Raw genomic sequence first — 111,869 nt, forward strand, 5'->3', positions numbered from 1 at the left:
CGGCATCGACGCGAAAGCCGTCCACATCGAATTCGCGCACCCAATATGCGAAGGCCTCGACAACCAGGCGCTGTACCTCCGGATTGGCGTAGTTGAGATTCTTCAGATTTCTCCAATCGAAGTAGTGCTCGGCCTTGCCGTCCCTCCCGCGCGCGAAGAAGCTGAAGTAAGGTGACGAGCGCTCGTGTCGCACAGCATCTGCGAAATAGACGTGCTGATCCGACAAATGGTTGGGCACGAAGTCGATGATCACGCGGATCCCGCGCGCGTGGGCGGCCTGGACCAGTTCGCGCAGCTTCCGTTCATCGCCAAGGCTCTGCCGGATCCGAAAATAGTCCGTCACGGCGTAACCGAAGTCGTCCGGCGGGCTTTCGGTAATCGGCGAAAGCCACAGCGCCGTGACCCCGAGTTCCCTGAGCTGATCGAGGCGCGCGGCGACATCGGCAAGGCCGCGAGGGCCGAACAACGTGGGCACAACGCCATATACGACGGCGCGGTCGATCCAGGTGGCGTGATCATGGCCGGCGTCAACGGTTCGCAAAATCCCGCCCTGCGCACGAAGCATCACGGTCGCCTCGTCGGTGCGGCCGCTGCCGTCCGTGACCTTGACCGTGACGTAATATTCGCCGTCCGGCGGCACGTCGAAGAGCTCGATGCGCGCGCCGCTCGCCGGCAATCCAGCAAGCGGTGCCGGATTGTCATCGCGCGCTCGCCATTCGTACGCGGCGATCGCGCTGCCGCGGACCGGCGCAGGCGCGCTTCGTTGCGCACCCAGCGTGAGGCCCCTGCCGTTCTCGGATATCTCGACCAGTGCCGTCGGCGTGTTGTGGAGCCGGACATTCCAGCTCTGCTGTGCCGACCCGCGCTCGATGCCGTCTTGCCGACATTCGGCCCTGACCTGATTGTCACCAGGCTGAAGCGAAATCCGGGCGTGAGCCTGGCCTCGCCCGGCCGGCAGCGTGACGGCCGAGCCGGGTGAGGTCACCACAATTTGATCGCAGCGCCCTTCAGGGACGGTGATGTCGACCGATTTGAAAAAATCCCACGTGTCGCCGCCAGCGGTGCCGAATGAGACGGGAACCTGATCCGCAGCACCCGTCAACAACAGGGCCGCGCCGAGCAGTCCGGCACGTATCAGATGCAGGTACATGTTAGACGCAATTTTTGGGGGCGCTGCTCTCACCAGCGTTCGCGGCCGAACGTCATTGGCCGAGATTTTCATCCACTATCTCGAGGGACAGGCGCGGAATAGTCCGTAAACTCGGTTCCATCAAGGCGTGCCGATGGATCGACCTTTGGCGATCAGGCCCCACGCCTCTGTCCGACCCTTGCCAGCAGGCGCCAAAGCGTTCCCCTCCAAGTTTTCCTCTCAAGCCAACAGTCATGATTGGCCCCCGTAAGCGGCGGTAATCATGGAAGCGGGCAGGAAAAACGTGGGGGTGCCCGCCGGCGCGGCACCCAGGGGCGATCAGCACCCATCAGGTGACCGGGCCAGCTTGGAACCGTCGACTGGCAGGCCCTTACTACTGGGCAGATGACCGATTGACGAACTTGTGAAACCGGCTCAGCTGACCCGACTCGGTCCGATCCTGATGCAGGAATGCAAGATCTTCCTTGTCGAACTTCTCGAAGAACTCATCCCACCCGATCGGTTCCAGACTTTCGTCGCGCGGTTCGAAGTCGAGGCGAAGCACACCCGGCTCGTCACCCTCCTTCGTTCGTTTTACGGTGGCCGGCGTGCCGCCACGTTCCTCGGCCCAGCGCCTAATACTCTCATGGTTCGTCGTAGTTTTACCATTGGACATAGCTCGTCTCCTCGCTCACGTCCCTTCTCGAATCCCGTCTGGTGCGCGGGCGTCGCTACAATCTAATTCGATGACGGCAGCAAGCGTTCCAGACACCAAATCACCTGGTGGAAGTTACGTCTAACGCCTCTGGTCCACCGTGCTTGTTATCCTGCTGCTGTCAGCATCTTCATCATCGCCCTTTGTCGACCGTCCTCCTCCTCATCATCTTCATCATCATCATCATCTTCTTCATCCCGTCGCCGTCATCAGCATCATCTTCTTCCGATCATCTCCAGGAAGAGATCGATCGACTCGACCAAGCAGGAACAAACAATCGCACAGCCGCATTACGGATTGCAGAAACTGTCTCCAGCGACATGGCCTGCAATGCAACAGACATCCCCCTCTAAAAAGGTTCGCGTCGGCATCGTCGGTGTTGGCAACTGCGCTTCCTCATTCGTGCAAGGCCTCACCCACTATGCCGATGCCCGCACCAACGAGCCGCTTGCGGGCCTGATGAATATCGACCTCGGCGGCTATCACATCCGGGATGTCGAGATAGCGTCAGCGTTCGATGTGAACGCGAAAAAGGTCGGGCGGGATGTCTCGGAAGCAATCTACGCTGCACCCAACAACACGTTCCGGTTCGCCAACGCTAGACTTACCGGCACCACCGTCGAGCGTGGCCCGACGATGGACGGGCTGGGCCGTTATCTTCGTGAAGAGATCGAGGAATCGGACCTGCCGGTGGTTGACGTCGCCGAGCGCCTGGCAACCACACGCACCGATGTGCTCGTCTCCTATCTCCCCGTCGGCTCGCAGCGCGCCAGCGAATGGTACGCAAACTGCGCGCTTGAGGCCGGATGCGCCTTCGTCAATTGCATCCCCGTGTTCATTGCGTCCAATCCGCTCTGGCGCAGCAAGTTCGAAAGCCGCGGACTTCCTCTCATAGGCGACGATATAAAGAGCCAGGTTGGCGCAACCATTCTGCATCGCATGCTGGTCAATCTCTTTCGCGAGCGCGGTGTTCGACTGGATCGCACCTACCAGCTCAATTTCGGCGGAAACTCCGATTTCAGGAATATGCTCGAACGCGAGCGTCTGGAATCGAAGAAGATCTCAAAAACCCAATCCGTACTCAGCCAACTCGACGTGCCGCTGCCCGATGGCGGTATTCATGTCGGTCCGAGCGACCACGTCCCGTGGCTCGCCGATCGCAAGTGGGCCTACATCCGGCTGGAGGGCACCACCTTTGGCGACGTTCCGCTCAATCTCGAGATGAAGCTTGAGGTCTGGGATTCGCCCAACTCCGCGGGTGTGGTCATTGACGCCGTGCGTTGCGCCAAGCTTGCGATCGATCGCGGCATTGGCGGAGCCCTGGTAGGCCCGTCGAGCTATTTCATGAAGTCACCGCCACAACAGTTTTCGGACCATGAGGCTCGCGAGAGAACTCTGGGCTTCATCGCAGGGACGAGTTGAGCCGGATTCCGCCATGACAAAATTTTCGCTGATCAGACACGGGGTTCATGATGTCGTCGATCACATCCTGGTCGGGCGCATGGCGAGCGTGCGACTGAACAGCCGAGGGCGCGATCAGGCCCGGCGGATCGCCGATACCTTCGGCAGCAGCGATATCGGGTCGGTGCACTCAAGCCCCCAGACGCGGGCGCTGGAAACGGCAGAACCGCTGGCGCAGCGGCTCGGACTTGCCGTCCAAATCTTCGCCGGCATCGACGAACTGGACGCCGGGGACTGGACCGGGCGCTCCTTCACCTCGCTCAATGACGACCCCCTATGGGATCTGTGGAACACGAAGCGCGGTCGCGTTCGCCCGCCGAAGGGTGAAAGCATGCTGGAGCTACAGGTGCGCGCCGTTGACCATCTGAACAAGGTCGCAGCGTCGCTGCCGGACGGCCATATCGCCTTGTGCAGCCATGCCGAAGTCATCCGCGCCATCGTTCTGCATGCTCTGAGGCTGCCGCTGGACGACTATCACCGCCTCGATATCGCTCCCGCTACGATCAGCACCATCTCAATCGATCGAGGCGGCACTGAAGTCATTGCATTGAACCAGCCGGTCGTATCATGAAGCTCGTTATCTTCGGTCTCACATTCAGTTCGTCATGGGGCAACGGTCATGCCACGCTCTGGCGCGGGCTATGTTCTGCACTGATCCGGCAAGGACACGAGGTCGTCTTCTTTGAGCGCGACACGCCTTACTATGCGATAAACCGCGACCTCTTCGCCCTGCCAGGCGGCGAACTCGTCATCTACCCCGACTGGAGCTCCGTCCAGTCGAAGGCCCTGCGCGAAGTACGTGAGGCAGACGCTGCGATTGTGACATCGTATGCCGCTGACGCCCTGGCCGCCGCCGACCTCATCATTTCCGCAGGCCGGACACTCAGTGTCTTCTATGATCTCGATACGCCGGTCACGTTATCGCGGCTCCGTCGCGGCGATACGATCCCCTATATCGGCGTACGAGGGCTCGCAGATTTCGATCTCGTCCTGAGCTACACCGGTGGCGCGGCACTTGATGCGCTTCGCGACGAGCTCGGCGCGCGTCAGGTCGTTCCGCTTTACGGTCACGTCGATCCGGACGTGCATCGCCCTCTCGAAGCGGCATCCCTGCGCCAGTTCGCTTTGTCATACCTTGGGACCTATTCCGCAGATCGACAGGATGCTCTCGATGCGCTGTTCACCGCTCCCGCAAGAGCGCGACCTGACCTTCGTTTCGTGATCGGCGGCGCACAATATCCGCAGGACTATCCCTGGTGTCCGAACATCTTCTTCGTTCATCACCTGCCTCCGACCGATCACCCGGCATTCTATGCGTCGTCTCGCCTCACGCTGAACGTGACCCGCCGACCCATGGCCGATCTGGGCTGGTGCCCGTCCGGACGGTTGTTCGAAGCCACTGCCTGCGGCGTGCCGGTTCTTTCCGACGCCTGGGCAGGGCTGGAGACATTCTTCACACCCGGGGATGAAATCCTGGTTGCTCGCGATACTGCCGACGCGCTTGCCGCGATCGAGCTTTCAGACGCGGAACTCGATCGCGTGGCCAGGGCCGCGCGCGAGCATACGCTTGCCGCGCACACGTCGGAGCAGCGGGCTTACGAACTGATCGCCACGGTGTCCAAGACACTGATCTCGCCAACGCGTGAAATGGAGCAGGTTTAGCCATGTGGGGTATCGTGCCCGCAGCAGGACGTGGAAGCCGGATCCAGCCGCTTGCATTCTCGAAGGAGTTGCTGCCGGTCGGCAGTCGCACCGAAGGCGGCATCGAGCGCCCCTGCGCCGTCAGCGAGTATCTCGTCGAGCGCATGGTTTGCGGCGGCGCGGACAGGATCTGCTTCGTCATCTCTCCCGGAAAATCCGACATCATGGAGTATTTCGGGGCGAGCTACGGCTCGACGCCGATCGTGTATGTGGTGCAGGAACAGCCGGTCGGACTTTGCGACGCGGTGTTTGCTGCGCGGCCGATCGTCGACTGCAACGCACCTGTCGTCGTCGGCCTGCCGGACACCGTCTGGTTTCCTGAAGACGGGCTGGCCGAACTGCCCAACGACGTTCTGTCTTTCCTGCTGTTTCCGGTCGAACGGCCCGAATTCTTCGACGCCGTTGTTCTCGATCAAGACCAGGTGCGGGAAATCCAGGTCAAGCAGCCCCACCCCGACTCGAACTGGATCTGGGGTGCCTTCAAGATGCCGGGAGACGTGTTCGAAGAGCTTAGGCAGCTCTGGCTGGTGCGAAACCGAACGGACGAATATTTCGGCACGCTGGTGAATGCCTACCTCGCGCAGGGAGGTAAGGCCGCCGCGGTGAAGGCAGGCCAGGCTTATGTCGACGTCGGGACCCTGCATGGCTATCGAGCCGCCATAAGCCTGCTCGAGGATATCAGGGGCAAGTCGCCATCGGACAGCGGCATTGCCGCGGCACTGCCTCATATGCGGCGTGACAACAACTCGCTTGCACACGAGGTGCGGACGTGATGAGCAACCGGCAATTGACGACGGAAGACATCCGGCTGCGGATCGAGCAGCTCGGGCCATGGTTCCACAACCTCGAACTCGGGGGCGTCAGCACGGCGCCAACGCATTTTCTCGGCGACTACCCATCGGTTAAGTGGCGCCGGTTTGCGCAGGCAATCGTACCGGAGATCGAAGGCCACACCGTTCTCGATATTGGCTGTAATGCCGGCTTCTATTCGCTCGAAATGAAGCGGCGCGGAGCTACACGCGTGCTCGGCATCGATACGGATGAAGACTATCTGCGCCAGGCGCGCTTTGCTGCGGAAGTCAGCAGCCTCGAAATCGAATTTCGCAATGTCTCCGTGTACGATGTCGGGACGCTTGGAGAACGGTTCGATATCGTGCTGTTTCTCGGTGTGCTCTACCATTTGCGTCATCCCCTGCTCGCGCTGGATCTGATCCATGAACATGCGGCAGGCGATCTGCTCGTTTTTCAATCGATGCTGCGCGGCAGCGCCGAGGTGGAGCAGTTGAAGCAGGATTATGGATTCTGGGAAGACGATCACTTCAACCGCCCCGGTTATCCCAAACTGCACTTCGTGGAACATCGATACGCCGACGATCCAACCAACTGGTGGATCCCGAACAACGCCAGCGTCGAGGCGATGCTGCGCAGCAGTGGGTTCGAGATAGAGCTGCACCCCGAGAACGAAGTCTATATCTGCCGGCGGACCGAGGCCCCTCCGGGCGCTGGCGCGGCCTATCCGAAGAGAGGTCGCTCGACATGATTGAAGCGGTGATGATCTGGAACGAGCCGAACAACAAGTCGCATTGGGATCCCGAGATCGACCCCAACTGGGACCTGTTCGCTGAGACGGCGATCGGCGCCGGCAAGGCGATAGAACGGGTCAATCCATCATTGCCACGTGTGCTCGGAGGCATCTCTCCGATCGATCCGGCTTTCATTGCAAACATGATGGGAAAGGGCGTGCTCGACCATGTCGATGCAGTGGCCGTGCACGGTTTTCCGCTCGACTGGAATCTTTGGCAGATCGACGAATGGCCGGCCAAGATTCAGGAAATCAAAGCGGTCACCGATCTGCCGGTCTGGGTGTCGGAAGTTGGCGTATCGAGTTTTGGCGCCGAGGAGGTGCAGGCTTGGGGACTTGATCGCACGGCGCAACTGCTGATCGGGCAAGCGCCGCGCATTCACTGGTACAGCCTTTATGATCTGCCGCGCGCGTGGCCGGCCACGACGCGGCACAAGGAGGCCGAGGGATCCTCCTACTACCGTCATTTTGCGATGGGCCTGTTGCGGGAGGATGGATCGCCCAAGATGGCGGCGGAGCGCTTCCCGCGCCACGCACCTGCACTTGGCATCTGCCAGTGGTTTCACTTTGAGGATCATCGGCTGTGCGAAGCCGTGGCGTGGATGAGACGGCTGGGGGTCCGGAGCCTGCGGACCGGCCTCTCCTGGGCCGACAGCTTTCGCCCGAATGCGCTCGACTGGTTCGATCGGCAAATGGAAGCGCTTTCGGAGTTCGACGTTACGATCACCTATTGTTTTACGCCGGAACATCGCGGCATCGCACCACACCACACGAGCGCGCCTCAGGTGCCGGAGGAGTTCGCCGAATTCTGCGCCGCGATGACCGAGCGCTATGCGCCGCCGCAAATTGCCGGGACTCCAGTCGCCGAACAGACGGAAGCCGCACAATGACCGCCACGGCAGTCACCGAGCGACATGCAGCGCCACAACGTGCGGCGGGCAAGGCACTGCTGCAAATTCTGGTCGATCCCAATCGCGCTCACGCCGCGGCAGATCACGTCGCCGTCATCGTCGCCCACCCCGACGATGAAACCATCGGCTGTGGGGCTCAGCTTCACCGACTTGATAACGTGACCGTCGTGGTCGCGACAAACGGCGCACCGCGTGACGGCGCAGATGCCCGGGCGCACGGCTATGCCAGCCCGACCGCTTATGCGGCCGCCCGCGAGCGCGAGCTTTGCAACGCGCTGGTTCTGGCGAATCTGCCGGCAAGCAGGATCGTCGAGCTCGGCTTTTCCGATCAGACCACCGCGTTTCGTCTCGCCGATCTCACGCGCGCAATCATTGTTCTCGTTGCGGCGCGCGACATCAAGGTCGTTCTCTCGCACGCGTTCGAAGGAGGACACCCGGATCATGACGCCACGGCGTTCGCGGTGCATGCGGTTGCCGCTATAAGACGGCGCCATGGACAGGCGCTCGATGTGATCGAGATGCCATTCTATCACCGGAAAGACCACGGCTGGACGACGCAACGCTTTTCGCGCCATCCGAGACAGCCCGCCATCGCGGTCCGGCTGAATGCGGCGGAACGAGACTGGAAGCGCCGCATGGTTGCGGCGCACACGACCCAGCGCGCAACCCTGTCGGCCTTCGATTCCGACGTCGAACGCTTCCGATTAGCACCAGCCTACGATTTCCACTCGCTGCCCAACCGGGGAAAGCTGCTCTACGAGCAGTACAATTGGGGGCTCACCGGTAAATCCTGGCTCATGCTGTCCCGTTCAGCGATGAACGAACTTGGCCTAGTAGGCGAACGATGGTTCTGACGGTACTCAATGTCGCCTATCCCTTTGCTCCGGTCGGCCCCAATTCGGTTGGCGGTGCGGAGCAAGTGGTTCATCAGCTCGACAAGGCGCTGGTGGATTCCGGTCATCGTTCGATCCTGATCGCGTGCGAGGGATCTCAGGCGGCCGGCATTCACATATCGGTTCCTCGCGTATCGCGCGATTTGCATCAGGTCGAGATCGAGGCTGCGCAGGGTCGACACCGCCACGCCCTCGCGCGCGCGCTTGCGCGCTGGCCGATCGATATCGTCCATCTGCATGGCATCGACTTTCATGCCTACCTGCCACGGGACGGCCCCCCTGTGCTGGTGACCCTCCATCTCCCGATCGATTGGTATCCGGGGGAATCTCTCAGCCCGCGTCGGCCGAATGTGTGGTTCAACTGCGTCTCGCGATCTCAGCATGCGGCCTCGGCGCCCAATCCGCACATGCTGGCTCCTATCGAAAATGGAGTTGCGGACCATTTCTTTGCCGCCGGCGGCGCAAAGCGCAATTTTGCTCTGATGCTCGCGCGCATATGTCCGGAAAAAGGCGTCCATCTTGCCATCGAGGCGGCCAAGCGAGCAGACCTGCCGCTTTTTATCTGCGGCGAAGTCTTTCCCTATGCGGCGCATCAGCGGTACTTCGAAACGACCGTCAAACCGGCGCTGGATCGCCTGCGGCGCTTCATCGGGCCCGTCGGCCTCGCGCGCAAACGCCGCCTGCTCGCGATGGCCAGATGCGTGCTCATACCCTCTCTTGCGCCCGAGACAAGTTCTCTGGTCGCGCGCGAGGCGCTTGCGTGCGGCACACCGGTGATCGCATCTGCCCGCGGCGCGCTTGCAGAAGCCGTCGAACATGGCCGGACCGGCTTTCTCGTTCACGATGAAGTCGAGATGGCCAAGGCTCTCACGGAGGTCTCGGCGCTTGATGGCGAGATCTGCCGCCGTTCGGCACGTCAGCGATTTTCACTCGAGCGGATGAACAAGAGCTATCTGTCGGTCTATGGATGGCTTGGCCGAATTTCGTTGTCAGGTGCGGCATGACGGCGCCGTTCACCTGTCGCGTGATCACGGACGTATCCGAGCTTGCGGCGCTCGCGCCGGATTGGTGGGAGTTGTGGCGGCAATCGCCGACCGCGACGCCGTTCCAGTCGCCAGCGTGGTTACTCTCGTGGTGGAACAATCTTTCGGACGGCGACGCTTGCGTTCTCGCGGTTCACTTCGATCGGCGGCTGGTCGGACTCGCACCATTCTGCTGCGAACGCCGCTCACGCGGACGGTTTGCTCGGCTGATGGGATTTCCCGTGACCGACTATCACGATTTTCTGATCGCCCCCAAGCTTGAGGAGCCCATACTGGCACTGCTGAGTTCACGTCTGGAGGACGTCGACTTCTGGGACGTCATGGAACTCGCGGAGCTGCCGCCCGACGCACACGCGCTCCGGTTGGCGATCCCACGCGGCTGCAACGTGACTAGCGCGCGCGCCAGTGCCTGTCCGGTCTTAGACTTGCCAAGCACGCCTGACGAGCTGCCGGGGATATTGCCGCCAAGAAAGCGTCGCGCACTTCGCACCGCCCACAATCGCGCCGAGCGGCGCGGCTCGCTGCAGGTCAGGGCAGCCGACCGCAGCTCCGCCTTCGATATGTTCGAGTCACTTGTTGCGCTTCACCGGCATCGCTGGAGCTCGCGCGGAGAGCCGGGCGTTCTTGCCGATTCCCATGTGCAGCAATTTCACCGCGACGCATTGCCGGGCCTGGCGGCCGCCAATCTGCTGCGCCTCTATCTCCTGCAAATCGACGACCACCCCGCGGCAGCCTATTACGGTTTTATGCACCGCAATCAGGCTTATGGGTACCTCACGGGGTTCGACCCCGCCTACGCCTTCGAATCTCCCAGCGTGGTCCTCCTCGGATACGTTATCGCGGAGTCGATCTGCGAAGGCGCGCACAAATTCCACTTTCTTCGCGGCCGGGAGCCATACAAATATGGATGGGGCGCACGTGATTGCTTGAACACATACCGCGTGTTTCACCGCATTGGTGTCAATAGCCATGACATCACACGACAAGCCTGACGATCATATCGCCGGACGCCTGCTCGAACCTGCCCTTCGCGGGGCGTACGGCCGCACGCCTGAAAACGTGGCGTTAGCGCAGGTATTGATGGCCGCCTCTTGTGCCGAGGAGGCCGACCGGGCACTCGATGCGGCAATCCGCCATATCCGCTCCGCTCCGCATGAGCGCAGCGAAGCCGCAAGCCGGCTCCAGCGCATGCGCGCGCTCTGGGATCAGACGCCCGATGCATTTGCAAACATAAAGGCCGTCATGCACTCGCTCGACCACCCTGGCGCTCGCGATCCGCACCCGTCACCAGAAACATGGGCCACGATATTTGATGACGCCGTCGGCGTTTCGCGCGAAGCAAGCGTCGCGCTCTATTGCCTTGGCCGCGCGGATCTGTTGCGTGCTGCGACCGATGAAATCGTTGAACGCATCCGCGCGTGGAATTTGCTGCGGGCCGACGCCTTTGTGCTCGATGTCGGTTGCGGCAGCGGACGTATCGTCGAGGCGCTGGCCCGCCACGTCAAAACGGCAATCGGGATCGATGTTTCGATGCACATGCTTCAGGCTGCGCGCGAGTGCTGCGCCGCTTGCGGCAATACCGTCTTCGTTCGCACCTCCGGACAAGACCTGTCGGCCTTCCCGGACGAGTCCATCGACCTGGTTTGTGCCATCGATGTCTTTCCCTATTTCGTGATGTCCGATCTCGCGCAGCGCCACATCTGCGAGATGGCGCGCGTGCTGCGCCGCGACGCCCACCTGCTCATCCTGAACTATGCCTACAGCGACGATCCGACAGCGAGCGGGAACGAACTGCGGCGTTTCGCGCAGGAAGCGGGACTGAGCGTGCGGCACAGCGCGACCCGGGAATTCTCCCTCTGGGACGGCACGTGTTTCCTGCTGCGGAAATCGAGCCAGCAGGAACGTTCGATATGATTCGGAGTTGGCCCGCAATTGCGGTGCGAAAGGAGAAGTGACGATGGCTCGCGCTCTTGTCCTGGTACTTGATTCCGTCGGTATCGGTGCCGCTCCGGACGCAGCCCGTTATGGCGACGAGGGCGCCGACACCATAGGTCACATCGCCGAGGTCTGCGCACATGGCCAAGCCGATCGCGCATCCCTGCGCGCAGGTCCGCTTCGGCTACCGAACCTGGTGGAACTTGGGCTCGGAGAGGCGTCCCGACTTTCGACCGGCTGCGTGCCGCCCGGACTGCAGAGCGATACGCAGCCAATCGGACGGTATGGCTGCGCTGCGGAAATCTCGAAGGGGAAAGACACGCCGTCGGGTCACTGGGAATTGGCGGGCGTGCCGGTCCTGTTTGACTGGGGCTATTTCCCCCGCGAAGTTCCGTGCTTCGCCCCGAAGCTCATTTCGGCATTGTGCCAGCAGGCCAATCTGCCCGGAATTCTCGGCAACTGCCACGCGTCCGGCACCGAAATCATCGCGAAGCTGGGCGAAGAGCACATCACGTCGGGCAAGCCGATTTGTTACACGTCGGCCGACAGCGTCTTTCAGATTGCCGCGCATGAGGACACCTTTGGACTTGAGCGGCTCTACGAGCTCTGTACCGTCGCCCGGCGGCTGGTCGATCCACTTCGGATCGGGCGGGTCATCGCTCGGCCATTCGTGGGCTCGTCGGCCGGGGATTTCGTTCGCACCGGAAACCGGCGCGACTACTCCGTTCCACCGCCTCGCCCGACGATCCTCGACCGAGCGACGCAGGCTGGCCGCTGCGTCTTTAGCGTCGGCAAGATCGGCGACATATTTGCGCACTGCGGCACTGGACGCGTGCTCAAGGCCAACGGCAACGCCGCATTGTTTGACCGCACGCTTGAAGGACTATCCGCCCTGCCGGAAGGCGGACTACTATTTGCAAATTTCATCGATTTCGACAGCCTTCATGGCCATCGCCGTGATCCGGCCGGATACGCCGCCGCGCTGGAGGCTTTCGATGCCCGCATCCCGGAGATCCGCCGGATGATGCGCGAGGACGATCTCCTGGTTATCACCGCTGATCACGGTTGCGATCCCACCTGGCGGGGCACCGATCATACGCGTGAGCAGGTTCCCGTGCTGCTGTTTGGACCATCGCTGTCAGCCGGACCGATCGGCCGCCGCGAGACCTTCGCCGACGTCGCTGCCGCGATAGACGAACATCTGGCGCTGGCCTCGGCGTCGGCGTCGGCGGGAACCGGACGCGACATGCTGCACAGTAGAGCGCCTGCGCTCTGACGAGTCTCGACGCGACTAGCACATGGTCGCGCGACGGTACCCAGTCGCCGTTCGGCGGCTTCGCCCGCCTCTACCATTGGAGAAGGCCTAGACTTCACGAATTCAGGAACAAACAAATTTTCCCCGCGTTCGACCGACGTGCGCGCTTCGCGAACCCAATGTCGGCTTCACGACAGAGCGTACCGATCACAGGATCAGAACATTTTCCGTGATGGCGGCATTCGGGTCCGCCGAGACTAGCAACAGCCGTTTCGGGAGAGACGATGTCAAAGCGCATTTTGATAACCGGGGGTGCCGGTTTTATCGGCTCCCACTTAACCGACCTTCTGCTTTCGTCCGGCTACTCGGTGCGGGTTTTGGATGCGCTTGCCTCGCAGGTTCACCGAGACGGCACGCCTCCGAACTATCTTGACAAGGAAGCAGAACTGATTGTCGGCGATATCAGAAACAGAAGCGATGTCGACCGAGCCCTTGCTGGCATGGATGCCGTCATTCACCTCGCCGCCGCAGTGGGCGTCGGTCAGAGCATGTACGAGATTTCCTCATACACGAGCACCAACGATCTCGGCACGGCCGTGCTTCTCGAAGCGCTCGCCTCGAAGCCGGTCGAGAAGCTCGTTTGCGCCTCTTCGATGAGCATCTACGGCGAGGGTCTCGCCAGGCGCAACGACGGAACGACTGTCGCGCCGCAGCAGCGTCCCGTCGAACAACTCCGTCGCGGCATCTGGGATGTGCTGGACAGCGATGGCACACCACTGACGCCGCTGCCAACTCCCGAAAGCAAGCAGCCCTCGCTGAGCTCGATCTATGCGCTCGGCAAGTACAATCAGGAGCGCCAGTGCCTGATCATCGGCGGGGCCTATGGCATTCCGACCGTGGCGCTGCGCTTCTTCAATGTCTACGGACCGCGGCAGTCGCTTTCGAACCCATACACCGGAGTGCTCTCGATCTTTGCATCGCGGCTGCTCAACAACCGCCCGCCCCTGATATTCGAGGACGGCAACCAGTGCCGGGATTTTGTTCATGTGCAGGACGTCGCAGAGGCGTGCAAGCTGGCGCTGGAATGCCGCGAAGGCGCCGACGACGTTTACAATATCGGCTCGGGCGAATGCCGGACCATCAGCTCCGTCGCCAGCGACCTGGCCCGCGTGACGGGGCGGCCGCGCATCGCGCCGCAGGTGACCGGAAAATACCGCGCGGGCGATATCCGCCATTGCGTTGCCGACATCGACAAGGCCCGCAGTCGGCTCGGCTACGTCCCGAAAGTCGATTTCGAGAACGGGCTTGCCCGGCTCGCGCAATGGCTCGCTGGTCAAGCGGCCGTCGATTCGGTTGAGGCGGCTACGCGCGAGCTGGAGGACCGGGGGCTCGTAGCATGACCTTCGCCAGTCCCAACATCAAGAACACTTCCGAACGCATCCTGGTAACCGGCGGCTGCGGATTTCTTGGCTGCAACATCGCCGCCGGACTGGCCGCACGCGGGCGCAGCGTCGTGGCAATGGACAACCTGTCACGACGCGGATCCGAAGAGAACGCGGAGTGGCTGAGGCAGCGATACGGTAACCGTGTTTCGATCGAGATCGCCGATACGCGAGACACGAACGCCGTCAACGCATTGGCTTCGGCGAGCACCGCCGTCATGCACCTCGCTGCCCAGGTGGCGGTCACCACCAGCCTTGAGGACCCGATTTCGGATTTCGAGATCAACGGGCGCGGCACCCTCAACGTCCTGGAGGCGATACGTCGGCACAATCCACGCGCGCCCGTCATCTTCGCATCGACCAACAAGGTCTACGGCAAGTTGCTCGATCCATCCGAGGTGCGTCGCGTCGACGGCCGTTATGTGCCCGATGAGGCGCGGTTTGCGCATGGCGTGGCCGAGGACACCCTGCTCGATCTGTACAGTCCCTACGGATGTTCGAAGGGCGTTGCGGATCAGTATGTCCGGGACTACGCGCGCGTGTTCGCCTTGCGCTCGGTCGTGCTGCGGATGAGCTGCGTGTACGGCCCGCACCAGTTTGGCAATGAGGACCAGGGCTGGATCGCGCACTTTCTGCTCCAGGCCATTCGGCGGCGGCCGATTACGATCTACGGCGACGGTCACCAGGTCCGCGATGCGCTGTTTGTCGATGACGCCGTCAATGCCTGGATCGCAGCGCTCGACAACATCAACGGCATTTCCGGCCGGATCTTCAATCTGGGCGGCGGTCCATCCAACGCGATCAGCCTGCGGGACGTGCTCGGGCTCATTACCGAATTACGCGATGATCGGCCGGATGTCCGCTATGCTGCTTGGCGTCCCGGTGACCAGCCGTGGTACGTCTCCGACATCCGCGCGGTATCGCAGGCGGTCGAGTGGGAACCACAAGTCTCGGTACCGCAGGGTCTGCACCTTATCGAGCGCTGGCTGGACAGCCAAGTCAGCGCTAGCGGCGCCTCGACCTCTGAACTGCTGGAGGCCCGGATATGACGGCCGCAGTTTTCCGCATGGCACGCAGAACTCTCGCGGAGTTGAGGCCATGACTCCACCGTGTCGAGGATTCCGTGTCTTGATGACGACCGACGCCGTCGGCGGCGTTTGGGTCTACGCCTCGACGCTTGCGCGCGCGCTGTGTCAAATGGGAATGGAAGTATCGTTGGTGACGCTGGGTCCCGCGCCTCGCGACGATCAACTCGAGACCATTGCCGGCATTTCCGGCCTGACACTTGAAATCACCGATCTTGCGCTCGAGTGGCTTGATCCCGAGGGGCGGGATTTTCATCGTGCCGCCGACCGGCTGGCCGCAATCGAGAATCGCGTGGAGCCGGATGTCGTGCATCTCAACAGCTATCGCGAGGCGACGAGCATCTGGCGTGCCCCCGTTCTCGTTATCGCCCATTCCTGTGTACGTTCCTGGTGGCTTGCCTGTCGCGGCGAGGAGCCGACGGAGCCGCGCTGGTTCGACTACATAGCCAACGTTCATGCGGGGCTGTCCGCCGCGGATCGGTGGATTGCACCGACGCGGAGCTTTCGCGACAATATAACCGAGCTTTACCAGCCGGAAAGTGCCGGCCTGGTGATCCATAACGGAGTAGAGGAGCACGCTTCCCGCACAAGGAAGCAGCCATTCATCCTCGCTGCCGGCCGGCAATGGGACGAGGCCAAGAACCTGTCAATACTGGCCGACATCGCGCCACGTCTGGCTTGGCCGATCCGGACCAATGGACCTCTGGGCATTGGCCGCGAAGATCGGCATGGGGAAAGCTCAGCGGAGTTATCCCATGCCGCGTTGCTCGAAACGATGCGGCGCGCCTCGGTGCTGGCGTCGCCTGCCGTGTACGAGCCGTTCGGACTTGCCGTGCTCGAGGCAGCGACGGCGGGTTGCGCGCTCGTTTTGTCGGACATTCCATCGTTTCGCGAGCTTTGGGACGGAGCGGCGCTGTTTGTGGAGCCACGCGATCGGGACGAGTGGCAGGCCGTACTCGCCTGCCTGACCCACAACGACGCCCTTCGGCATGACCTGCAGAAGCGTGCGGCGCTAAGGGCGCGCCGTTATCGGCTAAAAATAGCGGCCGATGCATATGCCGGACTGTATCGCGAACTCGCAGGCAGCGCCCACGCTGCCGCGCCGCGGCCCCACAAACAGCTGGCCGAGGTGCAATCATGAAATTCGTGATGTTCTATCATTCGCTGGTGTCGTGCTGGAATCACGGCAATGCTCATTTCCTGCGCGGCATCGCACGCGAGCTCCTCCATCTCGGACACAACGTCACGATTTACGAGCCGCACGATGGCTGGAGCCGGCTCAACGCGTTACGCGACGGCGGGGAAGAATATTTGCGGGAATCGGCGCAACTTGTGCCGGGTGCAGACCTCCGGACGTACGATCTGGCGACATTGGAGCTCGACCAGGCGCTCGACCAGGCCGATGTCGTTGTCGTGCACGAATGGAACGACCCCTTTCTGATCGAGAGGCTCGGCACTAGACGCCGCAACGGCGGGCGTTTTCTGCTGTTGTTCCATGACACGCATCACCGTGCGGTGACGGCATCAAGCCAGATCGGCAACTTTCAGCTTAGTGACTACGATGCAATTCTCGCCTTCGGCGAGGTACTGCAGCAGCTCTATCAACGCCTGGGTTGGGGCCGCAGGGCCTTCACCTGGCATGAGGCCGCCGACGTCGCGCTGTTTCGTCCGCAGCCGCACGCGGCAAAGGAAATCGACCTGATATGGGTCGGCAACTGGGGCGACGATGAGCGCGATCAGGAATTGCAGGAATTCCTCGTCCAGCCGGCCGTGGAGACGGGAGTTAAAACGCAAGTGTTCGGCGTGCGCTATCCCGACGAGGTGCGGGAACAATTGCGGACCGCTCGCATCGAATTCCGCGGCTGGCTTCCCAACCATCGCGTGCCGGACGCATTTGCCCGCGCGCTCATGACCATACACGTGCCTCGCCGCCCCTACGTCGAGACGCTACCCGGCATTCCCACCATCCGAGTATTTGAGGCTCTCGCCTGCGGAATTCCACTGATCAGCGCACCGTGGAATGACGCGGAAGGGCTGTTTCCTCCGGAAAGCTTCGTCACGGTGAAGAACCGCGAAGCGGCGAGTGCAGCCCTCCGGGCGCTGGCGCAGGACGACGATTTCGCCGCCGAGACTGCACGCAGGGGCTTGGCGGCGATTCGCGCGCGCCACACATGCGCGCATCGTGCGCAGGAACTGCTTTGTATCGTAGAGATCCTCGGCGGGAAACGAAATCCGGCGCGCGCCGATCTCAGCCGCGCAATTGAACAAGTGGTCTCATCATGAAGATCGCCTTTTTCGGATCGAGCCTGGTGTCATCGTACTGGAACGGTGCTGCGACCTACTACCGCGGCTTACTCAAGGCGCTCGCCACGCTTGGCCAGGAGATCACCTTCTATGAGCCTGATGCGTTCGAGCGCCAGCAGCATCGCGACATTCCCGATCCGGATTGGGCGCGCGTGGTGGTCTATCCGGCGACTGACGACGGTTGGCGCCGCGCCCTGGAGGAAGCGGTGCGCGAAGCCGATTTGATTGCCAAGGCGAGTGGCGTCGGCGTTTTCGACGAGGAGCTTGATTTGGCCGTGGCCGAACTCGCTCACACCGGACTGATGACAGTCTACTGGGATGTCGACGCTCCGGCGACGTTGGAGAGCATGACTATTGACACCCTTCATCATCTGCACCGGACGATTCCACGCCATGACCTGGTCCTCACCTATGGTGGGGGCGACCAGGTGGTTGAGCGCTACCGCCGTTTCGGCGCGCGCCAATGCATTCCCGTCTACAATGCGGCAGATCCCCAGACCCATCATCCTGCTCCGCGCCGGAACGACTATACATGCGACCTCAGCTTCCTCGGCAACCGGCTTCCGGACCGTGAGGCCAGAGTCGACGAGTTTTTTCTTGCTCCCGCGCAAGTGCTTCCCGGCCGCAAATTCCTGCTTGGCGGCGCGGGCTGGGACGACAAACCGGTGCCGGCAAACGTCTCCGTCGCAGGTCACGTCGGCAGTGGCGAACACAATGCCTTCTTTTGCTCCGGCTTGGCCACGCTAAACATCAATCGCGACAGCATGGCGAAGATAGGCTTCTCTCCACCGACGCGCATCTTTGAAGCGGCCGCTGCTGGCGCATGCATCATTACCGACGCGTGGGACGGCATCGCCGATTTCCTCGAACCCGGAATGGAGATCCTCGTCGCCCGCGACAGCCGGGATGTCGTCGAACTTCTCGAAGGCTTGCGGCCTGAACAGGCGAAGCGCATCGGTGAGGCCGCACGCCGGCGCATCCTGGATCAGCACACCTACACCCAGAGGGCACAGCAGGTGATGGAGGTCTTGAACCTCGCAATAAGCAGCAGAGAGGCAGCGGAATGAAGCTCGACATCGTGATGTTCGGACTTTCCATTACCTCCTCTTGGGGTAATGGTCATGCCACGACCTATCGCGCACTGATCAAAGCACTCGCCGCACGAGGCCACCGGATCACCTTCCTCGAGCGCGATGTGCCCTGGTATCGCGACCACCGGGATCTGACGAGTTCGCCGCATTGCCGGATCAAGCTTTATGACTCATTGAGGGACGCATCACAGCACTATGGCTCGATGGTGGCCGCCGCTGACGTTGTCGTACTTGGCTCGTTCGTTCCCGACGGCGCCGCTCTGGGCGACTGGATCACCAGCATCGCTCGTGGCGTCACCGCCTTCTACGATATCGATACACCGGTGACGCTGAGCCAGCTGGCGACCAACAGCTCGGCGTGTATCAGTCCCTCGCTCATTCCCCGTTTTGACCTGTACCTTTCGTTCACGGGTGGCCCTATCCTGCAACTGATAAAGGGAATGTACGGCAGTCCGCGGGCACGTGCGCTCTATTGCGCCGTAGACGTGGACGTTCACAAGCGAGTCAGAGTCCCGACGCAGTGGACGCTGGGTTACATCGGCACCTACAGCGATGACCGGCAGCCGCTGCTGGAGGAGCTTCTCTTGGAACCCGCCCGGCGATTGCCGAAACACGACTTCGTTGTGGTGGGGGCGCAATACCCCAGCACACTGACCTGGCCGGAGAATGTTCGGCACATCGAGCATCTGCCGCCGGGCTCACACGCGAAATTCTATTGCAGTCTTCGCTACACATTGAACTTGACCCGGCAGCACATGGCGGCGGCCGGATATTCGCCGAGCGTTCGGCTGTTCGAAGCAGCAGCATGCGGCGTTCCGGTCATCAGCGATTGCTGGCCCGGTATCGAGGAATTCTTCGTCCCCGAACGCGAGATCCTTCTCGCCAGTAGCGCCAATGACGTCGTGAATATGCTTTCCAAAACCGGCGAACTCGAGCACCGTAAGCTTGCAGCCGCGGCGCACGAGCGCGTGCTCAAGAACCACACGGCTGAAATTCGCGCAGCCGAGTTTGAAGGATACCTCAAGGAGGTGATCAGCCAGCCTGCAAACGCACCGTCGGTCGAAGCGGTATAGGTGGCCAAGATCCGGCGCGTTCCGGCACTTGCCACCGTTACCAAATGTCAAAACTTTGACGTATTCGGCGCGAAGCCACGGTGAAGCAGGAACAGTCGGGCGCAATAATTGTTTGTACCTTGTAGCCATGCACAAGCCGGGCAATTTCAGTCAAGTTGACTCGGCGCAAGTATGGTCGTGAGTTGCAAACAAATGAAAGGACGCGCAATGGGCTTCGCCTCGAAGCTGAACGCGGTGGTGACAGGTGGTGCCGGCTTCATCGGTTCGCACCTGTGCGACCGGCTCATTCAGCAAGGTCACCGCGTATACTGCGTCGATAACTTCCTGACTGGAACTTTGTCGAACATCCGGCCGCTGCTTAACCATCCAGATTTCGAATTCATCGAGCACGACGTTCGCGATCCCCTCGAGATCGCCGGACGAATCGACCGCGTCTATAATCTTGCGTGCCCCGCCTCCCCACGGCACTATCAGCGCGATCCGCTCGGGACGTTGCACACCTGCGTCCTTGGCGCCGGCCACGTGATCGAATTTGCCAGGGAAAAGGGCGCGAGAGCACTTCAGGCATCGACCAGCGAAGTGTACGGTGACCCGGATGTTCATCCACAGCCCGAGACCTATCTGGGAAACGTCAATCCGGTTGGTCCGCGCGCCTGCTACGATGAAGGCAAGCGCGCTGCGGAAACGATCTTTTTCGACAGCCATCGCATTCATCGCATGCCGATCAAGGTGGCGCGCATCTTCAATACGTACGGTCCACGCATGTTGGAGAACGACGGCCGCATCATTTCGAATTTCATTGTTCAAGCACTCAAAGGGACCCCAATCACCATCTATGGCGACGGCTCCCAGACTCGTTCGTTCTGCTACATTGACGATCTACTGGCCGGTCTCCAGCTTCTAATGGAAAGCCCGCCCGAGATCACCGGCCCATTCAATCTCGGCAATCCGGAGGAGCAGACGGTCAGGCGAATTGCCGATCTCATCGTCGCGCAAACGGGATCGAAATCCACAGTCGAGTACCATCCGCTGCCTCAGGACGATCCCAAGCGTCGTCGCCCTGTCATTTCGCGCGCGCGCGATGTGCTGGGCTGGAGTCCCAGAATCCCTCTCGATGAGGGCCTGCGCGCGACCATCAACTACTTCTCGCTAAGACTCTTTACCGATGAACGGCAGCGACGGCGGCCCGGGACCGGCACGCTTGCCGCAGCCAAATCAGGACCACGGACAAGCTCGGCACCGCGCGCTGGACTCGTACGGTGACGATGCATGGCGTAGGCGCAGGACATCAACAGCATCAACTGTACTGCACGAAATATTCTGCTTGCATGAGGCCAACGCAATGCGCGCAGGCTCCTGGCTGGCGATTCTGTTCATTGCAGGCATGATCGGCGTAATAGCCGCCGTCTCGATTCTCACCGAGCCACGCCCGGCATTTTCAGCCAGCTCGGACGCGGCATTGAACGAAAGTGGTGACGCCGCCAGGGGGCGATTGATCTTTGCAGCCGGCGACTGCGCCTCCTGTCATGCATCGCCGGGACAATCGGATCGGCTTCGTCTGGGCGGTGGGTTGGCGCTGGCGTCGGCTTATGGCGTTTTTCGCGTGCCCAACATATCCATGGATCCCGTCGATGGGATCGGCGGGTGGCGCACGGTCGATCTCGCCAATGCACTGCTGAGCGGCGTCTCTCCGGACGGATATCACTACTACCCCGCGTTTCCCTATGCGAGTTATGCAAAGATGCGGATCAGCGATATCCGCGACCTCATGGCCTATCTGCGGACGCTTCCCGCGGTTTCAGGCAAGCCGCCTCCCCACGTTCTTGCTGCGCCGTTTCGCATTCGGCGGCTGATCGGCCTCTGGAAATTCCTGTTCTTCGACCGGACGCCGGTCGCGTATGATCCTGAGCGGAGTCCTGCATGGAATCGCGGCCAATATCTCGTTGAAGCCGTGGCGCATTGCGCCGAATGTCATTCGTCCCGAAATGCATTCGGCGCCATCAAGCCTGAGACGCGCTTCGCGGGTGGCCTGGATCCGGAAGGTATCGGTTATATCCCCAACATTACGCCAGGACGGATCGGCGATTGGACCGCAGCAGATATCGCGGAAATGCTCAAATCCGGTAACACACCGAATCACGGCCGAATAGGATCTTCTATGACCGGCGTTGTAACCAATACCGCGACGCTGCCGCACAGCGACCGGGATGCTATTGCGGCCTATATCAAATCGCTGCCTTCGCGCCCGACGCCAAGGCCATAGCAATCCTCATCGCAAGTAGAGATAGGCCACGACGTCGCGGGCTTCGGTCTCCGAAATTCCGGTTGCCGGCATCGCTGACCGTGGCGATAGTGCTTGCGGCGAGACAATCCATCGCACCAGATTGTCCGGGGAATTAAGCGCGACCCCGCCGACATAAACGCGGTGTTTGATGCCGGACAGGGATCCGCCGACCTGGCCGTCGGCGCCGGGAATGCCCGGAATCGTATGGCAGCCTGCGCAACCGTAACGCCTGAGGATGGGCGGCGCCCGCGCGGGATCGCCACCGACCAGCGCGCGGGCAAGCGCCTCAGACTGTTGCTGCCGATTCCAAATCGCTCCAGCCGCCGTCGCAGAAGCAACCACGAGCCCGGCAGCTCCGCAAGCTTTCCATCGACGGCTAGATGGCGCGAACGGCATCGCCACGTCTCCCTGTCTCGCTTGAGCGCCTGATCCAGAGGGCGATCAGCGCAAGCGCTGCAGCAGCATAGATTGTCGCCGCCGGCACCCACATGATGAGGCCGGCGAGTTGCTGATCCTCCAGCGGAGTAAGACCCCAGGCCGCGGCCGTCGCGGGCTGAGGCTGATACAGCACCCCGGGCGCAAGTGCCATCAGCGCGCCCAGGATGGTCGTATGGAGCATAGTGACGAATAGATGCCAGGCCGCGACGCCGGCGTTACTGCGCCAAAGGACCGACCACCAGAACAAGACGGCCGTCAGCAGAAAGCTCAGATGCTGCAGACGATGGATCGGCGCGCTGGTGACCGCAGCGTCGAACAGGATCGGCGCATGCCAAGCCCATATCGCACCGCCATGAACCAGCGTCGCATTCCGGCCGGTAGTCAACCATGCCCACGTTAGACTTACGGGGGGTCTCTTCAGGAGCCGGCCAGCCGCGGCCCTGATATCGCGCGGCAGCGACCACAATAATGTTCCGATTGGCCGTGCCACAACCAGCAGCGGTGCAGAAACGGCCATGAGGATCTCGTGCTCGATCATGTGAAAGCAAAAGAGGTGCTCGCCGAGCCAATGCAGCGGCGATACCAGCGCGGCGGCGATCGTAAGCCAGCCGCCCAGGAAACTCAGCGCCTGCCATTGTCGCAGGCTCCGGGCGACCGTGGTGCGCCGCCACAGGACCACACTGCCGACTGCGTATGGCACGCCGAGAACCAGCAAAGGGATGATAATCCAGGGGTCGAACGTCCAACTCGGGTCGTTGCTGTGGGTCTCCGGGCCGTGCGCGAAGAGGCGGTCCGTCGACAAAGACAGCGTCAGTATTGCGAGGACTATCGTTGGCATCCGCTGAGCACCAGTGAAGCTGCACCCTGCATTAAAAGAGCAAAGGCAAAGAGCAACGCGGACAGCGCGCTCATTGATCCGACGAAACTCGGTTCGGTCGGCGAAGGCTCTGATACGGACACGCGCTGCGCCGCGCGCCACGATATGGCCGCTGCCACGCAACTTGCGACCGCGCCCGCAAATGACGCAATTGCAGAATATGCCGTCTGATGCTGGCAATCGAGATAAGGCAGGATCTGCCCGAGTTGGGTGTTGACGATCCAAACCGCCGGCGCGATCGAAAGACCCGTCCAAACCTCCAAAGCACGTCGTTTTCCATTGGAGATCATAGGCGGGGAATCCAATAGATGCAGCCATATATCGGAAGCCAGGTCACGACGACAAAGTTCCAATACATTGCGTTGTCCTGAACATCGCCGAAGCGGCGCACATTGTCGCCCTTTCTTGTGAACATGAGCGCTGCCAGTACAAGCGTGTCGACCAGATCGGTTATGAGGTGGGCCGTATGCAGGCCCAGCAGCGCCCATACGACCGAGCCATACGCATTGCTGTCCCAGTTGACATTAAGCGCTGGAAACTCGAAAGCCCGCACGGCAAGCGGTACTGTTCCGAGAACCGACATCAGAACCATGCCGATTCTTATCCTTCGAAAGTCTTCTCGCTCAGCCCATCGCGAGGTCAAATAGTTGGGTATGGCGCTGACGAGTAGGATCACCGTCACCAGCGTTCCGGGCAGCAGGTTGGGCTTTGGCGCATCGATCGGCCATATCGCCGCGAGGTTCATCAAATAGAGATACACGGCAATCACAAGCGCAAAGCCGGTCGCCTCGATCAACATGAATGCCAGCGTTCCCCACCAGGTTACGCTGGCGCTACGAAAGCCATGGATGGGTAGTCCGGAAAAATCGGCGACCACGCGCGTCTTCATGATTCATCCTCGGGCGTTGCCTTGGGCCAAAACCAACCGATCAAAGCGATCGCAACTGGAACAGATCCCCAGACGACCGCCCATGGCGTGAAGATTGACCCGATCAGCATCACGGTGGTCGCGACTGCAGCCCAGAATGGCCAGATCGAATCTCTCGGTGAGGCCTCGCGCACCTGCGGTTTTGCTGCTGCGACCGTACTGACGATCAGCTCGCGTCGGTCGGTGCGCAGCCCGCTTGCGACCATGAGGCAGCCCGGCTGATCCCAAAGCGGACTTAATCCATTGACGACGGGAATTTCCGCAAAGTTGTAACTTGGCGGCGGTGATGCCGTCGCCCATTCCAGCGTCGGTGCGTCCCACGGATTCTCGGCTGCTGATACTCCGACGCGCGTCGAACGGATCGCGTCGATGAAGAACACGAGAAATCCCGCAACAAGAACGAGTGAGCTGATGCTCACAAACATGTTGAGCCCATACCAGGGCATATCCGGCTGGTACGTGTAGATCCGACGCGGCATACCGGCGAGTCCCAATATGTGCATCGGAAAGAACGTCAGGTTGAACCCTACGAAGATCAGCCAAAACGAGCACTTGCCCAAGGTTTCGCTCATCATGCGACCGGTGATTTTCGGAAACCAATAATAGATGCCGCCCAGCAACGGAAACACAGCGCCACCGATCAGCACATAATGGAAATGAGCGACGACGAAGTAGGTATCGTGCACCTGAGTATCGAAAGGTACCGAGGCCACCATGACACCGGTCAGTCCGCCGATTACAAATGTCACGATAAAGCCAATGACGAACAAAAGCGGCGTCCTGAATACGGGCGCGCCATCCCAAAGCGTTGCCAGCCAGCAGAAGACCTGGACGCCGGCCGGAATCGCGATGGACATGCTGGAGGCCGTGAAGAAGCTTTGACCAAGCCGCGGCAATCCGGTCACGAACATGTGGTGAACCCACAGGCCAAAGGCCAAAATGCTCGTCGCGATCAGCGCCATGACCATGGCGAGATAACCGAACACGGGGCGGCGCGCGAAGGTCTCGATGATGGCGGAGACCATCCCGACGGCGGGAAGAAAGATGATGTAGACCTCGGGATGGCCGAAAAACCAGAACAGATGCTGCCAGAGCAGCACATCGCCGCCTTCCGCCGGATTGAAGAAATGAGTTCCCACCAGGCGATCCAGAATCAGGCTCGTGCTCGCGAAAACGATGGCCGGCATCGCCATGATGACGACAAAGGAGGTCACAAGCATTGACCACACGAACAGCGGAATGCGGTCGAGCGACATGCCGGGCGCACGTTGCTTGAGCACGGTAACCACAATCTCCACTGCCACCGCCAGCGCCGCGATCTCGGTGAACGTGATCATTTGCGCCCAAATATCGGCGCGTTTTCCGGCGCCGTATTGCGGACCGGATAGCGGCACATAGGCGAACCAGCCGACGTCGGGCGCCATGTCGAGCACGAATGCGATCCAAAGCAGCGCTCCGCCGGCCAGAAAGATCCAGTATGAAAATGCATTCAGTCGCGGAAACGCAATATTGCGCGTCCCCACCATCAGCGGAACCAGATATACGCCCATGGCTTCCATCACAGGCACGGCGAACAGAAACATCATGTTCGTGCCATGCATCGTGAAGATCTGGTTGTAACGATCCGGGCTCAGTACCCTCGCCTCCGGCTGCGCCAGTTGCAGGCGCATGAGAAGGGCGAGAACGCCGCCGAGCGCGAGAAAAGCGAATGCCGTAACGATGTAACGACGAGCGATGATCTTGTGGTCGACGGCTGCCAGAACACCCCATAGACCAACGGGCGTTCTCCACGTTTCTGCCAACGCTGCCGCAAGAGCCGGTGGTGCCAGCTCGCTGTCGCGAGTGTCCGGCTTCACCTCACTCATTTGAGGCTCGCCAAATAGGCCGACACGGAGCGAAGTTCGTCCGCGCTGAGGGCCACCATCGGCATATTGTTGCCGGGCTTGAGCGTTTGCGGATCGGAAATCCACGCCGCGAGCGAGCCGCGGGTGGTCTCGAGAAGACCGGCGGCGATATATCTGCGCCCACCGACATGCGTGAGATCTGGTCCGTTCGTTCCGGTCGCGGAGGTCCCGCGAATCGCGTGGCAAGCGGCGCAAGGCCGCGAGAGAAAGACCTGCTGGCCGGCCGCGATTTCGGCATCCGACGGGTCAGTCGCGCGCTCGCGCTGCGAACGCATCCATTGATCGAAGGTCTCCTGTTGTTCGGCGATCACAAGCAAAGCCATGTGAGCATGCTGCAAACCGCAGAATTCGGAGCATTGCCCGCGATACGCGCCCGGGCGCTCCGCCCGGAGGGTCAGTTCGTTGCGGCGGCCGGGAATCAAATCCTGTTTGCCCGCAAGGCCGGGTACCCACAACGAATGAATGACATCGATGCCTTCGAGCTGAAGCCGCACATTTCGCCCAACCGGAATGTGAATTTCGTTCGCGGTCTCAAAACGCTCATCCGGCGTCGGGCCCAAATATTCTAGGCCCCACCACCATTGCTGACCTCTCACCTTGATCGTGAGGTCATCATGGCCCGCTAGGGTCAGCGCGCGCGTCGTGAAGAAGCTGACAACAGTGAACACGGCAAGGACGATGACAGTAGCTGTCACGGCTGCGACGACAACCCTCGCCGTTCGGCGCTCGATGACAGGATCCGGGCCGATCGACCTTTCGACCTGCTCGCGCCCGCGCCACAATGCGCGGATCAGAACGGCGATCACCAGCGCCCATACCACGGAGCAAATCACGACCATCAGAACCATCAATTGCTTGATGCTGATCGCGGAGGCGCCTTGCGCATCGAACGCGGATTGCCAACCAGTACATCCCGCCAGCACCGAGGATGGCAACAGCGCCAGCAACACTCCGCGCGTGGCGCGCGTCCTCACGGTACCGGCCCCTGGTCCAGATGGATCGGTGTCGGCCCCTCGTCGAAACGCTTTGCGGCTGGGCCGCGGTTTTCGGCAGGCCGGGTTTGCTTCTCGTCGTTTCGACCGGGGGCGGCTGTCTTTATCGAATATGCCCCGATGGTTTGCACATAGCCTGCAAGTTGCCAGATTTGCTCGGTCGTCATCTTATCTCGAAATGCGGGCATGCCATGCGGGCGGCCATCGCGGATCGACGCAAAGATGGATACGATTTCAGGGCCGTAATTCCACCATCCATCCAGAAAGGCGGGCCCTGCTCCACCCTGCCCGTCGGCGTGGCAGCCCTTGCAGCCGAACCAGGAATACAACCGTTTGCCCTGACTGAGATTGTAGGCGTTCGTCTCGTACGGTCGGTCGAGCGCGAAGTATATCTCGGGCGGCGCGCCGCTGATCCCGTTCGGCATCAACGTGATGCTGTCGAGCGCCGCCGCGACCGGCGGATCGACCCGAAGCTGCCGCTCTTCTCTCTGGCATCCCGCCGTGGCGGCCGCAACGCCAAGAGACACCAGTAAAATCCGCATATTCCAGATCGCTGATACGGGAAAGTGCGACTCTAACAAGCTTTGGCTGGCCAGTAGGTTCCAAATCCGCAGGTCGCCGATTCACCGCTCAGCGACGCTGGCCGGATTGGTGAACGGTGGAGATCGACCAAAGCCACATTGCGGAACGATCCCAGCCTTCGAAGCCGCATGCGCACATCTGGTTGCATCCAGGTCCAGGCAAGACGATAGGCGCCGAGAAATTTCGAGCGAAATGCGAAAGAAGCTCGCGATGCGATTTGGCCTGAATGATCGGGCGTGGTAGCCCTTGTGGTGTTGATTGCTGCGCCAGCTTCGCTCAAGCAGTTGTGGATGGCCGATACCGCTCAGATCGGATTTCAGCCGCGGCTTCACACCTGTTCGCGCCTTTTTCGTTTGTCCTCGGACCACTCCACTTGTCGGATCGTGAAGGCCTTGGCGCCGCCTGGAGTTTCGACGGCCACGGTTGTCCCTTTGCTCTTTCCGATTAATGCCCTGGCGATCGGTGAAGTTACCGAAATCTTCCCCTTGCGCGCATCGGCTTCCGGTTCGCCGACGATCTGCCACATCCGCTTCTCACCGGTGTCCTCATCTGTCAGCGTCACGGTGGCGCCAAACTTGATGGTATTGCCGGAAAGCTTGGATACGTCGACGATCTCGGCACGGGTGAGTTTATCCTCCAACTCGGCGATTCGAGTCTCGTTGACATTTTGCTCCGCAAGCGCAACCTGATATTCCGAATTCTCGACCAGATTTGGATCGTCGGCGATCGCCTGCTGAATTCGCTGAACAAGATCGGGGCGCTCGATGCGGATGCGGTGCTTCAGTTCATCTGCAAGGGCAGCGTAACCCGCGGCCGTCATGGGAAATTTTGTCATCGGGGGCTCTTATACCGAGTTAATTGACAAAGCCGCGCTGGACCTCCCAGCGGTAGCAAGCAGCGAAAGTGCATAACGCCGATAGGTTCAGCGCAGCGGCAGCCACCCTTCTGTTGGACCGAGACCATGTAGCAGCCGATCGAAATCGATTATCGTACCTGCGGGAACGCCGTGCGAGGACGCGGGTTCCAATTTCAGTGAGATTGCCGCTTTCCCCGCTGGAGGAGCGGCCGCCGCGGCACCTCGCCGCCGCACGGCCCTGAGGACGCTGCCCACTGTCACCCTCCATTGTCCGTCGTCAGCTCGAACGATTTGATCTCGAAATCGCGCTCAAGCGTCACGAGGAAATCAGCGGGAGGGGTCGCCCGTTCGGGGCGTCTCCACGCAAGCTCAAAGACATACGCGCTGCCCCTCGCGGGCTATTCTTCGTTCTGGAAGCATCATCACCGTTTGCGCGGCAAACATGTCTCGAAGACTTGGCGCGCGGTTCCCATGCCGCACCTCGGCTGGAAAAAAGATGGAACTGACACGTAGCTAGACCGCCACTCGCGAAGGCCGTTCCAATCGTTCAGATCGGTGCGAGCAAGGGAACCAAGCTATTCCCCATGCGTAGCACCGGAGCAAGGCACCCACCCGAGGGTCATCGCATTGGACGCGCGAACGACAGAGCGGAGCCCTTCCGCCGAGCGGCCTCGGCTGCCGACGACAGCACCTGAGCAGCTGCCGCCCGGGAATCGCGAGGCGAATGGCGAACCGCGGAAACAAGAAAAGACGAAGCCATCTCCTTCCCTGCTCGCCCGCTTTCGCGAGCATCGGCTGCTGGCGTCCGTCGCAGCCTTCGTGCTGCTGGTTGCCGTAATCGGAGGAGCCATCTATTGGATCAGCATCCGTGATTACGAATCCACCGACGACGCCTTCATCGCTGCACGCAGCTTCTCGGTTGCCCCAAAGGTCGGCGGTTATGTCATCGAAGTGCCGGTCACCGACAACCAGCACGTCAACGCCGGCGACCTGCTGGCCCGAATTGATGATCGAGACTACATCATCGCGGTCAGCCAGGCCAAGGCGCAGGTGGCGATCGCGCAAGCCAATATCGACAACGTCCAGGCCCAGATCGACAGCCAGCGTCAGCAGATCGATCAGGCCAATGCCCAACTGGAGCAGGCCGAGGCTCAGCTGAAATTCGCAGAGCAGGAAGAGGCTCGCGCCAAGGATCTGGTCGACAAAGGCGCCGGCACCGTCCAGCGCGAACAGCAAACGCGTTCTAACCTGCAGTCGCAGCAGGCCAACACCTCGCGGGCGAAGGCTGCGCTGAGCGCCGCCCAACTCGGCGTGAAAACACTCGAGGCGCAACTCGAAAGTGCGCGTGCCGCGCTGCAGCAGGCGCAGGCCCAGCTCGATCAAGCCAATCTCAATCTGCAGTACACGCGCATCACGGCCGAGCAGTCCGGACGCGTCGTCAAGCTGTCCGCTGCGGCCGGGACTCTCGCGACCGCCGGCCAGGCACTGATGATGTTCGTTCCGGACGAAATCTGGATCGTTGCGAACTACAAGGAGACACAGCTCAGATACATGCGGCCGGGCCAACAGGTCGAATTCACGATAGATGCCTATCCGGACCGCAAGGTGACCGGCCGCGTGGCATCGATTCAGCCGGGCTCCGGCACCGCATTCAGCCTGCTGCCGGCGGAAAATGCGACCGGCAATTACGTCAAGGTCGTGCAGCGCGTGCCGGTGAAGATCGTGGTCGACCAATGGCCCGCCGACGTGCCGGTTGGACCCGGCATGTCGGTCGTGCCCTGGACCAAAGTCAGATGAGCAGTACCGGCGAGGGCGTCGCAGCCGGCGGCTGGTCGCCGGAGCGTTCCGCCGCCGGTGGACACAATCCCTATCTCATCGCCTTTGTCGTCTCGATCGCGACCTTCATGGAAGTGCTCGATACGACCATTGCCAATGTTGCCTTGCGCTATATCGCGGGAGGGCTGGCGATCGGGCTCGATGAAAGCACCTACGTCGTCACCAGCTATCTTGTCGCCAACGCCGTCGTGTTGTCGATTTCCGGCTGGCTGTCGACGGTGATCGGGCGCAAGCGCTTTTACATGATCTGCGTCGCCGTCTTCACTCTTGCATCGCTGCTGTGTGGGCTTGCCTGGAATCTGGAAGCGCTGGTGCTGTTCCGCATCCTGCAGGGCCTTGGCGGCGGCGGCATGGCGACCAGTGAGCAGGCGATCCTGGCCGATTCCTTCCCGCCCGACAAACGCGGTCAGGCTTTCGCCATCTACGGCATCGCAGTCGTCGTGGCACCCGTGGTCGGCCCGACGCTCGGCGGCTGGATCAGCGATACCTATTCGTGGCACTGGGTATTTCTGATCAATGTGCCCATGGGATTGCTCTCGCTGTTCTTGGTGGGAACGTTGGTCAGCGAACCCTCCGGCGCTGAAGAGGAGCGGCAAAGGCTCCTGGCCAAGGGATTGCGCTTCGACTACGTCGGCTTCGCGCTCGTGGCCATCGGATTGGGCTCGCTGGAGTTCGTGCTGGATGAGGGCCAGCGCAACGACTGGTTCGGATCCAACATGATCGTCTCCTTTGCGATTGCGGCGGGCTTCTGCCTGACTGCGCTGGTCATCTGGGAATTGACGCGCGAGGATCCGATCGTCGACATCCGTCTGCTGGGACAGCGGCAGTTCGGCGCCTGCTTCCTGGCCATGCTTGGCACCGGCGCGATCGTGATCGCGACCACGCAGATCCTGCCGCAATTCCTGCAAACGCAAATGGGCTACACGGCGATGCTCGCCGGGCTGGTGCTGTCGCCGGGCGGACTGGTCACGATGGCGATGATGCCGATCACCGGCTGGCTGATCGGGTTGGTGCAGCCGAAATATCTGATCGCGGCGGGCTCGGCGATCGCGGCGCTTTCGATGTGGCATCTCACGGGGATCACTGGCGACGTTACCTACGGCTATGCCGCAATGTCGCGCATCTATCTGGCGATCGGGCTGCCGCTGCTGTTCCTCCCGATCACGACGGCGTCCTATGACGGCATCCCGCCGGACAAGACCAACCAGGCCTCCGCACTGATCAATGTCGCGCGCAACCTCGGCGGCTCGATGGGCGTAGCGCTGGTGCAGACCGTCTTCGCCCAGCGCCAGCAATTCCACCAAACCCGCCTCGTCGAGCACGTTGCCCCTTCAGACATCGCCTATCAGCAAACGATCGATGCGATGACACGCTTCTTTCAGGCGCAGGGCTCCAACGCCTCTGAAGCGGCGTCACAAGCCGTTGCCTGGGTGGGACAAACCCTGCAAAAGCAGGTCGATCTATTGGCCTATGTGGACGTGTTCTGGACTCTCGCAATGATCGGCGCGGTCATGATCCCCGTGGCGCTCACGCTCCGATCGATCGACCTCAAGGCATCGGCGCGAGGACACTAGCCGGTTCAGCGATCATCCAAATGGTACCGGCAAACTTGAAACCGTTCTCCCACAGACAAGATCAACCCGTTCAACGACGGCACCAGAGCCGCAAGATCGAGGCCATTGGCGCTCCCAACCAAAATACGGAAAACAACCCCATGCAAAGTAGCAGGTAATCGCTGGCATGATGCCCTGAGCGATGGCGCGAAAACATTGACACGTCGGGCAAATCAGCGGCACTGCTCTACCATCGCGCAATCGGTACAGGCATGAGCACTCATGCCCGCAATACTGGTCCAATGCTGGCGAGTCCGCGTTGCGGCGCCAGGATTCGCAGCGGCGGTGCATGCCGCTCGCCGGCAGTGCGCGGCAAAAAGCACTGCCGCATGCACGGCGGTGCGCCGGGATCCGGCGCGCCCAAGGGAAACCAGAACGCGTGCAAGCACGGCCGCTTCACAAGGGATGCGGTCGCCTTGTTGGGTGAGGTGAGGAGGTTGCTGCAAGAGATGAAATGATCTGTTTGCGCAAAACCGAAGTCCGCAGACCTTGAAAAATGGAGATCCAAGACAGGCCGGCTGACGAATCTTCTCGCCATCGAGTGTACGGCATATCTTGTGGTAGCCGGGGAGCGCTACCGTCTTTCCCCACAGCTACCCAACCTACGATATCTCATCCAGTCCTGCGCATGGGACAGTTCATGAGGGCCCGCGGTGGGCTCAGCTCTTGCACTCTTGGCGACCGTTTGAAAACGGGGTGGCGGTTTGAGGCGGTCCATGATTCAAGCTTCTGATGTGGACAGCAGCGAATCGGGCCCGGATGGCCGCCGGTGTTGGGGGCACCTCAAGCGTCCGTTGTTAGACTAGGCGATCACCTTGGAGATTGGAAACATGGCGCTCAAGCGGATGGACAACGTAGGAATCGTCGTCGAAGATCTCGGAGGGACGATTGATTTCTTTCGCGAACTCGGCCTCGAGCTAGAAGGGCGGGCTACGATCGAAGGAGAATGGGCCGGACGTGTCACTGGACTGGGCGATCAGCGTGTCGAGATTGCCATGATGCGCACACCGGATGGCCACAGCCGGCTCGAGCTCTCCCGATTCCTCACGCCGCCTGTCGTCGCAGATCACCGGAACGCCCCGGTCAACGCCCTAGGCTACCTCCGCGTCATGTTCGCCGTCGACGACATCGACGAGACGCTTGAAAGGCTCCGCACGCGCGGCGCGCAGCTCGTAGGCGAAGTAGTCCAGTATAAAGACGCGTATCGACTCTGCTACATCCGTGGGCCTGAAGGGCTTCTCATCGGACTCGCCCAAGAACTCAGCTGAGCGCAATACGAAGACAAATGGCGAAGAGTGACCAATGTCAGCGAGCGCGTCCGAGGCCGGCCCGCCTGTTCGAGGTCCATCCCTCCACGGTTGGCCGCGTTCCCGCTAAGCACGATTGGGTCGTCAACCCGGGCCGGGTCGCCCGCGAAAGCCGCCGTCAGCAGCCTAAGAGACCGTTTGAACAGCCTGTGCAGTCTTGATCTGGAACTTAAAGAAATGGAGAGCGCTCCTCTACGTAAGAAGATATGCCTTGACCAGCAGATCGGGATCTCGGACGGGACAGACAGCTTCCTGATCCACCGCCTCTTGGTTCGGCGAGGCCTCGCGATCGTTCGCGATCACATGAAGCCGGGGTTGCGCGGTAGATACTGGACCCAGTTCCCGAACTCACGGGACGACATCAGCAACATCGGAAACTCGATCCGCATTCCGTGCTCCATAGCGGTGTTGAGGGCCGCTTCGCTCGCGCCGGGCAGGAACGCCGATACCCGCGACGAGCCGCTCTCAGCCGCCAAGTGCAGCACCGTCCTGAAAGCGGGAGCGACGGCGTGGGATTCCATGACCGCGAGCGGTCCGATGTGTCCGCCGGCGTCCACGTAAGCGTAGCCCACCCAATCGCTTCGGTCGTAGAGATTGAACCCTCTCGTCCCGTTATCGTTGATCAGGTAGCGGTGATGCTTTTCGCGCGACACACCAACGACCCGCTCGTCCGCCTGTGCGAGCCGACGCAGGGTCGAAGCTTCTTCTTCGAGCGGCGCAAAGTCGAGCTGCTGGCCCCGCAAGCGGCCGATCAAATGCTCCCGCGATACACTGACGCTGTAGATGGGAATTCGCGGAAGCAGTCCGTGGCGGATGTAGAGGCCTTGCGAAACTGTGTTGAAGCTGAAGGTGATGAGCACCCTGTTGGACGCGCCCGATTTCTCGGCGTGCTCCAGGGTCCGCTTGATCAGCTCGTTGCCGATGCTCCGCCCCTGGCGGTCGGGGGACACGAATAATTGCGCCAGGAACCACAGGTTGCCGCAGACCCAACTCCAGGCGAAGCCGAGGATCCGCTCGCCCTCCTCCGCCACCCACAGACCGTCGGGGTCGTCCTCCATGGAAAACAACTGAAACTTGGGAGGGGAAGAGACGGCCATTTGCCCGAAGCCATGCCGTTCGGTGAGATCGTTGATACTGGAGACGACGAGGGCGTCGGCGAATTCCAGATCCTGTACGCGCGCTGGCCGGCAAACCACAGACATCGGGCAACTCCGTTAGTGGTCGGATAACCTTCAAAACCTCGCCGCTCCGGGATCGAGCCCAAGCGCCAGCCGGCCGGCGATGATGTAGTTGTTCGGACTCATCGCAATATGCTTCGCGGCGGCGCGCACGTCACGGACCGCGCGTTCCATGGCGCAGGTCTCGAAAATGGCGGCGGCGCCCGCGCTGGCGGCCAGCTCATCGGTGATGGACATCGCAGTTTCGGCCGCATGTGCGTTCGCGATCCGAAGGTCCGCACGCGCCTTCACCAGCCGTTCGCCGCCGGTCTCGGTCGCGGCCATCAATTCCGTCATGGCATCGATCAGAAAGGCGCGGGCGGCCAGAAGCATTGCTCTCGCCCGCCCGACCGTCGCCTGGACGGTTTCGCGATCACGCAGCAGGGCCCGGGTGCCGAGACGGCTTTTCCGGCAGGCGAGTTCCGCGAACGATGTAATGGCGCCGGAGGCGATGCCGAGCGGCACCCCGCAGATGCTCCACGCGAATACCGATGATGGCGGCATGCGATAGAGCAGTCCGGGCTGGGTCGGTCGTGGTCCGAGAAACGGATGGGCGTGAGCGGCTGGCACGAAAATATCCCGCGCCTCGAAATCGCAACTTCCGGTGCCGCGCAGTCCGCACACATGCCAGTTATCGTGGATGGTCACGTCGCGGCGGCCGAGATAGCAGCAGAGAAGGGGCGACTCCGGTTCTTCGGGCCTGATGCTGGCCAGCACCATGAATCGCGTCGCGTGATGTGCGCCGCTGCCAAATGGCCAGCGCCCCGAAACGCAATAGCCACCATCGACAGGAGTCCCCGTGCCGACCGCACCGGTCGAACTGGCGACAAAGGCATGCCGGTCAGCAAACCAATCGCGTGCGATGGTGTCAGCGAGGTAGCCGCCGATCCGGCTCATGCCGCCGCCGTTGGCGACGAGCCAGCCAACCGAACCATCGAGCGCCGAGGCAGCCTCGACCACGCGCATGAACTCGAAGGGAGACAGCTCGAGTCCGCCGAGCGCGTGCGGTAGCCACAGGCGAAACAGGCCAGCATCGGCGAGCGCTGCGAAAACTGCGTCGGGCAAGCGCCGTCCGCGGTCGAACTCGCTGCGCTGCGCAGCGATCAGCGGGGCCAGCGCCTGGACTGCCACGAGCACGCGGCAAACCCGGTCTGGGGCACCGGCGATCACTTCCGGACCGGGACGGGCCATCGGATCATCCGCCTCCACCGCATCGCAGGAATCGCGCATCGGCAGCCCTCGAAATTTTTCAGCGCAGCCGCAGCATGATCGTTCGTTTCCCGGAGGTCCTGAATCTGTTCCGAAAAAGTTGCAAAAAATGTAGTCTCCAAGCCATGACGACAATCCACGAATTCGGTCCCTACCGCCTCGACGTGGAGGCCGAGATGCTGTTTCGGGATTCCGAACCAATCACGCTCGGACGCCGCGCGGTGATGCTGCTTCGGCTGCTTGTGGAGCGGGCCGGAACGCCGGTTTCCAAGGACGCGCTGATGCAGGCGGCGTGGCCGGGGCTTGCGATCGAGGAGAGCAACCTGACGGTGCAGATCGCCGCCCTGCGGCGGATACTTTCCGACGTCGACGGGGGCGCGACCTGGATCGAGACGCTGCCGCGCCGCGGCTACCGTTATGTCGGGCCGCCGGTCGCCGCCGAATCCGGAGCCCGCCTGCCCACGTCACCGGCACCGGCAGTGTCCGATAGGCCGTCGCTCGCGGTGCTTCCGTTTTCGAATCTGAGCGGCGATCCCGGGCAGGATTATTTTTCCGGCGGGATCACGGCAGACATCATCGCCGAACTGTCGCGGTTCAGGTCGCTGTTCGTCGTCGCCCGCCACTCCAGCTTTGCCTACAAGGACAAGGCGCCCGATATCAAACAGGTCAGCCGCGAGCTCGGCGTCAGGTACGTGGCCGAAGGGAGCGTGCGCAAGATCGGCAGCCGGGTGCGGGTGACCGTCCAGCTTCTCGATGCAGCGAGCGGTTACAGTCTCTGGACCGAGCGCTACGACCGTGAACTCGAAGACATCTTCACCCTGCAGGACGAGATCGTCCGGGCGATCGTCGCGGCCCTACCGGGCCGGCTGGAGGACGCCGGCCGCGAGATCGCGAGACGCAAGCCGACCCCGAGCATTACCGCCTATGATTTGGTTCTGCTGGGAAACGAGCGATGGCGTCAGTTGACCGTGAAAGGCATGGCGCAAGCCAGGGAGTATTTTCGAAGTGCCGTCGCGCTCGACCCGCAATATGCCGGCGCCCACGCCAACATCGCCTGGACCATAGTCTGCGATGTGTTTCTCGAATCGCCAGCCACCGCGACGCTCGACGATGCGCTTCGCGAGATCGAGACCGCGCTCGACATCGACGACGGCGACGCCTGGGCTCATGGCGTCTTCGCGCAACTGCTGTTCCTGCGGCACGAGGACGACAAAGCCGAAATCCACTTCAGCCGAGCTCTCGCGCTCAATCCAAACGATGCCGATGTAGCCGCCGTTTTCGCAAATATTCTGGTCTACTGGGGACGGTGGCGAGAGGCGCTCACATGGATCGGAGCGGCCAAACGGCTAAACCCCTTTCCACCCAATTTGTATCACTGGTACCACGCGCTCGCCCTCTACTCGGGGCACGAGTACGAGCAGGCGGTCAAGGCGCTGATGGAGGCGCGATCCCTCGACCGCTGGTCGCATGGTCTGCTTGCCGCCTGTTATGCGCAGATGGGCCGGCTCGGCGAAGCGCGGTCCGAAGCGGAGGCATTCGTCAGGAAACGGTATCGTGAAATGAACGCGAACGGCGCAATTCCACCGGCGAACACCCTCGATCTCGTTCGAGCGCGGGCTGAAAGGTACAGAAATTCAGTCGATCGCGAGCACTTCCTCGACGGCTTGCGCAAGGCCGGCCTATCGGGTTGAGGGGCAACAGCGGTTCGCACGCGAACTCGAGATGGGTCAACGCGACCGCAGGCTAGGTTACATAGATAAACTAGGAGGTCACCGCTTTCGAAGCCAACGGAATTCGCGCCAGCGGGCTCGGACCGGAACCGTCAGTAGTACAAAATCGTGAAAGATCGTATTTTGGCGAACAAAATCGTTGAGCGCTTGGTAGCGGGGGAGGGACTCGAACCCCCGACCCCAGGATTATGATTCCCGTGCTCTAACCAGCTGAGCTACCCCGCCACGGCATCGCGGCAGCGGCACACAATGCCGCGGTCGCGAACGCGCGGCATATAAGGAGCGCCCCGACGACCTGTCAAGCAAAGCGAGCTGTCCGGCCAAGCATCTGCAAAGTAGCGCTATTTCGGTCGGATTGTCGGGTCGCCGCCAGGGCTGCCGGGCGGCGGAATCACCGGCGTCTTGCTGCCGTTTGGCGCAGGCGCGTGCATTTCGGGATCAATCCCCGGAGGCGGGCACAATACGCCTTCGGAGCGGGCCAGTTTGTCGCCGAGCGGCTCCGTCCGCTGGCCGGTGGTCGTTCCTTCCGGGGTCTTTCCTTCCGGAACCGTCGGACTCGAGTGCGGCGTCGGTTGCATCGGTGCGCAGTTGGCGGCGCGATCAGGCGATGGCGGTGCGGTCTGCGCCGGAGGAGTCGTCGGGCCAGGCGGGGCCTGTGCACCTGCCACGCCCGCGGTTGCCGCCAGCACGCATGAGAGAAGAACTGCGCGTTTCATTGCCATGCAGGAAAACGGTCCCCGCGGCCGGATGTTCCGCAATCGGACGCCGCCGCGCTTCACGATTTCCGAAAACGGATTAGCGAAAAATGTCCCATTGGCGGCATCGGCCGCCGCTCGGTCAGGGTGACGCCGCCATGTTTGGCGGCCCAGTTGGTCAGGCGTTCCCACGGAAATTCCGGCCGCCAGCCCAGCCGCCGCGCCAGTGGCGCGAACGCCAGTTCGAACGCGCGGCGGGGACCGGTTTCGGCGCCGATGTGATTCACCAGAATGAGTTCGCCGCCGGGCTTCAGGACGCGGATGAAATCATCCAGCGTGCGTTCCGGATCGGGCACTGCCGTGATGACATATTGCGCCACCACCGCATCGAAAAACGAATCCGGAAACGCCAGGTTCTTGGCGTCCATCACCGCGAGCGCTTCGACATTGGTGAGGCCGAACTCGCGCACGCGCTTGAGCGCCCGCCGCAGCATCGGCTCGGAAATGTCGACGCCGCACAATTTCGTATTGCGCGAATATTCTGACAGCGACAGCCCGGTGCCGACGCCGACGTCGAGAACACGTCCGCCGATCTTGTCGGCTTCAGCGATGGTCGACCGGCGACCCTCGTCGAACACCTTGCCGAAAACCAGATCGTAGACCGGCGCCCAGCGCCCATAAGCCTTTTCGACCCCGTCGCGGTCGATGTCCCCAGCCATTCCCTCTGCCCCGATTTTTTTCTTAACTGCGCATCACCTCGGCGAGCGGCGCGGCCTTTTCCCGCGCCCCTGCCCTCGCCGCCGGATGGCGTGCGGCCGCGCTCTTGATGAATCCGCCGCCGAGCACGCGCGCCTGTCCCGCAGGCGCATCGTAGAACACGCAGGCTTGGCCGGGCGAGACGCCCTCTTCGCCGGCAACGAGCTCGACTTCATAGCCGTCGTCTACCGCGCGCAACCAGGCGGGCTGCGGCGCGCGCGTCGAGCGCACGCGCACGAACATCTCGATGCCGTCACCGATGATGTGGTCGAGCGCGCCGTCGCCGATCCAGTTGATGTCGCGCAACAGGATGCGATCCATCCGCAACGCCGCGCGCGGCCCCACCACGACGCGGCGGCTGGTGGCATCGAGCTTGACGACGTAGAGCGGCGCGCCGGCTGCAATACCCAGTCCCTTGCGCTGGCCGACGGTGAAATGAACGATCCCTTGATGGCGGCCGATCACACGGCCCTCGAGATCGACGATGTCACCGGGCTCGATCGCGCCGGGCTTGAGGCGGCCGATAACGTCGGTGTAGCGCCCGGTCGGCACGAAACAGATGTCCTGGCTATCCTGCTTTTCGGCGACTTCAAGGCCGAAGCGCCGCGCCAGTTCGCGCGTCTGCGGCTTGGTCATGTCGCCGAGCGGAAAGCGCAGGTAGTCGAGTTGCTCGCGCGTGGTCGCGAACAGGAAATAGCTCTGGTCGCGATCGGCATCGGCGGCGCAGACCAGCGCCCGCGATCCGTCGGCAAGGCGGCGCGAGGCGACATAGTGTCCGGTCGCGAGCGCCTGCGCGCCGAGTTCACGCGCGGTCGCCAAGAGATCGCGAAACTTGACCGAGCGGTTGCACTCGATGCAGGGCACCGGCGTTTCGCCGAGCGCGTAGCTGTCGGCAAAATTGTCGATCACGGATTCGCGGAAGCGGCTTTCATAGTCGAGCACGTAATGCGGAATGCCGATCCGCTCCGCGACGTTGCGGGCGTCGTGGATGTCGCGGCCGGCGCAGCAGGCGCCCTTGCGATGGGTGGCCGCGCCATGATCGTAAAGCTGCAGCGTGATCCCGACCACGTCGTAGCCCTCGGACTTCAGCAAGGCAGCCGTCACCGAGGAGTCGACGCCGCCGGACATCGCAACCACGATCCGTGTGTCCTGCGGACGGCCTTCGAGATCCAAACTGTTTCGCATGCCAGGGGTCATCGACTTCACTCGCAAGCGCGCTATGCAGCTCACGGCCAGGGTTAAAAAGCCTTTTGTTATAAGGCCTTATGATCTCATTCGGCCATACCGGGCCGGATCGGACGCCGCTCTTTAATATAGGCCGTATTCCCGCGAGGCAATCAGCCGATCCTCCTTTTGGAGGAGGTCCAGGACGGCAAATCTTGCCGCCGGGCAGAAAAGGGGGTTGCGATCATGCTCCGCAGTTTGGCCGCCATTCGTTTAAGTATTTGAACTAACGTGATATTTTTTGCAACGGCCGGTGGCCCGGTCCTTGCTGAACAGTAGCCGAGAGCTCAGCGCGAGGGTCACCCGTGGTTCGTGTCACGTCAGAAGTATCGGCAAACGTATCTTTTCAGACCGCGGCGGCGAAGTCCGCCCGGCCGGATTCCGAGCCATTCGCCGGAAACGACAGCTTCGCGGCGCTGGTCGACAGCAATGCGGCCGCAAGCCACAACGACCGCGCGCAGGACTCCGCGCCAGCGCCCGCCCCGCGCCGCTCCAACGACACGCAGGCAGCGACCGACAATCGCTCGCGCGATAACGCCGCCGCATCGGACAAGGCCGCGCGCAACACTTCGAACGATCGCGACGACGCCGCGGCCAAGGCACGGGCTGACAAGGCACGCGACGACGGCAAAGCCGATAGCACGCTCGATACCGACACCAAGGCCGAGACGCCCCGCCGCGCCAAGTCGACGTCCGACGCACCGAAGTCCGACGATGCGAAGTCTGACGAGACGACGCAGGCAGCTTCCGGCGACGCTGTCCCGGCAACCGATCAAACCGGGACGACGCAGGATGGAACGGCCGTGGTGACGGCCGACGCCATTGCCGTCGTCATCCCTGTGGCTACAGCGCCGGCGGCGACGGCTTCCGCGACACAAGCAACCGACAAGGCGACCGCGCCGCTTGCCATCGCCGCTGCGGCGATCGCAGCGTCTGCTTCCCTCGCCGCCGAGACCGCGCCGGCCACGCCTGCACCTGAAGGTACCGAGGTCACCGTAACCCAGGCCACAACCGCGAACGCCGCCCAGGCCACAGCCGCCGACCCATCGGTCACAACTGGCATCGCTCAAGCCGCTTCGATGGTCGCGGCGACGCCCGCCGCCACCAAACCCGCGGCGCAGCTCAAGAACCCCGATCTTGCCAGGAAAAGCGCGACGACAGCGGTCGAGCCCGAGAACACGGCCGGTACCACCGCGACGTCCGCAACCGCAGCGCCTGCCGCGGACACCATCGTGCCCGCCGTCACGCCGCCGACCGGAGCCGCAGGCAAGCCGAAATCCGAGAACGGCACCGCCGACGCCTCGGGCAATTCCATCGCGACGCCGGCCGCTAACGCCCAAGCCAACGCGCATCTTGCCGCCTCCGGTATCGGGCAGACGCCAGTCAATTCCTCCGGCAACGGCCTGCAGGTTGCCGGCGCGATCCAGGCGCAGCAACCACCCGCTTCCGCCACGACGCCGGCTGCAGCTAGCCAGCTCACCGCCACGGCCGCCGCAAGCGCGCCGGTACCGGTCAGCGGACTTGCGATGGAAATCGCCGCGTCCGCCAAGAGCGGCAAGACGCGCTTCGAAATTCGCCTCGATCCCGCCGAACTCGGCCGCATCGATGTCCGCATCGACGTCGATCGCCACGGCCAGGTGACGTCGCATCTGACGGTCGAACGGCCGGAAACGCTGTCGATGCTGCGTCAGGACGCCAACCAGTTGCAGCGTGCACTCGACAATGCCGGGCTCTCGACCGGCAATAGCGGCCTGCAATTCAGTCTGCGCGACCAGTCTTCGCAGGGCCAGAACGACGGCAACCAGTCCAATCCCAACGCACATCGCCTCGTCGTCAGCGAGGACGACAGCATGCCGGCCGTCGTCGCCGGCCGCAACTATGGCCGCATGCTCGGTGCGAGCGGCGGCGTCGACATCAGGATTTAAGGGAGACCGCCATGGCAGTCGATGCAACCATGCCGACGACCATTGTCTCGGCGCCGGGGACCGGCACCAGCACGAGCAACAAGACCTCTTCGACCGCGACGACGGGAATCGCGGATAATTTCCAGACCTTCCTGACGCTGCTGACCACGCAGCTGCAGAACCAGAACCCGCTCGATCCGCTCGACACCAACCAGTTCACCCAGCAGCTCGTGCAGTTTGCCGGCGTCGAGCAGCAGCTCAAATCGAACGATCAGTTGAAGTCGCTGATTGACATCGAAAAGAGCGCGCAGGCGACGCAAGCGCTGGTCTATGTCGGCAACACGGTTGCTGTCGACGGCAGCAAGGCGCAGTTCGACAAATCGGCGACCTGGAATTTTCAGGCCGAGAAAGACACCAGCGCGACGATCACGATCACGAATTCGACGGGCCAGACCGCCTTTACCGGGTCGTATCCGCTCCAACAGGGCAATTCCAGTTTCGTCTGGGATGGCAAGGGTAATGACGGCGTGCAGTGGCCGGCCGGCGCCTACACCTTGACCGCCACCGGCAAGGACAGTTCGGGCAACAACGTAGCGATTTCCACCGAAGTGCAAGGCATCGTGGATTCGGTCGATCTGACCTCCTCCCCGCCGCTGCTTTCGATTGGCGGCCAAAGCTACACCACCGACAAGATCAAGCGGGTGATCCGTCCAAGCACCTCTAGCTAGCGCCCCCTACTCGTCGTTTGATCCGCCACTTTCGGCCCAGCAAACCCTGATTGCGCGCAAAAGCGCCCCAGGGAACCGGGCCGAAGCCATTTTCGGTCATTTTCAAGGAGATTCGTATTGAAGCCGTAGGCTTAGGCAAATTTTAAGCCGAGAGGCGTAGGTTACCATGGTGAGTTCAGTGGTTGAGAGTTTGTGAGTACGCCATGACAGAACCCCATCGCCCGAGGGTAAAATACGTCATCGGGCCTGACGGCAGCCCGTTGACAATTGCTGACCTGCCCGCGCCCGGCACCAAACGGTGGGTGATCCGCCGCAAGGCCGAAGTTGTCGCCGCGGTCCGTGGTGGCCTGCTCTCCCTCGAGGAAGCCTGCAGCCGTTATACGCTGACGGTCGACGAATTCCTGTCCTGGCAGTTTTCCATCGATCAGCATGGCCTGGCCGGCTTGCGGACCACCCGCATCCAGCAATATCGGCAGTAAGCTCTCCCGAACCCCGAAGATTTGATGAAAACCGGCTTCGTTTTGCGAAGCCGGTTTTTTTCATGCCGGAACTATTCGCGGCGGCTTTAACTGACGTTAACCATATGGAAACCATCCCCTAGGCAATAATTGCCCAGTCGGTCCCTTGGGCCGAATCCCTGGGGGCGGTTGGTGCAAAGTCTCGTTGCTTTCCTGAAAGGCCTGGGCGCAGCGCGGCTGATGGCCATGGTTGCGGTGACGACCGCGCTGATCGGCTTCTTCGCCTTTGTCATCATGCGCGTCACCACGCCGCAGATGACCACCCTGTTCACCGACCTCTCCGCTGAAGACTCCTCCGGCATCATCAAGGATCTGGAACGTCAGGCGATTCCCTTCGAGCTGCGCAATGAAGGCGCGGTCATCATGGTGCCGAAGGACAAGGTAACGCGGCTACGGATGAAGCTGGCCGAAAGCAACCTGCCCAAGGGCGGCGGCGTCGGCTACGAGATTTTCGACAAGTCCGATGCCCTCGGTACCACCAGCTTCGTCCAGAACATCAACCATCTGCGCGCGCTGGAAGGCGAACTTGCACGCACTATCCGCGCCATCGACCGCATCCAGGCCGCCCGCGTCCATCTGGTGCTCCCCGAACGGCCGTTGTTCGCGCGCGAGGCGCCCGAGCCATCGGCCTCGATCGTGGTGCGGGTGCGTGGCAGCCTCGAACCCCAACAGATCCGCGCGATCCGCCACGTCATCGCTTCCGCCGTCAACGGACTGAAGCCGCAGCGGGTATCGATCGTCGACGAAGCCGGCCGGTTGCTGGCCGATGGCGCCGGCAAGGACCCCGAGATCGCCGTCGGCGACGAGCGCCGCACCGCCTTCGAGAAGCGCATGCGCAACGAGGTCGAGGCGATCGTCTCCTCCGTGGTCGGCCAGGGCCGCGCCCGCGTCCAGCTCACCGCCGACTTCGACTACAACAAGGTCACCCAGACCTCCGACAAGTTCGATCCCGAGGGCCGCGTGCTGCGCTCCAGCCAGACCCGCGAGGAATCTTCCCTGACCGCCGAGAACAACGGCCAGGTGACGGTCAACAACGAATTGCCCGGCAATCAGACCAACACCACCACGCCGGCAGCCCGCGACCAGAGCAAGAAGAGCGAAGAGACCAACAATTACGAGATTTCCCGCACCACCAAGACCGAGGTCACCGAGGCCGGACGGGTCAACCGGATCTCGGTCGCGGTGCTGGTCGACGGCGCCTATACCAAGAACGAAAAAGGCGAGATGGTCTATCAGGACCGCAGCAAGGAGCAGCTCGACCGCATCGCCACGCTGGTGCGCTCGGCGATCGGCTTCGACCAGAAGCGGGGCGATCAGGTCGAGGTCGTCAATCTCCGCTTTGCCGAAGCGCCCTCCGTGCCACCGGTAGTCGAGCCGACCGGCCTGCTCGGCTTGCTGCAGTTCACCAAGGACGACGTCATGTACGTCATCGAGCTCGGTGTCATGATGCTGCTCGGCCTCGTGGTGCTGTTCCTGGTGATCCGTCCGCTGGTCAAGCGCATCCTGGCTGCCGAAGTCATCCCCGCTTTGGCGGAACCGGCGCCCGCCTTGATCGAGGGCAGCGGGCCAAACGGAGAACTGGGTCCCGGCCAGGCGTTGATCGCCGGGACCAGCGGCACTGCCCAGTTGATCGACGTCGCCCAGGTCCAGGGCCAGGTCCACGCGCAGGCCGTGCACCGCGTCGGCGAACTGGCCGAACGCAATCCGAACGAAACCGCTTCCATTGTTCGCCAATGGCTCAGCGAACCCGCCGAGTGACCAGAGATGGCCGTACCGCAAACCACGAACGCTAACGACATCACGACCGTCATTTCGGCGTTGGCGAGCCGTCAGAGCGCCCGGCCCAAGGGCAAGCCGCTGAGCGGCCCGAAGCGCGCCGCCATCCTGATGCTGGCGCTGGGCGAGCAATATGGCGGCAAGGTATGGTCGCTGCTCGCCGACGACGAGGTGCGCGAGCTGTCGATCCACATGTCGACGCTCGGCACCGTCGAGGCCGACGTCGTGGAAGACCTGCTGCTCGAATTCGTCTCGCGGATGTCGGCCTCCGGCGCGCTGATGGGCACCTTCGACGCCACCGAACGGCTGTTGCAGCAATACCTGCCATCGGAGCGCGTCAGCGGCATCATGGACGAAATTCGCGGCCCCGCCGGCCGCAACATGTGGGAGAAGCTCTCCAACGTGCAGGAAGAGGTGCTCGCCAACTATCTCAAGAACGAATACCCGCAGACCATCGCGGTGGTGCTGTCGAAGCTGAAGCCGGAGCATGCCGCGCGCGTGCTGGCGATTCTGCCCGAGGACCTTGCGCTCGATGTGGTCGGCCGCATGCTGAAGATGGAAGCGGTGCAGAAGGAAGTCATCGAGCGCGTCGAGCAGACGCTGCGCACCGAATTCATGTCCAACCTCTCTCAGACTCGTCGCCGCGACGCCCATGAGGTGATGGCCGAAATCTTCAACAATTTCGACCGCCAGACCGAGACCCGTTTCATCACCTCGCTGGAAGAGGAAAACCGCGAATCCGCCGAGCGCATCAAGGCGCTGATGTTCACCTTCGACGACCTGATCAAGCTCGATTCCGCCTCGGCGCAGACGCTGATGCGCAACGTCGACAAGGACAAGCTCGGCATTGCGCTGAAGAGCGCCAACGAGGAGGTGCGCGCCTTCTTCCTCGGCAACATGTCCTCGCGCGCCGGCAAGATGCTGCTGGACGACATGGCCGCGATGGGACCGGTGCGGCTGCGCGATGTCGACGAGGCGCAGGCGCTGCTCGTAAATCTTGCCAAGGACATGGCCGCCAGGGGCGAAATCACCCTGACCAAGAACCGCGCCGACGACGAATTGGTGTACTGATGGCCGCGCCCGCAAAATTCCTGTTCGACACCGATTTCGCAGCGCCCGACAGGACGCGCGAGCGTGCCGCCACGGCCGCCGAGATCGCCCAGAAGGTCGCGGAAGCCGAGGCACGTGCCTACCGCGCCGGCTACGAGGCGGCGCAGCACGAGGCCAAAGTCGAGAGCGGCCGCCGCTCGGCGCTGGCGCTGGAAGAGATCGGCATCGCCATCAGGGGCATCGCCACGCGTTTCTCCGTCATCGAGGCCAGGATGGAAACCGAGGCCGTCGATGTCGCGGTCGCAGTGGCGCGCAAGCTGTGCAGCGAACTGATCGCCCGCGAACCGCTCGGCGAGATCGTGGCGCTGGTCAGCGACTGCTTCGCGCATCTAGTCGCCACGCCGCATCTCGTCGTCCGCATCAACGACCAGCTCTATGAAGCCGCCCGTGAGAAGATCGAACGCCAGGCGGCCCAAAGCGGCTTCGAGGGCCGGCTGGTGATCCTGGCGGAGCCCGGCATCGCCACCGGCGACTGCCGGATCGAATGGGCTGACGGCGGCGTGGTGCTGGAGCGCGCGGCCATCGAAGCGAAGATCAGCGAACTCGTCGGACGCTATCTGGCGTCCCGCGATCAGGCCGCAACGTGAAGGCCATGAGGACTGAACCATGAGTGACATCGACGCACAGGTACCGCTACCCGATCTCAACGCCGCGGACGCGCCGCCGGTCGATGATCTCGCCTATAACGAGGACGAACAGGCCTCGCGCATCGCAGCCGACCTTGAGGCCGTCTTCGACGTGCCGGTGCAGGTCTCGGCCGTGCTCGGCCGCTCCAAGATGGACGTCGGTGAGCTGTTGAAGCTCGGACCCGGCACCGTGCTCGAACTCGACCGCCGCGTCGGCGAAGCCATCGACATCTACGTCAATAACCGCCTGGTGGCGCGTGGCGAGGTCGTGCTGGTGGAAGACAAGCTCGGCGTGACCATGACGGAAATCATCAAAGCAGAGCGAAGCTAATATTTTTTGGCGATACGCGCGCCTTAAGCGACGCGAACAGACGGACAGGAGATAGACATGCGGCTTCTCATCGTTGGCACACTGAAGGGCCAGCTCACGACCGCCACCAAGATCGCGATGGAGAACGGGGCTTCGGTGACCCATGCCGAAGCGACCGAACAGGCGATGGCCGTCCTGCGCGGCGGCAAGGGTGCCGACCTGCTGCTGGTCGACGTCGGTCTCGACATCCGAGACCTGGTGATGCGGCTGGAGGCCGAACACATCCACGTGCCGATCGTGGCCTGCGGCATCTCCAACGATGCCCGCGCCGCGGTCGCCGCGATCCACGCCGGCGCCAAGGAATACATCCCGCTGCCGCCCGATCCCGAACTGATCGCCGCCGTGCTCGCCGCGGTCGCAAACGATTCACGTGATCTGGTCTATCGCGATGAGGCCATGGGCAAGGTCATCAAGCTCGCGCAGCAGGTCGCGGGCTCCGACGCCTCGGTGATGATCACCGGCGAATCCGGCACCGGCAAGGAAGTGCTGGCGCGCTACGTCCACACCCGCTCCAACCGCGCCAAGCGGCCGTTCATCAGCATCAACTGCGCGGCGATCCCCGAGCACCTGTTGGAATCCGAACTGTTCGGCCACGAGAAGGGTGCCTTCACCGGCGCCGTCGCCCGCCGCATCGGCAAGTTCGAGGAAGCCACTGGCGGCACGTTGCTGCTCGACGAAATCTCCGAGATGGACGTTCGCCTGCAATCCAAGCTGCTGCGCGCCATCCAGGAGCGCGTGATCGACCGCGTCGGCGGCACCAAGCCGGTGCCGGTCGACATCCGCATTATCGCGACCTCGAACCGCAATCTCGCAGACGCAGTGCGCGAAGGCACCTTCCGCGAGGATCTGCTGTTCCGCCTCAATGTCGTCAACCTGAAGATTCCGCCGCTGCGCGATCGTCCGGCCGACATTCTCGAACTGGCGCAGCATTTTGCCAAGAAGTACGCCGATGCTAACGGCGTGCCGCTGCGGCCGATTTCCGCCGACGCGCGGCGGGTGCTGACCTCGAACCGCTGGCAGGGCAACGTCCGCGAACTGGAAAACACCATCCATCGCTCGGTGCTGATGGCGCAGGGCGACGAGATCGGCGCTGAGGCGATCCTCACCCCCGACGGCGACCGCCTCGACCTCGCCAAAACCGCGCCCGCCGTGGCGCACGCCACCTTTGCCGCGGAGCAGGTCACCCGCGCTCTGGTCGGCCGCACCGTCGCCGACGTGGAGCGCGACCTGATCCTGGAGACGCTGAAGCACTGCCTAGGCAACCGGACGCACGCCGCCAACATCCTCGGCATCTCGATCCGCACGCTGCGCAACAAGCTGAACGAATATGCCGACGGCGGGATACCGATTACGCCGGCGGGCTCCGGCGAGCATCAGCGGTTTATCGCCGCGGGGTAGCAGATCCCTCCGCCGTCATTGCGAGGAGCGAAGCGACGAAGCAATCCATCTTTCCATTCTGCCGAAAGATGGATTGCTTCGCTACGCCCGCAATGACGTTGAGATGCCGGAATAACTCGGCGCGTCGGGCTTGCGGAAAATGTGGATGGGGTCGCCGGGCTGCAGGTCGCGCCCGGTGAAAACAGCATAGGCATACAGCGCGAGATAGGCGACCGCGAGGGCGCCTACGCCGTAAAATGCCCAAACTGCAATCCGCTTCATCGCGGATTTCTAGAATGTCGAATCACAAAAAGCCAGTCCGCATCGCCGGAAGAACGCGGAACCTCAACCACTTACCTCAAGCCTTTCGCGTGGCCCGCGACGCGGGCAGGCTGACTTCCGCAAGCCGGAGCGCGTCCTCGTCGCGGTCAATCGCGACGTACTGGCCCTGCCAATAGGCGAGCGCCGCGGTGCGCACCGAGACCGTCACATCCAGCACGCGGCCGATGACGATCGCATGCGAATGACGCTCGACGATGTCCTCGACTTCACAGTCAATAGCCGCCAAGGCGCCTGCGAGCAAGGGCACGCCGGAGGAGCCGATCGTCCATTGCGCGCCGGCAAAGCGATCAACGCCCTTCAGCCCGCCCTTGCCGGTAAATCGCTCGGCGATATCGACCTGGTCCGACGTCAGGATGCTGACGCCGAAGAAGCCATAGCGCTTTACTAACGGCCACGATGAAGCGTCGCGGTTGATGCTGACGATCAACGTCGGCGGGTCGACCGAGAGTGACGACACCGAAGTCACCGTCATGCCCGAAAATTCCCGCCCAGCCCGGCGGTAATGACGCTGACACCACCCGTCAATCGACGCATGGCATTGCGAAAATCGCCCGCGGAAACCTCGCGGTCGATCGAGACGCTGCGGACAATGGAGTTCATGGCCACCTCACAGGTCGGACGTATCTCCAGTACCTTGCAGCAGATTCTTCAGGATCGAGCCTTCCAGCGCGGCGAGCTCCGCCGAACCGCGCCGCCTCGGGCGTGGGATATCGACGTCGATGTCATGGGCGATGCCGCCATTCTCGATGACCAGGATCCGATCGGCCAGCGCCACGGCCTCCGACACGTTATGCGTCACCAGGATCGCGGTAAAACCCTGATCGTGCCAGACTCGTTCGAGCAACCGCTGCATCGATATCCGCGTCAGCGCATCGAGCGCGCCGAGCGGCTCGTCGAACGCCAGCACCCGCGGACGGCTCACCAGTGCTCGCGCCAGCGCTACGCGCTGTCGCTGTCCGCCGGACAGAACCGCCGGCCATTGCGCCCGCTTGTCGCCAAGACCGACCTCGACCAGCGCACTTTCTGCCCGCGCCTGTGCATCCACTGACGCCCGTTCGCGTCCCAGTCCGACTTCGACATTGGACAGCACCCGCGCCCAAGGCAACAACCGTGGCTCCTGAAACATCACGCGGATGTCCTCGGCCCGCGCCTGCTCGCCGATATCGATGCTGCCCGCGGTTGCTGTCTCGAGACCCGCGATCAGCCGCAGCAGCGTGCTCTTGCCGCAACCACTGCGGCCCACGACGGCAACGAACTGGCCGGCCGGAATGTGCAGGTCGATGCCGCGCAGCACCTCGTTGTCGCCGAACGATTTGCTCAAATTCCGGATGGTCAACGAAAGGCCGCGCGACACCGTTCTCGGGCCGCGCCGGCCAAACCGCGCCTGCTCGATGATCTCGGCGCGGCCCAAAGGCTCGCTATCCGACAGACGGAAACGAAGGGCTTCTTGCATAGTATCCTCAATGCTTCTGGAAGGCCGGATGCCAGGACAGCGTCAAGCGCTCGAGCGCGCGCGAGGCACTGTCGGCCAGTTTTCCGAGCAGCGCGTAGATCAGGATGGAGAGCACCACGACATCGATCAGCATGAACTCGCGCGCCTGCATCGCCATGTAGCCGAGACCGGATGATGCGGCGATGGTCTCCGCCACGATCAGGGTCAGCCACATGATGCCGAGCGCAAATCGGAGGCCGACGAAAATCGATGGCAGCGCGCCCGGAAAGATCACTCGCCGGAACAGCTCGCCATCGCTCATGCCGTAGATCCGACCCATCTCGATCAATTGCGGATCGACCGTGCGGATGCCGTGCAGCGTGTTGAGGTAGATCGGGAAGAATACGCCGAGCGCGACCAGAAACAGCTTTGCGGATTCGTCGATCCCGAACCACAGGATGACCAGCGGGATTAGCGCCAGATGCGGGATGTTGCGCACCATCTGCAACGTCGTGTCGGTAAGCTTGCTGGAAAGTTGCGACAGGCCATTGGCTAGTCCGAAGCTGAACCCAATACTGCCGCCGATCAGAAAGCCGACACTGGCGCGCCAGAAACTGACCGAGATGTTGCGCGCAAGCTCACCCGACAGCGCGAGCTTCCACCCCGCGAGCGCAACGTCGCTCGGCGCCGGCAGCACCCGCGCCGAGACGAAGCCGGTGACGCAGGCGATCTGCCAGGTCAGGATGATGGCGAGCGGCACGATCCAGGGGATCAGGCCATCGGCCCGCGGCAGTTTTGGGGCGCGAACGCGCGGAAGACTATCGACCAGACTCATGACTGCGACGCCTGTTTCTGCGGCCGGTATTCATTGCCGATGGTTTCGCCGAACGGTCCGGTGTTGACGCGGATCGGCGTCACGTTGCTAGGCTGCTCCAGCGACAGCAGCGGGAACACCAGTTCAGCGAAGCGATAGGCTTCCTCCAGATGCGGGTAGCCGGACATGATGAAGGTATCGATGCCGATATCCTGGTATTCCCTGATCCGGGCCGCGACCGTGGCGGGGTCGCCGACCAATGCGGTACCCGCGCCGCCGCGCACCAGGCCGACACCGGCCCAGAGATTGGGGCTGATTTCCAGCTTGTCGCGGCGACCGCCATGCAGTTGCGCCATGCGCTGCTGGCCGACCGAATCCATTCGCGAAAAGATCTTCTGCGCCGAGGCGACCGTCTCGTCGCTAACGTGCTGGATCAGCTCATCCGCCGCCTTCCAGGCTTCCGCATTGGTCTCTCGCACGATCACATGCAAGCGAATGCCGAATGATAGCTTGCGGCCTCGGCTAGCTGCCACTGCTCTCACACGGTCGACCTTTTCGGCGACCTGCGCCGGCGGCTCACCCCATGTCAGATATTTGTCGACAGTATCGACGGCGACATCGATGCCTGCATCCGACGATCCACCGAAATAAAGCGGCGGGCGCGGCGACTGCACGGGCTGGAACAGCAGGCGCCCGTCTTCGATGCGGATATGCTTGCCATCGACGTTGACGGTCTTGCCGGCCAGCAGGTCGCTGTAGACGTTGAGGAACTCGCGCGTCACAGCGTATCGTTCGTCATGCGGCAGGAAGATGCCGTCGCCCTTGTTCTCGACGGGATCGCCGCCGGTCACGACATTGATCAGCACACGTCCATTCGACACCCGATCGAGCGTTGCGGTCATGCGAGCTGCAACGCTTGGCGATTGCAAGCCGGGTCGTACCGCCACGAGATAACGCAAGCGCTCAGTCCAAGGCGCAACAGCCGAAGCGACCACCCAGGAATCTTCGCAGCTTCGCCCGGTCGGCAGTAGCACGCCGAAATAGCCGAGTTGGTCCGCGGCCTGCGCGATCTGGCGCAGATAGTTGAAATTGACCTCGCGTCCGCCGGTGGTGGTGCCGAGATAGCGGCCATCGGCATGCGTCGGCAGGAACCAGAGGATATTGGCGTTAGGTTGCGTGCTCACGATCCGGACCTCCGTGCCAGGTCAGAAATCTTGATTTGGTTGGGAATAAGGCCCAGCGCGAAGAACGTGTCCGCGACCTGTTGCTGGTCGGCGATCACGCTCTCGGTGATTGGTTTGATGCCGTACGACTGCCGCTTCAGCGCGACTTCGACGACCGGAACGGAAAGTCCGATCGCCGGAGCAAGCTGCTCGGCAACGGCATGAATGTCGCCCTTGGCCCAGTCGTCCACGTCGCCGAGTTGAGCCAGCACCAGATCGATGATCTTCGGATCGGTTTCCGCGAACTTCTTCGATGAGAAATAGAACTGGTAATTCGAAACGACGCCGGTGCCGTCGGTGAGCGTACGCGCGCCGGTGGCCGCTTCGGCGGCGGCCTGGAATGGATCCCAGATTACCCAGGCGTGGACGGCGCCGCGCTCAAAGGCCGCGCGGGCGTCGGCCGGCGCCAGGAATACCGGCTCGATCTCGGAATATTTGACGCCGGCCTTCTCCAGCGCCTTCACCAGCAGATAGTGCACATTGGAGCCCTTGTTCAGCGCGACCTTCTTGCCTTTCAAGTCGGCAACGGAAGCCAGCTTGCTGTCCTTCGGGACCAGGATGGCCTCGCCTTTCGGCGCCGGCGGCTCATAGGCGACATACTGGATCGGCGCACCCGCAGCCTGCGCGAAGATCGGCGGCGCTTCTCCGGTGTTGCCGAAATCAATTGCGCCAATATTGAGCGCTTCGAGCAGCGGCGGACCGGAGGCAAATTCCGTCCAGACCACCTTGTAACCGGCGGCGTTCAGCTTTTCCTCCAGCGTGCCCTGGCTCTTGAGCAGCACCAGCTTGCCGTATTTCTGGAAGCCGATGCGGACCACCTTGTCCTGCTTGGGGTCTTTGCCATAACTGGCGCCGACGCTCGCGGCGACCACGCTCGCCGACAATACGGCAGCCGCGATCATTCGTTGAAACCAACGCATGGTTATTTCTCCCGGTGTGAAAACGGTGTTGTCTGGATCAGGTCTGGGCAAGCCGCCAGACGATGTCGCGAATGGTGATCTGCTTCGGAATTAATCCCAGCTTGTGAAAGCGATCGGCAACCGCCTGCTGAGTCTCGACGATTTCGTCGGTAACCGGGCCGATCACGAACGAGGCGCGGTTCGCCGCGACGGTCTGCACTTCCAGCGGCACGCCCGTCACGGCGGTGAGAGCATTCGCAACCTCCGTGCGATGCGCCTCCGCCCACAGCGCTGCTTCCGCCAGCCCCTTGATGACGGCGCGGGTGTGCTGGACGTTGTTATAGGCAAAATCGCGATTGGCGAGATAGAACGAGTTGGTCTTGGCCACCTCGGAGGCGTTAACGAGGATCCTTCCATTCTGCCGCTTTTCGCCGATTGCGAAGTAGGGATCCCAGATCGCCCAGGCCTCGATGCTGCCGTTGACAAAGGCCGGCCCCGCATCCGGCGGCGACAGATAGACCGGTGTGATATCCTCGTAGGTCAGTCCCGCCTTCTCCAGCGTCGCGATGACGACGTTATGTGCGCTGGACCCCTTGGTGAACCCGATCCGCTTGCCTTTCAGGTCCGCGATGGTGCGGATCGTCGAATGGCCGGGAACGAGAATGCCCTGCCCGTTGGTGATCGGTGATCCCGCCACATAGACGATGTCGGCGTTCGCAGCCTGCGCGAAAATCGGTGGCGTATCGCCGACCGCGCCGAAATCGACGCTTCCGGTGCTCATCGCTTCCAAGAGCGGCGGCCGGAGGTGAATTCGATCCATTTGATCGCGATCTGCTTGTCCGCAAAGTGCTTTTCCAGCAGTCCTTGCTGGCGCGCGATCACCAGCACGCCGGTCTTCTGGTAACCGATGCGGATTTCCTTGATGGTCACCTGCGCCGCTGCGCGCGACGACAGCGCGGCAATGGCGCCAACAACCGACCATCCCAAGAACTGACGACGCTTCATTCCAATTCTCCCGACGATGACGCTCGCAAGGCGACGCGATCACGTGATGTCAGGATGATGGGACGACCAATTGAAGCTGTCGAGCAGTTCGCAAAAATAACGATGCCCGCACTGTCATGCGAGCATCAGGCGCTCTCATTGTTTTAATGATCATGCTGACAGCAGCGAAATTCTTTCAACACAGCGACGTGAAGTTCCATCTGCTCATGAAACGATCACTCTGCCGCCGCCACCTTTGCCGCCGGTGCGACATTGATCGCGAGCTTGCCGTAGCGATCCTTGAATGCCTCGGTGTCGATCTCCTCGAGCTGGATCACCCCGCTCATCACGCCTTGCTTCCAGGCGTCGTGTTCGGGGTCGTTCTGGAATTCGGGCATCACTTCCTTGGCGAACAATTCGAGCGACTCGCAAATGTGCTCATGGGTATTCTTGCCCGCCTGGTTGAGCAGGATCACCTGGTCGATGTGGGATGAGCGGAAACGCCGCAGCTTTTTGCGGATGGTTTCCGGCGACCCGATCAGGCCGCCGCGCAGCGCCGCCTCCTGCGCCTCGGGATTTTCACGCTTCCACTTATTATATTCGTCCCACATGTTGACCGTGCCGGGATCCGGCCGTTGCCGATTCTGCGACGCGCCGTAATAGCGCAGCGCGAACTGAAAGAAGGTGGCGCCATCGGCCCGCGCCCTCGCCTCCTCGTCCGTCTTCGCGCACATGAAGAACGACACCAGCGCCATGTTCGGGTTGATCTCGTAATCGGCGAGCTTCTTTAAGCGCTTGGTGATCGCATTGTAATAGGCATGCACCCAGGCATGCGCCGCGTCAGCGCTGACGAACTGGAAGCCGAGCGCGCCAAAGCCGTTCTCGCCGGCCCGTTCGATGGTCGGGAGCTGGGAGCACGCCATCCACAGCGGCGGGTGCGGCTTCTGCGCCGGCTTCGGCACCACGTTGCGCAGGGGAATATCGAAGTATTTGCCGTGATGCTCGGTGCTGACCCTGGTGAACATCGGAAAGATCGCCCGAACCGCCTCCTCGAACACCTCGCGCTTGGTTTCCATGTCGCGGCCGAACGGCGTCAGTTCGGTGATCGAGGCACTCTCGCCCATGCCGAATTCGCAGCGGCCATTGCTCAGGAGATCGAGCACCGCGACGCGTTCGGCGACGCGCGCGGGATGGTTGGTGGTGAGCTGGAAAATGCCGTGGCCAAGCCGGATAGTTTTGGTGCGCTGGCTGGCCGCGGCAAGAAAGCATTCCGGCGCGGGTGAGTGGGAATATTCTTCCAGGAAATGATGCTCGACCACCCAGGCATAGTCGTAGCCGAGCCGGTCGGCGATCTCGAGCTGCGTCAGTGCGTTCTGGTAGAGCCGCAGCTCGTCGCCCTCTTGCCAGGGACGTGGCAGTTGCAGCTCGTAAAAGATGCCGAATTTCATGACGCCTCCCAAAAACGCTTGTTGTTTTCGGACAGTGTATTCTCCGCAAATCGCAAGTCTAGCCTTGGTCGCGAAATGGCAATTCCGTGTCACGGAAGTTGTCTTGCATGGAACGCGCGAATGGTTAGCTTTACAGTGCGTTGAGTCGCGGCCTTCCGCCCGCTCTTCTCTCCATCTGGACCCATGACCATTTTTACGCCGCATCAGGATTCCGCGCTGAAGGCCGTCGCCGACTGGCTGAAGGCCAAGCCGGGCCGGAACGACACACCGCCGGTGTTCCGCCTGTTCGGCTATGCCGGCACCGGCAAGACCACGCTGGCGCGGCACATCGCCGAGGGCGTCGATGGCGAGGTGAAATATGCCGCTTTCACCGGCAAGGCGGCCTTGGTGATGCGCAACAAGGGTTGCGACAACGCCTCCACCATCCATTCGCTGATCTACCGCGCCAAGGAATCCGGCGTCGAGCAGCCGAGCTTTGAGTTGTGGGACGACGCACCGGCCTCCAAGGCGAAACTGATCGTCATCGACGAATGTTCGATGGTCGATGCCGAACTCGGCCGCGACCTGATGTCGTTCGATTGTCCACTGCTCGTGCTTGGCGATCCCGCGCAATTGCCGCCGATCCAGGGCGGCGGCTTCTTCACCAATCGCGAGCCCGACGCGATGCTGACCGAGGTGCATCGCCAGGCCCAGGACGATCCGATCGTTCGGATGTCGATGGACATTCGCGAGGGCCGCGAGCTTGAAATCGGCCGCCACGGCGAGAGTGAAGTAGTGCCGCGCAGCGAACTGGATCCCGACCGCGTCATGAGCGCCGACCAGGTGCTGGTCGGCCGCAACAACACCCGCCGCGCCTACAACATGCGGGTAAGGCAGAAGCAGAATATCGAGGATCCCTTGCCGGTCGCGGGCGACAAACTCGTGTGCCTGCGCAACAACCGCAAGAAGGGCCTGTTCAACGGCGGGCTTTGGCGCGTGAAGTCGCGCACCCAGCCGCGATCGAAATCGCAGATCCTGACGATGCGGCTGTCGCCCGACGAGGAGTTCGGCCACAAGGTAACCAAGGTCTCGGTGCGCCATGATTGCTTCCAGGGCGGCATCGAGGCGATCCCGTGGGAGCAGCGCAAGCCCTATGACGAATTCGACTACGGCTACGTGCTCACCGTGCACAAGTCGCAAGGTTCGCAATGGGACGACGTGGTGCTGTTCGACGAGAGCTTTGCGTTCCAGGACAGCCGGGCACGGTGGCTCTACACCGGCATCACGCGCGCAGCGAAGCGGCTGAGCGTGGTGGTGTGAGCCGGCGCTTCCTATCGCTCTAGATTATTCTACCAGTTCATTACCAGCAGCCCATGTACCCCCAATGAGCTTCATGCCAAATCTCTCGCTGCCTATGTCGATGAAGGCATTCAAGTTATCAGCCCGCACATCGATGCAGGTTAGTTCACCGCAGACAGGCATTATGAAGCCACGTCGGCCTGCTCTAAAGTAGATGCCAACACCGCGCGTGTTCTGGTTTCGAGGCCAACATCGTATAGCCCCCTTCCGGCTCCCACGGAAAATTGGATGCCGTAATCGACCGCAAGTACTCGAACTCGCCTGAGATGCGCGCGTCGACGACGCGTGTTACACACCCACTAATTGCTCCCACGATTTCAAATTTTCGTCCGGCATTATCGCTCGCCAGCATCTCCATTGCATTCGCTGCAATATCAAATTCCTTTTCTCCCTCAGTCATCGCCATCTCTATTTTTGAGGGCATCTCCACTCGAACCATCGGCCCAGCATAAGGTTGTCGCAAATTTAGATATCGCTCATACTCGTCTTGCATTCCAATATAAAAACGTTGACCTTCGCGTGCGCTCCCATCGGACACATGATTTAGTTTCTTGAGACCGTCCTTTATCGTGAGAATGAGAAACTCGCATCCGTCGATCCCACCTCTCTCGGACAACCACGCCGTCGGGTCGATTGTACAATTTTCCTCTAAAGCAGCCTTGAGTTCGCGCACGGCCAAGTACGCCGGTTCGAACAAGCCAGCGAAAGCGACGGCAATAGCGCCACTGCGCGACCGATCGCCGTTCCTTAAGGCCTTGCGCGGGCGCAGCTTTATTCACGAACTCGTGTGGCGCAGGCCGTAACAATTGGTAGCCCGCGGCGTATCTTGGGCATCGGAGTAAATTGAACCGATTGCGAAACGCAGGTCCCGCTCTACTGCCCCCAACCATTGCCGAAAGAGGAAGCCATGTCCCCTCGCCATTTCAGCCGCCTGTCGCTCGCCGCTGCAGCCATCGGCGCGCTGGCCGTTACAGCCTTCGCCGTCGCGCCTTCGCGCGCCTCGGAGGAAGCCGTCATCATTCCGGCCCCCGCCGTCGACGTTCAGGCGACCGACGGCATCCAGACCGCAGTGATTGCCGGCGGCTGCTTCTGGGGTGTCCAGGGCGTGTACCAGCACACCGCCGGCGTGCTCAACGCGGTCTCCGGCTATTCCGGCGGCAGCAAGATGACCGCGAACTACACCATGATCGGCACCGGCACGACGGGACACGCCGAGTCGGTCGAGATCAAGTACGACCCGAAGAAGATCAGCTATGGCAAGATCCTGCAGATCTTCTTCTCCGTCGTGCACGACCCGACGCAGTTGAACCGCCAGGGCCCGGACACCGGCACGCAATACCGGTCGGCGATCTTCACCACCAATGACGAGCAGAAGAAGGTGGCGGAGGCCTATATCGCCCAGCTCAACGCCGCCAAGGTCTACAAGAAGCCGATCGTGACCAAGGTCGGCCCGCTGCAGGGGTTCTATCCAGCGGAAGACTATCACCAGGACTACCTGACGCTGCACCCGAACCAACCCTATATCGTCTTCAACGACATCCCGAAGATCGAGAACCTGAAGAAGATCTTTGCGGAGAATTACATCGAGAAGCCGACGCTGGTGAGCACCGCGAAGGCTACCAATTAGGAGGGCAAATGTCCGATACCAAAACATCCGGCAAGGTCGTCAAGAGCGAGGCCGAGTGGCGCAAGGAATTGACGCCGATGCAGTACGCCGTGCTGCGCGAGAAGGCGACCGAGCGGCCGTTCTCGGGCGAATATGAGCACGAGCACCGCAAGGGCACCTATACTTGCGCCGGCTGCGGCCAGACGCTGTTCGAATCCGATGCCAAGTTCGATTCCGGATGCGGCTGGCCGAGCTTCACCGCACCCGCCGTGGACAGCCATGTCGACGAGGAGCGCGATTTCAGCCACGGCATGGTCCGCACCGAAGTCCTGTGCTCGAAATGCAACGGCCATCTCGGCCACGTCTTCAACGACGGCCCCGGCCCGACCGGCCTGCGCTATTGCATCAATTCGGCTGCGTTGAAACTGCAGCCGAAATAGTTTCCGCGTCCTCCACCTGTCATGCGCGGGCTTGACCCGCGCATCCATCGAGAAAAGCCTTCTTGCGAAGTGATGGATTGCCGGGTCCCGGGCTACGCCGAGAGCTTCGCCGGGCACCACAGCGTGAGGCCGGCGAAGCTTTAGCAAGACGGCAAGCCGGCAATGACGAGAAAGATCATTTCAACTTTCATTCGAACCTGACTTTCACCCCGTGCGACCAAGTGCTGGTCGCGCGGGTTTTTTGTTTGGTGCGGATGTCTTTTCCGGCCTGCCCCGGCGCGGAATGAGGAAAATTATCGACATGCACATTTCCAAACGTCTGCTGCTCGGTATCGGCGCAGCCACCTTCATCATGGAGAGCGTCGTGATCCAGCCTGCCCACGCCGCCGACAAGGTCTCCCTGTTCAAGGTCATCACCACCAGGGACGAGATCGTGATCGGGATCAGCGAAGGCGATCTCGCCCAGATCGAAGGCCAGAATGCCGGCGGCATCGCCAAAATGCTGGTCGCGAAGGGCTCGATGAGCGCGTGGCAGTACGCGGTACGCAAGTCCTCAAGCGGCGATCTCGAACAGGCGCCGCTGCACAAGATCGGCCTGATCGCCAGCGACTCGCTTCGCGTCGAGCCCTACGCGACGCCGCTCAAGGTGCTGCCGATCGACGAGACGAAGAGGTGACGCGAAGCGTCATTCCGGGGCGCATCGAAGATGCGAACCCGGAATCTCGAAATTCTCAGGTGCGCAATGGTGCACCATAGTTCGATGCTGCGCATCGCCCCGGAATGACGCTGTCCCCCTAGCTCTTCGGCGGATCGACCAAGGACTCGCGGCCCGGAGTATGCTTTGATGATAGCCGCGGGAGTGTCCTGGGCAGCGCCCGCGGGCCTTTGGTGAGCGCGCCATGTCGCTTGGGACGATACTTGTCATCATCCTGATCATCATCCTGCTGGGCGGCTTCTCCGGCCGTTTCCGGGGCTATGGCTACGGCTACGGCCATTCCGGCATGGGGCTTGTCGGCGTGATTTTGATCGTAGTACTGATCCTGCTGCTGCTCGGCAAGATTTGAGCCCATAAGTCATTGAATAAACTTGATTAAATTTGCGTTCCCGGCAGCCATGCGTGGATTCATCATCACCCCCGATGTCGGGCATCAGGGGTCGCATTTTTGTCAAAGAAGCTTATATTGGGCCATGAAATGACGTGCACGGCGTGGCCCGCCACTGTGGCCCACCGTCATCCAATCCCCATTGCTCACACGAAAAGAGCCAAAAAGATTGAGGTCACCGTCCATGCGTCCATTCAGCTACAACACCGCCGCCGAGTTGTTTCCCGCCGCGATCCGCAAGAAGAAGCGGGCCGGGTTTGCCTATCGGCGTTTTGGCACCGCGGCGGAAGCGGTTCGCTTCGCGATCGAGGAATTGCCTGCGGACTCGCTGAATGGCGCCTATCTGCAGGTCGAGGAAGCCCGCTTCGACCAGAGCGGCATCCGCTCGCTCTATGAAAGCGAGGCGTTCCCGCTGCCGCGTCGTCCGCGCCCGGCCGCCACCGACGACAAGGCCGACGCGGCCTAAAGCTTCCATTTTTCCAAACAACGCGCCCCTGGGAATCGTCCCGGGGGCGATTTTGTTAGCGCGGCTGCTTGTCGAGCCAGCGCTTGAGCATGCGCACATTGCGGACGTTGGCGCGGAACATGACGTCGAAGGCGTCGCCGGCGACCGGAACGAGGCCAACCGCGCCGTCGACCGCGACATTGGCCAGCATCCGCGCCGTGATGTGCCAGGGGGCGCCAAGCGCGCGCGCCTCGCGCACCACCCACAGCGAAATCGCCGTCGTGATGATGTCGCCAACCACCGGGATCAGGCCGATCAGCCCGTCGATGCCGTAGCGGAAATTGGTGCCGGGCACGATGAACGCGACATCCAGCAATTTGGCGATGGCGTCGAGCCGTGCGATCCGCTGCTCGCGCGTCAGCTCGCCGAACGGATTGGCGGCGGAATGACCGAAGTCGAACCGCATTCCCTCGAACCGCGTGTGCAGGTTCGCCTCGGGAAGTTCGCGCCCCTCCTGGTCGATGACCGGGCCACGTCCGGGCGCGCGCGTCCGGGAAGATGGTCCGGAACGCGAACGGGGCGGTGTATAGATTTCGTCGTCTGGCATGATCATCAGATGGTAACGCGTATGCGAGGTACAAGTTGCGTCATGCGGTCGCTGCTTTGCGTGGATCGGATCCGAAAGGTCAACGCTGTCATCCCCGCGAAGGCGGGGATCCAGTACGCCGCGGCTTAGCGGTCCAGTCACTAACGTCTCTGGAATACTGGATCGTCCGCCTTCGCGGACGATGACAACCGAGTATGACTTCGCGACTTCGCGGCGCATTGCGCCCGAGTTTTGCTATCAACTTCCCGCCCTCTCATTCAGAGGGCGCAGGGAAGACCGGGTGCTGGCTGCCCCCCGGTCTCATGTGCAACGTGCGCAAAAGAGAACGCATACGCGCATACAGGTACAGGGGAAACACTCCGGCCTTCCCTGCGCAATGACTTTACGGCTTACTTCGAGCTCTCCCCGGTGGACGGCTTTCTTGCCACCGTCGCCGCGCGAGATGAACCTTGCGCAACTTAACGCCAGCACCGCGGCGCCAGAACCACACGACTTCGCCGTTTTGCGCATTCAGCGTCCATCGCATCTCACCGCACGTTCGTGACGATCGCGAGCCGCCCTTCCATCGGGTGAGACGGGCGGAGTTATGCCGATGATTTGCTCGCGATGTTAAACGGAATATCTTGTTGGAGAGACTGGACAGACTTCTGGTGATTTGCCCGTCGTGCCAATTGGTCGCGACCGCGCATTGAAATTTCGCTTGGGCGCGAGGCAAATCAGCTCGCAGTCCGTAGGGCGGGCAAAGCGACAACGACCGCCGTAGCTCCATGAGCGAAGGCAGAAGCGTGCCCACCATCACGAGCGTTCTCGATGATAGATTGGTGGGCACAAGGGCGCCTTTGCCCACTCTACGGCGCTCCGTTATCGGAAGACACTCTTCGTCATTCCAGAGGCTCGCGCCAAGCGAGCCGTTGAGTGCTCCGATGCGCCTTTGCTCCTGACGGGCTTTTCCTGACATCCCCGAACGAGGCATGACTCTAATATGCCTTGGTTGCGCGCGAGGCAGTTGGAATGCGCGTAACGGGCCGACCCGCCATTGAGACGCCTTCGGACAAATCAACCGCACGAAGTGAAGACAGATGAAGAAATTCGTCCATCTCGCAACTGGTTTGTTTCTCGCACTGGGAACTGCGGCGATCGTGGCCTACGCGATGGCGCACCTCGCGCAACATAGCCTGGGCTTTCCCCGATCCCTACTTCGAGAGCAGGCGCTGATCTGCGCGGCTATCCTCCTTGGCCTCGTCACGATCGAGTTCCTTGTAAGCAGAGAGAAATAGCAGGGGTATTAGCCGACGATGAGGATCATAGACCTGGCTGTCGCCGTCATCTTCTTTATCGCGAGTGCCGGCGTGACCGCACTCCTGATGGCCGTGTGCATTCACTACGGATTGGGCGTCCCGCCGGCGGCACTGAGGATGAATGCCCTTATCTCGGCCAGCGCCCTCGGCGTTGTGCTCCTGGTAGCGATGGCGGGGGCTCACGAGAGCGAGGACTAGTTCGCGGACAATCACGATCTGGGTGCTACGGGGAACGGGGGCTGGAATGTTCAGTGGCAAGAGAATCGATAATCGACCTTTGGCGTATTGCGTTCCATGCTCGGAAAGAACGCCGCACCGATACGAACGATGGGGCGTTAACCGACGTCTCACATCGAAAGCCATCTGCCTGGTCTGCAACAATGATTCGCGCGGCGACACGGGTCACAACAGCGCCACCGAAATCGCGTCCACGGAAGTAGGCACAGTGTAAGCATCATTGCCATTGACAGGTTTTTCCTGACGCGCCGGCACAAGATTGCATTCTAGGATAGCGATTATTCGTGCGGTCACCGCGTGCGCAATGGGACGGGGAGCAAGAAGGGTGGGTCGAACCAAACGCAAATTGATCAAGCTGTCTAGGGCCGAGCTGCTGCATGAGCGGGCAGTATTTTGCAAGCGTCTGGCGGTTGGCGCGGCCGATCCAGGATTTTCCGAAAAACTTCAGATATTGGTCGACGAGTATGAGGCCGAGGCCGCGCAGGCAGCACTACAAGCCAGCCCGCAGCCTGGATTCGCCGAGGCCCTAAACGCCCGGCCGCGGCATCAGACAGGTTGACGGATTCCAGTGCGTACGGCGTGGCGGCGATGTCGCCATTCGGAGATTCTCTGGTTCGGTGATTCCAGCATCCGTGTCGATCGACACACAACATCAGCCCACGGCATGGTAACGCGATACGTTCCCGACGACGTGCGGGACTTCATATTGAAGCACATCGCTTCTGTGGCGCAGATCGAAGCCCTGCTTCTGATCTGGTCCAGCCCGGAAGAGCGATGGGGACTGCGCCAGATTGCGGCCCGCATCTATGCCAGCGACGCGGAAACCGAAAGCGCGCTAGCCGGGCTTTGCACTGACGGGCTACTGGTTTGCGAGGGTGGAGTCTTCAAGTTGAGAACCTCAGCGGAAAACGCCGAGATGATCCGAAGGCTTCAGGAAGTCTACGCCCGCTACCTTGTTGCGGTGACTGACGTCATCCACAGCAAATCGCGCAACATGCTCCGGGCCGCCGACGCGTCCGGACCTGGAAAGGACCAATGAAGGTGCGAAGGATTTCCTGCACGATGGCAGGCTGGGGTGTGTTCCTGACGGCTTTGTTCATTCAGCCGTGCATAGCCCAGAAGCTCCATTCTTACGAACCGCTGATGATGGATCCATACTCCACCATCTACGTCGATGACGGCTCCTGTTCGGCTGGCAAGGTCTTGAAGGTGCAGGGCGCACTGAAGAATCATCGCCGGAAAAAGAGCTGCGTGCCGCTGAGTGATCTGCAGCCCGGCACGCGCTCAGGATCGGCAAAGTAGCCGACGGCGAGACAAAGCCGTCGTCCCGACTTCGACCGCCGTGGGCCGCCTACCTTCATCCGCGGCCTCAGGACCTTTCCCTATGGGCAGGGATGCCGATTGCCGTCGTATCCGAGATAGGTGCCGGATGCTGGATCATAGGAGCGGTATCGTTGCGCGCAGTAGGCGACCGCATCATTCGCCCGGGCCTGACTGTTGGCGATGGCGCCTCCAATGATAGCGCCAGCGGCCAGGCCGCCGAGCACGGCCGCGCCGGTGCCGTGGTGGCGTCGATGCCAGCCGTGGCGGTGGTAGTGCGGCCCACGATGCCAGCGGCGATACTGCACGGCCTCGACCGGCTGAATCGATGCGGCCAGCCGCTCTGCCCCGGCCACCGCCATCATCGGCGATGCCGCGGCCGGCTGGAGCGGGATCAAGGGCGATATTCCGAGCGCAACGGCTGCCGAAACAATTTTCCATGATTTCATCTGATTGCTCCTGTTCTGCGCTCCTGTCCAAGCTCGACCGACAACGCGTCCGTGGCCGTATCGTTCTGACAGGTTAATCCTGACGCTTGACGTGCCGCGGGGCAGGAATTGGCATTTCCCGTAGCGCTCAGTTTGGAGCAGCGAGCCAGCCCCGCCTGATGCCGTAGCGAACGATATCCGCGCGGCTATGCAGGCCCTTCTTTTCGGATGCTCGCGCCTTGTAGGTCTCGACGCTCTTGACGCTCACCTCCAGCTCGCCGGCGATTTGCTTGTTGCTGAACCCTTGGGCGACCAGCTTGAGCACATCCTCTTCGCGCCGGCTGAGCTCGTCGCCGTCGCCGCTATCGGCCGACGTCAGTTCGGGAGCGTTCGTTGACGCCTTCTCGGCAATAGCGGGATCAAGGTAGATGGCGCCGTCGTTGACGGCCCTGATCGCGCGAAGCAGTTCGTCTCCGGCGGATCGCTTCAGGAGATATCCCCGTGCGCCAGCTTCGAGTGCCGGATGAATATAGGCGCGGTCTTCATGCACGGTCAGCGCAATGATCTTTACCGCCGGGCATCGCCTGCTCAGCCTGCGTGCGAGTTCGAGGCCGCTGATGTCGGGCAGCGAAAGGTCGATCACCGCAATATCGGGAGAGCATTCGCAAATGGCCTTCAGCCCCGTTGTCCCCGTATTCGCTTCGGCGACGAGTTCGACCTCGGGCGCGCCCTGCAGCAGCGCACGTATGCCGGCGAGCACGACCGGATGGTCATCCACGAGCGCAATCCGAATCGGCGTCATGCGCCGGTCTCCTGCACTTCCATCTCCTGCACTTCCAGCGGGATCTGGACAAAGATCGTGCTGCCTTTTCCCGGCGTGGATTCCACTGCGATGGTGCCGCCGAGCAGCGCGACGCGCTCCTTCATGCCGGAGAGGCCAAGTCCGGACGGTTGACCGCCGTTCATCGCATTGCGGCTGACGCTTTCCGGATCGAAGCCAACGCCGTCATCCTCGAGAACAAGCGCCAGCCCGTCCGATTTCTTCTCGAGCACGATGCTGACCTTGCTGGCGCTGGCGTGCTTCAGGACGTTGGTCAATCCCTCCTGGACCAGTCGATACAGCACCGCCGCGACATCGGGAGGCAGCGACTTGTCCCGCCCGAACGTCTGGATATCGATACGAACGCCATAACGCTCCTGCCACTCCGCGACGTAGGCTTCGATCGCCCTGAAGATTCCGAGGTCGTCGATCGCGGTCGGCCGCAGGTCCGATGCGGTGCGGTGGATGTCCCGGCCGATCTGCGCAGCAAGCTGCTCCAGCCATCGCACCTGCTCGGTCGCTGCTTCCGCGTTGCCGCCTTTTGCCAATCCCTGTTCAAGCGCCTTCAGGCCGAGAGACAATCCCGTCACCGTCTGGCCGATCTGATCGTGCAGTTCCCGCGAAATCCGGCGCTGCTCCTCTTCCTGGGCCGAAGCCAGGCGACGAAGCAAGTGAGAACGCTCGGCCTCCGCGCGCTTGAGGATATCGATGTCGGCGAGCACGCCGTGAATCACGTGACGCCGGTTGGGCGGACCTTCCGCCCTGCCTGCCGCACGCAACCAGTATTCGCCGCGATCGTCGGATTGTACCGGAAATTCAACGCTGCCTGATTTGCCGCTTTCGAGGCAAGCGCCGCCGAACGAGGCCAGAGCCGCGCGGTGCGGTGGTTCGAGCAACGCAAAGATCCGGTCCGCGGACCATCTGGTTTCGCCCGATCGCGCGCTCGGCAAACCCAGCAAATCGCCAAAGCGGTTGCAACCGCTGAACTCGTTTGCAGTCAGATCCCAGCGCCACGTACCGAGTTCAGCGGCATCGATGGCAAGCGCCCCGCGTTTTTCGCTGTCCAGCAGCGCTGCCGCTGACTGAAGCGCCTCCATGCGACGTCGTTGCGCGACCTCGCGGGCGATCACCAGCCCAAGCGCGATGGCGAGTCCGACACTCGCCGCCGTTCCTCCGACCAATAGCTGCAACGAGCGGGATACGGGAGCGTTCAGTTCCGCGACGGGAACACCCACGTGGACTGACCACCCTTCGGTACCCGCGAGGCCGCGGTGGACGGTTTCGACATCCATCCCCTCCCGCGTCTGGGTGCGCGGCGAATTCGAGCCGCCGCGGGCAATGGCTTCCTGCACCGCGGGCGTTTTCGCGCTTGCACTGACGGCCCTGGCATCAGGCGTTCGCGCGACAATCTCATCCTTGGCGTCAATGACGGTGCCGGCCCATCCGGCGGGCAGACCGGCCTGACCAAGAATGGTACCGATCTGATCGGGTAACAGCCCGACGGTCAAGACGTAGCGAAGTTCGCCCTCTCGAACAACCGGCACACGCAGTGCAACGAGCCGCTTGCCGATGGAAGCCTGGTACGGACCCAGTCCACCAAGGACCGGCTTTCGTGTGCGAAGCACGGCGTTGAAGCTTTCGGTGTCGGTTACCGGTCCGAGCGGCGCGCCGAGCGGCCGCAATACGTTGAGGACCTGCTCCCGATCCGGCTTGGTCAGGAAGGCGGTCTCCCACAGCGGACGGGCGGCCACTATTCGTTTCGCCTCACGATAGAAGTCGCTCAAGTTCGCATCGTCGAGCGCGGCCGAGCTCGCAAGTGTCTCAGCGACCTGTATTTCGTGCGAAATCTCGCCCTCGATCCGATGCGCCACTTGCGTCAGCGCCTCAGTGGCGGCCTTGCGGGCGTAGCTGCGTTCCTGGTCGGCGGTGATATAGGCCATCCATCCGCCCAGCAGCAGGACCGGAATGGCGGCCGTCAGAACCAGTGCGGTGAAAAGCCAGACGGCTTCCTTGCTTCGGCCCGAACCGGAGGAAAGCCTGTTACTCAACTCCGCGATCATGGACGCGCGCATGTTCTTTCGCCGGCGAAAATTAACAACGCTGTGGGCCTCTCTTACGTTGCATTCCCCGATCGGACCAGCCTGACATTCGTCTGCCAAGCGCCATGTTGACGGCAGAGGTCAGGTAATTCCTGACCTTCGCAGCCGGCGCTCCCCCTCCCCGAAACGGTCATCCGTGCTTGGGTGGAAGCGTCGCCGTCAGGAGGCCGGCGCGGCATTCGAACGTCAAGAGAGGTGCTCCCCTCCAATCATCCGGAGGTTGACCGACCGGAAACGCAGTTTCATTTTTCCGGATCGTGCGCCGGCGATTACATCGCGCGCTTCATAGCGCGTCTATCAGCAACGCCGAGCCGAAGGCCAGAAATACCAGAACGAGCGGAGGGTAGAGCACCAGGGCCGCATTGAACCGCAGGAAGCGGGGGCCGGCCCTTCCTTGTCGGGCCTGCCGGCATACAATAGCACGGCGCCTATCGCCAACAACGCGACTCCGATGCCGTAGTTCATCCTCTGTCCTCTCGACCTGTGCCTCAGCTTTCGGCTGCAGCGACCTGGCTGGATCAAAGCGCCGATGGCGCTCCTTGTGTTCGCCGCAATAACTACTCGCGGACACGGCGCTTAGGTATCCAGACCAAGGGACAAGGAAAGATCGGGACTAAAGTCTAACGACCGGCGGAAGGAACATTGACGCGCGGGGGTGAACTACGTCGAATGCACCGCGTGCGGCTCGTCCGCGTATCGGTGCGCGAGCCACGACGACAGCGCCGCAGGCAGCATGCCTACGATGCCGTAAAGCAGAAACTGCACCGCGCCGGTATCCGGCCCGCGCGAGCCATAGAGCAATTCTGATGCGGCAAAACCGATCGCACCCACGATCAGGACCCGCACCAGCGGAGCGATGCGCCTGATGTGACAGAGAATGTCGTCGATGGCGCCGACCATCAACGCAGGCACGATGCCGAACAGATAGCTATATTGCAGCGTCTTAACGAACGCGCCGAGAAATTTTCCGATCTCCGACCAGTTGGTGGCGGTCCAGTAGCCCGAGGCCACCGTGGTCGCGAACAACATCAGGAATCCGCCGACGAACGGCCCGATAGCTCCGAAGATCAGATAGCGTTTCATGGAACTGCCTCCTGCGCTGCCTTCCCCATTACAGCAGCTCAACGACCAAGTAAATTTGTCCGGTTCGCCTGCCCATTACGCGAGAATTGCCGACAGCACCAGCATCTGAATCGGGGTTGCGCCGAGGGCGGATGAACGAACGTTCAGCAATATGAAAGCGGCCGGACATAAGGCCAAAGCAACTTCCGCTCGGTTTCGGACTTATTGCTGATGGGAAAAACTGGCAGAGCCATGAGGCCCCCCGGAAGGGAGCCATGGTTGGCAACAATCGATCGGCTGGAAAGTTGTTAGGCCAGCAGGTTCCCGCTCGCGATGGCGCAGAATGCCTGCGATCGCAATTGCGAGCTAGTTTGGAACGCGTAAGGCGGCATTGCCGTAATGCGAGAACCATAGAGGACTCTTCGATGTCCATGCTCACTTCCGCCGTTCAACGCTCCACGCTCGGGCTGCATACGCTCGAACAGTACGAGCCGCTCATCGGCACTCCGACGGTCGAGCGCATCGCGGCGAAGGCCGATCGGGTGCGTACGATGCGTGTCGCCCATATCAGTTCGACGTTCTACGGCGGAGGTGTCACCGAACTGCTCACGCCGCTCACGCTGATGATGAATGCGAGCGGCATCGAAACCGACTGGCATTTGATTCAGGGAACGCCGGGCTTCTTTGGTTGCACGAAGAAACTGCACAATACGCTGCAGGGCACCAGCTCGGAATTTTCCGACGCTGAAAAGACGATCTACGAACAGGTCGTGTTCGAAAATGCCACGCGGCTTCATCTCGACGACTGCGACGCGGTCGTCGTGCATGATCCCCAGCCTCTGCCGCTCATCACGCATTTTTCCGATCGGGAAATGCCGTGGCTCTGGCAATGTCACGTCGATCTGTCGTCGCCGCACGCCTCGGTGTGGAGCTATCTGCGCCAATTTATCGAGCAATATAACGCAGCTATCTTCTCGCTACCGGAATACGGCCAGGATCTTCAGGTCGGTCAGCATTTCGTCACCCCGGCGATCGATCCGTTCTCTGCGAAGAACCGGGAGCTGTCGGACCGGGAGAGACGAGAATTCCTCGGCAATTATAAGATTCCGACGGATCGCCCCTTGGTGACGCAGATTTCCAGGTTCGACCGATGGAAAGACCCGATGGGCGTGATTGAGGCCTTCCGCAAGGCGAGAGAACAGGTCGATTGCACGCTCGTGCTCGTCGGCAATAATGCCTCCGACGATCCCGAGGGCGGGAAAATCCTCGAGACGATCGAGAGCGTCGCCGATGAAAGCATCATTGTTCTCAGCGTCGACGATCCAACCCTGGTGAACGCGCTGCAGCGCTCTGCCGCCGTGGTCCTGCAGAAGTCGATCCGCGAAGGCTTCGGCCTCACCGTCACCGAGGCAATGTGGAAGGGCGCCGCCGTCATCGGTGGCGACGTGGGAGGCATCCGGCACCAGATCAAGGACGGATGGAACGGATTTCTGGTGAACACGCCCGATCAGGCGGCCGCAAGAATCGTCCAGCTTGTGAAGCATCCGAGACTGCGGGAGGAGCTCGGTGCGCGGGCGAAAGAAAGCGTGCGGCAGAACTTTTTGATGAGCCGACTATTAGAGGATTGGCTCGACCTGTTGTCCAAATACGAACGGCCGGTGACCTGACGGTGTGAGTTCGATAGCCCCGGCATCTCGATAATGGAAAGCCGATGCGGATTGCCCAGATAGCGCCTCTGGCCGAAAGCGTTCCCCCCAGGCTTTACGGCGGCACCGAGCGCGTGGTGGCGTGGCTGATCGATGAGCTGGTAAGCCTGGGACATGAGGTGACGCTGTTTGCCAGCGGGGACTCGGCAACGTCAGCCCGGCTTCATGCGGTTTGGCCTCGGGCGCTCCGCCTAGGCCGCCCGCGCACCGACCCGATGGTTGCACAGGCGGCGTTACTGGAAGCGGTAGCCCGCAATGCGACCGAATTCGATGTCATTCACGCGCATATCGATTGGCTGCACCTGCCGCTCCTGAGCCGGCTTGGCGTCCCGTTTCTGACCACGTGCCATGGGCGCATGGACTTGCCTGGCTTTCCGGACGTGGTCCGTCATTTTCCCGACGCGCCGTTCGTGTCGATCTCGGACAATCAGCGCACGCCCTTGAGTGACGCCAACTGGATCGGCACCATTTATCATGGCTTGCCGGCCGACCTGTTTCGACCTTCGTTCGAGGCCGGCTCCTACCTTGCCTTCCTCGGCCGGCTGACGGCGGAAAAAGGACCGGAAGCCGCCATCCGGATCGCGCGCGCGGCCAAAATGCCGCTTCGTATCGCCGCAAAGGTGCCGCGCGGGGACAGAAGCTATTTCAAGGAACAACTCGAGCCGCAGATCGATGGCGAGCAGGTCCAACTCACCGGTGAGGTCAATGATGACGCGAAGCGGCAGTTTCTGGCAGGCGCTGCGGCGCTGTTGTTTCCGATCGATTGGCCAGAACCGTTCGGACTTGTCATGATCGAGGCCATGGCGTGCGGCACGCCCGTCATCGCGTTCAAATCAGGCTCCGTGCCCGAAGTGATCGACAACGGCATTACCGGCTTTGTCGTAACGGACGAAGCGGAGGCGGTCGAAGCGATCGGACGGCTGTCCGAACTCGATCGAAGCCAGGTGCGCAGGCATTTCGAGAAGAGGTTTACCGCAAGGCGGATGGCAGAAGAATACCTTCGCCACTACACGGCACTCGCCCGCAACCGCGCCAGCGAAGCCATCCCGGCATGAGGCGGCGGCCCTGGTGATATGGACGAGCCGCATGCGAACCTGGTGCGCGCCGTGTGTGAGCCGATCGATTTACCTTCTACCGGCGGCCGGCGCAGGCTCGTTGTTCTTTGCAAGGATACGGTCGGAGCCGAAACGAATCGTCCATTGCGCCACCGACAGCAGTAGCGATTCATAGATCGCCACGCATTGCTCGAGTTCCCGGTCCGTGGATGGCGGACAGCCAGGCCGGTTGCGGACGATCATCGTCGTCGTCGACCAGCTCAGCCGGGCGGCCTTGCAGGCGACGATCAGTCCATACACCCGGTCGGGCTCCAGCAGGGGTTCGATGGCCTCGATCTTGACGTCGGCTTTCAGGGCCAGCGCTGCAACGACGTGGGGATATTCACCCCTCACCGCAAACCGGTTCACGATTGAATCGTTGAGCTTGCCCGTGCGATTGAGCGCAACGACTTCGCCTTGCGCCTTTGTATAGTCAATCGCCTTCCGGGCCGCGCCGCCCTGTCCGGCGGCCGCCGCAACAGGACCTTTGGCTTTCTCCCGCACGACAGGTCGCGACGCCGTCAGGAACCGCGCGCGGACCACGTCGGCAACTCTGTCCAGAAGCTCCCGCAGCAGGCTGCCGGGAATGTCCAATCGAAGGCCGAGCTTTTCCGCGAGGACTTCGTCACGCTCAGCCCGTCCCACCAGCGTCGCGTAGCCGCATTCGGAAAAACGCGCGCCGGCGTTGCGCGCGAGCGCGTTCGAGACGTTGACATCGCCAAATCGCATCAGCGCATCCGTCAGCGCCTCGTTGAGGGACTTTCTGTCTGATATCGCCAGCAAATGGTGCTGGCTGCGGCTTTTGACGATTTCAAGCAGGTCGGCTTCCACCAGGCAGTTCGAGCATCTCAGAACCGGCGCCGCCAGCAAGTGGTTTTCGTGAAACGCAAGCTTGCGGATGGTCTGACGCGGGGCTCGGTCGATGGTGGAAAGGGCTTCGCTGAGCTGAACCACGGCTTTAGCCTCCACCCGCTCGATCAGGTGGGCGAGGACGCCATCGACGGCCGCGATCTGCGAGTCACCGAGGCGATCAACATTGGACAGAAACAGGTCCGTCACCTCACCGAAAATTCGGGCGTCGTGCTCGGGCCCCTCCCTCTCGGCGCCATTCAATTCCGCGCGCAGATTAGACGATGCGGCAGGCATGGCTATGCCGCCTCCGGCCGGATCGTGCCGGCTCGCCGCGTCACCTTGCGCTCCACAGCGCGGATGGCCGGCATCTTCGTGGATCTATCGGCAAAGCCTTGAACATGCATTTGAGTGCCATTCGACAGGCCGGTTTCGGCAGCCTTTTCACTTCAGCGACAGCAATGAGACGGGTGCGAGCATAGCCGCTGATCGTACTCAGCCTTCCCTAACGGGTGGTTGTTCCGGAACCCTGGTTATCCGCATTTTTACGTACTTCGAGGTACAGGCGGGCCTAAACCATCTGCCGGGCGTTCTGGCCGATCGGCTTCGGGACGCCTCATGATCACAGAAGTCATGGTTGCCGTATCATGAACAGGGTGGCCGCGAATGACGTTTCGGCGCGGCGACCCCCTGCTGCTCCCGCGCCGTTGCACGCCCGTTCGCGAGGCGGCCCGTTCGATCACGGCTGATCCTCGCCCAGAGCCGCGCGTCTGCTCCTTCTCCGGAACCATCGAGCTGACACAAGGAGCGCAACGTCAAAACCGAACTCAGCGCTTTCTCTGCGCTTCGCTCGACGTGGCGCGCTCGCAACAGTCCAGGAAGTGTTATCGCGAGCCATTGCAGCTTCGCAGCGTTAGCGCATAATTCACTTTGGACGGCGCAGCACTTTTGATTCGAACATCGGCAGAAATCGAGCAACCACACCGGGCGACTCCCGCGTGATGGATGACGCGTGCGGCAGCGCAAACCGCGTGCAGCGCCCCCAGTGAACAGCGGCCAGCACCGCGCACAACCCTTGGGGACCGGCTCAATGACCATCCATCATACAAGCAAGATCGCACTTCTCTTCGCCATCGCTCTCGCAGTAACGACGCTTTCCGCACGCCCAAGCCTCGCCTTCTCGTCGGAGGCGCAGCAGATGTGCACCGGCGACGCCATGCGGTTATGCGGCCACGAAGTCCCCAACATTCCGAGAATCACCGCCTGCATGGCCAGGAACCGCGCACATGTCAGTCCAGGCTGCCGTGCCGTGATGGAGCGCGAAGCCGCCGCGCGGAGGCGAGCCGCCGCCACGGAGTGACCGGCCGCTTCGCCGGAAGACGAACGCAAAGCGGCCCCAGCAGAGCTGCGTGCAACCCTGGGGCCGTTTTCTTGGACTGTTTCGCTACGCCGGCGGCGATCAATTTCCCGGCGCGGCCGAGATCAGCTCAGGCTTGAGCGCACATCAGCGGCGGTCTCCGCAGCTACTCCCCCCAGGTCGCGAACGCGTCGTTGAACGCGCGTTCGCCGGGGGAGCCCTTTTCGATCGCGATAATGGCGCGGCGCTGGTTGACGTAGACCAGCGGCACGTCGAACCAGGAGCGCTCCTTCAGGAGCTGCAAATTGCGGGCGCGGTCGGAATCGACGTTGGAGAGGCCGACCAGGAAGAAGCCGTCGGTGACCTTCACGGCGAGGCCGGCCAGCGGCGTGCCGCGCGCCTGCTCGTTGGACTTCATCAAGATGCCCGGCACGTTGCCGACGCCGCCGCCGGAAAAATCCTGCGGCAGGATGAAGGTCAATTCCGCGGTGTGGCTCGCCGGCAGCGAGGTATCGGTGTTGCGGCGGAACGACATCGTCATCTTGAACTTGCGGTCGGGAATCTCGATATCGGCGCGCACGGCGATATCCGGCTTCTGGTTGCCGCTCGCCTTGACCGGTTCGGTGCGCCAGATCACCGAGCCGACATATTGCTTGCCCTTGGGATCGGACGGGTCCTCGTCATACAGCACGACGCGCTGCGCCACCGGCGCCACGTTCTCGCTCGACGACAGCTGGCCGACACGGTCGGGAATCTTCGGGCGCGACTGCGGCGCGGCCGAATCCTTCGGCGCTTCCACGAGCGAGGAGGATTTGAACAGGCCGCTCACGGCTGTCACGACCGACTTGCCCCACAGAATGCCGGCACCGACCAGAATGAGCACGATGCCGACCGCGATTGCGCTCTTGAACGGAAACCCGGCGCCCGCGCGGGCGCGCTTTTTCGGGGGCTCGCGATCCTGCGCGAGACGCGGACGATCGCGCAGCGGCGGCGGCGCGTAGCGGTCGGCTTCCGCCTGCGATTCGTCATACGAATAGGGAGCCTCGGGATCGGCGCCGCGGTCTTCCATGCTCGGCTCGAGCCGGTCGAATTCCGGCGAGGGCGACGGCACGTTGGCGTAGGTCTTTCGCGCGTTGCGGTTGGCCTGCGCCGCGGCGCGGCCGAGATCGTCGGCGTCGGCCGCGATATCGCGGAAGCCGCGCATGCCGGGCGGCTGCGGCGGCATCGGCGGCGCGCCGTTGTCGGGCCCGCGGCGGGCAGCGCCGCCGCGCTCGCGGGGCGGCGGCGGCGCGCCATCCTGTGTCGGAATCTGCGGCGGGCGCGGCGCGCCGGCCGGCGGTGCGTCGGCGCGCAGATTGCGCGGCGGGCGTGGCTCATCCTGGCCAAGCGGCGGACGGCCCTCGCGCGAGGGGGGTTGAGAAGGCGGACGCTGGCGCAGCGTGCCCGGCGGCGACGAGGCAGAAGCGGACGCCGCTTCCGCTGGGCGGGCATTGGCGCGGCGGAAGGCATCGCCGCCGCGCGCAGCCGCGCCACCGCCAGGCCTGGATGCCTCGCGGGCGCGCTGGGCGGCTTCCGATTCGACCTTGCGCACGGCCTCTTCCAGCGACAGCCGCTCGCGGGTGATTTCAGATTCGGAAAGCGGCGGCTGGACACTGCGCAATTGGGCGATCAGCGCGGTGCGCGCCCGCTCATAGAGCGCACGGCGGCTCTCGCCTGGAGCATTGGGGTCCAGGCCGGCGATAGCGCGTGCGATCAGCGGGTAATAATCAGCCATATCTCTTCAATAGTGCGGGCGACAGTAACATCCCGTTAAGCCTCAAACGGGTTCTGCACCAGGATAGTATCCTCGCGTTCGGGGCTGGTGGAAAGCAATGCAATCGGACAACCCACGAGTTCCTCGACCCGGCGGACATATTTAATGGCCTGGGCCGGCAGATCCGCCCAGGAACGGGCATTGGCGGTCGGCTCCTTCCAGCCTTCGATGGTCTCATAGACCGGCACTACCCGGCCCTGCGCGCCCTCCCCCGCCGGCAGATGATCGATTTCCTTGCCGTCCAGCATATAGCCGGTGCAGACCTCGATGGTGTCGAAGCCGTCGAGAATGTCGAGCTTTGTGAGCGCCAGACCGGTGATGCCGCAGGTGCGGACGGTTTGCCGCACCAGGGCGGCATCGAACCAGCCGCAGCGGCGCTTGCGCCCGGTATTGACGCCGAATTCCTTGCCGCGACGACCGATCTCCTCGCCGATCTCATTATTCAGTTCGGTCGGGAACGGCCCCTGGCCGACGCGGGTCGTATAGGCCTTGCAGATCCCGAGCACATAGCCGACCGCGCCCGGGCCCATGCCGGTGCCGGTCGCCGCCTGCGCCGCCACCGTGTTGGACGAGGTGACGTAAGGATAGGTCCCGTGGTCGACATCGAGCAGCGCACCCTGCGCGCCCTCGAACAGGATGCGCTTGCCCTCGCGGCGTTTGAGATCGAGCAGCCGCCACACCGTCTCCGCATAGGGCAACAGTTTTGGCGCCAGCGCGGTGAGCTCTTTCAGAATGCCGATGCCGTCGATCTCCTCGAGATTGAGGCCGCGGCGTAGCGCATTGTGGTGCGCAAGCAGGCGATCGATCTTGTGCGGCAGCGTGTCGAGATCGGCCAAGTCCATCAGGCGAATCGCGCGGCGGCCGACCTTGTCCTCATAGGCCGGGCCGATGCCGCGGCGCGTGGTGCCGATCGCGGTGTTGGCGTTGGAGGATTCGCGCAAGGCATCGAGCTCGCGGTGCAGCGGCAGGATCAGCGTAACGTTCTCGGCGATACGCAGGTTTTCCGGGCTGATGGCGACGCCCTGCCCCTTCAGCTTTGCAATTTCATCGAGGAAGGCTTGCGGATCGAACACCACGCCATTGCCGATCACGGCAAGCTTTGAGGGCCGCAGCACGCCGGACGGCAATAGCGCGAGCTTGTAGGTCTCGCCATTGATGACGAGCGTATGGCCGGCATTATGGCCGCCCTGGAAGCGCACGACGATATCGGCCTGCTCCGACAACCAGTCGACGATCTTGCCCTTCCCCTCGTCGCCCCATTGGGCACCGACGACGACAACATTGGCCATTTCTAAGGTGTTCCCTGCAATCTGGTGGTCCCAGCATGACCTCTCCGGAAAACCGGTATCCACTTTTCCGGATCATGCGTTTCGTTCGCGCATGACCTGATCGGAAAACCGGTAGCCACTTTTCCGGATCATGCGATAGCTTGCCCAGCCAAAATCGCGGCCGGGGCCGTTCGCATGCGAGGCAGCCCCACCGGATAAAGGAAGCGGGTGCTCTAGGCAAGCAAGAAGGCAGCTTTAAGGGGGGCTTAGAACGGCTCCAACCCTTTGATATCCCCGTAATATTTGGACCACCCGGGGCCGGCCGGGCGAAAGACGCATTAACATCCGGCAATGACGGAATGGCCATGTCGAAAACCACCCGTGCAACCCAGGCTTTGGAAAAGCTTGGCGTGAATTTCACCCTGCACGCTTACGACTACGATCCGGATGCGGCGAGCATTGGCTTGCAGGCGGCGGAGGCGCTCGGCGTCGACGCGAAGCGCGTGCTGAAAACGCTGATGGCCGAGGTCGACGGCAAGCCGGTCTGCGCCGTGGTGCCGTCGGACTGCGAGGTCAGCATGAAAAAGCTGGCGGCCGCCTTCGGCGCCAAGGCAGCGAAGATGATGCGGCCAGCGGATGCCGAACGGCTGACCGGCTACCATGTTGGCGGCATCTCGCCGTTCGGGCAGAAGAAACGCGTGCCGGTTGCGATCGAAGAAGCCGCGCTCGGCCATACAAGCGTGTTCCTCAATGGCGGTCAGCGCGGGCTGCAGGTCGAACTCGATCCCAATGACGCCGTCAAGGCTGCTGGCGCGCTCGCGCGGGCGCTCGTTGCATGAGTGGCTTTCGCTGCGGCGGAGCCCTGTTTGGTAAGTCTATTTGGTGAGTCTGGGCTGCGTCTGCGCCCATAGCATCGCCTCGATGATGGCCTCGCGCGGTTTCGGGCGCTGCTCCTCATCGCATTCGATGAACGCCAGAATGGAATTGGCGCGAACGGCAAACCGGTGACGTGTTTCGGCTTCTTCGGCCGGCATCGGCTTGCTCCAGGAATGAACTATCATCTGCAAAAATTCGACGTCACGGACAGGCGAAGCTCTTGAAAGCGTAGTCGCCTGCAAACCGTGGTCCCAACGATCGAACGAACGGCCAATACTGAAAGTAGCCCGGAATAACGCACCGCGTGTGCCCGAAAAACAAACCAGGGTTGGGTCGCATGAATAAAACGTCCTTTGATTGCATCCTTACCGGCCCGCTGACAACCCCAAACAACGGCAAGGCTGGCTGCATGGTCGCGATGCATCCTGCACCATTGATGAGCACCGCAAATCCGTGTCTGTGACAGGCGCGGGCCGCATTCCGGCCCGGCGTCGATCGCCGGGCGGGCGGCGGCGCCATGAACCGGTCTTAACCCTTCGTTTGACGCGTTTTCTTTACGCGAACCGGTGTCCACCCCCGGATCAAGTCCGAGGCCATGCTTCGCTCGAAAGCGCTATGGATCGCGAATGTCGGCTACCGAACAGACTTCACCCACACGATCCGGGAACTGGCTCGCCAACCAGCCTTATCTGCTGCTCAGCATCACCGCGCTGTGCTGGGCCGGCAACGCCATCGTCGGGCGGTTGGCCGCCGGCCACATTCCGCCGGTGACCCTTTCATTCCTGCGCTGGTCGTTCGCGTTCCTGATCATTCTGCCGTTTGCCTGGAAGCATGTCGTCAAGGACTGGGCCGCGATCCGCGGCCGGCTTGGCATCATGATCGTGCTCTCCGTCACCGGCATCGGCGCCTTCAACACGCTGCAATACTGGGCGCTCGAGCACACCCAAGCGCTGAACACGCTGTTGCTGCAGTCGGCGGGACCGCTGGTGGTCGCGGTGTGGTCGCTCGTGCTGCTCGGGGTGCGGCTGACGCTGGCGCAGGCCGCCGGCGTTCTGCTGTCGATGGCCGGGGTGCTCATCATCCTGCTGCATGGCGACCTCACCAAGCTTTCCGGCATCGACTTCAACGTCGGCGACCTGATCTTCCTCGTGGCACTGGCGATCTTCGGCATCTATTCGGTGCTGTCGCTAAAGCGGCCCGCGATCCATGGCCTGTCGTTCGTCGCCTTCACCTTCGGCGTCGGCGCGGCCTGCCTGATTCCGCTGTTCATCTGGGAGCTGTTCGCGCGGCCGCTGATGCAGATCGATACGGCGAACATCTTGACGCTGGCCTACGTCGCGCTGTTCCCCTCGACGATCGCCTATCTCTGCTTCAACCGCGGCGTGCAACTGATCGGCGCCAACCGCGCAGCACCCTTCTTCCACGTGGTTCCGGTGTTCGGCACCGTGATGTCGATCATCTTCCTCGGCGAGCACCCGCAGGCGTTTCATTTCATCGGCTTTGCGCTGGTGCTGACGGGGGTGTTCGTGGCATCACGGAAGCCTCAAACTGCCTAGGACTTGTACTCATGTATCGCCGATGACCGATTTCTGGGCTCAAGCGGACACACGTTTGAGCACAGGTGGATGCCCGCAAATGAGGGACCACATCGACTAACACAAAAGCGATCGCTGACTGTTCTACCAGTTCTACAGAGCCTTTTAGCGGCTGAGATCGCCCACATTCGATATTCGAAGATTTTCGGCGCCTCTCAATTTTCGGGTTTTTCAACACCATCGACCCCTCTCAGACATGAAGGAACTCAGGGTGCAGTGCAAATTGCCCAGTGCTCCCCTTCGTGGGTCGCAAACTTCTGTTTTTAGACGGGGACTGATCGCCGAGTGTGGGGCGTGCTCCGAAGTTTGTTGAAGGCAACGCGACGACGCCATTTCATTGCAGCGTTTGCTGGATTAGGACGCCGCGAGTAAACTGAGACTGCAAATCCTCTCATTCTATGCGACGAGCAACGAACGGATCGACGCGGCGTATACTGCAATTGCGCGAGAGTGGCCGACGCCGTACTCATCGGCGGCGGCCGCTGGAAGGCAGTCACTCGAACTGAACGTCCTCGTTCTGCGAGTTGGCCCACTTGGTCGTGACGCCGCCCCCAGACGCTCGCACACGGAAATACAGTTCGGCCCAACTTTCGCTCGACGTTTCAGAGTTCGCCACTTTGCTGTGCGCCACCGTGGCACTAAAGCCAAAGGTAGTGGGCCCAACGTTGAGATTTGCCGGTCCTAACTGAAAACTGTCGTCTTTGTACAGTTCATCGTCGAACGCAAAATCATCGTCCATAACACGAATTGACACCTTCATGAGGTTATCCCCGATCTTGCGCCTTTCTTGTTCCGACAGAATGAGAGTTGCTCCGCCCTGGAGTTTCACGTCGTCACTGGGACTTCGGGGCTCTTCATATATCCATACACCAACTAGCTTGGCCATCTGAGTTCTCCTTAGGGTCTCGGTGCTTTCCGATGCACCGTCGACCAATGTGAACGGGGCCCCGGCAAGGGGACCAATGGCGTGGGACGCTAAAATGGGTCCCATCAATTAGGTTCTTGGAATCGAAAGTTTTGAACGCTTTGCGTTAGCGTTTCGGGCCGAATACAACCTGCACTTTCGCCGACATATTAACTTGGATCGCAGATCGGGCATGTGATGCAGTTTACAAAACCAGTCGAATGATTGCGGCGGTGCATGAGTCCGGATGTGGTCCTCAGCCGAACCGCCTATGAGCCGTCGCAAAGGCCGCTCTCGGAGGAAAACCGGACCTGACGAGCTGAGCGGTTGGACCGCTGCTAGTTGACCCACAGCGGTCATGTCAGCGGCCTCGGGCAGGAACTCTCTGTGGCTACGCGAAGCAGAGAAGCGGACATTCGAAGGTTTGAGTTGGGCAGACGACTCCCCTTGCTCACCACGGCAGGCAAGCTGTGGCGAGCGCCGGATAAGGCCGGGGTCGAGTTCATTGAGCCCGCTGACAGGATGGGGTCCGGGGGTACGCTTGCGGGAGCACAGCTGACAAGGTAGGTCCAGATGTCCAGATTGCCCAGCCGAGGAGCAGGGGTCATGCGCCGGACGGAAGGCCGATTAGATCATAAGCTGCTCGCGCGATAGCGCCACCAAGTCAGCCCGCAAGCGAGTATCCAATTGAAGTAGAGGAGAGCAATGATCGCTCCTGCTAAAGTCCCTTGCACCCGCCAGTACGCAAAGAAATGCCCCGTGCCTTCCGATCGCGTTGCAAATGCAGTCGCCGCGAGCACCAGGCCTGCGGCTACGAGCAGGTAATTGGAGATAGAAAGTGATGGCTCGGCGCGGAGTGCGTTGAACCAAGCGGCGAATGAGATAGGGGCCAACGGCAGACAACTGAACGCGCCCGCGAGCCAGCCGTGGCCGGCACCAGCGAGAAAGATGAAGCCGAGGAGCTGCAAAGCAGCGAATAACGAGGCCGCGAGATATTTCATGTCGCCGCAAGGATTCAGGTGAAAGCTCCGCGACCGGAGGTGCTAAGGTCGGACCATACCACGTTGGCGTCAACCTTCCCGTCAGATTACTGCCTCACCGACCGCGTTATAATCCACGAAATTACGCGACGGCAGAAATGACCGAAGTTCAATCCAGTAGGAGACGTCCTCGTAAAAGCGCCACTCGTCGTGCATGCCTGATCCTCGAATGTGCGTTTCTGTACACGAACAATGAGATTGGCCAGCAGACTAGGAAGCCACAGCCCATTTCCGCTTCTGGGCGATAGTGTTGAAAAACCCGAAAATTGAGAGGCGCCGAAAATCTTCGAATATCGAATGTGGGCGATCTAAGCCGCTAAAAGGCTCTGTAGAACTGGTAGAACCGTCAGCGATTGCTTTTGTGCTAGTCGATGTGGCCCCTTACGTCGCCGCGCAAGAGACGCGCGAGTGGCCCTGAGAATTTTCACTCATCAGCCAAAGAGGACTTTTTCAACACTATCGACCCTAAGCGGACCTAAACCAAGCATTCAAATCCTGCAACATCTCGCCCGGTCCGGGTTCATCTTACTGTTTGGGAGATGATGACCGCCGAACAACCACATCCTTCCCAACTTCGATCACCATCAGGTCTTCGCCGACTTCGAGCGGACCATCATAAGTCTTGCGAGTACCGGATATCAGGTCGTCGTTGGTCGCTGTGGGGAGGACGATGTGGGAGTAAACCGCCAACTTTGGCTTAGTTCTTGCGAATATTTCACCAGCTTGTTCGGGAGTAACGTGGTGGGCGATTACTGATTTCGTCCGCTCGAGGTTGACGCCTGCTCTCGAAAAAGTTTCGGGAGATACCACCTCATGCACCAGTAAATCTACGCGTTCGGCAGCGCGTATGAGGTTGTCCGAGGTGCGGGTATCGCCAGACAGAACGACCGAGCGGCCGTTGTAATCAATCCGATAGCCATAGGCGGGCTCTACTGGCGCATGGTCCACCTTGATTGCAGTTATTTTTACGCCATTCTGTTCATATACGACGCCGGGGTCGATGTTGTGAGCGTTGATTACGACGCCCTCAGGGCGGGCTTTGTCGTCCGAAATTCTAAAACCGATATCGAACTCAAACGCCTGCACGAGATGTGACAGCATTTTCTCTGTTCCTGGTGGTCCCCACACCTCTAAAGGCCGATTTCGGCCGGGGGCAACTAGCCAACCGGTGAGCCAGACGTCCGGAAATCCTATGACATGATCGGAGTGTAGATGGGTGAAAAAAACCCCATCCACGTCTTGCCATCTTGTCTTGGTTTGGACCAAACGCTGCATCGCGCCGCGGCCGGCGTCGAAGAGAAATTTCTTGTCCCCTGCTTCAACCAGAATGCTAGGACCGAAGCGGTTCATTACCGGCGGAGGACTTCCTGTTCCAAGTAAAGTCACCTTGAAATCTTGGGCCAGCGCGGCGCCGGGAACGAGGGCAGACAAAAATGCACAAACGAATGCTAGTTTTCTAAATGATCGCATTTCTCAATCCTCTGACCAAGGGCAACTGGCCTTATAGCACGATGTCTGTCTGGTGCTGGATCAATGTCGGTTGTTGGCCCCAAGCCGACCAACTTCGTCGCCTGCGACTGTTGAGGGCAGTCCGGACTTCGCGTCAGCGATCCTTCGACCGCTGTTTTGACCCAAAGCGGAAGCGAGTAGCCTCAGTTTGAATCCTTCGCGAAATAGTTTTCCCAGAAGTGTTCAATGGCGCCGTCAATTTGAACCCAGTAATGTTTCGATTGCTCAAAAACCGATATGACTGGCGCTGGATACTTTGGATTCGCCATCGTACCCACCGCAACGCCGATCAGCGCAGGCAAATTGGTTACTTTCCAATAGACTGTTGTGCCGCACTGTGGACAAAAATAGTTATGCATTTCCCCACCGCTTGCGGCGGCGTGTGTAAACTTCTTTGAGGTTCCTGAGATGGTGACAACCTCTTCGGGGTAGTAAGCGCCGACACCGAACGGCGCGCCGGTTCGGCGTTGACAGTCGAGACAGTGACAAGCAACGACTATCTTGGATGGCTCTTCCGGAAGCGAGAGCGTGACTGCACCGCAGCTGCATCGAGCGTCAGCCATCCAAAATACTCCAATTGATCCGAACGACGTACCAACATTAACTGAGGAACTACGCTGGGGCATCAAAATACCCGAGAGGCCAAAGCGGCTCACGGTTACTTTGGTGTCGAGGCCGAGGCCGTCGATACGATAGCCACGTTCATCAACAGCAACAGCGAATGACCGGATTATTGCCTGTGAAAGCCCACTTCGGCCTTTGGCCCTGAGCGACGTATTGCACCGCCACACGACCTCGGCCGTGAACGGGGCATAGCGGAAGTTGACGGGCAGCCATCTCTATTGGAGGGCGACGCTCGTGACACTTAGCCGACTTGGCTGCCGGACAGACGAACGTCCACTCTAACTCGACAGCAGCGCCTAAGCCGCTTGCAAAAGCAAGTCGGTCAAGTGTTCCGGCGCGTCAAGCATCGCCATGTGGCCAGTATCGGCAAGTTCGAAGGTGGCCCATGATTTGTCCGCCTTGCATTGGGCGAGAGCCTTGTCCATGGCAGGCTGCGGAAATTTCGGCAAGCGAACGAAGGTCTTCTTTGCTACCTTCTCGCGCGCACCAGAGAGTTTAACGGGTTGCAAGTATGTGCCGATCGGTTGCGGCGTGATTTTCGACCGAACAAACGGCTCATCACGTTCGGCGACGAAGATGGCTGCGATCTTATCGCCATTTGCACCGAAGCCCGCTTCGCCCTTCTCCTGCGCCGCCTGCACCATCTTTCGAAATCCTTCGTTCGATAAATCAAGCGGCTTCTGTCCGTCGGCGGGCATGAACGCATCGACCCACACGACCGCCGTGACGAGGTCGCCTACCTTCTCGAGCGCGCCCGATCCGACGAAGCCACCATACGAATGAAGCACAAGGCAAACGTCGCTAAGGCTTTCCCATTTGATAAGGTTGACCACGTCCGCGATGTGTGTGTCGAGATCAATATCCTTTCTGAGCAGATGCGACCGCTCGCCTAGGCCGGTGAGCGTCGGCACAAATACTTTATGCCCCTTTGCTTCAAGCTGATCCGCAACTCGTCGCCACGTCCAACTACCGCACCATGCTCCGTGAACGAGAACAAATGTCTTGCGAGCTGCCTGCGCGCGCCGGTCCGAGGTTGCCTGAGACCGCTATGGACGCGAGACCGCCCGCTGCTACAGCGCTGCGAAGCATACGGCGACGAGTTAGTCCACCTTTCGTCATGATAACCCCCTAGTCTAAAGTAAGTTAAGACAATCAATGAGGGTAACCGGTGTCGAATATTACCTGAGCCTGCAGTGATCTCCAAGGGTCTAAATGGCATGCTCGTTGAGCGACGGTTCTTCGTGCCGTGCGGACGCCTCGGACGTCCGAAATTGGCCCCGAGCCGACCAAGGCTCAAGCCGTTATCACGTCGGTTGTTGACGGCAGACCGGACGCCGGGCCGCGCTTCCCGCGACCACCGCTTGTACCCGAAGCCGATTTGGCAGCCCCATTCGAACGCCTGGCGCGGAACCGACAAGCAATCTGTCCGTTACCTCAAGGGAGCGGCGAGTAAGGATGTCAAGTTATGAGAGCTCCCAGTGTAATCGCCCTGCTCGCGATCATACTCGGCGTTATCGCACTTTCGCCGGCGCAATCGAGAGCGCAAGGCGCGGTCGAATTGAGCAACGGCACAAAAGTGCCGCAGAATCCATCGCTACCGAAACTCAATCTCACAAACCAGCAGCGCGAGCACATTCGCAAGGCCGTGCTGACCGAGCACAATGACGTCCAATTCCAGCTGGCGGCCACCAAGTCCGCTAAGGACTTCACACCAGCTGTCGGCGCGACACTACCAAAAGGGGTTAAGGCGCAATCGCTGCCAACACCGGTTCTTACGCAACTACCCGAATTGCGGGACTACATGTACGTGAAAATGAAAGACCAGGTGCTGATCGTGGATGGCATGACCAACAAGATTGTCGACATGTTCTCCGAGACGCAGCCGCCCTCCTAGCCGCATTGGAGTGCTGTCATTGCATTGCGCAGCGTCCTGCTCCTGGTCATTGGAAAATTGAAATCCCCTATGAGCTAAGCTATCGTTGTCGGCCAGATGGCCATTATCGACCAACCTCCGAGACTTCTTTCCACGTCGCCTGTCCGGGCGTAGACCGAAAATGGCAGACGTGACGCGGCTCGCGAGCAGACTTTGGAAACTGTGTCCCGGCAGGCGGTCGTCAGCAATGTTTGGGCACAAGGAGGTGCGGTATGGCGACAAAAGCTAACCAAGTCGTCCTTGATACGCCGGCGGCGGAGTTCCGGCTTCCGGCCACAGACGGCAGGACTTACGCACTGGACGACGTTGCGGGCGAAAAAGGCACGGTCGTCGTCTTCATCTGTAACCATTGTCCCTATGTCAAAGCGGTGATCGACCGCATGGTTTCGGACGCCCGCGCGCTGATGTCGGAGGGCGTCGGCTTTGCAGCGATTTGCTCGAACGATGCGGCGAGCTATCCCGAGGACTCATTTGAGAACATGAAGCGTTTCGCGAAAGCTCATGATTTCCCGTTTCCATATCTCCACGACGAGACCCAGATAGTCGCTCGAGCCTATGGAGCGGTCTGTACGCCGGACTTCTTCGGTTACAATGCCGACCGCAAGCTCAAGTATCGCGGCCGCCTCGACGAAGGCCGCACAACTGCACCTCGCGCGGGAGCGCCCCGAGAGCTTGTAGAGGCCATGCGGGCGATTGCGATCACCGGTGCGGCGCCGGCTGACCAAAAGGCGTCTATTGGCTGCTCGATCAAATGGAAGGACGAATAAAGCCGAGACCTGTGCTGAGCGCCCCACCGGCTACAGAAAACGACATTTTTTGCGCCTCGGCTACTCTTCTGCCGTTACTGCCTTGCAGGCGAAACTGCCAGTATCATCGGATCGTCAAAGCCCGCGTCCGCATCTGGCCCAAGCCCGACATGCCGGCAGGCTGTGCCAATGTCTGCTTCCGAGGGAAAGGTGGAATCGCAACCCCTGCATCAGTGCAGCCGATTTATGAGAGTACACGTCGCAGTTCCGGGTGGTTCGCGGCGGTGACTTGCCGTCATAAAACCGTTATCTCTTTGGCCTGCATCGCTTAAGGCATCCTCGATGAAAGTTCGCGCCAGCAATCTGATGATCGGCATCCTGACCCTGGCCCTGATTGCCGGCTCGCTCAGTGCGTGGCTCGGCTATCAGAAGCTCGCCGGCATTAACCAGCAGGTGCCGTTTCGGGTGATTTTCGAAGGCTCGGCCTCAGGCCTGCGCCAGGGTGGCAGCGTGAATTTCGCCGGCATCCGCATCGGCGAAGTGGTGTCGCTGAAGCTCGACCATCCGCGCCGCGTGGTCGCGCTCGCCATGATCGACGGCAACACGCCGGTGAAGAGCGACACGCAAGTCGGTCTCGAGTTTCAGGGGCTGACGGGAATCGCGGCGATCTCGTTCACCGGCGGCTCGGATGAAGCGCCGCCACCGCGAAAGGGCGCTGACGGCATTCCCGAGCTCACCGCCGATCCGGAAGGCACCCTCAACACCCAGGAAAAAATCCGCGTTGCGCTGCGCAACGTCGATCGCGTGATCGCCGACAACGAGGTGGCGATCAAGGATACCTTGCGGAACTTCGAGACGTTCACCGCCTCGCTCTCCGGCAATGGCGAGAAGATTACTTCCATTATCGCAACCGCCGAATCCGGCGTCAGCGCGGTCGACGGCGCCATGGACAAGACCAAGGATTTGCTCGGCAGCCTCGCCAGCGACAAGTACGGCGGCGAACTGCTGCCGACCGTGATTTCGCTGCGCGAGCTGATCGAAAGTTTCGACAAGAAATCCGGGCGGGTGATCGCCGAGACGCGAAAAATGCTCGACGATGTCAGCGAGTCCGTCAACAAGGCGGGCCAGAAATTTGGCGGACCGCCTCCCCGGCGCTAGGCTGCTTCCCGCATAACAATCGAAAAGATGGAACGCCCGACGTGCTCGACAAATCCGCAAGCTTGACCGCGCCGCCTCCGACCGTGACCCGCACTGAGAGCGCGGTGCCGCGGGCGCTACAGAAATATCTCTCGCTCGACGATTTCGAGCCGGTGGCGCGGCGGCGGATTCCGAAATTTCTCTACGGCTATATTTCCGGCGGCGCCGAGACCGACGCCGCGCTGCGCGACAACCGCAAGGCCTTCGACGAATACGGTTTTGTGCCGCGCGTGCTCAACGACGTCTCCGGCCGTGACCAGAGCACGACGCTGTTTGGCAAGACCTACGCCGCGCCGTTCGGCATTCCGCCGATGGGTTCTTCCGCGCTGTGCGCTTATCGCGGCGACATCGTGCTGACGCAGGCGGCGAAAGCCGAGAACGTGCCGATGATCTTAAGCGCCTCCTCGCTGATCACGCTGGAGGAGGTGCGCGCCGCCAATCAGACGGCGTAGTACCAGGCCTATCTCGCGGGCTTGCCGGAGCGGATCGAACCGCTGATCGATCGCGTCGCGGCGGCCGGCTACGATACCTTCGTCGTCACCGCCGACGTGCCGGTGCCGCCGAACCGCGAGAACAACATCCGCAACGGATTTCAGGTGCCGCTTGCGATCACGCCGCGCGTGTTCTGGGACACGGTCACGCATCCGCACTGGCTGTTCGGCACCTGGGCGCGCACCGTGATCAACCACGGCATGCCGCATTTCGAGAACATGGACGCGCAGCGCGGCCCGCCGGTGCTGGCGAAAAACCTGATGCGCAACATCGGCGCCCGCGACCAGCTCGCCTGGAAGCACGTCGAGCTGATCCGCAAGAAGTGGAAGGGCAAGCTCGTGGTCAAGGGCCTGATCTCGCCGGCGGACGCGAAAATCGCGCGTGAGAGCGGGGTCGACGGCGTGATGCTGTCCAACCACGGCGGCCGCCAGCTCGACTATACGATGTCGGGCCTGCGCACGCTGCCGGAGATCGCAGCGGAAGCCAAGGGCATGATGATCATGGTCGACGGCGGCATCCGCCGCGGCACCGATGTGATCAAGGCGCTCGCGCTCGGCGCCCATTTCGTCTGGGTCGGCCGTCCCTTCCTCTATGCCGCAATCGCCGGCGGGCAAGCCGGCGTGCAGCGCGCGATCGGGCTCTTGAAGGCCGAGATCGACCGCGACCTCGCGCTGCTTGGTGTTCGCAAGCTCAGCGAGATCACGCCTGATCTGGTGCGGAAGTTTTAGCACCCGATTCTGATTATAGGGCGCGAACCCATAAATTCAGACTTGGTCAGTGGACGTCCGCTTAGGTGCGCATTCCGGACTCAAGTTTGGAAGCAGTCACTTTCTGCTAGGTCTAATTGCGCCAACCGAAAGTTTGCAGGAACGACGGTGCCTGCAACGCCGGAGCCTGGGCATTTTGCACAAACCGGTCCTGTTCCTGTGTTCGGGCGTCTTGTGCGGGCGGGACCAGTACCGGTGCATTTCGCGCCCGCCGGACCTTTTTTCGGAGATTGTGCACGGGGCGTATCTCTGCCCGCGCATTATGGACGGCCCGAACCTGCCGGTGCTTTTGCATGGGCCGGGAAGATGCTCGGGCATTTTCCGCAACCGGCGCCAAGGAATCTTGCACAATCTGGGTCGGGGCATCTTGTACGGGATGCACGGGCTCGACCTGTGCCTGCGCATCTTTCTCGTCCGCCCAAGCTTGGAATTGCTTAAACAGGGCTTCAGTTACCGGCTCACTATTTTCTGCCTGACTCTGACCGGCGGGTTCAGGGGCGGCAGCAATTTCGTCGCGGGTTGGCGCGTCCTTTGCGGTCGGCGGCAAAGCTTGAGCATCGGCAGTCGATTGAAATGTTGACGTCGACTGATCGGTGCCAGGTTTGAGCGCCGAGTTGTCGATCAGCGAAGCCGTAACGTTTGCAAAGGAAGCCGTAACGTCTGCGAAGACCATCACTGGATTTCCCACCGATAGAATTGCGATACCGATAGCTGTCGCCGTTGCAGCCAAAATACTCGCCTTGAGGACTAGCGACGAGATAACAGCTGTGTCCCAAGCTTTCCCAATACCCTGTTCCTCGGGTTCATCGGCGAGAATGACAGGCAAAGGATGACCCGGACTAAAACCGTCTTTGGTCGGCATTGGGCGCCTCCTGTTAATGTTCTTGTTGGCGAGTACCCTTTATCGAAGTCCAAAACGCGGAGAAATCTTGACTTCACTTGGGCCGGGGAACCAGACGATTTGGCTGTCGGTATTTCGGCTTCGGGAACTCGCGTTGCTCGCCGCTCTGAGACGCTGACTCCGCGCGCGAAGTGGCCGTATTGCGCCATCAGCAAACGAGATACGCCGATGGATTCCTCAGAGCCAGTCGCCGCTGCCCACAGAGCCTAGACCTCAGCTGCAGCAGGTAAGGCTCGGCAACACGGTAAAGCTGGATGATGACGCGACGCTTATCTCTGCCCATCGTGTACCGAGATCGCATCCACCGACAGGCCGCCGATGCGCGCGTGCGTCCGGCCGCCGGTCGCCATCACCAGTCCGAACACGATCTCGTCGCGCCGTGGCGCGTCCCAGATCGTCATCTCGGCGGTGCCGAAATGACTGCGGACGTAAGCGGCCTCGATGTGGCCGAGCGGGACCATCAGCCGCGTGCCAATCGCGCCGACGGTCTTTGCCGCGGGCACGATCGCCTTGGCCTGCGCGATCACTTCGCGGATCGCAGCACCACCCGCTTCGTGCCAGACCGCGCCATGCTCCAGTTCGCCGTCACCGCCGACGATCGCGCCCTTGCCATAGGCTTCGATGGCCTCATTGCCGCCCAGCCGCTCGCATAGCGTCTTGGCCAGTTGCCGGCCGAGATCGCGCAAGCCGGCTTGAAACGGCATCACGTCCGGTTCATAGCGGCCGGCATAGGGATTGTTGATCACGGCCAGCGCGGTGCCGATCAGAAGCGGCTGCGCCCGGCGCGGCCCGCGTTCGTGCCAGACTTCCTCGATCGAGACTTGCGTCTTCCTGATATCGTAGGCCGTCACTGCGCGGCCTCATCGATCACGGGGTTACGCAGTACGCCGATCTTCTCCACCTCGACTTCGACGACATCGCCCGGCACCAGGAACATCGGCGGCTTGCGCGTAAAGCCGACGCCGGCCGGCGTGCCGGTTGCGATGACGTCGCCCGGCACGAGATCGAAGATTTCGGAGGCGTAGTTGATCAGCCGCGGGATCGAAAAGATCAGGAACGACGTGTCGGATTTCTGAACGACGTTGCTGTTGACGCGGGTCTCGAGCTTCAGTTTCGTCGGATCCGGCAACTCGTCTGTCGTCACCATCCAGGGTCCGAACGGCCCGGTGCCGACGAAATTCTTGCCGGCCGCGATCTGCTGGGCATGCCGCTGATAGTCGCGCACGCTGACATCGTTGTAGATCGAGTAACCGGCGACATGGGCCATGGCATCGGCCTCGGAAATGTGGCGGCCGGGCTTGCCGATGATCACCGCAAGCTCGCCTTCCCAATCGAGATGGGTCGATACCTTGGGGCGGATCACCGGCGCGTCATGGCCGACCTGGGAACGCCACACCCTCAGGAAGATCGGCGGAAAAGCCGTGATCTCACGCTTCATGCCGTGGGCCACCGCCTCCTGGTGATGGTCGAGATAGTTGCGCACCGCGCAGACGATCTTTTCGGGACGCGGGATCACCGGAAGATATTTGACGTCGGCGAGCTTCAGGTCCGGTTTGAAGCCGGCAACGAGACGATCGCGCTTCTCGAAATCGGGGCTTGCGATGAAGTCCGGCAGCGTGGCGTGCGGCAACTTGCTGCCGAGGTCGACCACGCCGTCGCCGACGATCGCTCCCCAGGTCTCTCTCCCGTTGTTCAGAAATGAAAGCAGCCGCATGGGACGTGTATCCTTCTCGGTTGGAACGGGCTGATTGGTTAGAATTTCGTCAGGGACGACTATTTTCGAAAATATTGCCGAGCGCAACCGAAATCCGGCGGCGGGCCGGCATCCGCTGAGCACTTTTGAGGAAGGGCCGCCGCCGGCCGCCTGCCAGGCGATCAGCCGGCGCTGATCAGGCCAGAGGCGTATTTAGCGACGTTGTCCGACGTGGTTTGGATGTGGCTGCGGATCAGATCGCAGGCCTGATTGGCATTCCGGCCAATTGCGGCCTGCATCAACGCCCGGTGTTCGCCGGCCTTGTCGCGTGGGCGCGGCCGGAGGATGGCCGACAGATTGCGGTAGCGTTCGGCGCGATCGAACAGCGAGTTACGTACGGCAAGCAGCGTCGGCGATCCGGATGCCGAGACAAGCGCCTCATGGAATTGGCGGTGTGCCGCTTTCCATTCGGCGCTGCCGGCATAATCTTCCGGGGCCCGCTCCTCGATCCTGGCGAGCCGGTGAAGTGACGAAATCACCCTTATTTCCCACTCGTCATCGCCCTTTTCGATCGAGCGCCGCAACAGATCGACTTCGATCAGGATGCGAGCATGCGTCAGGTCGTCCAAGTCTTCGAGCGTGACAGGCGCGACCTTGTAGCCACGCTGCTCCTCGGCGACAACGAGCCCCTCCGTCACCAGCAATGTCAGGGCTTCGCGCAGCGTCGTGAAGCTCGCACCGAACGACAGGCGCAGCGCGTCGAACTTCAGCGATTCATTCGGCTTGAGCTGGCAGGTGACGATCTCGTTTCGCAGCCGGTGGGCGATGTCGGAGGCGAGCGTCTTGCCGAATTCCTTGCGCGCCTTGAGGGCTGTCGTTGTCATTGATTCTCTCGCGACCCGGAGCCCGCGATCCTAGCCCAAAAGAATCCCGTTGCAATAATTTTCGCAATGAGCAATATTTTCGAAAATAGTTATGGGGAGCCGCTCGGATGAAGGCTGTACTGGTGCATCGCCCTGGAGGTCCGGAGGCGCTCGACTATGTCGAAGTGCCGATGCCGGCGCTAGGCGAGCGGGACGTTCTGATCCGCGCCCAGGCTTTCGGCATCGGCCAGCCCGACAAGCTGATTCGCAGCGGGGTTTACAAATGGATGCCGCCCCTGCCAGCCAATCCCGGCAATGATGTCGCCGGGATCGTCGAAGCCGTCGGCCCGCAGGTGAGCGGGCTTGCCGTCGGCCAGCGGGTGCTGTTGAGCGCGCGCGACCTTGCCCAGCGCGGCGGCTGCTACGCCGAATACGTCGCCGCCCCGGCTGACGCGGTGCATGTGCTGCCGGACAACGTTGCGTTCGAGCACGCAGTTAGCTTGCCGAACTACCAGGTCGCCTGGGCGCTACTGCACAATTGCGGATCCGCTATGCCGCCCCACTCCGCCCTCATCATCGGCGCGGCCGGCGGCGTCGGGACGTCCCTGGTGCAGCTCGCAAAACTCGCCGGGATGAAGGTGATCGGCACGGTCAGCACGCAGGAGAAGGCCGCCTTCGCTCGAAAGATGGGCGCGGATGAGATCATCTTCTATCGCGACGAGGACGTCGTCGCCCGCACCCGCGCGCTGACTGCCGGACGCGGTGTCAGCCTGGTGCTCGATCACGTCTGCGGCCCCGAATTCTATTCCTATCTCGGCGCGCTCGATAAATGGGGCACCATCGTCTCCTACAACGCGTTCGCCGGACTGCCAACGGAAAACCTGATGGGCGAGATGCGCAAGTATCTCGACATCTGTCCGGCGATCCGCTGCTTTTCCTTTCACATCTACGATCACGACCGCGAAGGCCGGCGCGACATCATGCGCAAGGTGATCGGCTATCTCGCCGACGGCGCCATTCGCCCGTCGATCTTCAAGCGCTTCAAGCTCTCGGAAGTCCGCGCCGCGCATGAACTGCTCGATTCCGGTGCGGCGTTTGGCAAGATCGTGATGACCCCGGACTGAGAAGGGCAGGATACCTGCAGTCTGAGAATTTGCCCGAATTCAAGAGGTCACGAGATGATCAAGGTCAAGCGGCTGCGACACGTCACCTTCACCAGCCCGGACATCGAAGCGCAGCTCGACTACTACCAGTCCATCATCGGACTTGCGGTGATCCAGCGCAGCGACGGCCGGATCTTGCTCGGCACCGAGTCCGACGAGCTGACGCTGGTTCTCGAACGCGGCGCGGCCCCTCAACTGACCTCCATTGCCTATGAAGTGGCGCCCAACCTCGATCCGGCCGACCTGCAGAAATCGCTGGCAAGCCTCGGCATCAGATCAGAGGTCAGAAGCGACACGGCACCGGGAATAGCGACGGCGCTGGTCTTCGACGATCCGGACGGACACCGGATCGAATTGTTCTCCAGATGGGAGTTCTGCAAAGCTCTCGAACCGATCCGTGGCCTCGCCGTCGCCAAGCTCGGCCACGTCGCGCTCCACACGCCCGATCCCGAACGAACAGCCAAATTCTTCAGCGACGTTCTCGGCTTCCGCGTCTCCGACCGCATCGAGGAAAATTTCGTCTTCATGCGTTGCGGCCCGGAACACCATGCGATGAATTTTGCGCGCGGCGTCGACGGCCGCCTTCATCATCTCGCCTTCGAGCTGCGCGATGCCTCGCACATGCACCAGGCCTGCGATCTGCTCGGACGCAACCGGTTTCAGATTCTCTGGGGACCGGTGCGGCACGGACCCGGCCACAACGTCGCGGTCTACCATCACAATCCCGATCGCCATCTGATCGAGCTCTATTACAGCATGGATCTGATGCTCGACGAAGAGCTTGGCTATTTCGAACCCCGTCCCTGGCACCGCGACCGTCCGCAGCGGCCGAAGACCTGGGTGGGATTGCCGCGCGACGTCTGGGGCGTCGGCCCGGCCAAGGAGGCGACCGAATTTTCTCCGGCGATGCGCGGCGTGAAGTAATCGCGCCGCGCCTCAATCAGCCCGAACCGACATTCAAAAAACAAAACAGCAGGGATGAAACAAATGGCTCGATCGCTCAACTTCCTGCGCGGACGGTTACTTGCCCTGTGCTGCTGCATCGCTGCTGCAGCGCTTAGCCTGGCCTGCCTGGCGCCTTCCATTGCCGCCGCGCAAACTTACCCCAACCGCCCGATCCGGCTGCTGCACGGCTTTGCGGCCGGCGGAGCCGCCGACACCATGGCGCGGATCGTCTCCAACGGGCTTTCGAAGCGGCTGGGGCAGCCGGTGCTGGTGGAGGCCAAACCGGGCGCGGGCGGCAATCTGGCCGCGGACGCCGTCGCCAAGTCCGCGCCGGACGGCTACACGATCGGCCTCGTCACCGGCGCGCATGCAATCTCCGGCGCGCTGTACAAGCAGCTCGCCTATAGCCCCACCGACAGCTTCGATATGCTGTCGACGATGGTCTATTACGCGCTGGTGATCGCGGTGCGCGCCGACCATCAGGCAAAGACGCTTTCGGACCTGATTGCGATGGCGAAAGCCAAACCCGACGACCTTAGCTACGGCTCGGTCGGTTTCGGCAGCACGCATCACCTTGCCGGAGAACTCCTGAACGTGACTGCGGGCACGCGGATGGTGCACGTCCCCTATCGTGGTGACTCACTGACCGTCACCGCGCTGCTCGCCGGCGACGTTCCCGTGATCGTCGGCACTACGGTGCTGCTCACAGGCCAAATCGATAGCGGCGCCATTCGCGGCCTCGCCGTCACCTCGCACGCGCGCACCAAATTGCTTCCGAACGTGCCTTCCGTACAGGAAGCCGGCGTTAAGGATTTCGACGTCAGGACCTGGGCGGGGCTGGTGGCTCCGAAGGGCACGCCGTCCGATATCGTCAAGCGGCTGCATGCCGAGATCCAGTCGATGCTGGCCGATCCCGCAACGAAGACGGCGCTGGAGACGGCAACCGGCGGCGAGGTCCGCGGCAGCACGCCGGAGGAGATGCGCACGCTGATCACGTCGGAAATCGACAAGTGGTCGAAGGTGATCAACGACGCCGGCATCCCGCGCATCTGACCTCAGGCATAACGCGCCGCGCCCATGCACACCGCCGTCACCGCGAGCAAGGCGGCCGCGATGCGCTGGGCGGTGGCAATGCGCGAGCGCGCACCGGCCTGATCGGCTTTCCCATTGCGCAAGCTTCGGATCGCGCGGCCGCCGATCGCGCCTTGAACGGCGGCGGCAACCAGCGCGGCGAGAGCTCCCACGGCCAAAATTTGCTCGGCCGTACCGAAGGTGCCGGCATGAACGGAATGTCCGAGGTAGGCGCCGGTCAGCATCGTGACGACCGCGGCGCCCATTTGCGGTCCAAACAATTGCTCGCCGGCGGCGCCGCCGGTTCGCGCCAGCGTAAAGCTCGATCCAGCCCAGAACGACGACGATAACACGTGAAGCGACAAGGCTATGATGAGTGGAATCTGCATGGGGCTCGCTCCGGGATGGATGTTGCAATTAGATATACATGATGTATAGTCAATTCGTCAAAAGAATGGCGGGTGAATGAAGAGGCGCGCCTATGTGAGTTCCGTGCGGTCGGCCGCCGCGGCGGAGAAGCGCGATCGCGTCATCGAAGCCGCAGCGAAATCGCTGCGCGAGGACACGAGCATTGCGCGGTTTTCGCTGGACACGGTGGCAAAGGCGGCCGGCGTGACACGGCTTACCGTCTACAATCAGTTCGGATCACGGCGCGGCCTGCTCGAAGCTGTGTTCGACGACATCGCCCGCCAGGGCGGGCTTCATGAAATCGCCGATGCCATGGCGATGCCGGAGCCGCTGAGAGCGCTGGATCGCGTGGTCGAAATCTTCTGCGGCTTCTGGGCCAGGGACGCCGCCATTGGTCGCCTCCACGAGGCGATGGCGACCGATCCCGAATTTGCAGAGGCGCTGCTTGACCGCAACGAGCGGCGGCGAAAGCTGGTCAGGATGCTGGTCGGGCGTATCGCCGGGAAGGCTGCATCACGCCGCGCGCGCGAGGGCGCCATCGACATGATCTTTGCGCTGACGAGTTACCCGATGTTCGCGATGCTGAGCCGCGGGCGGGCGACCAACGAAGTCTGTCAACTCGTGCAATCGGCCTGCCGCGCCGCGGTCGAGCCGCTATCGCGCTAGCTGCTCAGTAGCACGGATGGAGCGCAGCGCAATTCGGGGAAGATTGCTCCGCGGTGACCGTCCCGGATTGCGCGGAGCCCGTCATCGGGCGCGCATTCGCGCGAGCCGTTGGCTCCATCCGGGCTACGGAATCTTGAACTTGCTATACGCTTCCCTGGTCGCAATGATCACATGATCCGCGCAGCCGTTGGTGCGGTGCGGGTCACAGCGGTTTTCGTATTCGGCTGACGTCATCATGTTGATGAAGGCGGCGACCGTGGGATAGTAGACCAGCGCCAGATAGTCCCAGGTATTGCCAGCCTCGAGTCCGAGCGCGACCGCCTGGGCCTCGCCGGTCCATAGCAGCGTGCCGCCCCGCGCCTTGATCATCGGCACGGTGAGCGCGCTGTAGCGCAGATAGGCGTCCCGGCCCGAACCGTCGCCGTCGAGCGAGCGCTCGCGAAACCGCATCAGATTCACCATCACGACCGGCGCCTGCTGGTCCAATTCTGCGAGACCCCGAACATTCAACAGATCAACACCCATGATTGGCTCCTGCTGCATTCGGCGGGATAGGCATGCCTGCACTTTGCCCACCATTCCATTTCACATGAAGACCGTCATCACCCGCGACTTGTCCGCCGAAGCTCAACGAGCCAAGGCGGAAAGCGGGTGATCCAGTATCCAGAGACGTTCGTGGTCAATCGAGAAGCCGCGGCGTACTGGATACCCCGCTTTCGCGGGGTACGACAGCGGGGCGCCTGGATACGCAGGACATTGTAGCATTGCGCGCGCAGGACTTGTCGCGCGGCGGAAAATCCGGCCCTATCCGAACCCGCGACATGACCAAGCCTGCACCAGCGCCGCCTGCCTTCCATCCGGTCCGGTGGCTGACCAACCAGCCCTATCTGCTGCTGACCCTGACCTCGCTGTTCTGGGCCGGCAACATCGTGCTGGCGCGCCATGTCGCCGGCCACGTGCCGCCGCTGACGCTGTCCTGTGTTCGCTGGATCGGCACCTTTCTGATCCTGCTGCCGTTTGCCTGGCCGCACCTGAAGCAGGACTGGCCGGTGCTGCGCGCGCATCTGCCGATGATGCTGTTTCTGTCGCTGGTTGGGTTTGCCTACAACAATGCGATCTCCTACTGGGCCCTGCAATATACCGAGGCGTTGAACGCGCTTCTGATCCAGTCGGCCGGACCGCTGTTTGTCGCGCTGTGGTCGCTGGCTCTGTTCGGCATCCGCCTGACCGGGGCGCAGCTTGCCGGCATCACGATCTCACTCGCCGGCGTCCTGACCATCATCTTGCGCGGCGATTTCGGCGCGCTGGCCAACATCAGCTTCAACCGTGGCGACCTGATGTTTGCGAGCTCTTTGGTGTCGTTCGGATTGTATTCGGCGCTGATCCCGCGCCGGCCGGTGACGCATGCATTGTCGCTGATTTCATTCACCACCTGCTGCGGCGCGCTGATGCTGCTGCCGTTCTCGATCTGGGAGTTTTCAACCGGCGCGACGCTGAAGTTCGACATGATCTCGATGGCGACGCTGGGCTATGCCGTGATCTTTCCCTCGACGCTGGCGTACCTGTTCTTCAACCGCGGGCTGGCGCTGATCGGCCCCAATCGCGCGGCGCCGTTCTTCCATCTGGTGCCGGTATTCGGCTCGGCGATGGCGATCCTGCTGCTCGGCGAGCAGTTACGATTATTCCATCTGGTGGGCTATGCGCTGGTGCTGGCCGGCGTGGTGATTGCATCAAGGCGGGCTTCGGCGAAGAAAGCTTAGCAGCCCCTGCGGCTTGGCGTTTTACCGGGCTTCCACTTTGTCCCTCGGCAGGCTAGCTTGCCGGCCATTTCAACAGAAGAACAACCGAGGAAACGACTATATGTTCGCGTTATTGAAGCGGTATCGGCCTGTCGCCGCAGTGGCTCCCCTGATGCTGGCGATGATCGCCACGGCTGCCGCGCAGGCGCCCTACCCGAACCGCAACATCACGCTGGTGCTGCCGTTCGCCGCCGGCAGCGGCACCGATACCACCACGCGCATCATCTCGAAGGAGCTCGGCACCGCGCTCGGCACCGGCATGGTGATCGACAACAAGGCCGGCGCCAACGGCTCGATCGCCGCGAGCTATGTGGCGCGCTCGGCGCCCGACGGCTACACGCTGTTCGTGACCACCAACACGTCGCATTCGGCCAATCCGTATCTCTTGAAGAACATGACCTACGATCCGGTCAAGGATTTCACGCCGATCGCGCGCACCGGCGACCTGCCATTCATGCTGGTGATTCATCCGGACATTCCGGCGAACTCCGTGGCCGAACTGATCGCGCTCGCCAAGAAGGAGCCGGGCAAATATACCTATGCCAGCGGCAGCTCGGCGGCGATCGTCGCGGGCGCGACCTTCGCCCGCCTCGCCGGCATCGACTTGCTGCACGTTCCCTACAAGAGCTCGCCACCCGCGCTGACCGACCTGATCGCCGGCCGCGTCTCCATGATGTTCATCGACGTGCCGACCGGCCTGCCGCACGTCAACGCCAAGGCGCTGAAGGCGCTGGCGGTCACCACCAAGAAGCGTTCGGCGCTGCTGCCCGACCTGCCTACCATGGACGATACGGTGAAGGGTTTTGACATCACCTCATGGCAGGGTTATTTCGGTCCGGCCAATCTGCCCAAGGATATCGTGACCAAACTGAACGCGGAGATCCGCAAGGTGGTCGAGCGGCCCGATATCAAGAGCCAGCTCGCTGAGCGCGGCATGGAGGCATTCTCCGGCACGCCGGAGGAGTTCGACGCCTTCGTGAAAGAGCAGCTCGTGGTGTGGGAGAAGCTGATCACGGCCGCGGGGATCGAGAAGCAGTAGGGCTGCTGCCGCGCTGCGTAGGGTAGGCAAAGCGAGCGTGCCTACCATTCTGCCACTCATAAGGTCGTCATCGTCCGCCTTGTGCGCAATTGCGCACTGGGGCGGACGATCCAATACGCCGTGCCGTCCGCAATTCATCATTGACGCCGCGGCGTACTGGATGCCCCGCATTCGCGGGCCATGATGCCTATGGCTACGCCGCCCGCACCTTGCCCAAGAACTCGTCCACTGCGCTGCGCAGCATGCCGGACTGGGTGTCGAGTTCGCGGGCGCTCGCCAGGACTTCGGATGCTGCCTTGCCGGTTGCGGCCGCAGCGGTGCTGACGCCGCCGATATGCGTGGAGATTTCGTTCGATCCGGCCGCCACCGACTGAATGTTGCGGGCGATTTCGCGGGTGGCGCCGCCCTGCTGCTCGACGGCGGTCGAAATCGAAACCGTGATCTCGCTCATCTGCGCGATGGTCTCAGAGATACCGCCGATCGAAGCCACGGCTTCGCTGGTGGAAGCCTGCATGGCCGCGACCTGGGAGGAGATTTCCTCCGTTGCCTTTGCGGTCTGGTTTGCCAGCGCCTTCACCTCCGATGCGACCACCGCAAAGCCGCGGCCGGAATCGCCGGCACGCGCCGCTTCGATGGTGGCGTTGAGCGCGAGCAAATTGGTTTGCGCCGCGATCGAGTGGATCAGCTTGACCACTTCGCCGATCTTCTCGGCGCCGGTCGACAGCGCGCCGACGGTAGCATTGGTCCGCTCGGCGTCGCTGACCGCCCTGGCGGCGATCTCGCTGGAGCGTGTCACCTGACGGGAAATCTCGTTAACCGAACTGGAGAGCTCCTCGGCGGCAGATGCCACCGTGCCTACATTGTCGGACGAACGCTGCGATGCCGCGCCGACGGTCGCCGCCCGTGCGCTGGCGTCGCTGGCGGTCGTGGTCATGGATTGCGCCGTGCTCTGCATGCCGGCGGCCGCGGTCGAGACCGAGCGGACGATACCGGTCACGCTGCGTTCGAAATCGCCAGCGATGCTTTCCATCGCCGCCCGCCGTTCGGCCTCGGCGCGCGCCTGCACCTCGGCTTCCTTCTGCTCGAGCCCGCGGATGCGTACCGCATTATCCTTGAAGATCTGCACGGTCGCGGCCATCGCGCCGATCTCGTCGCCGCGGCCGATGCCGGGAATTTCACCGTCGAGACGGCCCTCGGCGAGGTCCTGCATGCGGGCGCCGAGCTGGGCGAGCGGCTTACTGATGCTGCGACCGATCATCCAGGCGATGCTGCCGGCAACCAGCGCGATGCCGAGAATGGCAAGCCCGAGCACCATCGCGATCGGTTTCATCTTGGTATCGAGGTCATCGAGATAGGCGCCGGTGCCGACGAACATGTTCCAGCCGGGGATCGGAACCGCATAGGAGAATTTGCGGATCAGCTCGTCCTGTCCGGGTTTGCGGAATTCATAGCGCAGCATGATTTCGCCGTTGGCCGCGACGCCGTCGCGCAGTTCGCGCACCAGCTTTCGCCCACCGGTGTCGATGTCCATGCGGTTCTGGCCGATCTGGCTGGGAACCGGGGCCAGCACGGCGACGCCATCCATCGTGTAGGCAAACACGTAACCGTTGCCGTTGTCGAACGTCAGCGTATTGCCGCGCTTGCTGAACTCGGCAATCGCCGCCTCCTTGGTCATCTGGCCCGCGGTCACCTGCTTCTGCAGGCCGAGCGCCATGTTGCGAGCCATGTCGACGATCGCCCTGGTCTGCTCGATCCGCGCATTGAGCATCTCACGCTGCATCAGATAGCCCGCGAGCACGCCGGCCGCGCAGAGGCCGAGCAGGGTCACGCCCACCAGAATGCCGAGCTTGGGGGTGATCTTGAGATTGGTCAGCTTCACGGGGATCTCCAGAAAATAGGCGCGTGGCACGCGATTGGCCGATTGATTCGGCGCACAATATCGTGAGACCCTTTAGCGCTTTGTTACGAAGGCCAGCGGAAATCCGGCAGAAAGCGGTGCTGCCGATTGAAGCAGCAAACCGCGATTGTAGCCGGAGCAAGTCAGGTCGCGTAAAAGGTGAAAGTACGTCAACGATGAAAGTGGCGGCGCCCGCCGCCTTAAACCAACACCGAAGAATAAAATCGGGAGCAGGAAATGCCGAAATTCAGGGTGGTGACGCCGAAGGGCGCGAGCTTCACGGTCGCCGGCGGCGGCTATGACTATGAAAAGGAAGCGCTCGATCCGATCGGGGCCGAAATCATCGAGGCGCCGGCCAATGAGGCGGAATTCATCGCCGCCGCCAAGACCGCGGACGCGATCTACGCCAAGGGCATGCCGATCACGAAGGCGATCATCGAGGCGCTCGAAAATTGCAAGGTGATCACGCTCGGCAGCGTCGGCGTCGACAGTGTCGACGTCAAGGCCGCTACCGCCCGCGGCATTCCCGTCACCAACGTCCCCGACACCTTCATCGAGGAGGTCGCCGACCACGCCATGATGCTGCTGCTGGCGGGTTTTCGGCGGCTGGTCGAGCAGGACAAAATGGTGCGCACCGGCCGCTGGTCCGAGGGCCGCCCTGCGCTCTTGAAGATCCCGCGGCTGATGGGACAGACGCTTGGCTTCATCTCCTTCGGCCGGGTGGCGCGGGCGGTCGCCAAGCGCGCGGCGCCCTTTGGCTTGCGCATGATGGCCTACGATCCGTTCATCCAGGAAACGCTGTTGTACGATCACGGCGTGATGCCGGCGACGCTAAACGAGGTGCTGTCGCAGTCGGATTTCGTCTCGATGCATGCGCCGGCCCGGCCTGAGGTGCATCACATGCTGACCGAGAAGCATTTCCGCCAGATGAAAAATTCCGCCGTCTTCATCAATACCGGCCGCGGCGCCACCGTGGACGAGGAGGCGCTGATCAAGGCGCTGCAGGAGGGCTGGATCGCGCATGCCGCGCTCGACGTGCTGGAAAAGGAGCCGCCGTCACACAACAACCCGATGCTTTCGATGGAAAACGTCACCCTGACCGCCCATGTGGCATCGGCCTCGGCACGTTTCGACGAGGCGCGCAAGCGCCGCGTGGGCTACGAATTGTCACTGGTCCTGCAGGGGATGTGGCCGGTAAGCTGCGTCAATCCGTCGGTGCTGCAAACCACCGCGCTCCGCCGCTGGCAGCCCGTCAGCATGGATCGCGGCCCAAACAGCTAGCGACGGTATCGAACGACAGGATTCACCGGCGATTCAACGCCGGGCACCAATACAGGGAGAAGAGCATGAACGACATCACCCGTCGTGACGCCTTGGCGTTGGGCGCATCCGCCGCCGCGCTGGCCGTGACCGGCGCATCGGCGCAAACCGCATCCACCATCAAGGCGGCCGACGTTCCGGCGCCCAAGCTTGCAATCGAAAAAGGCGCATCCTTGCGCATGCTGCGCCCGGTGCGCTTCGTGCAGGCCGACGAGGACGTGTTCCGCGCCAATGCAGCCAAATTCACCAAGGAAACCGGCGTCGAGGTCAAGGTCGATTTCGTCGGCTGGGAAGACATCAGCCAGCAGACCGCGGTGACATCGAATTCCGGCGCCGGCCCCGACATCATCATCGGCTTCTCCGACGCGCCGCATATCTATATCGACAAGCTGGTCGAACTCACCGACGTCGCCGACTATCTCGGCAAGCGCTATGGCGGCTGGCTGCCGCTGGCGCAAAAGTATGGCAAGCGCAACAAGAGCGACGCCTGGATCGGCTTGCCGTTCGGCGCCACCGCCGGCCCGCTGATCTACCGCAAGTCGGTGCTGCAATCGGTCGGCTTCGACAAGGTCCCGGAAGACCATGCCGGAGTTGTGGATCTATGCCGCAAGCTGCATAAAGCCGGCAAGCCGGCCGGCTTCGCGCTCGGCAACGCCAAGGGCGACGGCAACGGTTTTGCTAACTGGGCACTGTGGTCGCACAACGCTTCCCTGCTCGATGAAGAAGGCAACGTCGTCATCAACAGCAAGGAAACCATCGCCGCGCTGAACTGGGTCAAGGAGCTGTATCCGACCTTCATCGCCGGCACGTCGTCGTGGAACGACGTCAGCAACAACCGCGCCTACTCCTCGCAGGAAATCTCGCTGACTGCCAACGGCGTCTCGCTGTATTTCTCGCTGAAGAACGATCCCGCAACGCGCGCTATCGCCGAGGACAGCGAGCATCAATTGCTGCCGAAGGGCCAGGCCAAGATTTCACCGATGGCGGGGCTGACGCTGAACGCGATGCTGTTCAAGCACAGCCCGTATCCCAACGCGGCAAAGGCATTCCTGCAATATATGCTCGAGAAAGATCAGTACGAGCCGTGGCTCAATGCCAACTCGGGCTATTGGTCGCAGCCGCTTGCCGCCTATGCCGAGGCCGCGGTGTGGTCCAGCGATCCCAAGGTCAAGATCTTCAAGGACACCATGAACAGCACCTATTACGACGGCTACAAGGGCCCGATCTCGACGGCAACCGGAGCGGTCAGCGCCGATTACGTGCTGATCCAGATGTGCGCCGCGGTTGCAACCGGCGCCGCGACGCCGGAGGTCGCGGCCGCGGAAGCGGAGCAGCGCTGCAAACGGTATTTCCGGCGACAGGGCCGGTAACGCCGAATGAGCAACCGTCGTTGCGAGTAGCGTACAGACGAAGCAATCCATTCGTTCTTTCCGTGGAGGTATGGATTGCTTCGCTTCGCTCGCAATGACGGCCTGACGTAGCTCGCATCAGGATTATATTGATGTCCGTAACGACCCTCCCCTCGCGCGGCGTGGCGCTCCGGCAACCGGGCTGGATCGCGCGCCTGCTCGACTACAAGCCGTTCCTGATCGTGATGTGCCTTGCGCCGGCGATCGGGTTGTTGACGGTGTTCCTCACCTATCCACTCGGCCTCGGCGTCTGGCTTGCCTTCACCGACACCACGATCGGCCAGCGCGGCATCTTCATTGGCCTTGAGAATTTCCAGTATCTGCTCAAGGATCCGCTGTGGTGGAATGCGGTATTCTACAGCGTCTTCTACACCGCGATCGCGACCATAGGAAAATTCGCGCTCGGCTTCTGGCTGGCGCTCCTGCTCAACAACCACTTCCCGCTCAAGAGCCTGCTGCGCGCGATCGTGCTGTTGCCCTGGATCGTGCCGACGGTGCTCTCTGCGCTGGCGTTCTGGTGGATCTACGATCCGCAGTTCTCGATCATCTCCTATCTCCTGGTCGACGTGCTGCATATCCGCTCGACCTACATCGATTTCCTCGGCACGCCGTGGCCGGCGCGCTTTTCGCTGATCGCAGCCAACATCTGGCGCGGCATTCCCTTCGTGGCGATCTCGCTGCTGGCGGGGCTGCAGACCATCTCGCCCTCGCTCTATGAAGCCGCGATGCTGGACGGCGCCACCGCCTGGCAGCGTTTCCGCTACATCACCCTCCCGATGATGATGCCGATCCTCGCCATCGTGATGACGTTCTCGATCATCTTCACCTTCACCGACTTCCAGCTCGTCTACGCCATCACCCGCGGCGGTCCGGTCAACTCCACGCACCTGCTGGCCACGCTCGCATTCCAGCGCGGCATCGCCGGCGGCGAACTCGGTGAGGGCGCCGCGATCGCGGTCTCGATGATTCCGTTCCTGGTGTTCGCGACATTGTTCAGCTACTTCGGCCTCGCGCGCCGCAAATGGCAGCAGGGGGAAGCCAATGACTGACGTAGCCGCCCAACCGGGCAACAGCAATGTCGCCAGCGCCACGCCCGACACGATGGCGTGGGATTCCCGCGCGCGGCGGGTGACGATGATCTATTTGCCGCTGGCCTGTTTCGTGCTGATCCTGCTGTTCCCGTTCTACTGGATGGCGATCACGTCGTTCAAACCGAATGCGGAGCTCTTGAACTACAAGGAGCACAACCCGTTCTGGATCTCCTCGCCGACGCTGGCGCACATCAAGCACCTCCTGTTCAACACCGCCTATCCGACCTGGCTCAAGACCACCATGTTCGTCGCGATCGGCTCCACCTTCCTGTCGCTGTTCGCCTCGACGCTCGCGGCCTACGCGATCGAGCGCTTACGCTTCCGCGGCAGCCCTTATGTGGGTCTCGGCATCTATCTCGCCTATCTGGTGCCGCCCTCGATCCTGTTCATCCCGCTGGCCACCGTGATCGTGCAGTTCGGCCTGTTCGACTCACCGCTGGCGCTGATCCTGGTGTATCCGACTTTCCTGGTGCCGTTCTGCACCTGGCTCTTGATCGGCTATTTCAAGTCGATCCCCTATGAGCTCGAGGAATGCGCGCTGGTCGATGGTGCCACCAGGCTGCAGATCCTGCGCCGGATCACGCTGCCGCTCGCGGTGCCCGGCCTGATCTCGGCCGGCATCTTCTCCTTCACGCTGTCATGGAACGAGTTCATCTACGCACTCGCCTTCATCCAGAGCGGCGCCAACAAGACGGTGCCGGTCGCGATTCTGACCGAGCTCGTCACCGGCGACGTCTACCAATGGGGCGCGCTGATGGCGGGCTCGCTGCTCGGCTCGCTGCCGGTCGCGCTGTTTTACTCGCTGTTCGTGGATTACTACGTGTCGTCGCTGACAGGCGCGGTGAAGGAGTAAAAAGCTTCATTCCGCACACAGCTTCACCTCTCCGGCTTGCGGGGTCGAGATGAGCGAACCCCGCCCTTAGGTCGCATCGCATCGAGAGATGCGATGCGGGTGGAGAAACTCTCTTCACACGAACAGCATGACTCGCGGCGGCACCCCCACCCCAGCCCTTCCCCGCAAGCGGGAGCAACAGTCCGCTCGCGGCGCGATCATGCTCTATCGGATATAGAACGCCACCGGCGCGCTGAAGGGCATCGAGGACTGCTTCACGTCAGCAGGAAAGGCAGGAAACGGCTGGGCGCGGCGGACCATGGCGAGCGTTTCGGCATCCAGCGCCGAATGACCGGACGAGCCGCCGAGGCTTGCGGAAAGCACCGCGCCGTTGCGGCTAAGCGTGAAATTGACCCGCGCGGTGCCCTGCTGGCCTGCGGCTTTGGCGGCGGGCGGGTATTGCTTGAAGCGCTGCAGATGCGCGGCGACCATCTGCCGGTAGGAAGCAAGGGCTGCCGCCGACGCGCCGGCGCTGGCGGCGGATGCCGCCTGCTCCTGGCGCTCGGCCTTGGGCGAAGCCGTCGTACGCGGCGCAGGCGGCGCGTCGCTCGGTTTCTTCGCATCCGCGCGAACCACCTTCGGCTTTACCGGTGACGGTTTTTTCTCGTGCTCGACTTTGGCCGGCTTCGGCGGAGTCGGCTCGGTCTTCTGCTCCGGCGGCGCGACAATCTCGGGCTTTTCCTGCGGCGGTGTCGGCGCGATCTGTTCTTGCACGACCTCCTGCTGCGCAGTTTCCGGCGGCGGCGAAGCATCGGCCTGCTGCATCACCGGGCCCGGCGCGAGATCCATTTGCGTCGGCTGCGGCGCGGAGGAAACCGGCGCCATGTCGATCATGATCACGGGCAACGAGACGCCGGGCACCGGCCGCTGCGTCGCCCAGTTCACCGCCAATGCAATCAGCACCGCATGTGCCGCCACGATCGCGAAGGCCGAAACTCCCCAGCGCCTGACGACGGCATGGTCGGAAGCATCGTGCAGCACGAACGCGTTCATGGTGCTCAGCTTCGGCCGTCAAGGCCGACCAGCGCGATCTTGAGATAGCCGGCGTTGCGCAAGAGGTTCATCACCTCCATCAGGTCGCCATAGCTGACCGCCTTGTCGGCTCGCAGAAAGATACGCTCGTCCTTTTTCCCCTGCGTGATGCTATCGAGCGTGGAGGTCAGCGCATCGCGCGCGATGACGTCCTCGCTCACCGCAACCGACAGGTCCGGCTTCACGGTGACGAACACCGGCTTGTCCGGACGCGGCGATGGCTCGACCGCGCTCGCCGGCAGATCGACGCCGAGATCGACGGTTGCAAGCGGGGCGGCGACCATGAAGATGATCAAGAGCACCAGCATCACGTCGATGAACGGCGTCACATTGATCTCGTGCGCCTCGACAAGATCGTCGCTGCCGCCGCGCGCCCGTCCGCCGACTGCCTGACCGAGCTTTACGCCCATCGCTCACCCTCCCTCGCTCACTCGGCGGCGCGCGCCAGCCGGAACGCGCCGCGGTCGCCCTCGCGGCTGATCAAGAGCAGCACCAGCGCCGAGGCATCGCCGAGCAGCGCACGATGGGCTGCAATCGTGCGGGTGAGATGGTTGTAGATCACGACCGCTGGGATCGCCGCGACGAGACCGAGCGCGGTCGCCAGCAACGCCTCCGCAATGCCGGGCGCCACCACGGCGAGATTGGTGGTCTTGGCTTCGGAAATGCCGATGAAGGAATTCATGATGCCCCAGACCGTTCCGAACAGGCCGACGAACGGCGCGGTGGCGCCGATGGTCGCGAGTACGCCGGTGCCGCGCGCGATCTGCCTGGACATTGCCGCCTCGACCCGCTCCAGCCGCAGCGCGACGCGCTCCTTGAGGCCGTCGTCGAAATGACCGCCGGAAAGGCTGGCCTCGCGCGCGGCAGACTGGATGATCTGCGCCACAGCATCGTTGCCGCCGCGGGTTTCCTGCTCGGCTTTGGCCAGCACGGTATCGGTTTCCAACAGACTCAGTCGCCGCCTGGCAGTCACCGTCTTGCGGCGGATTTCGATGGTCTTGGCCAGCCAGATCGTCCACGTTACGAGCGAGGCGAAGGCTAGCCCGATCATGACCGCCTGCACCACGACGTCCGCACTCACGAACATGTTCCAGGGCGAAAGGTTGCGCGGCAACAGCGCGACGTCGGTGGCGGCGAGCGCCGACCCCGGCATCGCGGCCACGCCGGCGGCGCCACAGCAACGGATCATAACGTTCAGCACTCTTCGCTGCATGATCGTCTCCCGAGCTGACAATACGGATCGGCTACGCCGCGCGGCCGGGCGCGATCCTTTCCGCCAACGCATGAAATCGCTGCAACTGGTCGTCGCGCAGCGCGCGCTGCTCGTCGCGGCCGACGAACACCTTGAACATGATGCCGCCGTCAACGTTGATGAACGCGATGAACGCCGACGATTTGCCCATGAAGGGGCGTTCGACGAAGGCAATTGCCGCGCAGCGTTCGTGCCGGAGATGACCGTGCAATCCCTTCGGCTGCATCAGGTTGAAGTAGCCGCGGCCGACCTCGCCCGCCGGGACGGCGCCGGTGAATTCGAAGATCGCATCGTCTGTGTGGACGATCAGCGTCACCTCGCCCCATTGCGCGATGTCGTTCATCGCGGCGGCGAATTCTTCGCCATGACCGAAGCGCACCATCGTGCCGGGGAGCGCATCGAGCACGGCGCGCGGCGAGACCTGCCGCTCCCGCGCCACGTCCTCGATCACCGCGCCCGGATTCTCGGCCATATAGCCCTTGAGGTCGGCAAGGTCCGTGCTCAGCATCGTCGCCTCCCCGTCACGCGGCGGCGCTGGATTTGCGCTCGCTCATGATCACCTCAAAGCCTTCGAATTTGGGATGGCCGAGGTAGAGGCTTTCGCCGGTCTTGTTGTCGGCGCGGGCATGCGCGCGGCGGAACTCTTCCGAACGGGTCCAGGCTTCAAAAGCCGCCTTGTCCGCCCAGACCGTATGCGACGAATACAGCGTGTGATCCTCGGCCACGGGACCCTTCAGCAGGTGAAACTCGACGAATCCGGCCATGTTGCTGAGATAGGACTCGCGCGTGCGCCACACGGTCTCGAAGGCCGTTTCCGAGCCAATCTTCACCTGGAACCTGTTCATAGCGATAAACATTTGAAATCTCCTTGCTGGGTTGCTGGGGTGCGCCTAGCGTACCGTTTGAGTTGGTTGGAAACATGGATGCACCGAAGCCGCGCTGGAGCATCAGCGCGGCTCGGTGCAACCTTATTGGGTTCAATTCGTCGAACTATGCTCCGCCAAAGTGAATCTTCAAGCCGGCTTTGTAGACCCTGCCCGGTCCGGGGCTCGACCACAACACGTCGTTCTGCGTCGTGCCGTCGGTGGAGTTGCCGGGGATCGCGTAGGGCCGATAGTACTGGTTCAAGAGATTGTCGATCGACGCCGAGAAGACAATGTCCTTGGTCGCATTCCAGGTCAGGTAAAGATTGACCAGCTCATATCCGGTCGCGGGCAGATAGCCGACGGGCACGTCGTTGTTGGCGCCGAACGAGGACCACTGCGCGGCCAGGATCAGCCTGCGGTCGAGCAGCCGCACGCCGCCGGTTGTGGTGATCTTGCGCGGCGTGATGGTCGCGAGCCCGATATTGGTCGCGACGTTCTTGCCGCGGATCAGGTGGCCGGCGACGCCGACATACCACAGGCCCGCATCGTACATCGTCTCGGCTTCAACGCCTTCGATCCGGGCATGCGTAATGTTCTGGTACTGGTAGTACTGACTGAACGAGCCGAACATCGTCGCGACGGGCGGCGAGGCGACGAGGTCGATATACCCATCGACGTCGTTGCGGAAGACGTTGAACTTGCCGCGGAAGCTGTCGTTGGCGGCAAAAATACCGTCATATTTCAGGTTGAGACCGGCCTCCTTGTTCTTGCCGACCTCCGGCCGCAGGTTCGGATTGGGCAGGAAGCAGAACAATCCCACGGTGCCGTCCGGGCAGGGGAAGAATGCGGGACCGCCGCCGGTCGCATGCGCACCGGAGACCAGCGTCTCCGTGATCGAGGGCGCGCGATAGCCTTCGGCATAGCTGACATAGGGCGTGAAGCCAGCCACCGGCGTCACACCAATGGTGATCTTGGGCGAGAAGCGGTCACCGCCGCCCCCGGTCGCCACCATCGGCGAATGCAGATCGTAGCGGTCGTAGCGGAGCGCGCTGACGACTTCGAGCCAGGTCGAGTAGTTCTGTTTCAACTGCGCGAATCCGCCAGAGACGGTGCGCAAGCCGCTCGGCGTCGTGATGTTCGAATTGCCGCGGCTGTCGCTCGTCCTCACGTCATCCTGGAACGCATCGACGCCTAGCGTGACCGCGTTGCGCCAGTCGCCGACATTGAACCGCGTCGTGTTGTTGACGTCGATCCCCAGCGTATCAAGCACATAGCCGCGCCGATCGCCGACGCAGCCCGAAATGTTATTACCGGCGCTGCCAGGGCCACAAAGGGCCACCCCAGCGGTGCTGTTGTGATAGGTCTTAACCTGGTCGTTATCGGTCCGGTTGCCGTAAAGGGACATATTCCAGTCCCACAGATTGTCATCGGGCTTGCTGTATTTCCAGGTCAGCGTCCCCGTGTAGTTCTTGGCGTCCGACGCGTAGACCGACGAGCCCTGAAACAGTGCGCGCTGCGCCGGGGTCAGCACCGGCCCGCGATTGAACTGGCCGATGCTGTACTGATAATCCTGGAAAATGCCGCCCAGCTTGATCTCGTGGCCGTCGGCTGGCCGCACGGTAAGCTTCATCAGGCCGGCGGCGATCTCGTTGCCGGTGTTGCCGATCTCGGTGCCGTTGCCGTCCTTGTAATTGCCCTGCGTACGGTAGACCGCGCCGCCGAAGATATCGGCATTGGGATCGGCGCGCACGCCGCCGAAGATCGAGCCAAGCCCGCGATCCTTGTTGGTGCCGTAGGAGCCGGTCATGTCGACGCCCCAGCGCTCGCCAGGACGCACGACGTCGTCGATGTCCTTGGTGCGGAACGAGACCACGCCGCCGATCGCGCCCGAGCCGTAGATGTTCGCAGTCGGCCCGCGCACCACATCGACGCCGCCGACCAGCTCGGGCTCGAGGAAGAACGAGCCGTTGGCATTGTGGCCGGTGCGCTGATAGTTCTGCCGCGCGCCATCGACGACGACGGCAACGCGGCCGAAATCCTGCAGGCCGCGAATGTTGATGACGGTCGAGGGATCGTCTCCGCGCTCCTGGAATGATACGCCGGGCACATTGTAGAAGATATCGGACAACCGGTTCGGCTGCAGGCCCTGGATCTGCTCCAGCGTCACCGCGCTGACCGGCGCCAGCGCGTCGATCGCGCGCTCCTCGGTCTTCGACGCCGCCACCGTAATCGTGTCGAGCGATTGCACCGGCCCGGTCCCAATCTGCGCGCGCGCGTTCATCACAGGCGCGGCGGCCTGCTGGTCCGCTTGCGGCTTTGCAGGCTTGCGCCGCGCTTGCTTCTTCTGCTCAGGCGAAGACGCAGCGGCCTGCGTATCCGCCGTCTGCGCGTGGCCGGCTTCCCCGACCAGCAATGCAATCGAAAACACCGACGCGCCCAACAAGAGGGCGCGCGAAATCCTAGCCCCGTCAGCCATACAACCCCAACCCCGATATCTGCTCTTTGGGTCTGGCTGGCGGGCGCTGCGCGTAACTTGCGAGCTGCTTGCTGGCTGCCACATTCGGGATGCAAGCATCACACCTGCATCGCATCACGCTTGGTTACGTGGCGGGTTCCGGGCGGTCAAGGACCGCATCAGGCACTTTATATCAATTGTAAATTGCCGCGGTTGGATTGCGGCGCGTCGCAATTGTACAAACATGACATCGACGGAACTTCTCGGGGCGCCACAAACGATATGTCCGCAACAACAGGAGACAAGTTCGGAAACGACCGGGCGCAAGCCGGCAATCCCGCTTCTGCCGCCAGATCGCTTGCCATCAGTGGCAATCGGATCGACAGCCGCGAACTGTTTGCCACCGAGCGTGAAATCATCATCGCGCATGGCGAGGAGCATTATCGCCTGCGGCTGACGTCGCAGAACAAGCTGATCCTGACCAAGTGACCGATCAGGTGAACAGGCAATGACAGTTTGTCGCACGCTCGTAGTGTCGGCTGCCGTGGGCTGCTTCCTGCTCGGCAACGTCGCGCTCGCTGCAGGCATTACGGTGCATGACGCGCGTAACCGCGACGTCACGATCACAGACCCCGCGCGGATCGTCTCGATCGGCGGCGCGATCACGGAAATTCTCTATGCGCTCGGTTTCGAGGACCGCCTCGTTGGCGTCGACTCGACCAGCCTCTATCCGGCCGCGGCGCTGCGCGACAAGCCGAATGTCGGCTACATGCGCCAACTTTCGGCCGAGGGCGTGCTCGGGCTCAACCCCTCGCTGGTGCTCGCGGCGCAAGGGTCCGGACCTAAGGAAACCATGGACGTGCTGGAAGCCGCCAAGGTGCCGCTGGTGCTGGTGCCCGAAACATTTTCGGAAGC

The 111,869-nt window shown here is 62.0% G+C and carries 111 protein-coding genes, 1 tRNA gene and 4 pseudogenes (2 of these 116 running past the window's edge); 64 read left to right on the forward strand and 52 right to left on the reverse strand.

Annotated features, from left to right (window positions below):
- Positions 1 to 1,150 carry the 5' portion of an alpha-amylase family glycosyl hydrolase gene (locus tag HCN58_RS21575; protein ID WP_171581407.1) on the reverse strand. It extends 770 nt beyond the left edge of the window, so the window shows 1,150 of its 1,920 coding nt (coding positions 1-1,150); the start codon lies at positions 1,148 to 1,150; its stop codon lies off the left edge, out of view.
- Positions 1,151 to 1,523: 373 nt separating this feature from the next.
- Entirely contained in the window at positions 1,524 to 1,805 is a 282-nt protein-coding gene (locus HCN58_RS21580) for a hypothetical protein (RefSeq protein ID WP_171581408.1), read from the reverse strand.
- 369 nt (positions 1,806 to 2,174) lie between these two features.
- Here HCN58_RS21580 and HCN58_RS21585 point away from each other — a divergent pair, with 369 nt between their 5' ends.
- The 19 genes from HCN58_RS21585 to HCN58_RS21675 all read left to right on the forward strand — a co-directional run bounded on the left by HCN58_RS21585 (position 2,175) and on the right by HCN58_RS21675 (position 21,883).
- Positions 2,175 to 3,266 (forward strand): inositol-3-phosphate synthase, encoded by a 1,092-nt coding sequence (locus HCN58_RS21585; RefSeq protein ID WP_171581409.1) that lies wholly within the window; start codon positions 2,175 to 2,177, stop codon positions 3,264 to 3,266.
- 13 nt (positions 3,267 to 3,279) lie between these two features.
- Positions 3,280 to 3,876: a histidine phosphatase family protein gene (locus tag HCN58_RS21590; protein WP_171581410.1), complete on the forward strand. Its 597-nt coding sequence runs from the start codon at positions 3,280 to 3,282 to the stop codon at positions 3,874 to 3,876.
- The gene (locus tag HCN58_RS21595; protein WP_171581411.1) at positions 3,873 to 4,967 is read left to right on the forward strand and encodes a CgeB family protein; all 1,095 of its coding nucleotides are present in this window, start codon (positions 3,873 to 3,875) and stop codon (positions 4,965 to 4,967) included. Before HCN58_RS21590 ends, HCN58_RS21595 begins: the two co-directional genes overlap by 4 nt.
- A 2-nt stretch (positions 4,968 to 4,969) precedes the next feature.
- A complete protein-coding gene (locus tag HCN58_RS21600; protein ID WP_171581412.1) occupies positions 4,970 to 5,779 on the forward strand; it encodes a nucleotidyltransferase family protein in 810 nt (269 codons plus the stop codon).
- Entirely contained in the window at positions 5,779 to 6,546 is a 768-nt protein-coding gene (locus HCN58_RS21605) for a TIGR04290 family methyltransferase (protein WP_171581413.1), read from the forward strand. The genes HCN58_RS21600 and HCN58_RS21605 overlap by 1 nt, the downstream gene beginning before the upstream one ends.
- Positions 6,543 to 7,478, forward strand: coding sequence for a glycoside hydrolase 5 family protein (locus tag HCN58_RS21610; RefSeq protein WP_171581414.1), 936 nt, complete (start codon positions 6,543 to 6,545; stop codon positions 7,476 to 7,478). Before HCN58_RS21605 ends, HCN58_RS21610 begins: the two co-directional genes overlap by 4 nt.
- Positions 7,475 to 8,353, forward strand: coding sequence for a PIG-L deacetylase family protein (locus HCN58_RS21615; RefSeq protein ID WP_171581415.1), 879 nt, complete (start codon positions 7,475 to 7,477; stop codon positions 8,351 to 8,353). The genes HCN58_RS21610 and HCN58_RS21615 overlap by 4 nt, the downstream gene beginning before the upstream one ends.
- Positions 8,344 to 9,396, forward strand: a complete 1,053-nt coding sequence (locus HCN58_RS21620) for a glycosyltransferase family 4 protein (RefSeq protein WP_171581416.1) — start codon at positions 8,344 to 8,346, stop codon at positions 9,394 to 9,396. Before HCN58_RS21615 ends, HCN58_RS21620 begins: the two co-directional genes overlap by 10 nt.
- Positions 9,393 to 10,427, forward strand: coding sequence for a GNAT family N-acetyltransferase (locus tag HCN58_RS21625; protein WP_171581417.1), 1,035 nt, complete (start codon positions 9,393 to 9,395; stop codon positions 10,425 to 10,427). Before HCN58_RS21620 ends, HCN58_RS21625 begins: the two co-directional genes overlap by 4 nt.
- Positions 10,405 to 11,349, forward strand: coding sequence for a class I SAM-dependent methyltransferase (locus tag HCN58_RS21630; protein ID WP_171581418.1), 945 nt, complete (start codon positions 10,405 to 10,407; stop codon positions 11,347 to 11,349). The genes HCN58_RS21625 and HCN58_RS21630 overlap by 23 nt, the downstream gene beginning before the upstream one ends.
- Positions 11,350 to 11,392: 43 nt before the next feature.
- Entirely contained in the window at positions 11,393 to 12,646 is a 1,254-nt protein-coding gene (locus HCN58_RS21635) for a phosphopentomutase (protein ID WP_171581419.1), read from the forward strand.
- 263 nt (positions 12,647 to 12,909) lie between these two features.
- Entirely contained in the window at positions 12,910 to 14,025 is a 1,116-nt protein-coding gene (locus HCN58_RS21640) for an NAD-dependent epimerase/dehydratase family protein (RefSeq protein ID WP_171581420.1), read from the forward strand.
- A complete protein-coding gene (locus tag HCN58_RS21645) occupies positions 14,022 to 15,116 on the forward strand; it encodes an NAD-dependent epimerase/dehydratase family protein (RefSeq protein ID WP_171581421.1) in 1,095 nt (364 codons plus the stop codon). Before HCN58_RS21640 ends, HCN58_RS21645 begins: the two co-directional genes overlap by 4 nt.
- A gap of 82 nt (positions 15,117 to 15,198) precedes the next feature.
- Entirely contained in the window at positions 15,199 to 16,293 is a 1,095-nt protein-coding gene (locus HCN58_RS21650; RefSeq protein ID WP_235983782.1) for a glycosyltransferase family 4 protein, read from the forward strand.
- Between the two features lie 230 nt (positions 16,294 to 16,523).
- A complete protein-coding gene (locus HCN58_RS21655; RefSeq protein WP_311966850.1) occupies positions 16,524 to 17,435 on the forward strand; it encodes a CgeB family protein in 912 nt (303 codons plus the stop codon).
- Positions 17,432 to 18,523: a CgeB family protein gene (locus HCN58_RS21660; protein ID WP_171581424.1), complete on the forward strand. Its 1,092-nt coding sequence runs from the start codon at positions 17,432 to 17,434 to the stop codon at positions 18,521 to 18,523. The genes HCN58_RS21655 and HCN58_RS21660 overlap by 4 nt, the downstream gene beginning before the upstream one ends.
- Positions 18,520 to 19,620 (forward strand): CgeB family protein, encoded by a 1,101-nt coding sequence (locus HCN58_RS21665; protein WP_171581425.1) that lies wholly within the window; start codon positions 18,520 to 18,522, stop codon positions 19,618 to 19,620. Before HCN58_RS21660 ends, HCN58_RS21665 begins: the two co-directional genes overlap by 4 nt.
- 192 nt (positions 19,621 to 19,812) lie before the next feature.
- A complete protein-coding gene (locus HCN58_RS21670; RefSeq protein ID WP_171581426.1) occupies positions 19,813 to 20,883 on the forward strand; it encodes a UDP-glucuronic acid decarboxylase family protein in 1,071 nt (356 codons plus the stop codon).
- A gap of 79 nt (positions 20,884 to 20,962) precedes the next feature.
- A complete protein-coding gene (locus HCN58_RS21675; RefSeq protein ID WP_171581427.1) occupies positions 20,963 to 21,883 on the forward strand; it encodes a c-type cytochrome in 921 nt (306 codons plus the stop codon).
- A 6-nt stretch (positions 21,884 to 21,889) separates the two neighbouring features.
- Here the strand turns inward: HCN58_RS21675 and HCN58_RS21680 are convergent, their stop codons facing one another.
- From HCN58_RS21680 to greA, 8 genes are all read right to left on the reverse strand, one after another.
- Positions 21,890 to 22,246: a c-type cytochrome gene (locus tag HCN58_RS21680; protein ID WP_171581428.1), complete on the reverse strand. Its 357-nt coding sequence runs from the start codon at positions 22,244 to 22,246 to the stop codon at positions 21,890 to 21,892.
- Between the two features lie 34 nt (positions 22,247 to 22,280).
- Entirely contained in the window at positions 22,281 to 23,180 is a 900-nt protein-coding gene (locus HCN58_RS21685; RefSeq protein ID WP_171581429.1) for a cytochrome c oxidase assembly protein, read from the reverse strand.
- Positions 23,168 to 23,509, reverse strand: a complete 342-nt coding sequence (locus tag HCN58_RS21690; protein ID WP_171581215.1) for a hypothetical protein — start codon at positions 23,507 to 23,509, stop codon at positions 23,168 to 23,170. The genes HCN58_RS21685 and HCN58_RS21690 overlap by 13 nt, the downstream gene beginning before the upstream one ends.
- Positions 23,506 to 24,108 carry a cytochrome c oxidase subunit 3 gene (locus tag HCN58_RS21695; protein WP_171581430.1) on the reverse strand — a complete coding sequence of 201 codons (603 nt, stop codon included), beginning with the start codon at positions 24,106 to 24,108 and terminating at the stop codon, positions 23,506 to 23,508. The genes HCN58_RS21690 and HCN58_RS21695 overlap by 4 nt, the downstream gene beginning before the upstream one ends.
- A complete protein-coding gene (gene ctaD, locus HCN58_RS21700; RefSeq protein WP_171581431.1) occupies positions 24,105 to 26,012 on the reverse strand; it encodes a cytochrome c oxidase subunit I in 1,908 nt (635 codons plus the stop codon). Before ctaD ends, HCN58_RS21695 begins: the two co-directional genes overlap by 4 nt.
- Positions 26,009 to 27,025, reverse strand: a complete 1,017-nt coding sequence (coxB, locus tag HCN58_RS21705) for a cytochrome c oxidase subunit II (protein ID WP_311966851.1) — start codon at positions 27,023 to 27,025, stop codon at positions 26,009 to 26,011. Before coxB ends, ctaD begins: the two co-directional genes overlap by 4 nt.
- Entirely contained in the window at positions 27,022 to 27,585 is a 564-nt protein-coding gene (locus HCN58_RS21710) for a c-type cytochrome (RefSeq protein ID WP_171581432.1), read from the reverse strand. The genes coxB and HCN58_RS21710 overlap by 4 nt, the downstream gene beginning before the upstream one ends.
- Before the next feature lie 368 nt (positions 27,586 to 27,953).
- Positions 27,954 to 28,460, reverse strand: a complete 507-nt coding sequence (gene greA / locus HCN58_RS21715) for a transcription elongation factor GreA (protein WP_171581433.1) — start codon at positions 28,458 to 28,460, stop codon at positions 27,954 to 27,956.
- A gap of 720 nt (positions 28,461 to 29,180) precedes the next feature.
- On the opposite strand from greA, the gene HCN58_RS21720 reads away from it, so the two are divergent.
- The 4 genes from HCN58_RS21720 to HCN58_RS21730 all read left to right on the forward strand — a co-directional run bounded on the left by HCN58_RS21720 (position 29,181) and on the right by HCN58_RS21730 (position 33,198).
- Positions 29,181 to 30,278: an HlyD family secretion protein gene (locus HCN58_RS21720; RefSeq protein WP_376701205.1), complete on the forward strand. Its 1,098-nt coding sequence runs from the start codon at positions 29,181 to 29,183 to the stop codon at positions 30,276 to 30,278.
- Complete coding sequence (locus HCN58_RS21725; protein WP_171581435.1) at positions 30,275 to 31,891, forward strand: DHA2 family efflux MFS transporter permease subunit; 1,617 nt, start codon at positions 30,275 to 30,277, stop codon at positions 31,889 to 31,891. The genes HCN58_RS21720 and HCN58_RS21725 overlap by 4 nt, the downstream gene beginning before the upstream one ends.
- A gap of 281 nt (positions 31,892 to 32,172) precedes the next feature.
- Positions 32,173 to 32,388: an HGGxSTG domain-containing protein gene (locus HCN58_RS36790; RefSeq protein WP_283814613.1), complete on the forward strand. Its 216-nt coding sequence runs from the start codon at positions 32,173 to 32,175 to the stop codon at positions 32,386 to 32,388.
- A gap of 372 nt (positions 32,389 to 32,760) precedes the next feature.
- Positions 32,761 to 33,198 carry a VOC family protein gene (locus HCN58_RS21730; RefSeq protein WP_074072220.1) on the forward strand — a complete coding sequence of 146 codons (438 nt, stop codon included), beginning with the start codon at positions 32,761 to 32,763 and terminating at the stop codon, positions 33,196 to 33,198.
- 338 nt (positions 33,199 to 33,536) lie between these two features.
- On the opposite strand, the gene HCN58_RS21735 is transcribed toward HCN58_RS21730, so the two are convergent.
- Both HCN58_RS21735 and HCN58_RS21740 read right to left on the reverse strand, forming a co-directional pair.
- Positions 33,537 to 34,439 (reverse strand): GNAT family N-acetyltransferase, encoded by a 903-nt coding sequence (locus HCN58_RS21735; protein ID WP_171581436.1) that lies wholly within the window; start codon positions 34,437 to 34,439, stop codon positions 33,537 to 33,539.
- A gap of 30 nt (positions 34,440 to 34,469) precedes the next feature.
- The gene (locus tag HCN58_RS21740; RefSeq protein ID WP_171581437.1) at positions 34,470 to 35,684 is read right to left on the reverse strand and encodes an acyl-CoA dehydrogenase family protein; all 1,215 of its coding nucleotides are present in this window, start codon (positions 35,682 to 35,684) and stop codon (positions 34,470 to 34,472) included.
- Between the two features lie 104 nt (positions 35,685 to 35,788).
- On the opposite strand from HCN58_RS21740, the gene HCN58_RS21745 reads away from it, so the two are divergent.
- Complete coding sequence (locus HCN58_RS21745) at positions 35,789 to 37,354, forward strand: winged helix-turn-helix domain-containing tetratricopeptide repeat protein (RefSeq protein ID WP_171581438.1); 1,566 nt, start codon at positions 35,789 to 35,791, stop codon at positions 37,352 to 37,354.
- A gap of 187 nt (positions 37,355 to 37,541) precedes the next feature.
- Here the strand turns inward: HCN58_RS21745 and HCN58_RS21750 are convergent.
- From HCN58_RS21750 to mnmA, 4 genes are all read right to left on the reverse strand, one after another.
- Positions 37,542 to 37,618, reverse strand: a tRNA-Met gene (locus HCN58_RS21750).
- 116 nt (positions 37,619 to 37,734) lie between these two features.
- Positions 37,735 to 38,115, reverse strand: coding sequence for a hypothetical protein (locus HCN58_RS36020; RefSeq protein ID WP_376701201.1), 381 nt, complete (start codon positions 38,113 to 38,115; stop codon positions 37,735 to 37,737).
- A gap of 53 nt (positions 38,116 to 38,168) precedes the next feature.
- On the reverse strand, positions 38,169 to 38,807 hold the full coding sequence (locus HCN58_RS21755) for a class I SAM-dependent methyltransferase (protein ID WP_171581439.1): 639 nt from the start codon (positions 38,805 to 38,807) through the stop codon (positions 38,169 to 38,171).
- A 22-nt stretch (positions 38,808 to 38,829) separates the two neighbouring features.
- Entirely contained in the window at positions 38,830 to 40,029 is a 1,200-nt protein-coding gene (gene mnmA / locus HCN58_RS21760) for a tRNA 2-thiouridine(34) synthase MnmA (RefSeq protein ID WP_171581440.1), read from the reverse strand.
- A gap of 344 nt (positions 40,030 to 40,373) precedes the next feature.
- On the opposite strand from mnmA, the gene HCN58_RS37155 reads away from it, so the two are divergent.
- The 8 genes from HCN58_RS37155 to flbD all read left to right on the forward strand — a co-directional run bounded on the left by HCN58_RS37155 (position 40,374) and on the right by flbD (position 48,498).
- Positions 40,374 to 41,993, forward strand: a complete 1,620-nt coding sequence (locus HCN58_RS37155) for a flagellar hook-length control protein FliK (RefSeq protein ID WP_171581441.1) — start codon at positions 40,374 to 40,376, stop codon at positions 41,991 to 41,993.
- An 11-nt stretch (positions 41,994 to 42,004) separates the two neighbouring features.
- Positions 42,005 to 42,700, forward strand: coding sequence for a flagellar hook assembly protein FlgD (locus tag HCN58_RS21770; protein ID WP_171581442.1), 696 nt, complete (start codon positions 42,005 to 42,007; stop codon positions 42,698 to 42,700).
- Positions 42,701 to 42,903: 203 nt separating this feature from the next.
- Positions 42,904 to 43,179: a CtrA inhibitor SciP gene (gene sciP / locus HCN58_RS21775; RefSeq protein ID WP_002714638.1), complete on the forward strand. Its 276-nt coding sequence runs from the start codon at positions 42,904 to 42,906 to the stop codon at positions 43,177 to 43,179.
- 171 nt (positions 43,180 to 43,350) lie between these two features.
- Complete coding sequence (gene fliF, locus HCN58_RS21780; RefSeq protein ID WP_171581443.1) at positions 43,351 to 44,976, forward strand: flagellar basal-body MS-ring/collar protein FliF; 1,626 nt, start codon at positions 43,351 to 43,353, stop codon at positions 44,974 to 44,976.
- A gap of 6 nt (positions 44,977 to 44,982) precedes the next feature.
- Complete coding sequence (gene fliG / locus HCN58_RS21785; RefSeq protein ID WP_171581444.1) at positions 44,983 to 46,065, forward strand: flagellar motor switch protein FliG; 1,083 nt, start codon at positions 44,983 to 44,985, stop codon at positions 46,063 to 46,065.
- Positions 46,065 to 46,691, forward strand: a complete 627-nt coding sequence (locus HCN58_RS21790; protein WP_171581445.1) for a FliH/SctL family protein — start codon at positions 46,065 to 46,067, stop codon at positions 46,689 to 46,691. Before fliG ends, HCN58_RS21790 begins: the two co-directional genes overlap by 1 nt.
- 19 nt (positions 46,692 to 46,710) lie before the next feature.
- Positions 46,711 to 47,061 carry a flagellar motor switch protein FliN gene (gene fliN / locus HCN58_RS21795; protein WP_171581446.1) on the forward strand — a complete coding sequence of 117 codons (351 nt, stop codon included), beginning with the start codon at positions 46,711 to 46,713 and terminating at the stop codon, positions 47,059 to 47,061.
- A gap of 57 nt (positions 47,062 to 47,118) precedes the next feature.
- Positions 47,119 to 48,498: a sigma-54-dependent transcriptional regulator FlbD gene (flbD, locus tag HCN58_RS21800; RefSeq protein WP_171581447.1), complete on the forward strand. Its 1,380-nt coding sequence runs from the start codon at positions 47,119 to 47,121 to the stop codon at positions 48,496 to 48,498.
- A gap of 81 nt (positions 48,499 to 48,579) precedes the next feature.
- Here the strand turns inward: flbD and HCN58_RS21805 are convergent, their stop codons facing one another.
- From HCN58_RS21805 to HCN58_RS21840, 8 genes and pseudogenes are all read right to left on the reverse strand, one after another.
- Positions 48,580 to 48,759 carry a hypothetical protein gene (locus HCN58_RS21805; protein ID WP_171581448.1) on the reverse strand — a complete coding sequence of 60 codons (180 nt, stop codon included), beginning with the start codon at positions 48,757 to 48,759 and terminating at the stop codon, positions 48,580 to 48,582.
- A 76-nt stretch (positions 48,760 to 48,835) separates the two neighbouring features.
- Positions 48,836 to 49,419, reverse strand: a pseudogene (locus HCN58_RS21810) (flavin reductase family protein).
- 7 nt (positions 49,420 to 49,426) lie between these two features.
- Entirely contained in the window at positions 49,427 to 50,272 is an 846-nt protein-coding gene (locus HCN58_RS21815) for an ATP-binding cassette domain-containing protein (protein ID WP_171581449.1), read from the reverse strand.
- Positions 50,273 to 50,279: 7 nt separating this feature from the next.
- A complete protein-coding gene (gene ssuC, locus HCN58_RS21820; protein WP_171581450.1) occupies positions 50,280 to 51,086 on the reverse strand; it encodes an aliphatic sulfonate ABC transporter permease SsuC in 807 nt (268 codons plus the stop codon).
- Positions 51,083 to 52,252, reverse strand: a complete 1,170-nt coding sequence (ssuD, locus tag HCN58_RS21825) for an FMNH2-dependent alkanesulfonate monooxygenase (RefSeq protein WP_376701206.1) — start codon at positions 52,250 to 52,252, stop codon at positions 51,083 to 51,085. Before ssuD ends, ssuC begins: the two co-directional genes overlap by 4 nt.
- Positions 52,246 to 53,208, reverse strand: a complete 963-nt coding sequence (locus HCN58_RS21830; RefSeq protein WP_171581452.1) for a sulfonate ABC transporter substrate-binding protein — start codon at positions 53,206 to 53,208, stop codon at positions 52,246 to 52,248. The genes ssuD and HCN58_RS21830 overlap by 7 nt, the downstream gene beginning before the upstream one ends.
- 37 nt (positions 53,209 to 53,245) lie before the next feature.
- Positions 53,246 to 54,192, reverse strand: a pseudogene (locus HCN58_RS21835) (sulfonate ABC transporter substrate-binding protein).
- Between the two features lie 215 nt (positions 54,193 to 54,407).
- Positions 54,408 to 55,619, reverse strand: coding sequence for an LLM class flavin-dependent oxidoreductase (locus HCN58_RS21840; RefSeq protein WP_171581453.1), 1,212 nt, complete (start codon positions 55,617 to 55,619; stop codon positions 54,408 to 54,410).
- A gap of 183 nt (positions 55,620 to 55,802) precedes the next feature.
- Here HCN58_RS21840 and HCN58_RS21845 point away from each other — a divergent pair, with 183 nt between their 5' ends.
- Positions 55,803 to 56,918, forward strand: a complete 1,116-nt coding sequence (locus HCN58_RS21845; RefSeq protein ID WP_171581454.1) for an ATP-dependent DNA helicase — start codon at positions 55,803 to 55,805, stop codon at positions 56,916 to 56,918.
- A 184-nt stretch (positions 56,919 to 57,102) separates the two neighbouring features.
- On the opposite strand, the gene HCN58_RS21850 is transcribed toward HCN58_RS21845, so the two are convergent.
- Complete coding sequence (locus tag HCN58_RS21850; protein ID WP_171581455.1) at positions 57,103 to 57,630, reverse strand: hypothetical protein; 528 nt, start codon at positions 57,628 to 57,630, stop codon at positions 57,103 to 57,105.
- A gap of 234 nt (positions 57,631 to 57,864) precedes the next feature.
- Here HCN58_RS21850 and msrA point away from each other — a divergent pair, with 234 nt between their 5' ends.
- The 5 genes from msrA (at position 57,865) to HCN58_RS21875 (ending at position 60,572) form a co-directional block, all read left to right on the forward strand.
- Positions 57,865 to 58,584, forward strand: a complete 720-nt coding sequence (gene msrA, locus HCN58_RS21855) for a peptide-methionine (S)-S-oxide reductase MsrA (protein ID WP_171581456.1) — start codon at positions 57,865 to 57,867, stop codon at positions 58,582 to 58,584.
- A gap of 8 nt (positions 58,585 to 58,592) precedes the next feature.
- A complete protein-coding gene (msrB, locus tag HCN58_RS21860; RefSeq protein WP_171581457.1) occupies positions 58,593 to 59,003 on the forward strand; it encodes a peptide-methionine (R)-S-oxide reductase MsrB in 411 nt (136 codons plus the stop codon).
- Between the two features lie 301 nt (positions 59,004 to 59,304).
- A complete protein-coding gene (locus HCN58_RS21865; RefSeq protein WP_235983786.1) occupies positions 59,305 to 59,679 on the forward strand; it encodes a hypothetical protein in 375 nt (124 codons plus the stop codon).
- Positions 59,680 to 59,902: 223 nt separating this feature from the next.
- On the forward strand, positions 59,903 to 60,067 hold the full coding sequence (locus tag HCN58_RS21870; protein WP_171581458.1) for a DUF3309 family protein: 165 nt from the start codon (positions 59,903 to 59,905) through the stop codon (positions 60,065 to 60,067).
- Positions 60,068 to 60,290: 223 nt separating this feature from the next.
- Positions 60,291 to 60,572, forward strand: coding sequence for a hypothetical protein (locus HCN58_RS21875; protein WP_057842144.1), 282 nt, complete (start codon positions 60,291 to 60,293; stop codon positions 60,570 to 60,572).
- 55 nt (positions 60,573 to 60,627) lie between these two features.
- Here the strand turns inward: HCN58_RS21875 and HCN58_RS21880 are convergent, their stop codons facing one another.
- The gene (locus HCN58_RS21880) at positions 60,628 to 61,164 is read right to left on the reverse strand and encodes a DUF4112 domain-containing protein (protein ID WP_171581459.1); all 537 of its coding nucleotides are present in this window, start codon (positions 61,162 to 61,164) and stop codon (positions 60,628 to 60,630) included.
- A 1,073-nt stretch (positions 61,165 to 62,237) separates the two neighbouring features.
- Between HCN58_RS21880 and HCN58_RS21885 the strand changes: the two genes are divergently transcribed.
- The 5 genes from HCN58_RS21885 to HCN58_RS21905 all read left to right on the forward strand — a co-directional run bounded on the left by HCN58_RS21885 (position 62,238) and on the right by HCN58_RS21905 (position 63,995).
- Positions 62,238 to 62,435 carry a hypothetical protein gene (locus tag HCN58_RS21885; protein WP_171581460.1) on the forward strand — a complete coding sequence of 66 codons (198 nt, stop codon included), beginning with the start codon at positions 62,238 to 62,240 and terminating at the stop codon, positions 62,433 to 62,435.
- Between the two features lie 18 nt (positions 62,436 to 62,453).
- On the forward strand, positions 62,454 to 62,654 hold the full coding sequence (locus HCN58_RS21890) for a hypothetical protein (protein ID WP_171581461.1): 201 nt from the start codon (positions 62,454 to 62,456) through the stop codon (positions 62,652 to 62,654).
- 364 nt (positions 62,655 to 63,018) lie between these two features.
- Positions 63,019 to 63,252, forward strand: a complete 234-nt coding sequence (locus HCN58_RS21895; protein WP_171581462.1) for a hypothetical protein — start codon at positions 63,019 to 63,021, stop codon at positions 63,250 to 63,252.
- A 165-nt stretch (positions 63,253 to 63,417) separates the two neighbouring features.
- Positions 63,418 to 63,732, forward strand: coding sequence for a hypothetical protein (locus HCN58_RS21900; protein WP_171581463.1), 315 nt, complete (start codon positions 63,418 to 63,420; stop codon positions 63,730 to 63,732).
- The gene (locus tag HCN58_RS21905; protein ID WP_235983788.1) at positions 63,729 to 63,995 is read left to right on the forward strand and encodes a DUF6719 family protein; all 267 of its coding nucleotides are present in this window, start codon (positions 63,729 to 63,731) and stop codon (positions 63,993 to 63,995) included. The genes HCN58_RS21900 and HCN58_RS21905 overlap by 4 nt, the downstream gene beginning before the upstream one ends.
- 80 nt (positions 63,996 to 64,075) lie before the next feature.
- On the opposite strand, the gene HCN58_RS21910 is transcribed toward HCN58_RS21905, so the two are convergent.
- From HCN58_RS21910 to HCN58_RS21925, 4 genes are all read right to left on the reverse strand, one after another.
- Complete coding sequence (locus HCN58_RS21910) at positions 64,076 to 64,462, reverse strand: BA14K family protein (protein ID WP_171581464.1); 387 nt, start codon at positions 64,460 to 64,462, stop codon at positions 64,076 to 64,078.
- A gap of 127 nt (positions 64,463 to 64,589) precedes the next feature.
- Complete coding sequence (locus HCN58_RS21915) at positions 64,590 to 65,243, reverse strand: response regulator (RefSeq protein WP_171581465.1); 654 nt, start codon at positions 65,241 to 65,243, stop codon at positions 64,590 to 64,592.
- Entirely contained in the window at positions 65,240 to 67,333 is a 2,094-nt protein-coding gene (locus HCN58_RS21920; protein WP_171581466.1) for a sensor histidine kinase, read from the reverse strand. The genes HCN58_RS21915 and HCN58_RS21920 overlap by 4 nt, the downstream gene beginning before the upstream one ends.
- A 687-nt stretch (positions 67,334 to 68,020) precedes the next feature.
- Positions 68,021 to 68,443 carry a DUF5413 family protein gene (locus tag HCN58_RS21925; RefSeq protein ID WP_171581467.1) on the reverse strand — a complete coding sequence of 141 codons (423 nt, stop codon included), beginning with the start codon at positions 68,441 to 68,443 and terminating at the stop codon, positions 68,021 to 68,023.
- A 254-nt stretch (positions 68,444 to 68,697) separates the two neighbouring features.
- Between HCN58_RS21925 and HCN58_RS21930 the strand changes: the two genes are divergently transcribed.
- The gene (locus HCN58_RS21930; RefSeq protein ID WP_210266098.1) at positions 68,698 to 70,089 is read left to right on the forward strand and encodes a glycosyltransferase; all 1,392 of its coding nucleotides are present in this window, start codon (positions 68,698 to 68,700) and stop codon (positions 70,087 to 70,089) included.
- Between the two features lie 44 nt (positions 70,090 to 70,133).
- Entirely contained in the window at positions 70,134 to 71,183 is a 1,050-nt protein-coding gene (locus HCN58_RS21935) for a glycosyltransferase family 4 protein (RefSeq protein ID WP_171581468.1), read from the forward strand.
- Positions 71,184 to 71,252: 69 nt separating this feature from the next.
- Here HCN58_RS21935 and HCN58_RS21940 read toward each other — a convergent pair whose 3' ends face one another.
- Positions 71,253 to 72,368 carry a DUF2336 domain-containing protein gene (locus HCN58_RS21940; RefSeq protein WP_171581469.1) on the reverse strand — a complete coding sequence of 372 codons (1,116 nt, stop codon included), beginning with the start codon at positions 72,366 to 72,368 and terminating at the stop codon, positions 71,253 to 71,255.
- 793 nt (positions 72,369 to 73,161) lie between these two features.
- Here HCN58_RS21940 and HCN58_RS21945 point away from each other — a divergent pair.
- Positions 73,162 to 73,431: a hypothetical protein gene (locus HCN58_RS21945; protein WP_171581470.1), complete on the forward strand. Its 270-nt coding sequence runs from the start codon at positions 73,162 to 73,164 to the stop codon at positions 73,429 to 73,431.
- A 163-nt stretch (positions 73,432 to 73,594) separates the two neighbouring features.
- Here the strand turns inward: HCN58_RS21945 and HCN58_RS21950 are convergent, their stop codons facing one another.
- Complete coding sequence (locus tag HCN58_RS21950) at positions 73,595 to 75,202, reverse strand: hypothetical protein (RefSeq protein ID WP_171581471.1); 1,608 nt, start codon at positions 75,200 to 75,202, stop codon at positions 73,595 to 73,597.
- A 35-nt stretch (positions 75,203 to 75,237) separates the two neighbouring features.
- Positions 75,238 to 76,530, reverse strand: a complete 1,293-nt coding sequence (locus tag HCN58_RS21955; protein WP_171581472.1) for an adenylosuccinate synthase — start codon at positions 76,528 to 76,530, stop codon at positions 75,238 to 75,240.
- 344 nt (positions 76,531 to 76,874) lie between these two features.
- Here HCN58_RS21955 and ybaK point away from each other — a divergent pair, with 344 nt between their 5' ends.
- The gene (gene ybaK / locus HCN58_RS21960) at positions 76,875 to 77,348 is read left to right on the forward strand and encodes a Cys-tRNA(Pro) deacylase (protein ID WP_171581473.1); all 474 of its coding nucleotides are present in this window, start codon (positions 76,875 to 76,877) and stop codon (positions 77,346 to 77,348) included.
- Between the two features lie 36 nt (positions 77,349 to 77,384).
- Here the strand turns inward: ybaK and HCN58_RS21965 are convergent, their stop codons facing one another.
- Positions 77,385 to 77,543, reverse strand: coding sequence for a hypothetical protein (locus HCN58_RS21965; protein ID WP_171581474.1), 159 nt, complete (start codon positions 77,541 to 77,543; stop codon positions 77,385 to 77,387).
- Between the two features lie 468 nt (positions 77,544 to 78,011).
- Here HCN58_RS21965 and HCN58_RS21970 point away from each other — a divergent pair, with 468 nt between their 5' ends.
- Entirely contained in the window at positions 78,012 to 78,941 is a 930-nt protein-coding gene (locus HCN58_RS21970; protein ID WP_171581475.1) for a DMT family transporter, read from the forward strand.
- Between the two features lie 532 nt (positions 78,942 to 79,473).
- Here HCN58_RS21970 and HCN58_RS21975 read toward each other — a convergent pair.
- From HCN58_RS21975 to HCN58_RS21995, 5 genes and pseudogenes are all read right to left on the reverse strand, one after another.
- On the reverse strand, positions 79,474 to 79,866 hold the full coding sequence (locus HCN58_RS21975) for a hypothetical protein (protein ID WP_171581476.1): 393 nt from the start codon (positions 79,864 to 79,866) through the stop codon (positions 79,474 to 79,476).
- A 650-nt stretch (positions 79,867 to 80,516) separates the two neighbouring features.
- Positions 80,517 to 80,885 carry a hypothetical protein gene (locus tag HCN58_RS21980; protein WP_171581477.1) on the reverse strand — a complete coding sequence of 123 codons (369 nt, stop codon included), beginning with the start codon at positions 80,883 to 80,885 and terminating at the stop codon, positions 80,517 to 80,519.
- Positions 80,886 to 81,449: 564 nt separating this feature from the next.
- A complete protein-coding gene (locus HCN58_RS21985) occupies positions 81,450 to 82,394 on the reverse strand; it encodes an MBL fold metallo-hydrolase (RefSeq protein ID WP_171581478.1) in 945 nt (314 codons plus the stop codon).
- 182 nt (positions 82,395 to 82,576) lie between these two features.
- Complete coding sequence (locus HCN58_RS21990) at positions 82,577 to 82,996, reverse strand: GFA family protein (protein WP_171581479.1); 420 nt, start codon at positions 82,994 to 82,996, stop codon at positions 82,577 to 82,579.
- A gap of 357 nt (positions 82,997 to 83,353) precedes the next feature.
- Positions 83,354 to 83,998, reverse strand: a pseudogene (locus HCN58_RS21995) (alpha/beta fold hydrolase); the annotation flags it as partial.
- A 617-nt stretch (positions 83,999 to 84,615) separates the two neighbouring features.
- Between HCN58_RS21995 and HCN58_RS22000 the strand changes: the two are divergent.
- The 4 genes and pseudogenes from HCN58_RS22000 to HCN58_RS22015 all read left to right on the forward strand — a co-directional run bounded on the left by HCN58_RS22000 (position 84,616) and on the right by HCN58_RS22015 (position 88,153).
- Positions 84,616 to 84,951: a DUF1236 domain-containing protein gene (locus tag HCN58_RS22000; protein ID WP_171581480.1), complete on the forward strand. Its 336-nt coding sequence runs from the start codon at positions 84,616 to 84,618 to the stop codon at positions 84,949 to 84,951.
- Between the two features lie 251 nt (positions 84,952 to 85,202).
- Positions 85,203 to 85,757 (forward strand): thioredoxin family protein, encoded by a 555-nt coding sequence (locus HCN58_RS22005; protein WP_171581481.1) that lies wholly within the window; start codon positions 85,203 to 85,205, stop codon positions 85,755 to 85,757.
- A gap of 321 nt (positions 85,758 to 86,078) precedes the next feature.
- Complete coding sequence (locus HCN58_RS22010; protein WP_171581482.1) at positions 86,079 to 86,894, forward strand: MlaD family protein; 816 nt, start codon at positions 86,079 to 86,081, stop codon at positions 86,892 to 86,894.
- A 104-nt stretch (positions 86,895 to 86,998) separates the two neighbouring features.
- A pseudogene (locus tag HCN58_RS22015) lies at positions 86,999 to 88,153 on the forward strand (alpha-hydroxy acid oxidase).
- Between the two features lie 112 nt (positions 88,154 to 88,265).
- On the opposite strand, the gene HCN58_RS22020 reads toward HCN58_RS22015, so the two are convergent.
- The 4 genes from HCN58_RS22020 to HCN58_RS22035 all read right to left on the reverse strand — a co-directional run bounded on the left by HCN58_RS22020 (position 88,266) and on the right by HCN58_RS22035 (position 91,670).
- Positions 88,266 to 89,054, reverse strand: a complete 789-nt coding sequence (locus HCN58_RS22020; protein WP_171581483.1) for a hypothetical protein — start codon at positions 89,052 to 89,054, stop codon at positions 88,266 to 88,268.
- 308 nt (positions 89,055 to 89,362) lie between these two features.
- Complete coding sequence (locus HCN58_RS22025; RefSeq protein WP_171581484.1) at positions 89,363 to 89,944, reverse strand: amino acid synthesis family protein; 582 nt, start codon at positions 89,942 to 89,944, stop codon at positions 89,363 to 89,365.
- Positions 89,941 to 90,807: a fumarylacetoacetate hydrolase family protein gene (locus HCN58_RS22030; RefSeq protein WP_171581485.1), complete on the reverse strand. Its 867-nt coding sequence runs from the start codon at positions 90,805 to 90,807 to the stop codon at positions 89,941 to 89,943. The genes HCN58_RS22025 and HCN58_RS22030 overlap by 4 nt, the downstream gene beginning before the upstream one ends.
- A gap of 161 nt (positions 90,808 to 90,968) precedes the next feature.
- Complete coding sequence (locus HCN58_RS22035; RefSeq protein WP_171581486.1) at positions 90,969 to 91,670, reverse strand: GntR family transcriptional regulator; 702 nt, start codon at positions 91,668 to 91,670, stop codon at positions 90,969 to 90,971.
- A gap of 107 nt (positions 91,671 to 91,777) precedes the next feature.
- Here HCN58_RS22035 and HCN58_RS22040 point away from each other — a divergent pair, with 107 nt between their 5' ends.
- From HCN58_RS22040 to HCN58_RS22050, 3 genes are all read left to right on the forward strand, one after another.
- Positions 91,778 to 92,773, forward strand: a complete 996-nt coding sequence (locus tag HCN58_RS22040; RefSeq protein WP_171581487.1) for a zinc-dependent alcohol dehydrogenase family protein — start codon at positions 91,778 to 91,780, stop codon at positions 92,771 to 92,773.
- Between the two features lie 54 nt (positions 92,774 to 92,827).
- Positions 92,828 to 93,736: a VOC family protein gene (locus HCN58_RS22045; protein WP_171581488.1), complete on the forward strand. Its 909-nt coding sequence runs from the start codon at positions 92,828 to 92,830 to the stop codon at positions 93,734 to 93,736.
- Between the two features lie 63 nt (positions 93,737 to 93,799).
- The gene (locus HCN58_RS22050; protein WP_235983790.1) at positions 93,800 to 94,810 is read left to right on the forward strand and encodes a tripartite tricarboxylate transporter substrate binding protein; all 1,011 of its coding nucleotides are present in this window, start codon (positions 93,800 to 93,802) and stop codon (positions 94,808 to 94,810) included.
- Positions 94,811 to 94,812: 2 nt separating this feature from the next.
- On the opposite strand, the gene HCN58_RS22055 is transcribed toward HCN58_RS22050, so the two are convergent.
- On the reverse strand, positions 94,813 to 95,217 hold the full coding sequence (locus HCN58_RS22055) for a hypothetical protein (RefSeq protein ID WP_171581490.1): 405 nt from the start codon (positions 95,215 to 95,217) through the stop codon (positions 94,813 to 94,815).
- A gap of 76 nt (positions 95,218 to 95,293) precedes the next feature.
- On the opposite strand from HCN58_RS22055, the gene HCN58_RS22060 reads away from it, so the two are divergent.
- Positions 95,294 to 95,902, forward strand: coding sequence for a TetR/AcrR family transcriptional regulator (locus tag HCN58_RS22060; protein WP_171581491.1), 609 nt, complete (start codon positions 95,294 to 95,296; stop codon positions 95,900 to 95,902).
- Positions 95,903 to 96,025: 123 nt separating this feature from the next.
- Here HCN58_RS22060 and HCN58_RS22065 read toward each other — a convergent pair whose 3' ends face one another.
- Positions 96,026 to 96,427 carry a DUF1330 domain-containing protein gene (locus tag HCN58_RS22065; protein WP_171581492.1) on the reverse strand — a complete coding sequence of 134 codons (402 nt, stop codon included), beginning with the start codon at positions 96,425 to 96,427 and terminating at the stop codon, positions 96,026 to 96,028.
- Positions 96,428 to 96,723: 296 nt separating this feature from the next.
- Between HCN58_RS22065 and HCN58_RS22070 the strand changes: the two genes are divergently transcribed.
- Both HCN58_RS22070 and HCN58_RS22075 read left to right on the forward strand, forming a co-directional pair.
- Positions 96,724 to 97,662, forward strand: coding sequence for a DMT family transporter (locus HCN58_RS22070; RefSeq protein WP_171581493.1), 939 nt, complete (start codon positions 96,724 to 96,726; stop codon positions 97,660 to 97,662).
- 151 nt (positions 97,663 to 97,813) lie between these two features.
- Positions 97,814 to 98,740 (forward strand): Bug family tripartite tricarboxylate transporter substrate binding protein, encoded by a 927-nt coding sequence (locus HCN58_RS22075; protein ID WP_235983813.1) that lies wholly within the window; start codon positions 97,814 to 97,816, stop codon positions 98,738 to 98,740.
- 193 nt (positions 98,741 to 98,933) lie between these two features.
- Here the strand turns inward: HCN58_RS22075 and HCN58_RS22080 are convergent, their stop codons facing one another.
- The gene (locus tag HCN58_RS22080) at positions 98,934 to 100,619 is read right to left on the reverse strand and encodes a methyl-accepting chemotaxis protein (RefSeq protein ID WP_171581495.1); all 1,686 of its coding nucleotides are present in this window, start codon (positions 100,617 to 100,619) and stop codon (positions 98,934 to 98,936) included.
- Between the two features lie 255 nt (positions 100,620 to 100,874).
- Here HCN58_RS22080 and HCN58_RS22085 point away from each other — a divergent pair, with 255 nt between their 5' ends.
- The 4 genes from HCN58_RS22085 to HCN58_RS22100 all read left to right on the forward strand — a co-directional run bounded on the left by HCN58_RS22085 (position 100,875) and on the right by HCN58_RS22100 (position 105,310).
- On the forward strand, positions 100,875 to 101,918 hold the full coding sequence (locus tag HCN58_RS22085; RefSeq protein ID WP_171581496.1) for a C-terminal binding protein: 1,044 nt from the start codon (positions 100,875 to 100,877) through the stop codon (positions 101,916 to 101,918).
- Positions 101,919 to 101,983: 65 nt separating this feature from the next.
- Positions 101,984 to 103,327, forward strand: a complete 1,344-nt coding sequence (locus tag HCN58_RS22090; RefSeq protein ID WP_171581497.1) for an ABC transporter substrate-binding protein — start codon at positions 101,984 to 101,986, stop codon at positions 103,325 to 103,327.
- Between the two features lie 131 nt (positions 103,328 to 103,458).
- A complete protein-coding gene (locus tag HCN58_RS22095) occupies positions 103,459 to 104,415 on the forward strand; it encodes a carbohydrate ABC transporter permease (RefSeq protein ID WP_171581498.1) in 957 nt (318 codons plus the stop codon).
- Complete coding sequence (locus HCN58_RS22100) at positions 104,408 to 105,310, forward strand: carbohydrate ABC transporter permease (protein ID WP_171581499.1); 903 nt, start codon at positions 104,408 to 104,410, stop codon at positions 105,308 to 105,310. The genes HCN58_RS22095 and HCN58_RS22100 overlap by 8 nt, the downstream gene beginning before the upstream one ends.
- A 204-nt stretch (positions 105,311 to 105,514) precedes the next feature.
- Here the strand turns inward: HCN58_RS22100 and HCN58_RS22105 are convergent, their stop codons facing one another.
- The 6 genes from HCN58_RS22105 to HCN58_RS22130 form a co-directional block, all read right to left on the reverse strand.
- Positions 105,515 to 106,342 carry a TonB family protein gene (locus HCN58_RS22105; protein ID WP_171581500.1) on the reverse strand — a complete coding sequence of 276 codons (828 nt, stop codon included), beginning with the start codon at positions 106,340 to 106,342 and terminating at the stop codon, positions 105,515 to 105,517.
- A 5-nt stretch (positions 106,343 to 106,347) separates the two neighbouring features.
- Complete coding sequence (gene exbD / locus HCN58_RS22110) at positions 106,348 to 106,791, reverse strand: TonB system transport protein ExbD (protein ID WP_171581501.1); 444 nt, start codon at positions 106,789 to 106,791, stop codon at positions 106,348 to 106,350.
- A gap of 17 nt (positions 106,792 to 106,808) precedes the next feature.
- Complete coding sequence (gene exbB / locus HCN58_RS22115) at positions 106,809 to 107,570, reverse strand: tonB-system energizer ExbB (protein WP_171581838.1); 762 nt, start codon at positions 107,568 to 107,570, stop codon at positions 106,809 to 106,811.
- A gap of 55 nt (positions 107,571 to 107,625) precedes the next feature.
- Positions 107,626 to 108,141 (reverse strand): heme utilization cystosolic carrier protein HutX, encoded by a 516-nt coding sequence (gene hutX, locus HCN58_RS22120; RefSeq protein WP_171581502.1) that lies wholly within the window; start codon positions 108,139 to 108,141, stop codon positions 107,626 to 107,628.
- A 13-nt stretch (positions 108,142 to 108,154) separates the two neighbouring features.
- On the reverse strand, positions 108,155 to 108,490 hold the full coding sequence (gene hmuQ, locus HCN58_RS22125; RefSeq protein ID WP_171581503.1) for a heme-degrading protein HmuQ: 336 nt from the start codon (positions 108,488 to 108,490) through the stop codon (positions 108,155 to 108,157).
- 133 nt (positions 108,491 to 108,623) lie between these two features.
- Complete coding sequence (locus HCN58_RS22130; RefSeq protein ID WP_171581504.1) at positions 108,624 to 110,975, reverse strand: TonB-dependent hemoglobin/transferrin/lactoferrin family receptor; 2,352 nt, start codon at positions 110,973 to 110,975, stop codon at positions 108,624 to 108,626.
- Between the two features lie 261 nt (positions 110,976 to 111,236).
- Here HCN58_RS22130 and hemP point away from each other — a divergent pair, with 261 nt between their 5' ends.
- Positions 111,237 to 111,443 (forward strand): hemin uptake protein HemP, encoded by a 207-nt coding sequence (hemP, locus tag HCN58_RS22135; protein ID WP_171581505.1) that lies wholly within the window; start codon positions 111,237 to 111,239, stop codon positions 111,441 to 111,443.
- 19 nt (positions 111,444 to 111,462) lie between these two features.
- On the forward strand, positions 111,463 to 111,869 hold the 5' portion of the coding sequence (locus tag HCN58_RS22140) for a heme/hemin ABC transporter substrate-binding protein (RefSeq protein WP_171581506.1). Its footprint extends 547 nt past the window's final position; 407 of the gene's 954 nt are visible here — the first part of the coding sequence; it begins with the start codon at positions 111,463 to 111,465; its stop codon lies beyond the right edge, outside the window.

Source organism: Bradyrhizobium australiense (assembly GCF_013114825.1).
Lineage (GTDB): Bacteria > Pseudomonadota > Alphaproteobacteria > Rhizobiales > Xanthobacteraceae > Bradyrhizobium > Bradyrhizobium australiense.

What these genes read in the sequence shown, in the direction of transcription:
- HCN58_RS22095 (WP_171581498.1), top strand. Translation starts at nt 103,459, where the DNA reads ATGTCCGTAACGACCCTCCCCTCGCGCGGCGTGGCGCTCCGGCAACCG.
- HCN58_RS21935 (WP_171581468.1), top strand. Translation starts at nt 70,134, where the DNA reads ATGCGGATTGCCCAGATAGCGCCTCTGGCCGAAAGCGTTCCCCCCAGG.
- ssuC (WP_171581450.1), bottom strand. Translation starts at nt 51,086, where the DNA reads ATGAGTCTGGTCGATAGTCTTCCGCGCGTTCGCGCCCCAAAACTGCCG.
- HCN58_RS21640 (WP_171581420.1), top strand. Translation starts at nt 12,910, where the DNA reads ATGTCAAAGCGCATTTTGATAACCGGGGGTGCCGGTTTTATCGGCTCC.
- hutX (WP_171581502.1), bottom strand. Translation starts at nt 108,141, where the DNA reads ATGCTGAGCACGGACCTTGCCGACCTCAAGGGCTATATGGCCGAGAAT.
- HCN58_RS22075 (WP_235983813.1), top strand. Translation starts at nt 97,814, where the DNA reads ATGCTGGCGATGATCGCCACGGCTGCCGCGCAGGCGCCCTACCCGAAC.
- HCN58_RS21620 (WP_171581416.1), top strand. Translation starts at nt 8,344, where the DNA reads ATGGTTCTGACGGTACTCAATGTCGCCTATCCCTTTGCTCCGGTCGGC.
- mnmA (WP_171581440.1), bottom strand. Translation starts at nt 40,029, where the DNA reads ATGCGAAACAGTTTGGATCTCGAAGGCCGTCCGCAGGACACACGGATC.
- HCN58_RS21890 (WP_171581461.1), top strand. Translation starts at nt 62,454, where the DNA reads ATGAGGATCATAGACCTGGCTGTCGCCGTCATCTTCTTTATCGCGAGT.
- HCN58_RS22045 (WP_171581488.1), top strand. Translation starts at nt 92,828, where the DNA reads ATGATCAAGGTCAAGCGGCTGCGACACGTCACCTTCACCAGCCCGGAC.
- HCN58_RS22070 (WP_171581493.1), top strand. Translation starts at nt 96,724, where the DNA reads ATGACCAAGCCTGCACCAGCGCCGCCTGCCTTCCATCCGGTCCGGTGG.
- HCN58_RS21940 (WP_171581469.1), bottom strand. Translation starts at nt 72,368, where the DNA reads ATGCCTGCCGCATCGTCTAATCTGCGCGCGGAATTGAATGGCGCCGAG.
- HCN58_RS21615 (WP_171581415.1), top strand. Translation starts at nt 7,475, where the DNA reads ATGACCGCCACGGCAGTCACCGAGCGACATGCAGCGCCACAACGTGCG.
- HCN58_RS21645 (WP_171581421.1), top strand. Translation starts at nt 14,022, where the DNA reads ATGACCTTCGCCAGTCCCAACATCAAGAACACTTCCGAACGCATCCTG.
- HCN58_RS22085 (WP_171581496.1), top strand. Translation starts at nt 100,875, where the DNA reads ATGCCGAAATTCAGGGTGGTGACGCCGAAGGGCGCGAGCTTCACGGTC.
- sciP (WP_002714638.1), top strand. Translation starts at nt 42,904, where the DNA reads ATGACAGAACCCCATCGCCCGAGGGTAAAATACGTCATCGGGCCTGAC.
- HCN58_RS22020 (WP_171581483.1), bottom strand. Translation starts at nt 89,054, where the DNA reads ATGCCGACCAAAGACGGTTTTAGTCCGGGTCATCCTTTGCCTGTCATT.
- HCN58_RS21770 (WP_171581442.1), top strand. Translation starts at nt 42,005, where the DNA reads ATGGCAGTCGATGCAACCATGCCGACGACCATTGTCTCGGCGCCGGGG.
- HCN58_RS21930 (WP_210266098.1), top strand. Translation starts at nt 68,698, where the DNA reads ATGGTTGGCAACAATCGATCGGCTGGAAAGTTGTTAGGCCAGCAGGTT.
- HCN58_RS21600 (WP_171581412.1), top strand. Translation starts at nt 4,970, where the DNA reads ATGTGGGGTATCGTGCCCGCAGCAGGACGTGGAAGCCGGATCCAGCCG.
- HCN58_RS21870 (WP_171581458.1), top strand. Translation starts at nt 59,903, where the DNA reads ATGTCGCTTGGGACGATACTTGTCATCATCCTGATCATCATCCTGCTG.
- HCN58_RS21980 (WP_171581477.1), bottom strand. Translation starts at nt 80,885, where the DNA reads ATGAAATATCTCGCGGCCTCGTTATTCGCTGCTTTGCAGCTCCTCGGC.
- HCN58_RS22130 (WP_171581504.1), bottom strand. Translation starts at nt 110,975, where the DNA reads ATGGCTGACGGGGCTAGGATTTCGCGCGCCCTCTTGTTGGGCGCGTCG.
- HCN58_RS21605 (WP_171581413.1), top strand. Translation starts at nt 5,779, where the DNA reads ATGAGCAACCGGCAATTGACGACGGAAGACATCCGGCTGCGGATCGAG.
- HCN58_RS21740 (WP_171581437.1), bottom strand. Translation starts at nt 35,684, where the DNA reads ATGCGCGATTCCTGCGATGCGGTGGAGGCGGATGATCCGATGGCCCGT.
- HCN58_RS21845 (WP_171581454.1), top strand. Translation starts at nt 55,803, where the DNA reads ATGACCATTTTTACGCCGCATCAGGATTCCGCGCTGAAGGCCGTCGCC.
- HCN58_RS22100 (WP_171581499.1), top strand. Translation starts at nt 104,408, where the DNA reads ATGACTGACGTAGCCGCCCAACCGGGCAACAGCAATGTCGCCAGCGCC.
- HCN58_RS22055 (WP_171581490.1), bottom strand. Translation starts at nt 95,217, where the DNA reads ATGCAGATTCCACTCATCATAGCCTTGTCGCTTCACGTGTTATCGTCG.
- HCN58_RS21830 (WP_171581452.1), bottom strand. Translation starts at nt 53,208, where the DNA reads ATGCGTTGGTTTCAACGAATGATCGCGGCTGCCGTATTGTCGGCGAGC.
- HCN58_RS22005 (WP_171581481.1), top strand. Translation starts at nt 85,203, where the DNA reads ATGGCGACAAAAGCTAACCAAGTCGTCCTTGATACGCCGGCGGCGGAG.
- hmuQ (WP_171581503.1), bottom strand. Translation starts at nt 108,490, where the DNA reads ATGTTTATCGCTATGAACAGGTTCCAGGTGAAGATTGGCTCGGAAACG.
- msrA (WP_171581456.1), top strand. Translation starts at nt 57,865, where the DNA reads ATGTCCCCTCGCCATTTCAGCCGCCTGTCGCTCGCCGCTGCAGCCATC.
- HCN58_RS21695 (WP_171581430.1), bottom strand. Translation starts at nt 24,108, where the DNA reads ATGAAGACGCGCGTGGTCGCCGATTTTTCCGGACTACCCATCCATGGC.
- HCN58_RS21610 (WP_171581414.1), top strand. Translation starts at nt 6,543, where the DNA reads ATGATTGAAGCGGTGATGATCTGGAACGAGCCGAACAACAAGTCGCAT.
- HCN58_RS21755 (WP_171581439.1), bottom strand. Translation starts at nt 38,807, where the DNA reads ATGGCTGGGGACATCGACCGCGACGGGGTCGAAAAGGCTTATGGGCGC.
- HCN58_RS21965 (WP_171581474.1), bottom strand. Translation starts at nt 77,543, where the DNA reads ATGCCGGCCGAAGAAGCCGAAACACGTCACCGGTTTGCCGTTCGCGCC.
- HCN58_RS21790 (WP_171581445.1), top strand. Translation starts at nt 46,065, where the DNA reads ATGGCCGCGCCCGCAAAATTCCTGTTCGACACCGATTTCGCAGCGCCC.
- HCN58_RS21585 (WP_171581409.1), top strand. Translation starts at nt 2,175, where the DNA reads ATGCAACAGACATCCCCCTCTAAAAAGGTTCGCGTCGGCATCGTCGGT.
- HCN58_RS36020 (WP_376701201.1), bottom strand. Translation starts at nt 38,115, where the DNA reads ATGGCAATGAAACGCGCAGTTCTTCTCTCATGCGTGCTGGCGGCAACC.
- HCN58_RS21970 (WP_171581475.1), top strand. Translation starts at nt 78,012, where the DNA reads ATGTCGGCTACCGAACAGACTTCACCCACACGATCCGGGAACTGGCTC.
- HCN58_RS21710 (WP_171581432.1), bottom strand. Translation starts at nt 27,585, where the DNA reads ATGCGGATTTTACTGGTGTCTCTTGGCGTTGCGGCCGCCACGGCGGGA.
- HCN58_RS21920 (WP_171581466.1), bottom strand. Translation starts at nt 67,333, where the DNA reads ATGCGCGCGTCCATGATCGCGGAGTTGAGTAACAGGCTTTCCTCCGGT.
- HCN58_RS22050 (WP_235983790.1), top strand. Translation starts at nt 93,800, where the DNA reads ATGGCTCGATCGCTCAACTTCCTGCGCGGACGGTTACTTGCCCTGTGC.
- HCN58_RS21630 (WP_171581418.1), top strand. Translation starts at nt 10,405, where the DNA reads ATGACATCACACGACAAGCCTGACGATCATATCGCCGGACGCCTGCTC.
- HCN58_RS21840 (WP_171581453.1), bottom strand. Translation starts at nt 55,619, where the DNA reads ATGAAATTCGGCATCTTTTACGAGCTGCAACTGCCACGTCCCTGGCAA.
- HCN58_RS21880 (WP_171581459.1), bottom strand. Translation starts at nt 61,164, where the DNA reads ATGATCATGCCAGACGACGAAATCTATACACCGCCCCGTTCGCGTTCC.
- HCN58_RS21955 (WP_171581472.1), bottom strand. Translation starts at nt 76,530, where the DNA reads ATGGCCAATGTTGTCGTCGTCGGTGCCCAATGGGGCGACGAGGGGAAG.
- hemP (WP_171581505.1), top strand. Translation starts at nt 111,237, where the DNA reads ATGTCCGCAACAACAGGAGACAAGTTCGGAAACGACCGGGCGCAAGCC.
- HCN58_RS22040 (WP_171581487.1), top strand. Translation starts at nt 91,778, where the DNA reads ATGAAGGCTGTACTGGTGCATCGCCCTGGAGGTCCGGAGGCGCTCGAC.
- HCN58_RS21670 (WP_171581426.1), top strand. Translation starts at nt 19,813, where the DNA reads ATGAAAGGACGCGCAATGGGCTTCGCCTCGAAGCTGAACGCGGTGGTG.
- flbD (WP_171581447.1), top strand. Translation starts at nt 47,119, where the DNA reads ATGCGGCTTCTCATCGTTGGCACACTGAAGGGCCAGCTCACGACCGCC.
- HCN58_RS21660 (WP_171581424.1), top strand. Translation starts at nt 17,432, where the DNA reads ATGAAGATCGCCTTTTTCGGATCGAGCCTGGTGTCATCGTACTGGAAC.
- HCN58_RS21910 (WP_171581464.1), bottom strand. Translation starts at nt 64,462, where the DNA reads ATGAAATCATGGAAAATTGTTTCGGCAGCCGTTGCGCTCGGAATATCG.
- HCN58_RS21625 (WP_171581417.1), top strand. Translation starts at nt 9,393, where the DNA reads ATGACGGCGCCGTTCACCTGTCGCGTGATCACGGACGTATCCGAGCTT.
- HCN58_RS21815 (WP_171581449.1), bottom strand. Translation starts at nt 50,272, where the DNA reads ATGCAAGAAGCCCTTCGTTTCCGTCTGTCGGATAGCGAGCCTTTGGGC.
- fliG (WP_171581444.1), top strand. Translation starts at nt 44,983, where the DNA reads ATGGCCGTACCGCAAACCACGAACGCTAACGACATCACGACCGTCATT.
- HCN58_RS21730 (WP_074072220.1), top strand. Translation starts at nt 32,761, where the DNA reads ATGGCGCTCAAGCGGATGGACAACGTAGGAATCGTCGTCGAAGATCTC.
- HCN58_RS21675 (WP_171581427.1), top strand. Translation starts at nt 20,963, where the DNA reads ATGCGCGCAGGCTCCTGGCTGGCGATTCTGTTCATTGCAGGCATGATC.
- HCN58_RS21745 (WP_171581438.1), top strand. Translation starts at nt 35,789, where the DNA reads ATGACGACAATCCACGAATTCGGTCCCTACCGCCTCGACGTGGAGGCC.
- HCN58_RS21735 (WP_171581436.1), bottom strand. Translation starts at nt 34,439, where the DNA reads ATGTCTGTGGTTTGCCGGCCAGCGCGCGTACAGGATCTGGAATTCGCC.
- HCN58_RS21985 (WP_171581478.1), bottom strand. Translation starts at nt 82,394, where the DNA reads ATGCGATCATTTAGAAAACTAGCATTCGTTTGTGCATTTTTGTCTGCC.
- ctaD (WP_171581431.1), bottom strand. Translation starts at nt 26,012, where the DNA reads ATGAGTGAGGTGAAGCCGGACACTCGCGACAGCGAGCTGGCACCACCG.
- HCN58_RS36790 (WP_283814613.1), top strand. Translation starts at nt 32,173, where the DNA reads ATGCTGGCGAGTCCGCGTTGCGGCGCCAGGATTCGCAGCGGCGGTGCA.
- fliN (WP_171581446.1), top strand. Translation starts at nt 46,711, where the DNA reads ATGAGTGACATCGACGCACAGGTACCGCTACCCGATCTCAACGCCGCG.
- HCN58_RS21635 (WP_171581419.1), top strand. Translation starts at nt 11,393, where the DNA reads ATGGCTCGCGCTCTTGTCCTGGTACTTGATTCCGTCGGTATCGGTGCC.
- HCN58_RS21925 (WP_171581467.1), bottom strand. Translation starts at nt 68,443, where the DNA reads ATGAAACGCTATCTGATCTTCGGAGCTATCGGGCCGTTCGTCGGCGGA.
- HCN58_RS21875 (WP_057842144.1), top strand. Translation starts at nt 60,291, where the DNA reads ATGCGTCCATTCAGCTACAACACCGCCGCCGAGTTGTTTCCCGCCGCG.
- HCN58_RS21665 (WP_171581425.1), top strand. Translation starts at nt 18,520, where the DNA reads ATGAAGCTCGACATCGTGATGTTCGGACTTTCCATTACCTCCTCTTGG.
- HCN58_RS21805 (WP_171581448.1), bottom strand. Translation starts at nt 48,759, where the DNA reads ATGAAGCGGATTGCAGTTTGGGCATTTTACGGCGTAGGCGCCCTCGCG.
- HCN58_RS21915 (WP_171581465.1), bottom strand. Translation starts at nt 65,243, where the DNA reads ATGACGCCGATTCGGATTGCGCTCGTGGATGACCATCCGGTCGTGCTC.
- HCN58_RS21595 (WP_171581411.1), top strand. Translation starts at nt 3,873, where the DNA reads ATGAAGCTCGTTATCTTCGGTCTCACATTCAGTTCGTCATGGGGCAAC.
- HCN58_RS21725 (WP_171581435.1), top strand. Translation starts at nt 30,275, where the DNA reads ATGAGCAGTACCGGCGAGGGCGTCGCAGCCGGCGGCTGGTCGCCGGAG.
- greA (WP_171581433.1), bottom strand. Translation starts at nt 28,460, where the DNA reads ATGACAAAATTTCCCATGACGGCCGCGGGTTACGCTGCCCTTGCAGAT.
- HCN58_RS21690 (WP_171581215.1), bottom strand. Translation starts at nt 23,509, where the DNA reads ATGATCTCCAATGGAAAACGACGTGCTTTGGAGGTTTGGACGGGTCTT.
- HCN58_RS22060 (WP_171581491.1), top strand. Translation starts at nt 95,294, where the DNA reads ATGAAGAGGCGCGCCTATGTGAGTTCCGTGCGGTCGGCCGCCGCGGCG.
- ybaK (WP_171581473.1), top strand. Translation starts at nt 76,875, where the DNA reads ATGTCGAAAACCACCCGTGCAACCCAGGCTTTGGAAAAGCTTGGCGTG.
- exbD (WP_171581501.1), bottom strand. Translation starts at nt 106,791, where the DNA reads ATGGGCGTAAAGCTCGGTCAGGCAGTCGGCGGACGGGCGCGCGGCGGC.
- HCN58_RS22090 (WP_171581497.1), top strand. Translation starts at nt 101,984, where the DNA reads ATGAACGACATCACCCGTCGTGACGCCTTGGCGTTGGGCGCATCCGCC.
- HCN58_RS21945 (WP_171581470.1), top strand. Translation starts at nt 73,162, where the DNA reads ATGACCATCCATCATACAAGCAAGATCGCACTTCTCTTCGCCATCGCT.
- HCN58_RS22030 (WP_171581485.1), bottom strand. Translation starts at nt 90,807, where the DNA reads ATGCGGCTGCTTTCATTTCTGAACAACGGGAGAGAGACCTGGGGAGCG.
- HCN58_RS21685 (WP_171581429.1), bottom strand. Translation starts at nt 23,180, where the DNA reads ATGCCAACGATAGTCCTCGCAATACTGACGCTGTCTTTGTCGACGGAC.
- exbB (WP_171581838.1), bottom strand. Translation starts at nt 107,570, where the DNA reads ATGATCCGTTGCTGTGGCGCCGCCGGCGTGGCCGCGATGCCGGGGTCG.
- HCN58_RS21885 (WP_171581460.1), top strand. Translation starts at nt 62,238, where the DNA reads ATGAAGAAATTCGTCCATCTCGCAACTGGTTTGTTTCTCGCACTGGGA.
- HCN58_RS21905 (WP_235983788.1), top strand. Translation starts at nt 63,729, where the DNA reads ATGAAGGTGCGAAGGATTTCCTGCACGATGGCAGGCTGGGGTGTGTTC.
- HCN58_RS21950 (WP_171581471.1), bottom strand. Translation starts at nt 75,202, where the DNA reads ATGGCTGATTATTACCCGCTGATCGCACGCGCTATCGCCGGCCTGGAC.
- HCN58_RS22065 (WP_171581492.1), bottom strand. Translation starts at nt 96,427, where the DNA reads ATGGGTGTTGATCTGTTGAATGTTCGGGGTCTCGCAGAATTGGACCAG.
- msrB (WP_171581457.1), top strand. Translation starts at nt 58,593, where the DNA reads ATGTCCGATACCAAAACATCCGGCAAGGTCGTCAAGAGCGAGGCCGAG.
- HCN58_RS21650 (WP_235983782.1), top strand. Translation starts at nt 15,199, where the DNA reads ATGACGACCGACGCCGTCGGCGGCGTTTGGGTCTACGCCTCGACGCTT.
- HCN58_RS21990 (WP_171581479.1), bottom strand. Translation starts at nt 82,996, where the DNA reads ATGGCTGACGCTCGATGCAGCTGCGGTGCAGTCACGCTCTCGCTTCCG.
- HCN58_RS22035 (WP_171581486.1), bottom strand. Translation starts at nt 91,670, where the DNA reads ATGACAACGACAGCCCTCAAGGCGCGCAAGGAATTCGGCAAGACGCTC.
- HCN58_RS22105 (WP_171581500.1), bottom strand. Translation starts at nt 106,342, where the DNA reads ATGAACGCGTTCGTGCTGCACGATGCTTCCGACCATGCCGTCGTCAGG.
- HCN58_RS22010 (WP_171581482.1), top strand. Translation starts at nt 86,079, where the DNA reads ATGAAAGTTCGCGCCAGCAATCTGATGATCGGCATCCTGACCCTGGCC.
- HCN58_RS21580 (WP_171581408.1), bottom strand. Translation starts at nt 1,805, where the DNA reads ATGTCCAATGGTAAAACTACGACGAACCATGAGAGTATTAGGCGCTGG.
- HCN58_RS21975 (WP_171581476.1), bottom strand. Translation starts at nt 79,866, where the DNA reads ATGGCCAAGCTAGTTGGTGTATGGATATATGAAGAGCCCCGAAGTCCC.
- HCN58_RS21590 (WP_171581410.1), top strand. Translation starts at nt 3,280, where the DNA reads ATGACAAAATTTTCGCTGATCAGACACGGGGTTCATGATGTCGTCGAT.
- HCN58_RS21865 (WP_235983786.1), top strand. Translation starts at nt 59,305, where the DNA reads ATGCACATTTCCAAACGTCTGCTGCTCGGTATCGGCGCAGCCACCTTC.